93 protein-coding genes and 3 tRNA genes (2 of these 96 only partly in view) are annotated in these 115343 nt (G+C 38.3%); 53 read left to right on the plus strand and 43 right to left on the minus strand.

Going from position 1 to position 115343, the window contains the following annotated elements:
* The 7 genes from argB to ASU31_RS07870 form a co-directional block, all read right to left on the minus strand.
* Positions 1 to 251, minus strand: partial view of an acetylglutamate kinase gene (argB, locus tag ASU31_RS07840; RefSeq protein ID WP_057931811.1) — the 5' portion only. 580 nt of this gene lie to the left of the window's left edge; only the first 251 of its 831 coding nucleotides appear in the window; the start codon lies at positions 249 to 251; its stop codon lies off the left edge, out of view.
* A 104-nt stretch (positions 252 to 355) separates the two neighbouring features.
* Positions 356 to 1327 carry a Rossmann-fold NAD(P)-binding domain-containing protein gene (locus ASU31_RS07845; protein ID WP_057931812.1) on the minus strand — a complete coding sequence of 324 codons (972 nt, stop codon included), beginning with the start codon at positions 1325 to 1327 and terminating at the stop codon, positions 356 to 358.
* A gap of 106 nt (positions 1328 to 1433) precedes the next feature.
* The gene (locus ASU31_RS07850) at positions 1434 to 2564 is read right to left on the minus strand and encodes an aspartate aminotransferase family protein (protein ID WP_057931916.1); all 1131 of its coding nucleotides are present in this window, start codon (positions 2562 to 2564) and stop codon (positions 1434 to 1436) included.
* Positions 2565 to 2595: 31 nt separating this feature from the next.
* Positions 2596 to 2916: a four helix bundle protein gene (locus tag ASU31_RS07855; protein ID WP_057931813.1), complete on the minus strand. Its 321-nt coding sequence runs from the start codon at positions 2914 to 2916 to the stop codon at positions 2596 to 2598.
* A 93-nt stretch (positions 2917 to 3009) separates the two neighbouring features.
* Positions 3010 to 3990 (minus strand): N-acetyl-gamma-glutamyl-phosphate reductase, encoded by a 981-nt coding sequence (gene argC, locus ASU31_RS07860; protein ID WP_057931814.1) that lies wholly within the window; start codon positions 3988 to 3990, stop codon positions 3010 to 3012.
* Positions 3991 to 4080: 90 nt separating this feature from the next.
* Positions 4081 to 5268, minus strand: a complete 1188-nt coding sequence (gene argG, locus ASU31_RS07865) for an argininosuccinate synthase (protein WP_057931815.1) — start codon at positions 5266 to 5268, stop codon at positions 4081 to 4083.
* A 1-nt stretch (position 5269) separates the two neighbouring features.
* On the minus strand, positions 5270 to 5968 hold the full coding sequence (locus ASU31_RS07870; protein ID WP_057931816.1) for an N-acetyltransferase: 699 nt from the start codon (positions 5966 to 5968) through the stop codon (positions 5270 to 5272).
* Positions 5969 to 6548: 580 nt separating this feature from the next.
* Between ASU31_RS07870 and ASU31_RS07875 the strand changes: the two genes are divergently transcribed.
* Complete coding sequence (locus tag ASU31_RS07875) at positions 6549 to 7250, plus strand: DUF4397 domain-containing protein (protein ID WP_167346165.1); 702 nt, start codon at positions 6549 to 6551, stop codon at positions 7248 to 7250.
* Between the two features lie 118 nt (positions 7251 to 7368).
* On the opposite strand, the gene ASU31_RS07880 is transcribed toward ASU31_RS07875, so the two are convergent.
* From ASU31_RS07880 to ASU31_RS07895, 4 genes are read right to left on the minus strand one after another with little or no spacing between them, the layout of a single operon-like run.
* Positions 7369 to 8352 (minus strand): DUF5007 domain-containing protein, encoded by a 984-nt coding sequence (locus ASU31_RS07880; protein WP_057931818.1) that lies wholly within the window; start codon positions 8350 to 8352, stop codon positions 7369 to 7371.
* 18 nt (positions 8353 to 8370) lie between these two features.
* The gene (locus tag ASU31_RS07885) at positions 8371 to 9057 is read right to left on the minus strand and encodes a hypothetical protein (RefSeq protein WP_057931819.1); all 687 of its coding nucleotides are present in this window, start codon (positions 9055 to 9057) and stop codon (positions 8371 to 8373) included.
* Between the two features lie 26 nt (positions 9058 to 9083).
* Positions 9084 to 10601, minus strand: a complete 1518-nt coding sequence (locus ASU31_RS07890; protein WP_057931820.1) for a RagB/SusD family nutrient uptake outer membrane protein — start codon at positions 10599 to 10601, stop codon at positions 9084 to 9086.
* Between the two features lie 10 nt (positions 10602 to 10611).
* The gene (locus tag ASU31_RS07895; protein WP_057931821.1) at positions 10612 to 13812 is read right to left on the minus strand and encodes a SusC/RagA family TonB-linked outer membrane protein; all 3201 of its coding nucleotides are present in this window, start codon (positions 13810 to 13812) and stop codon (positions 10612 to 10614) included.
* Positions 13813 to 14271: 459 nt separating this feature from the next.
* On the opposite strand from ASU31_RS07895, the gene ASU31_RS07900 reads away from it, so the two are divergent.
* The 8 genes from ASU31_RS07900 to ASU31_RS07935 all read left to right on the plus strand — a co-directional run bounded on the left by ASU31_RS07900 (position 14272) and on the right by ASU31_RS07935 (position 27796).
* Positions 14272 to 16710 (plus strand): TonB-dependent receptor, encoded by a 2439-nt coding sequence (locus ASU31_RS07900; protein ID WP_057931822.1) that lies wholly within the window; start codon positions 14272 to 14274, stop codon positions 16708 to 16710.
* A 26-nt stretch (positions 16711 to 16736) separates the two neighbouring features.
* Complete coding sequence (locus ASU31_RS07905) at positions 16737 to 19154, plus strand: TonB-dependent receptor (protein ID WP_057931823.1); 2418 nt, start codon at positions 16737 to 16739, stop codon at positions 19152 to 19154.
* Positions 19155 to 19220: 66 nt separating this feature from the next.
* Complete coding sequence (locus ASU31_RS07910) at positions 19221 to 19931, plus strand: DUF4198 domain-containing protein (protein ID WP_057931824.1); 711 nt, start codon at positions 19221 to 19223, stop codon at positions 19929 to 19931.
* Between the two features lie 78 nt (positions 19932 to 20009).
* Positions 20010 to 21215 (plus strand): PepSY-associated TM helix domain-containing protein, encoded by a 1206-nt coding sequence (locus ASU31_RS07915; protein ID WP_057931825.1) that lies wholly within the window; start codon positions 20010 to 20012, stop codon positions 21213 to 21215.
* A 23-nt stretch (positions 21216 to 21238) separates the two neighbouring features.
* Entirely contained in the window at positions 21239 to 22177 is a 939-nt protein-coding gene (locus tag ASU31_RS07920) for a DUF6607 family protein (RefSeq protein WP_057931826.1), read from the plus strand.
* Positions 22178 to 22390: 213 nt separating this feature from the next.
* On the plus strand, positions 22391 to 23530 hold the full coding sequence (locus tag ASU31_RS07925) for a M28 family metallopeptidase (protein ID WP_057931827.1): 1140 nt from the start codon (positions 22391 to 22393) through the stop codon (positions 23528 to 23530).
* A gap of 148 nt (positions 23531 to 23678) precedes the next feature.
* On the plus strand, positions 23679 to 24755 hold the full coding sequence (locus ASU31_RS07930) for a DUF5694 domain-containing protein (RefSeq protein WP_057931828.1): 1077 nt from the start codon (positions 23679 to 23681) through the stop codon (positions 24753 to 24755).
* Positions 24756 to 25021: 266 nt separating this feature from the next.
* Complete coding sequence (locus ASU31_RS07935; protein ID WP_057931829.1) at positions 25022 to 27796, plus strand: outer membrane beta-barrel protein; 2775 nt, start codon at positions 25022 to 25024, stop codon at positions 27794 to 27796.
* A gap of 129 nt (positions 27797 to 27925) precedes the next feature.
* On the opposite strand, the gene ASU31_RS07940 is transcribed toward ASU31_RS07935, so the two are convergent.
* The 4 genes from ASU31_RS07940 to ASU31_RS07955 form a co-directional block, all read right to left on the minus strand.
* A complete protein-coding gene (locus tag ASU31_RS07940; RefSeq protein ID WP_057931830.1) occupies positions 27926 to 28933 on the minus strand; it encodes an LLM class flavin-dependent oxidoreductase in 1008 nt (335 codons plus the stop codon).
* Between the two features lie 70 nt (positions 28934 to 29003).
* Entirely contained in the window at positions 29004 to 29744 is a 741-nt protein-coding gene (locus ASU31_RS07945; protein WP_342437569.1) for a class I SAM-dependent methyltransferase, read from the minus strand.
* Between the two features lie 207 nt (positions 29745 to 29951).
* Positions 29952 to 31349 carry an MBL fold metallo-hydrolase RNA specificity domain-containing protein gene (locus ASU31_RS07950; RefSeq protein ID WP_057931832.1) on the minus strand — a complete coding sequence of 466 codons (1398 nt, stop codon included), beginning with the start codon at positions 31347 to 31349 and terminating at the stop codon, positions 29952 to 29954.
* A 63-nt stretch (positions 31350 to 31412) separates the two neighbouring features.
* Positions 31413 to 31640: a YtxH domain-containing protein gene (locus ASU31_RS07955; RefSeq protein ID WP_057931833.1), complete on the minus strand. Its 228-nt coding sequence runs from the start codon at positions 31638 to 31640 to the stop codon at positions 31413 to 31415.
* A gap of 78 nt (positions 31641 to 31718) precedes the next feature.
* Here ASU31_RS07955 and ASU31_RS07960 point away from each other — a divergent pair, with 78 nt between their 5' ends.
* Entirely contained in the window at positions 31719 to 32342 is a 624-nt protein-coding gene (locus ASU31_RS07960; RefSeq protein WP_057931834.1) for an HAD family hydrolase, read from the plus strand.
* Between the two features lie 445 nt (positions 32343 to 32787).
* Positions 32788 to 33774 carry a hypothetical protein gene (locus tag ASU31_RS07965; protein WP_057931835.1) on the plus strand — a complete coding sequence of 329 codons (987 nt, stop codon included), beginning with the start codon at positions 32788 to 32790 and terminating at the stop codon, positions 33772 to 33774.
* A 58-nt stretch (positions 33775 to 33832) separates the two neighbouring features.
* On the opposite strand, the gene ASU31_RS07970 is transcribed toward ASU31_RS07965, so the two are convergent.
* Positions 33833 to 35512: a DUF6600 domain-containing protein gene (locus tag ASU31_RS07970; protein WP_057931836.1), complete on the minus strand. Its 1680-nt coding sequence runs from the start codon at positions 35510 to 35512 to the stop codon at positions 33833 to 33835.
* A 279-nt stretch (positions 35513 to 35791) separates the two neighbouring features.
* Here ASU31_RS07970 and ASU31_RS07975 point away from each other — a divergent pair, with 279 nt between their 5' ends.
* Positions 35792 to 36493, plus strand: a complete 702-nt coding sequence (locus tag ASU31_RS07975) for an SAM-dependent methyltransferase (RefSeq protein WP_029274984.1) — start codon at positions 35792 to 35794, stop codon at positions 36491 to 36493.
* 237 nt (positions 36494 to 36730) lie between these two features.
* Complete coding sequence (locus ASU31_RS07980; protein ID WP_057931837.1) at positions 36731 to 36910, plus strand: hypothetical protein; 180 nt, start codon at positions 36731 to 36733, stop codon at positions 36908 to 36910.
* Between the two features lie 89 nt (positions 36911 to 36999).
* Here ASU31_RS07980 and ASU31_RS07985 read toward each other — a convergent pair whose 3' ends face one another.
* Entirely contained in the window at positions 37000 to 37524 is a 525-nt protein-coding gene (locus tag ASU31_RS07985) for a DinB family protein (RefSeq protein WP_057931838.1), read from the minus strand.
* Positions 37525 to 37660: 136 nt separating this feature from the next.
* On the minus strand, positions 37661 to 37978 hold the full coding sequence (locus tag ASU31_RS07990) for a hypothetical protein (protein ID WP_157257947.1): 318 nt from the start codon (positions 37976 to 37978) through the stop codon (positions 37661 to 37663).
* A 308-nt stretch (positions 37979 to 38286) separates the two neighbouring features.
* Here ASU31_RS07990 and ASU31_RS07995 point away from each other — a divergent pair, with 308 nt between their 5' ends.
* Complete coding sequence (locus ASU31_RS07995; RefSeq protein WP_057931840.1) at positions 38287 to 39045, plus strand: M57 family metalloprotease; 759 nt, start codon at positions 38287 to 38289, stop codon at positions 39043 to 39045.
* A gap of 89 nt (positions 39046 to 39134) precedes the next feature.
* Here the strand turns inward: ASU31_RS07995 and ASU31_RS08000 are convergent, their stop codons facing one another.
* Positions 39135 to 39806, minus strand: a complete 672-nt coding sequence (locus ASU31_RS08000; protein WP_057931841.1) for an NAD-dependent epimerase/dehydratase family protein — start codon at positions 39804 to 39806, stop codon at positions 39135 to 39137.
* A gap of 139 nt (positions 39807 to 39945) precedes the next feature.
* Between ASU31_RS08000 and treF the strand changes: the two genes are divergently transcribed.
* Positions 39946 to 41523, plus strand: a complete 1578-nt coding sequence (gene treF, locus ASU31_RS08005) for an alpha,alpha-trehalase TreF (RefSeq protein ID WP_057931842.1) — start codon at positions 39946 to 39948, stop codon at positions 41521 to 41523.
* Positions 41524 to 41643: 120 nt separating this feature from the next.
* Here the strand turns inward: treF and ASU31_RS08010 are convergent, their stop codons facing one another.
* The 4 genes from ASU31_RS08010 to ASU31_RS08025 form a co-directional block, all read right to left on the minus strand.
* Positions 41644 to 43152 (minus strand): RagB/SusD family nutrient uptake outer membrane protein, encoded by a 1509-nt coding sequence (locus ASU31_RS08010; protein WP_057931843.1) that lies wholly within the window; start codon positions 43150 to 43152, stop codon positions 41644 to 41646.
* Between the two features lie 16 nt (positions 43153 to 43168).
* Positions 43169 to 46201 (minus strand): SusC/RagA family TonB-linked outer membrane protein, encoded by a 3033-nt coding sequence (locus ASU31_RS08015; protein WP_245224503.1) that lies wholly within the window; start codon positions 46199 to 46201, stop codon positions 43169 to 43171.
* Positions 46202 to 46305: 104 nt separating this feature from the next.
* Positions 46306 to 46569 (minus strand): hypothetical protein, encoded by a 264-nt coding sequence (locus ASU31_RS08020; protein WP_057931844.1) that lies wholly within the window; start codon positions 46567 to 46569, stop codon positions 46306 to 46308.
* 505 nt (positions 46570 to 47074) lie between these two features.
* Complete coding sequence (locus tag ASU31_RS08025; RefSeq protein WP_245224504.1) at positions 47075 to 49210, minus strand: S9 family peptidase; 2136 nt, start codon at positions 49208 to 49210, stop codon at positions 47075 to 47077.
* A gap of 436 nt (positions 49211 to 49646) precedes the next feature.
* Between ASU31_RS08025 and ASU31_RS08030 the strand changes: the two genes are divergently transcribed.
* Entirely contained in the window at positions 49647 to 50510 is an 864-nt protein-coding gene (locus ASU31_RS08030; RefSeq protein WP_057931846.1) for a DMT family transporter, read from the plus strand.
* 49 nt (positions 50511 to 50559) lie between these two features.
* On the opposite strand, the gene ppsA is transcribed toward ASU31_RS08030, so the two are convergent.
* A complete protein-coding gene (gene ppsA, locus ASU31_RS08035) occupies positions 50560 to 53181 on the minus strand; it encodes a phosphoenolpyruvate synthase (RefSeq protein ID WP_057931847.1) in 2622 nt (873 codons plus the stop codon).
* Between the two features lie 373 nt (positions 53182 to 53554).
* Between ppsA and ASU31_RS08040 the strand changes: the two genes are divergently transcribed.
* Both ASU31_RS08040 and ASU31_RS08045 read left to right on the plus strand, forming a co-directional pair.
* Positions 53555 to 54358 carry an SDR family oxidoreductase gene (locus tag ASU31_RS08040; RefSeq protein WP_057931848.1) on the plus strand — a complete coding sequence of 268 codons (804 nt, stop codon included), beginning with the start codon at positions 53555 to 53557 and terminating at the stop codon, positions 54356 to 54358.
* Between the two features lie 59 nt (positions 54359 to 54417).
* Positions 54418 to 55326, plus strand: a complete 909-nt coding sequence (locus tag ASU31_RS08045; protein ID WP_057931849.1) for a helix-turn-helix domain-containing protein — start codon at positions 54418 to 54420, stop codon at positions 55324 to 55326.
* 19 nt (positions 55327 to 55345) lie between these two features.
* Here ASU31_RS08045 and ASU31_RS08050 read toward each other — a convergent pair.
* The 4 genes from ASU31_RS08050 to ASU31_RS08065 form a co-directional block, all read right to left on the minus strand.
* Positions 55346 to 55430: transfer RNA gene (locus ASU31_RS08050), tRNA-Ser, on the minus strand.
* Positions 55431 to 55432: 2 nt separating this feature from the next.
* Positions 55433 to 55675, minus strand: a complete 243-nt coding sequence (locus ASU31_RS08055; RefSeq protein ID WP_057931850.1) for a GIY-YIG nuclease family protein — start codon at positions 55673 to 55675, stop codon at positions 55433 to 55435.
* Positions 55676 to 55862: 187 nt separating this feature from the next.
* Positions 55863 to 57293, minus strand: a complete 1431-nt coding sequence (pyk, locus tag ASU31_RS08060) for a pyruvate kinase (RefSeq protein WP_057931851.1) — start codon at positions 57291 to 57293, stop codon at positions 55863 to 55865.
* Between the two features lie 147 nt (positions 57294 to 57440).
* Positions 57441 to 57860, minus strand: coding sequence for an IPExxxVDY family protein (locus tag ASU31_RS08065; protein WP_057931852.1), 420 nt, complete (start codon positions 57858 to 57860; stop codon positions 57441 to 57443).
* Between the two features lie 158 nt (positions 57861 to 58018).
* Between ASU31_RS08065 and ASU31_RS08070 the strand changes: the two genes are divergently transcribed.
* The 3 genes from ASU31_RS08070 (at position 58019) to rnc (ending at position 60354) form a co-directional block, all read left to right on the plus strand.
* On the plus strand, positions 58019 to 58255 hold the full coding sequence (locus ASU31_RS08070; protein ID WP_008508386.1) for an acyl carrier protein: 237 nt from the start codon (positions 58019 to 58021) through the stop codon (positions 58253 to 58255).
* A gap of 21 nt (positions 58256 to 58276) precedes the next feature.
* Complete coding sequence (gene fabF, locus ASU31_RS08075; protein ID WP_029274997.1) at positions 58277 to 59530, plus strand: beta-ketoacyl-ACP synthase II; 1254 nt, start codon at positions 58277 to 58279, stop codon at positions 59528 to 59530.
* Positions 59531 to 59625: 95 nt separating this feature from the next.
* Positions 59626 to 60354 (plus strand): ribonuclease III, encoded by a 729-nt coding sequence (rnc, locus tag ASU31_RS08080; RefSeq protein WP_025145353.1) that lies wholly within the window; start codon positions 59626 to 59628, stop codon positions 60352 to 60354.
* Positions 60355 to 60472: 118 nt separating this feature from the next.
* On the opposite strand, the gene ASU31_RS08085 is transcribed toward rnc, so the two are convergent.
* Together ASU31_RS08085 and ASU31_RS08090 are read right to left on the minus strand one after the other, a co-directional pair.
* Positions 60473 to 61183: a hypothetical protein gene (locus ASU31_RS08085; protein WP_057931853.1), complete on the minus strand. Its 711-nt coding sequence runs from the start codon at positions 61181 to 61183 to the stop codon at positions 60473 to 60475.
* Positions 61184 to 61189: 6 nt separating this feature from the next.
* Complete coding sequence (locus ASU31_RS08090; protein ID WP_057931854.1) at positions 61190 to 61906, minus strand: hypothetical protein; 717 nt, start codon at positions 61904 to 61906, stop codon at positions 61190 to 61192.
* 219 nt (positions 61907 to 62125) lie between these two features.
* On the opposite strand from ASU31_RS08090, the gene ASU31_RS08095 reads away from it, so the two are divergent.
* The 6 genes from ASU31_RS08095 (at position 62126) to ASU31_RS08125 (ending at position 67726) form a co-directional block, all read left to right on the plus strand.
* Positions 62126 to 62854: a lysophospholipid acyltransferase family protein gene (locus ASU31_RS08095; RefSeq protein ID WP_057931855.1), complete on the plus strand. Its 729-nt coding sequence runs from the start codon at positions 62126 to 62128 to the stop codon at positions 62852 to 62854.
* A gap of 328 nt (positions 62855 to 63182) precedes the next feature.
* The gene (locus tag ASU31_RS08105) at positions 63183 to 64046 is read left to right on the plus strand and encodes a YicC/YloC family endoribonuclease (protein WP_057931857.1); all 864 of its coding nucleotides are present in this window, start codon (positions 63183 to 63185) and stop codon (positions 64044 to 64046) included.
* 58 nt (positions 64047 to 64104) lie between these two features.
* A complete protein-coding gene (gene gmk / locus ASU31_RS08110) occupies positions 64105 to 64671 on the plus strand; it encodes a guanylate kinase (RefSeq protein ID WP_029275003.1) in 567 nt (188 codons plus the stop codon).
* Positions 64672 to 64835: 164 nt separating this feature from the next.
* A complete protein-coding gene (nadD, locus tag ASU31_RS08115) occupies positions 64836 to 65408 on the plus strand; it encodes a nicotinate (nicotinamide) nucleotide adenylyltransferase (RefSeq protein WP_057931858.1) in 573 nt (190 codons plus the stop codon).
* A gap of 142 nt (positions 65409 to 65550) precedes the next feature.
* Positions 65551 to 67251, plus strand: a complete 1701-nt coding sequence (locus ASU31_RS08120; protein ID WP_057931918.1) for a glycoside hydrolase family 3 protein — start codon at positions 65551 to 65553, stop codon at positions 67249 to 67251.
* A gap of 265 nt (positions 67252 to 67516) precedes the next feature.
* A complete protein-coding gene (locus tag ASU31_RS08125; RefSeq protein WP_057931859.1) occupies positions 67517 to 67726 on the plus strand; it encodes a hypothetical protein in 210 nt (69 codons plus the stop codon).
* A gap of 91 nt (positions 67727 to 67817) precedes the next feature.
* Here the strand turns inward: ASU31_RS08125 and ASU31_RS08130 are convergent, their stop codons facing one another.
* Complete coding sequence (locus ASU31_RS08130; protein WP_057931860.1) at positions 67818 to 68351, minus strand: thioredoxin family protein; 534 nt, start codon at positions 68349 to 68351, stop codon at positions 67818 to 67820.
* A 191-nt stretch (positions 68352 to 68542) separates the two neighbouring features.
* On the opposite strand from ASU31_RS08130, the gene ASU31_RS08135 reads away from it, so the two are divergent.
* From ASU31_RS08135 to ASU31_RS08180, 10 genes are all read left to right on the plus strand, one after another.
* The gene (locus ASU31_RS08135) at positions 68543 to 69196 is read left to right on the plus strand and encodes a TatD family hydrolase (protein ID WP_057931861.1); all 654 of its coding nucleotides are present in this window, start codon (positions 68543 to 68545) and stop codon (positions 69194 to 69196) included.
* 163 nt (positions 69197 to 69359) lie between these two features.
* A complete protein-coding gene (locus tag ASU31_RS08140; protein WP_057931862.1) occupies positions 69360 to 70154 on the plus strand; it encodes a tRNA threonylcarbamoyladenosine dehydratase in 795 nt (264 codons plus the stop codon).
* A 126-nt stretch (positions 70155 to 70280) separates the two neighbouring features.
* Positions 70281 to 73499 carry a UvrD-helicase domain-containing protein gene (locus ASU31_RS08145; RefSeq protein WP_057931863.1) on the plus strand — a complete coding sequence of 1073 codons (3219 nt, stop codon included), beginning with the start codon at positions 70281 to 70283 and terminating at the stop codon, positions 73497 to 73499.
* A gap of 7 nt (positions 73500 to 73506) precedes the next feature.
* Entirely contained in the window at positions 73507 to 76362 is a 2856-nt protein-coding gene (locus ASU31_RS08150; protein WP_057931919.1) for a PD-(D/E)XK nuclease family protein, read from the plus strand.
* A 221-nt stretch (positions 76363 to 76583) separates the two neighbouring features.
* A complete protein-coding gene (locus ASU31_RS08155) occupies positions 76584 to 77141 on the plus strand; it encodes a GNAT family N-acetyltransferase (protein WP_057931864.1) in 558 nt (185 codons plus the stop codon).
* 339 nt (positions 77142 to 77480) lie between these two features.
* Positions 77481 to 78467, plus strand: coding sequence for a pyruvate dehydrogenase complex E1 component subunit beta (locus ASU31_RS08160; RefSeq protein WP_029275017.1), 987 nt, complete (start codon positions 77481 to 77483; stop codon positions 78465 to 78467).
* 410 nt (positions 78468 to 78877) lie between these two features.
* The gene (locus ASU31_RS08165; protein WP_057931865.1) at positions 78878 to 79378 is read left to right on the plus strand and encodes a hypothetical protein; all 501 of its coding nucleotides are present in this window, start codon (positions 78878 to 78880) and stop codon (positions 79376 to 79378) included.
* An 85-nt stretch (positions 79379 to 79463) separates the two neighbouring features.
* Positions 79464 to 79838, plus strand: coding sequence for an iron chaperone (locus ASU31_RS08170; protein WP_057931866.1), 375 nt, complete (start codon positions 79464 to 79466; stop codon positions 79836 to 79838).
* Between the two features lie 104 nt (positions 79839 to 79942).
* Positions 79943 to 81283 (plus strand): DUF4419 domain-containing protein, encoded by a 1341-nt coding sequence (locus tag ASU31_RS08175; protein WP_057931867.1) that lies wholly within the window; start codon positions 79943 to 79945, stop codon positions 81281 to 81283.
* A gap of 123 nt (positions 81284 to 81406) precedes the next feature.
* Positions 81407 to 83698: a Tex family protein gene (locus tag ASU31_RS08180; RefSeq protein WP_057931868.1), complete on the plus strand. Its 2292-nt coding sequence runs from the start codon at positions 81407 to 81409 to the stop codon at positions 83696 to 83698.
* A gap of 72 nt (positions 83699 to 83770) precedes the next feature.
* Here the strand turns inward: ASU31_RS08180 and ASU31_RS08185 are convergent, their stop codons facing one another.
* Positions 83771 to 84838 carry a mechanosensitive ion channel family protein gene (locus ASU31_RS08185; protein ID WP_057931869.1) on the minus strand — a complete coding sequence of 356 codons (1068 nt, stop codon included), beginning with the start codon at positions 84836 to 84838 and terminating at the stop codon, positions 83771 to 83773.
* A gap of 147 nt (positions 84839 to 84985) precedes the next feature.
* Here ASU31_RS08185 and pnuC point away from each other — a divergent pair, with 147 nt between their 5' ends.
* The 8 genes from pnuC to tsf all read left to right on the plus strand — a co-directional run bounded on the left by pnuC (position 84986) and on the right by tsf (position 91137).
* The gene (gene pnuC / locus ASU31_RS08190) at positions 84986 to 85648 is read left to right on the plus strand and encodes a nicotinamide riboside transporter PnuC (protein WP_057931870.1); all 663 of its coding nucleotides are present in this window, start codon (positions 84986 to 84988) and stop codon (positions 85646 to 85648) included.
* Complete coding sequence (locus tag ASU31_RS08195; protein ID WP_057931871.1) at positions 85645 to 86610, plus strand: AAA family ATPase; 966 nt, start codon at positions 85645 to 85647, stop codon at positions 86608 to 86610. Before pnuC ends, ASU31_RS08195 begins: the two co-directional genes overlap by 4 nt.
* Before the next feature lie 42 nt (positions 86611 to 86652).
* Complete coding sequence (locus ASU31_RS08200; RefSeq protein ID WP_057931872.1) at positions 86653 to 87186, plus strand: ORF6N domain-containing protein; 534 nt, start codon at positions 86653 to 86655, stop codon at positions 87184 to 87186.
* 50 nt (positions 87187 to 87236) lie between these two features.
* On the plus strand, positions 87237 to 88064 hold the full coding sequence (locus tag ASU31_RS08205; protein WP_057931873.1) for a hypothetical protein: 828 nt from the start codon (positions 87237 to 87239) through the stop codon (positions 88062 to 88064).
* 413 nt (positions 88065 to 88477) lie between these two features.
* Positions 88478 to 88921 (plus strand): 50S ribosomal protein L13, encoded by a 444-nt coding sequence (gene rplM, locus ASU31_RS08210; RefSeq protein ID WP_010602007.1) that lies wholly within the window; start codon positions 88478 to 88480, stop codon positions 88919 to 88921.
* Between the two features lie 3 nt (positions 88922 to 88924).
* Complete coding sequence (rpsI, locus tag ASU31_RS08215) at positions 88925 to 89311, plus strand: 30S ribosomal protein S9 (protein ID WP_029279076.1); 387 nt, start codon at positions 88925 to 88927, stop codon at positions 89309 to 89311.
* 18 nt (positions 89312 to 89329) lie between these two features.
* Positions 89330 to 90163 carry a 30S ribosomal protein S2 gene (gene rpsB / locus ASU31_RS08220; protein WP_057931874.1) on the plus strand — a complete coding sequence of 278 codons (834 nt, stop codon included), beginning with the start codon at positions 89330 to 89332 and terminating at the stop codon, positions 90161 to 90163.
* A 128-nt stretch (positions 90164 to 90291) separates the two neighbouring features.
* On the plus strand, positions 90292 to 91137 hold the full coding sequence (gene tsf / locus ASU31_RS08225) for a translation elongation factor Ts (protein WP_057931875.1): 846 nt from the start codon (positions 90292 to 90294) through the stop codon (positions 91135 to 91137).
* Between the two features lie 193 nt (positions 91138 to 91330).
* Here tsf and ASU31_RS08230 read toward each other — a convergent pair whose 3' ends face one another.
* The gene (locus tag ASU31_RS08230; protein WP_057931876.1) at positions 91331 to 92536 is read right to left on the minus strand and encodes a purple acid phosphatase family protein; all 1206 of its coding nucleotides are present in this window, start codon (positions 92534 to 92536) and stop codon (positions 91331 to 91333) included.
* Positions 92537 to 92621: 85 nt separating this feature from the next.
* On the opposite strand from ASU31_RS08230, the gene nagA reads away from it, so the two are divergent.
* The 6 genes from nagA (at position 92622) to frr (ending at position 101230) form a co-directional block, all read left to right on the plus strand.
* Positions 92622 to 93713 carry an N-acetylglucosamine-6-phosphate deacetylase gene (gene nagA / locus ASU31_RS08235; RefSeq protein WP_057931877.1) on the plus strand — a complete coding sequence of 364 codons (1092 nt, stop codon included), beginning with the start codon at positions 92622 to 92624 and terminating at the stop codon, positions 93711 to 93713.
* 10 nt (positions 93714 to 93723) lie between these two features.
* Positions 93724 to 94686, plus strand: a complete 963-nt coding sequence (locus ASU31_RS08240; RefSeq protein ID WP_057931878.1) for an MBL fold metallo-hydrolase — start codon at positions 93724 to 93726, stop codon at positions 94684 to 94686.
* Positions 94687 to 94741: 55 nt separating this feature from the next.
* Positions 94742 to 98014, plus strand: a complete 3273-nt coding sequence (locus tag ASU31_RS08245; RefSeq protein WP_057931879.1) for a TonB-dependent receptor — start codon at positions 94742 to 94744, stop codon at positions 98012 to 98014.
* 150 nt (positions 98015 to 98164) lie between these two features.
* A complete protein-coding gene (locus ASU31_RS08250) occupies positions 98165 to 99790 on the plus strand; it encodes a hypothetical protein (protein WP_209434972.1) in 1626 nt (541 codons plus the stop codon).
* Positions 99791 to 99922: 132 nt separating this feature from the next.
* On the plus strand, positions 99923 to 100627 hold the full coding sequence (pyrH, locus tag ASU31_RS08255) for a UMP kinase (RefSeq protein WP_029279061.1): 705 nt from the start codon (positions 99923 to 99925) through the stop codon (positions 100625 to 100627).
* A 39-nt stretch (positions 100628 to 100666) separates the two neighbouring features.
* The gene (frr, locus tag ASU31_RS08260; RefSeq protein ID WP_029279059.1) at positions 100667 to 101230 is read left to right on the plus strand and encodes a ribosome recycling factor; all 564 of its coding nucleotides are present in this window, start codon (positions 100667 to 100669) and stop codon (positions 101228 to 101230) included.
* A gap of 51 nt (positions 101231 to 101281) precedes the next feature.
* Here the strand turns inward: frr and ASU31_RS08265 are convergent, their stop codons facing one another.
* The 3 genes from ASU31_RS08265 to ASU31_RS27415 all read right to left on the minus strand — a co-directional run bounded on the left by ASU31_RS08265 (position 101282) and on the right by ASU31_RS27415 (position 102780).
* Positions 101282 to 102298, minus strand: coding sequence for a LacI family DNA-binding transcriptional regulator (locus tag ASU31_RS08265; protein WP_057931880.1), 1017 nt, complete (start codon positions 102296 to 102298; stop codon positions 101282 to 101284).
* Positions 102299 to 102446: 148 nt separating this feature from the next.
* Positions 102447 to 102591, minus strand: a tRNA-Asp gene (locus ASU31_RS27410).
* A 72-nt stretch (positions 102592 to 102663) separates the two neighbouring features.
* Positions 102664 to 102780 (minus strand) — tRNA-Asp (locus ASU31_RS27415).
* A gap of 156 nt (positions 102781 to 102936) precedes the next feature.
* Between ASU31_RS27415 and ASU31_RS08270 the strand changes: the two genes are divergently transcribed.
* Positions 102937 to 103413 carry an Lrp/AsnC ligand binding domain-containing protein gene (locus tag ASU31_RS08270; RefSeq protein ID WP_025145395.1) on the plus strand — a complete coding sequence of 159 codons (477 nt, stop codon included), beginning with the start codon at positions 102937 to 102939 and terminating at the stop codon, positions 103411 to 103413.
* A gap of 537 nt (positions 103414 to 103950) precedes the next feature.
* Here ASU31_RS08270 and feoB read toward each other — a convergent pair.
* The 6 genes from feoB to gcvH all read right to left on the minus strand — a co-directional run bounded on the left by feoB (position 103951) and on the right by gcvH (position 113253).
* On the minus strand, positions 103951 to 106059 hold the full coding sequence (feoB, locus tag ASU31_RS08275) for a ferrous iron transport protein B (protein WP_083505308.1): 2109 nt from the start codon (positions 106057 to 106059) through the stop codon (positions 103951 to 103953).
* Positions 106060 to 106070: 11 nt separating this feature from the next.
* Positions 106071 to 106286, minus strand: coding sequence for a FeoA family protein (locus ASU31_RS08280; RefSeq protein ID WP_055913318.1), 216 nt, complete (start codon positions 106284 to 106286; stop codon positions 106071 to 106073).
* 97 nt (positions 106287 to 106383) lie between these two features.
* Positions 106384 to 109155, minus strand: a complete 2772-nt coding sequence (locus tag ASU31_RS08285) for an outer membrane beta-barrel family protein (RefSeq protein WP_057931881.1) — start codon at positions 109153 to 109155, stop codon at positions 106384 to 106386.
* Positions 109156 to 109387: 232 nt separating this feature from the next.
* Positions 109388 to 112198 carry an outer membrane beta-barrel family protein gene (locus ASU31_RS08290; RefSeq protein ID WP_057931882.1) on the minus strand — a complete coding sequence of 937 codons (2811 nt, stop codon included), beginning with the start codon at positions 112196 to 112198 and terminating at the stop codon, positions 109388 to 109390.
* Between the two features lie 262 nt (positions 112199 to 112460).
* Positions 112461 to 112862 carry a VanZ family protein gene (locus tag ASU31_RS08295; RefSeq protein WP_057931883.1) on the minus strand — a complete coding sequence of 134 codons (402 nt, stop codon included), beginning with the start codon at positions 112860 to 112862 and terminating at the stop codon, positions 112461 to 112463.
* Positions 112863 to 112872: 10 nt separating this feature from the next.
* Positions 112873 to 113253, minus strand: coding sequence for a glycine cleavage system protein GcvH (gene gcvH / locus ASU31_RS08300; RefSeq protein WP_057931884.1), 381 nt, complete (start codon positions 113251 to 113253; stop codon positions 112873 to 112875).
* Between the two features lie 249 nt (positions 113254 to 113502).
* Here gcvH and ASU31_RS08305 point away from each other — a divergent pair, with 249 nt between their 5' ends.
* Positions 113503 to 113919 (plus strand): hypothetical protein, encoded by a 417-nt coding sequence (locus tag ASU31_RS08305; protein ID WP_057931885.1) that lies wholly within the window; start codon positions 113503 to 113505, stop codon positions 113917 to 113919.
* A gap of 12 nt (positions 113920 to 113931) precedes the next feature.
* Here the strand turns inward: ASU31_RS08305 and sov are convergent, their stop codons facing one another.
* Positions 113932 to 115343: the 3' portion of a T9SS outer membrane translocon Sov/SprA gene (gene sov / locus ASU31_RS08310; protein WP_057931886.1), read on the minus strand. It continues 5788 nt past the right edge of the window; the window shows 1412 of its 7200 coding nt (coding positions 5789-7200); the start codon falls outside the window, past its right edge; its stop codon occupies positions 113932 to 113934.

A 115343-nucleotide genomic window follows, 5' to 3' on the forward strand; every position in this document is an offset into this window, starting at 1 on the left:
ATATTTTTATTGATCAGTCCGGCGTAAACCATCGTTACAATACGCAGTGTTTCGATATCGGTAATTCTTCTTCCCTCAACCATTTTGGCTTCAATGCCCAACGATTCGCCCAGTTCAGTTGCAATTTTACCCCCGCCATGAACCAGGATTTTATCTCCTGGCAATGAAGTAAAATCCAATAAAAACTGGTGTAGGTTTTCGGAGTTATCGATTACGTTTCCGCCGATTTTTATGATAGTGAGTTGTTTCATAATTTATTCTTACCGTGGTTCGTGTCTCCACGAACCACATTAATAATTTTGTTTCACCATATTAATAATTTCGGCTCGTGAGGACACGAGCCGAGGCATATGATTTACAATTCCTCCAACATGGCTTTTATCACCGCCTGCGCCGCCCATAAACGGTTACCTGCTTCGTGGATAACTAATGAATTTGGTCCATCCAAAATCTCTGATGATAATTCTAAATCACGACGAACTGGCAAACAGTGCATCACTTTCGCATCGTTTGTGAACTTTAATTTTTCATTATTCATCATCCAGCCATCAGGATAAGTTAACACTTTTCCATACTCTTTATAACTACTCCAGTTTTTCACATACACATAATCAGCACCGGCTAAAGCTTCCTCTAAATTATATTGAATATCGGCGTTAGGCGTAAAATCTTCCGAAAGCTCGTAACCTTCTGGTTGGGCAATGGTAAAATCGATCATTCCTTCTCCCTGAGCTTTGCACATCCACTCTGCAAAAGAATTTGGTACCGCCTGAGGCAAAGCCTTTACATGAGGCGCCCAGGCTAAAACTACCTTTGGTTTGCGTCCATCGGGTTTCTTTGTCCAGGTTTCGTGAATGGTAATAATATCGGCAAAGCTTTGTAAAGGGTGACGTGTTGCACTCTCTAAACTCACCACAGGTACCGCACAATATTTCACAAATTTATTGAAGAAATCTTCGCTATAATCTTCCTCGCGGTTATTCAGTTTTGGAAAAGATCGCAAGCCTAAAATATCGCAATATTGGCCCATCACCGCAGCAGCTTCGCGGATATGTTCAACTGTCGAACCATTCATCACCACACCATCCTGTGTTTCTAAAGCCCAGCCTTCTTTATCCAGATTCATCACCATTACATTCATACCTAAGTTTAAGGCCGCTTTTTGGGTACTTAACCGGGTACGTAAACTTGGATTCATAAAAACTAAACCTAAGGTTTTGTTCTTACCTAAATCTTGGTGCGCATAAGGATTCGCCTTTAACGCTAGCGCATCATTTACAAACTGTTTGATGCTTGGAACATCGTGTACGGAAGTGAAAAGTTTCATATTAAGGTATAAGGTTTAAGGTGTTGGGTTTAAGGTTTTCCCTTCACCTGCTCTTAAAAATTTCAATAAAATAAGCTTGCACTAATTTTAAATGAATGTTTTTTTATTATTTCACCAATTTACTAAAAGCTGCCAAAAACTCATCAGCATGTGCTTTTGTTAAATTTAAGGCCGGCAATAAACGGATCACATTCGGTTTTGCCTCGCCGGTAAAAATATGGTATGTAAATAATAATTCTTTTTTAACATGCGCCAGTTCGGCAGGTAATTCGATACCGATCATTAATCCACGGCCACGTACTTCTACCACCTGCTCAAATTTCTTCAATTCGGTAATTAAGTAACTTCCCACTTCTTGTGCATTTTTCATCAGATTTTCCTGTTGCATCACTTCTAAAACAGCTAAAGCCGCAGCACAAGCTAAATGGTTACCACCGAAAGTTGTACCTAACTCTCCATGCCAAGGTTTAAATTTAGGTGCAATAGAGATCCCTGCCACCGGAAAGCCGTTACCCATTCCTTTTGCCATGGTATAAACATCTGCTTCAACCCCGGAATAATCGTGTGAGTAAAACGTTCCGGTACGTCCGTAGCCGCATTGTACACTATCGGCAATGTAAACCGCATTATATTCGTCGCAAAGTGAACGGATTTTCTGCAAGAAACTCTTCGAAGCTTCTTTGATCCCGCCAACACCTTGAATGCCCTCAATAATAACGGCCGAAATTTCATTGCCTTGTGCTTTAAAAGTTTCTTCTAACGCAACCTCATTATTAAAAGGCAAAAAGATTACATTTTCGGTCTGGTTAACAGGTGCTACAATTTTAGGATTATCGGTTACGGCAACTGCCAAAGATGTACGTCCGTGGAAAGCGCCTGTAAAAGCAATTACCTTTTTTCTTCCGTTATAAAATGAAGCTAATTTTAAGGCATTTTCATTTGCCTCCGCTCCAGAATTACATAAAAAGAGCTGAAAGTCTTTTTTACCAGAAACTGTTCCCAATAATTCTGCAAGCTGAACCTGCAAAGGAATTTTCACCGAGTTAGAGTAAAAACCAACCTTATTTAACTGATCGGTTAAGCGGTTTACATAATGTGGGTTAGTATGGCCGATTGAAATTACAGCATGACCGCCATATAAATCTAAATATTGTTGTTCGTTAGCATCCCAAACATTACTGCCGGCTGCTTTGGTTATTTCTATATCGTTAAGTGGGTAAACGTCGAATAGTTGCATTTTTTGAGGTATAAGGTTTGAGGTGTAAGGTTTAAGGTTTTTTCCCTCCACTTCTCAAAAATTTTAAAAATGAAATTAGCATTGCCCTAACTTCGTTAATTGATTGGTTCACTTTTAGATAATCATCTTCACTTATATACTTTAATTCAGAAGCACATAAACAACAATAATCTATCTCGTTGGCAGAACCTAAAGCATTATCAAGAAAATGTGCAAAATCTTTATCTGTAAATCTTCCACATCCTTCAACAATATTCAAGGGTATAGATAAGGAAGCCCGGGTAAGTTGCGAGGTTAATTCGAACCGCTCTTCTTTTGGAAATTGTGTCGAAATATTTTTCTTTATGAACATATTCAACTCATGTGATTTCTTCCAAACGTCAAGTTTTTTTGTAATCTCTCATTGCTTTACCTTACGCCTTAAACCCTACACCCTTTACCCTATTTAAAAATTAGCGGCTTTTAACTTAAGTCCTGCTGTTTCATCCAAGCCGAACATTAAATTCATATTCTGAACCGCTTGTCCGCTGGCACCTTTTAACAGGTTATCAATGATACTGATGATAAATAATTTACCACCGTGTTTTTCTATATGTACCAATGCCTTGTTGGTGTTCACAACCTGTTTTAGATCGATGTTTTTCCGGCTTACATGCGTAAAAGGGTGGGCACTATAATATGCTTCGTAAATATTTTGCGCTTCTTCTAAACTTAAATCACTTTCCAGGTACATCGCAGCCAAAATACCTCTGGTAAATGCACCACGCTGTGGGATAAAACTTAAAGCTTCAGAAAGTGATGGTTGCAACTGCAACAAACTCTCGGTAATCTCATTCAGATGCTGGTGTTCGAATGCTTTATAAATCGAAAGATTGTTGTTTCTCCAGCTAAAGTGCGAAGTGGTAGCTAAACTCTGTCCTGCACCGGTAGATCCGGTGGTAGCATTGATGTGAACCTCATTCTGAATCAACCCTTTTGAAGCCAAAGGCAACAAGCCCAATTGAATACAAGTTGCAAAACAGCCAGGGTTAGCAATATTTTTAGCTACTTTAATTTTATCGTGGTTTAGTTCGGGTAATCCGTAAACAAAGTCTTTGGTCGAAAAGCTGGCATTTGCATGCAACCTGAAATCCTGAGACAAATCGATAATTTTAATGTTATCGTTAATTGGATTAGCAGCCAAAAACTTTTTCGCATCGCCATGGCCAACACAAAGGAAAAGCACATCGATATCCTGCGGAATATCGCTTACAAACTTTAAATCTGTATCGCCGATCAGATCAGTATGCACATCAGAAATTAAGTTTCCGGCATTACTTGTACTGTTTACAAAAGCAATTTCAACATTCGGGTGGTTAACCAAAATACGTAACATTTCGCCTCCGGTGTAACCCGCACCACCAATTATTCCTGCTTTAATTTTCATATTTAAAAAGGTTTAGGATTTGAGGCTTAAGGCTTAAAGTTTATGCTATGCAGCCATAAACCTTAAACCCTTTACCTTCAGCCTTTGAAGCTATGCTTCGTTATTTACTTTATGCCAGATCATTACCTGGTTACCAAATATTTTAGAGAAGCCTTTAACATCTTCTCCACTCCATGCGTTATTCATTTCGCCATAGCTACCAAATTTATTGCTCATTAAATCGTGGTTAGATTCAATACCAATGATCTGGAAACGGTATGGCAACAACTCTACAAATACTTTACCGCTCACAAATTTTTGTGTATCAGTTAAAAAAGCCTCAATATTCCGCATAATCGGATCGTGGAACTGACCTTCGTGCAACCAGTTACCATAGAAAGAGGATAGTTGTTCTTTCCAGCTTAACTGCCATTTGGTTAAGGTGTGTTTTTCTAAAGTATGGTGTGCTTTGATAATGATAATGGGGCCAGCAGCCTCAAAACCTACGCGACCTTTAATCCCAATAATGGTATCACCAACGTGGATATCTCTACCGATGCCAAAAGGCTGAGCAATTGCCTGTAATTTCTGGATTGCCCTAACAGGTGCTAATTTTTCACCATCAATAGCAATCAGTTCGCCTTTTTCGAAGGTTAATTCTACCCTGCGCGATTCTGTTTCAGAAACCTGGGTTGGCCAGGCGCTTTCTGGTAAGGTTTCGTGAGAAGTTAAAGTTTCCTTTCCTCCTACCGAAGTTCCCCATAAACCTTTGTTGATCGAATATCTTGCTTTTTCTGCACTATATTCTACACCATGTTGTGCTAAATATTCTATTTCCGCCTCGCGGGATAATTTTAAATCTCTAATTGGAGTAATGATTTCAACCCCTGGGATAAGGATATTGAAGATCATATCGAAACGTACCTGATCGTTACCTGCACCGGTACTACCATGAGCTACATAATCTGCACCAATTTTTTTCACGTAGTTGGCAATAGCTGTTGCCTGACTAACACGCTCTGCACTTACCGATAATGGATAAGTAGCATTTTTTAATACGTTACCAAAAACCAGGTACTTAATGCACCCTTCATAATAACTTTCAGTTTCATCTACAACAGCATGCGATTTTACGCCTAAAGCATATGCTCTTTTCTCAATTTCCTGTAACTCTTCATCAGAAAAACCACCAGTATTTACAATTACCGAGTGAACTTCTAATCCACGGTCTTGTGCCAGGTAAATACAACAAAATGAGGTATCTAAGCCTCCGCTAAATGCTAAAACAACTTTTTTCATGCTATTTAAATAAAAAGGTAAATAAAAATAAAAGGGCTTTTAAGCCGTTTTTTGGCTTAGGTTTAACAACTAAACGCTGTTTAATGCGCATAAAGCGCTCGTATAATTTGGGTTTCTTTTGCAGTTCTTCGGCAAATTGCTTGGCTACCTCATGTTTCTTCTCAGCCGGATCGTAAAGCATAGCCGTACACATACAGTTTTTGCGTTCCTTCATTTTTAAAATTTCGAAGTTTACGCAGCTTTGGCAGCCTTTCCAAAACTCTTCATCCTGGGTAAGTTCGCTGTAGGTTACGGGCTCGTAGCCTAAATCTGAATTGATTTTCATTACGGCCAAACCTGTTGTTAAACCAAATATTTTGGCCTTTGGGTACAACTTTCTCGACAAACCGAAAATTTCATTTTTAATGGCTTTTGCTAATCCCGCTTTGCGGTACTTAGGACTTACCACTAAACCACTATTGGCCACAAACTGTCCGTGGCTCCAGGTTTCTATATAGCAAAATCCTGCCCAAGAGCCATCTTTATGGAAAGCAATAACTGATTTGCCTTCTTGCATTTTATTAGAAATATATTCCGGCGAACGCTTAGCAATCCCTGTTCCACGAGCTTTTGCCGATTCTGCCATTTCGGTTACTATTTCTTCTGCAAATACACGATGTTCAGGAAGTGCAACCTGCACTATAAATTCGTTAATATCCATTCGTTTTCTAACGAAAAATTATAAGTATTCTTGTTAATTGGGTTTTTAGAGAGGATCAATTCCTCGTTACGTTTAGTGTAGGTACTAAATACGTGGAGTGAAATTTTGCCGGCTTGTGGGATAATAAAACACGGGCTGAAAATGATTAATAAACACACCTTTTCCAGACACATTTTGTGCTGTGGAAACAGAAAGTTTATGTAAAATTTGTTTAATCATTTCTTGCGTATTAAAACGGCTTTAACTCTATTGAGGTGCAAAGGTTTAAATAAAAATCGAGTTACACAATAATATCATCATTTTTTTATGTTAAGCTTTCAATTTTATTGAACTAATCTGACTTAAACAAGTATTGAGGCCACTTATAAATTTAAAAAAAATCGGGTATCGTACATTTCAGTTATAGGTTCTACTGCCAATTTTAACATTGTTAAAAGAATGCGACAAACTTTAACATCTGCTTAACATCATTTAACATCCAGCAATACGGTTTAAACTCAATATTTGTATGTCTGTAGCGAATGCGATCTGGCTATCGTTTTATGGATACTCCTTAAATATTAAATCAAATTTTAACTGTATGAAGAATTTTACTCCCTTTCATTTCAAATCGATCCCTTTATTTGTTCTAATTGCTTTTACAGCACTCACTTCATGTAAAAAAACCGAAACTGCCGATCCTAACATATCTTATTTAAGGGTAATCAATGCATCACCTTCTTTGGCTACCTACAATGCTTACTTTAATGGCAGCATGGTTAATTCAGCAGCTTTACCATTTGGAGGCTCTGCTGCTTATCTTTCTTATACCGCAGGCGCTTACAGTTTAAAATTTACAACGGCCAGTAGCGCAGAGAGTTTGTTAACCAAAACCATTACTTTAAATGCAAGCACCTATTACTCTTCTTATTTAGTTAATAAACCGGCTGCATTAGATGTTTATACCATTAGTGATGATCTTTCTATTCCATCAACTGATAAAGCCTACATCCGCTTTATCAATTTATCGCCTGATGCACCTGCTTTAGACCTGGCAAAAACGAGCGCAACTACCACGCTGGCTACCAATAAAACCTATAAAAGTGCAAGTGGTTTTATTGCTGTAGATGCAGGAACTTATACATTGGATGCAAAAGAAACTTCATCAGGAACAGTTAAAGCTACTTCCGCCAGCACCAGTTTTACAGCGGGTTATCATTATGACATTATTTGTGGTGGTTTGGTGAGCCCTGCAAATGAAACCGAACGCCCTTTAAGTTTACAGGTTATATTGATCAAATAAAAAGAGGCTTTTGTGTTTACCCCTCATAAAAAACGGCAATTTTCGATATGAAAATTGCCGTTTTTGGCTTGTATTAAAAATGAAGGTATCTTCTTGTTAGGAAAGATGGTATTCTTCTCTATTTTTTGATTACATCAGGGAATTTTACCTGAATTACATAAGTGCCTTCGAGCTTCAATTGCCACGACCATCTTGGATTTACAGAAAAACCTGGTGATGCCGGGAAGCCATCTATTGACTTTATAAAGGTACTCGGTATTCTGTAATACATTAAGAAACCCCAATCGGTAGTTGGTGTAACATATTTTGTTAAAGGAAACGGTGCTACCTCAAAATCACAGATCATAGCGGTATCAGTTTGAATAACCGGGTTAAATTTAGCATAGTTTTCAAAAATCGGCCTATCTCCCCTTGCTATAATTTCTCCTGCTTTAGGATTAAAAACTTTACCATTTTTATCAACCATCTTTAAAATGGCCCTAGCACCATTGTTAGATATTTTGGTACAGGTAATGATTGGGTTTTTCATCGGCGTTGCGACACCCGTAACATCATTAAAGCCGTTAGCAACATTATCTGTGATAACGAATAAATCTTCAATTTCTGGATCTACAACATTGATCGTAGCCAGTTTCGGAAAAACCTTGACACCCGTAGCATTGGTCATCTCTACATCAAAAACGTATCTACCCAAGGGTAAATTAGCCGATGCTTTGTTAAAGGTAAGCTGACCGCTATTCTCATTAAAATACATGGGTAATCTCTTCACCAATTCTCTTTTTTTATCCAGTTGCTCACGTGTAACATCTGTTTCCGGATCAAAATTCATTCCTGTTTTAAACACTAAAATTTCGTATTCTTTTGAAAATTCTGCCGGTGCCGGAGAACCGTCTTCTTTTCGCAAGTTTAACATTTTAAATGTATAAGGTGGGGTAGATCCATCGGCATTAATCCTGTCAGACTGAGCTAATATCAATCCTCTTTTGGCAAAGATATCATTGTCTTTATATCGGATTGCATCGCTTTGGAAACCTTTCTCAATTTTTGTGCAGGCATATATGCTCAACAAAAACAATAGGCCTAAAATATATTTAACTTTCATATTTGATAAAGTTTATGGTTAATTCCCTAAGGGTTGTGCATTAAAGAACAAACGATGATTTCCGCTTAAAACATGAACAATTCCTGTTTTGGTTATAATGCCAGAAGTTTGGACGTCTACAGCCTTATCTTTTTGATCTTCGGGTATAGCATTCAAATCGGGCTCTTTATCATCACGCGTGCCAATCACTTTGGTATAGGTAACATAATCTACGTAATTTATATACTGACCATACTCGTAAGAACGCCTAAACTTTATCAGGTATTGAACGTTTGGAATTACACCTAATAAACTATTGTATAATTTACCCCCAAGCGTAATCTGATCCCGGTTCATTTTTCCTGCAAACAGATAGGTTTTTAAAGAATCGCTCAGCTCCTGTGATGGAATATCTTTTATTCCGAAGTTAAAATTTTCATTTCCTGTTTCAATAGCCTTTTGGTTTTTCTTTGCGCTTACATAATCGGCAACGCTATAATTGGTGGAAGCAAAGAAGGTAACATCTCCATTTACGATATCTTTTAAGCCCGCTTTATCAATCACTTTAACCAACGAATCAAAATTCCGGTTAGACTTTAAATAGTCGTAGGTGGTCATATCCACATAGGCGTTACTAGGCCCCCCATCGCGCTTATAGTCGTCTTTTTTACATGCCGATAAGGCAACTATGACTATAGCTATATATATTAAAATATTATTTTTCATGATTTTTAATCTAAAGATTAATTTATTTACACTTTACCCAACCAATAAGTAGTTTGTTTCAGATATGGATTATTCCTAAATAAAGCAGGATCTAAAGGCCAATAAAAGCCTTCTTTTCTAAATCTTGCTTCAGGAAGCCAGTCTACAATAAAACCATATCTTCGGGTCCGCAGCAAATCATAAAACAAATGTCCTTCCAAAAACATTTCCCTTCCACGTTCTATAATATATTCATCCATTACTTCATCTACCGACAAGCCATTGTCCACCAGTACCGGATCAGGGTCATTCCTTCTTCTAAATGCATTGATAATGGTGGTAGCTGTAGCAGCGTCTCCTTTATAGAGTGCGATTTCGGCCTTCAATAGTACCATATCGGCCAATCTAAAGATAATGATGTTATTGCTTAGATAAGGGTTTAACTTTTGCCCCGGATTCCGGTAAGTTACATTGCTGTATTTAATGCACATGGGTTTTTCTGGCAGCGTAAAATCAAAACCTTTTTTATACCGGATATCTGTATCCGTATAAAAATGATCATTTATATATCTTGGTACAACATAAAGCCGTGGGTTGTTGCCATTTCCATTAATATAGCTTCCGTTTAAAAACTGTGCACCTATTGAACTAGCTGAGCCCTCAAGCGTATTTTCGCTAATGTTAATTTCAAAAATACCTTCCGAAGAACGGCCTATAAAAGTATTTTTATAATTGGCAGTATCGGTTAAGGTATAACCTCCGCGGCTGATTAAAGTATTAATGGTTGTATCGGCACTATTTACATCAACCAAATTTGGTGCATCGGTTGTTACATCGGCCATAGTTGCCCGCCACAAATACAAATGGGCTAAAAGTGCATAAGCAGATCCTTTATTGGCGGTTACTTTTGCATCGCCGCTACTGGCGTAGGTCCAACCCAATAAATTAATAGCTTTATGGCAGTCATCCTCTATCAGTTTCATTACCTCTGCTCTTGGTTTTCTAGGCAACTGAGGTGCATTAAGCGGATCTTCGTATGCTTCGGTAACTATTGGCACATCGCCCCATACCCTCACCATCATAAAATAACTCAAGGCTCTTAAAAAATAAGCCTGACCTAAAATGTTGTTTCTAAATTCAGTAGCATCATCTTCTTCGGATAATTGTGCATCTGTCATTCCAGCTGCCTTTTGCAATATGAGGTTAGACATGGCTATGCTTTTGTAATAAAGCGTATAATTAGCCAATGTATTTAGGTTATATTGAAAAGTAAAGTCGCCGTTTTGTATACCTTCAAGCCCGTCTCCATTATATTGTATGGTAAAGTAATTTTTAGCAATGGCATCGCCATACATGTAGTATCTGTTATTTTTATTGGTAATGGCATTGCGCAACAAGGCGTAATTACCAGCCATGGCGCTCCTTGCATCTTTGGAGTTCTTCCAAAAAGTTTGCTCATATGGTGCATCTTTAGGCTCTTCGTAAAGTAGCTTTTTACACGCACTGGTACTTAATATAATGATTATAGTGCTTAATATGCCGAGTTTTGTAATTATATTTTTCATCTTAATGGTATTAAAATTGAACTTGAAGACCTAAAGTATATTTTTTCGGAATCGGGTATCCGGTTCCGATATACTCACCATATCCGTTTACAGCCTCTGCATCTGGCAATTTTTTAGATTGTTGGAACATGTGCACATTATCTATCATAGCAAACACTTTAAATTGACTTAACCCCCACTTACTCAAAGTTTTTGCACCTAAATCGTAGCCTAGTGTAATATTTTTTATCCTCAAATAGCCACCTTTTTCTAAGAAAAACGTTTGTGCACCAGTATAATAATACCGATAAGTCCCCAAATCGTATTTGGCATATTCGGCATTATCGCCTGGGTTTCTCCAGATGTTTAATTTATCCAAATCTGGCGTAGAGAAACTGGCAAATTGGTATAGCGCATTTCCATCTTGAGAATTTGCAAAACGATCTGAATCAAATAAGTTAAGTACATCTCTTTTAAGGGTAAATGTTGCAAAAACACTCAACGAAAAATTTTTGTAGCTAAAATTATTGGTCCAACCACCTGTAAAACGAGGATTAGGATCGCCGATTGGCTGTTTATCAGGATTAATGCCATCATTAAAAATATCTACAAAATAATCGCCATCTAAATCGGCCAGATAAAAATCTCCTTCGTTGAAAGTACCGTTGCTATTTCGGTAACGTTCGCCCGTAAATGGATTTTGTGGAATATTTCCGCTTCTGGAAAATACGCCTTTGGTTTGGTAAAGGTAAAATGCATTAAGTGGACTACCCACTGATAAAATATGCGTTTTATCAAATCGATCACCCCTCAAAATGATATCTCTACCACCATTAGGCAAGCTCATAATCTGGTTTTTGTTATAAGAAATATTAAACGAGGTATACCACCTAAATGGCTTACTGATAAGATTGCCATTAAAAGTAAATTCCATACCTGAGTTACGTACCGAAAAGGCATTGGTAAAAGCCACATCGTAACCCGAGGTAACCGGCAAATCAACGTTAAACAGTTTATCCTTAACCTCTTTATTATAAACATCGAATGAAATTGCGTATTTTCCATTTTGAATTTCCAAATCCGTACCAATATTCCATTGGGTAGATTTTTCCCAGCTTAAATTCTTTTGCGCTACACCATTATAAAAATTTGGCGTGATAACCGTAACGCCATTGTAAGAGGAGGCACCACCGTAGCCCGAAACATCGCGATCATTTCCCTCAAAAACACCATTATTAACCAGGTATTTATTGTATTGTACGTATGCGTTATTTAGGTTTTCATTACCAGTAACACCATAACTACCCCTAATTTTAACCAGGGTAAATGGATTATTGGTGATGTTTTTCATAAAATTTTCTTCCGATAAGATCCAACCAACAGACACTGACGGGAACACGCCGTACTTGTTGTTTTCACCAAAACCGGATGAACCATCAGTCCTTATCGAACCAGATAATAAATATTTATCAGCATAGTCATAACTAAAACGGCTGTAATACGCAATCAGTCCATGTCCACGATATTGCGATGACGCCCTAATATTAGCCTGCTGAAAGCCAGTTACCACTGTTATATTATCGTTAGCACCACCAAAGCCTGAGGCAAATGTGTTTTCATACTGATTGTATTCTATATCCTGCCCTACTAATACGTTAAACGAATGCTTATCGAGCGAACCGTTATAATTTAAATAATTAGAAGCTCTTAAACCTATTCCGCTTGAAGAAAAACTGGTAGCACTATTACCTAAGCCATTGTTTAACAAACTATTAAAACTACCATCTCTTCGCTGATTATCTGCTGTGTATGATGACTGGGAGTTTAGTGTAAAATGTTTATTAAACTCATAACTTAAATTTAGGTTGATGCCAAACTGGTTACTGATATTCCTATCTGTGTTTTCGCTGTTCGGGCTTACAAAAAAATCGAGTTTTTCCGGTGAGAGATTGAGTAATGAAGAAGGTAAATTCCCCGCACCCAACCTGGTTGGATTTAAAGGATTGTTGGGATCTTCACCGCCCCTTCCCCTATCGGTTCTGGAATAATAAAATTGCGGATTGATCGTCAATTTTTTATTGAGTGCTTTTGTTGATAAGTTGATTCTGGAACTGTATCGTTTAACGCCGGTACCCTTTACAACCCCCTGCTCATTGTAATATCCACCGCTAAAACGGTAGGTCATTCCGTTATCAGTACCACCCGTTAAACTGATGTTGTTATCGTTTATTTTAGCGACATGATAGAATAAGTCCTGCCAGTCTGTATTTCCATTAAACACTGGGTTCAAACTATCGGTAAGCAGGTAAGGAAGCTGTCTTTTCTGGTCGTAAGAGAGTTGTCTTTGTAAAACTTCCATTTTTTGTCTGCGTTCTGTAGTACCAATAGTGGCTTCGCGTAAATCTGGTCGCTGCGAAATACCTACATAACTACTTAGGTTAATCTTTGTATCGCCGCTTACTCCCTTTTTTGTTGTAATTAAAATTACACCATTGGCTGCTCTCGAACCATAAATGGCCGCGGCAGATGCATCTTTTAATACATCGATTGATTCGATATCGTTCGGATTAATACCAGCCAGATAATTGGTACCAGTACCTGTTCCAGGCGGAACAAAATCATCAGAAGCTTGGGGTACCCCGTCTACCACATATAGTGGTGACCTTACGGTATTAATCTGATCGTAACTGGTGCTACCTGTTGAGTTACCCCTTACAGAAACGGTTGGTGCTACACCAGGTTGGCCACTAAAATTTTGAACATTTATACCGGCAAGCCTACCCTGCAATAGTTGATCGAAGCTCGCAGCCGGTAAATTTGCCAGCTCTTTGCCTGAAATACTGGAAATAGAAGCCGTAGATTTTTTCCTGGTTATTTTCTGATAACCAATAAGTACCACCTCATCCAGCGTCTTATTGTCATCCTGGAGAGAAAAGTTTATGATGCCGCTTGCCGTAATTGTTTTTTCAACGGTAACGAAACCAACTATCCTGGCAACCAGGACAGCTTTATCGCTCTGTACAGCGATTACAAACTTGCCTTCGCTGTTAGTAGAAGTACCGTTTTTTGTCCCCTTTTCCAATATAGATACCCCAGGGATGGGTTTGTCATTTTGATCTAAAACGGTACCTTTTATTGTTTTCTGCGCAAAAGCGAGCCAGGGAATGAGTAAATAAAAGAATGTTGCCGTCAAAAATTTCACATACGGATGCCTTGTAGAAGTTTTTTCCATTGATGATTAGTTAGTTAGGTTTGATTATCAACTAAAAGTATCAACTTTTTTAACTGCCATTTAACAGCTTTTTAGCTAAATGAAACCATATTTTAACTTAAAAAATTAACATTATTTAACATTTAACCCTGTACAACCTTCCTTACTCAACCAAAAACATGCTCCTATTGCGCATAATGGCACTTTAAAACAAAATAAGTCATATTTTCAATCATTTTCGAAACACATTCTGCTAATTAATTAGCATATGAATTTTTATATTAAATATTTGAAAAAATCTAAGAATAGTTGCCACTAAAACGTTAAACTAATCTTTTAGTAATCCCTAACCGCCAAATCGAAAATCCCCATAAACATATATTATTTCATGCTATTTAGAATAATTCAAAATAATTTGGATAATAAGATTTTCTATCGTTATTTTGCGGCTGTTTAGAATTAATCCAAATAAATACTATCATGCTTAAAATCAAACTTTTCAGTTTAACATTTCTCTTAACTTTTACCAGTACACTTTGCTTTGCCCAGCAATTTTCGACCATAAGTGGCACTGTTACCACTTCTGATGGTAAACCTGCTGCTTATATTTCGGTTGGTTTAAAAGGAAAAGGCATGGGGAATGTAACCAATGAAAAGGGTATTTTCGAAATCCAGAGAGTTAAACCAGGATCTTATACCTTAAGGGTATCGGCTGTTGGTATCCAAAACATAGAAAAACAAGTAGTTATTACTGCTGGCGAAAACAAAACGGTTGATTTTGTAATCAATCAGAATTCAAATCAGCTTAATGAGGTAAATATTAATCAGGGCGTAAATAAGTATATCGCTAAGAAAAGTGAATTTGTTTCAAAAATGCCCCTAAATAATTTGGAAAACCCTCAGGTTTATACCACGATTACGAAAGAAACAATGGCCGATCAGCTTGTATTTTCGGTTGATGATGCAGCCCGGAATGCAACCGGTGTTCAAAAAATGTGGGAAGCAACCTCCCGTGGAGGTGATGGTGGTGCTTATTACGCATCAAGAGGTTTTATTGTACAGGCTAAACTGAGAAATGGAATTGCTGGTAACGTAACCGGCCGTAACGATGCTGCTAACTTAGAAAATGTAGAGTTTATTAAAGGCCCATCTGCTACCTTATTCGGTAGTACATTAACCTCATATGGTGGTCTAATTAACCGCATAACCAAAAAACCTTTCGAAGGAATGGGAGGTGCGGTAAGCTTTTCGACAGGTAGCTACGATTTTAACCGGGTTAGCACCGATTTCAATTTTCCTGTTGATAAAGATAACCACATTTATGCCCGGTTAAATACTTCTTACAATTACAAAGGCTCTTTCCAGGAGAATGTTTACGACAAAGGCTTCTTTATTGCCCCTAGCTTGTCATATAAAGTAAACGATAAATTAGACTTTGTTTTCGATGCTGAAATTGCCAACGGTAAAAGCACCCTAAAACCTTTCGTTTTCTTCTATTTCCCCGTAAAAGACCTTGGTTTTGATAGGGCGGATCAATCTGGCATACCTTACGACAAGTCCTTCACCGCTGATGCGATGAAGCAGAAATACAACAGCTCAAACTTCTTCGGGCAGGCTAATTACAAGTTTAATGATAATTGGTCGTCACACACCAGCTTTTCAAGCAATTATAGTTTTTCCAACGGCCGTGGCACTTATTTATTCTTAGTCCCAAACAACTATCCTCCATTGGGCAACCCAACGGCTGCACCAGGTGCGGATTTGATATCAAGAGCAGATCAATCAACCGATAATAGTAAAATCTTCACCTACGAAGTACAGCAAAATTTTAATGGCACTTTTAACTTAGGTTCGGTAAAAAACAGAATGGTTTTAGGCCTGGATTATTTACGCCAGAACTCCGATCAACTGTTTTATTCGATCGACACTTTTGATCTGACCAAAAAAGACGGAACCGGTGCCAACTACAATAATTTTACCGAAGCTAATTTAGCAGCATTTTATGCGGCACTTCCTAATGTCCCTAAATATCCATATAACTTCAAAACCAATACATACAGTGCTTATGTTTCTGATGTGATTAATTTAACAGATAGGTTAATCGCCTTAGCTGCCTTAAGAGTAGACAGGTTTGATAACAAAGGTAATTCTGACCGTGCAGGTTCGGCTCCAAAAGGTGCTTACAAACAAACTGTTTTTTCTCCAAAATTCGGTTTGGTATTTCAGCCGATTAAAGATCAGCTATCATTATTTGCCAATTACCAGAACGGCTTTAACAACTTAAACGGTATAGATTATCAAGGTAATGCTTTTAAACCAGAGCAAGCGAACCAAATTGAAGGCGGTGTTAAAACAAACATCTTTAATGGCAAGCTAACAGGCTCTGTATCTTACTATTATATTAAAGTTAAAGATATTGTTAGGGGCTATAACGGAGACCCATCAAATCCAAATGCACAAATACAGGATGGTAATAAAATCAGCAAAGGTATCGAAGCTGAAATTATTGCAAACCCGGTTAACGGCTTAAATATTATTGCAGGTTTCGCTTATAACGATAACCATTTAGAAAATGCATCACCAGATGTAGAAGGTAGAAGAGATGCTTATTCGGCAGCACCCTACTCAGCAAATTTATGGATCAGTTATAAATTCGCTACAGGATCACTTAAAGGTTTTGGATTGGGTGCCGGCGGTAATTATGCAAGCGACAATAAAATTGTAAACAGTGTGAGTCAGGGCGTATTTATATTACCTGCTTATGAAGTTTTCAATGCCTCGGTATTTTATGATCATCATAGGTTCAGACTTGGTGTTAAAGCAGACAATTTTACCAATCAAAAATACTGGACAGGTTACAGCACGATGAACCCTCAGGATCTGAGAACCTTTACCGGAAGTGTTACTTACAAATTCTAATTAAAAACAATAATAAATATTAAAAAATGAATAAAATTAAACCCATTAGTTTAGCGTTCATATGCTCTCTCTTTAGCTTATTTTCATTTGCACAACAATTTGGAACAATAAAGGGAAAGATTAGCACCTCTAATGGAAAACCAGCGGCCTTTATTTCAATTGGTTTAAAGGGCAAGGGTCAAGGCACTACATCAGATGATAATGGTTTATACACCATAAACCGTGTTAAAGCCGGAACTTATATAATTAAAGCTTCTGCAGTTGGCATCGACGCATCAGAAAAAAGCATTACGATCGTTGCAGGTGAGACTAAAATTATCGATTTCGTATTGAAAGAAAATGATCAGGCGCTGGAGGAAATTACGATAGCGGGGATTAATCAAAAATACAAAGTAAGCTTGCCTTCTGCCACACTTAGATTAAACGAACCACTACTAGAGGCACCGCAAAACATTCAAATTGTAAGTAATGGAATCCTTAAAGACCAGCAGATCATTAGCATGAGCGATGGGTTGATTAGAAATGTAAGTGGTGCAGTTCGCCTTGAACACTGGGGAGATATGTACACCAATATTTTAATGCGCGGATCGCAAATTCAGGCCATGCGTAATGGTTTCAATGTGGTTTCTTCTTACTGGGGACCATTAACCGAAGACATGAGCTTTGTTGACCATATTGAATTTGTTAAAGGTCCTGCCGGATTTATGCTTGGCAATGGCGATCCAAGTGGAATGTATAACGTGGTGACCAAAAAACCTACTGGTTTAAACCAGGGCGAGGTTTCATTTACTGCTGGAAGCTTCGATTTATACCGTACAACAATTGATCTTGACCATAAGCTAACAGCTGATGGCAAATTCTTATTCAGGTTAAACGCAGCTGCACAAAATAAGGGATCGTTTAGACCATTCGAACAAAATGATCGCTACAGTTTTGCTCCCGTATTAAGTTATCAAATAACCCCGGGCACCAAGCTAACAGCAGAGTATACTTTGCAAAATGCAAAAATGACCGAAGTAGGTTCTTATTATATTTTTAATACAGCCGGGTATGCCAGCTTACCAAGAGAGTTTACTTTAACACAACCTGGGGTACAGCCTACCCGAATCAACGACCATAGTTTAACATTGAACCTAACACAACAACTAGGTCAGAATTGGAAATTAACTGCACAGGCAGCTTATTACAAATACTTACAAAATGGCACAAGCTCATGGCCATCGGCAGTATATCCAAATGGTACCATTATTCGTAATGTTGGGATATGGGATGCTGAAAGTAGCATGAAATTAGCGCAGTTATTTGTGAATGGAACGGTTAAAACTGGCGGTATTGTACATCGCATTTTAGCTGGTTTTGATGGTGGTAAGAAAAATTATATGGCCGATTGGGGTCAGTCTCACGATTTAGATCTCGCCAGTTCTCCATTTAATTTATACAACCCTAATTATGGCTTCCCGTCAAACGGTTATCCAAACTTTGATCGTATTACTCCATTAGAACAAAGGGCTATTGCAGCAGGAGGTTTAATGGATCAAAAATACTTAAGCGGTTATGTTCAGGATGAATTAGGCTTTTTCGATAATATTGTTCGTTTAACCCTTGCAGGTCGTTATACTTATGTAAGTCAATCGGCCTGGGGTGGTTCTCCTGATAAAGCCAAACACGTAACACCAAGAGTTGGCTTAAGCGTATCGGTTGATAAAAATACTTCTGTTTATGCGGTTTACGATGAAGCTTTTACCCCACAAACTGGTTTTTTCCGTGATGGTGGCACCGCAAAACCCATTACTGGTAACAACAAAGAGTTTGGCATCAAAAAAGACTGGTTTGATGGTCGTTGGAACACCACACTATCCGTTTATAGAATTACCAAACAGAATGAGATTACCGGAGATCCACTTAACAAGGCGAGAGAAACTTTTAGCATTGTAATTGGCGAAAAAAGAGCACAAGGTATGGAGTTTGATATCCGTGGTGAATTGGCCAAAGGATTAAACTTAATTGCAAACTATGCCTATACCGATGCGAAGGTAACAAAGGTAGCAGATGGAGTTGAAGGCGTTTTTGTAGGTCAGATCGTACCAGGTTTTTCAAAACATACCACTAATGCATGGTTAACCTATTCACTACAGAATGGCCTGTTTAAAGGTGCAGGGATTTCTGGAGGTTTTACGTACCTGGCTGGTAGAGCAGTAGGAACATACAGCGGAGAAAACGCCAACGAAAATCTTCCTGATTATTTTAAACTGGATGGCGGTTTATTCTGGTCGCATAAAAAAATAAAAATAACCGCAAATGTATTTAACATTTTAGACAAGTATTTGTATAGTGGTGCGTATTACACCAACTACTGGAATGCTCCAAACTACGATCTACCAGTCTACTCATGGCAAGCCGAAGCACCAAGAAACTACAGAGTAAGTGTAGCCTATAAATTTTAATTAAATCAATCAGGAGCAATTGGATCAGATCAATTTCTCCTGGTTTTAAAACCCAACCCAGAAAACATGAAAACTAAAATCTCATTACTATTTTTCTTCCTAGCCTTTAGCATTTCGAGTGCATTTGCACATGCTTTATGGATAGAAACCGCCTCAACAGGTAAAAAAGGACAAGCACAGGAAGTGAAAGTTTTCTTCGGAGAATACGAGAGCAACGAACCTGACTCAGCCGCAAAATGGTTTAGCAATTTAAAACAATTCAGCCTGGTGTTAACAGCTCCAAACGGAACAACTAAGGTTTTAACCACTGCTCCTGATATACGTTTCTTTAAAGCCAGTTTCACTCCAGATCAGGATGGTACTTATAAACTTTCTGTAGTTCATGAGGTTGCTGACGTTTATGAAAAAGCTAAAATTGAATATTATGCTTTTGCTGATGTGGCTGTAGGAAATTCAAAAATAAACACGGCTTTCCCTGCAACTGCAGCATTAACCATCAGGCCAGATAAACATGCTTTAAAAGTGGGTGAAACCTCGGTTCACCAGGTAATCTACAACAAAACACCTTTTGCAAAGCAAAAGTTAACTGTTGTAAATGCAGCGCGAAAAGCACAGCCTATTGAAACCGATGCAGAAGGAAAATTCACTTTCAAACCAGAGCAAAAAGGAAATTATTTTCTGGAAGCTTTTACAGAAGATAAAACACCTGGAAATTTAAATGGAAAAGATTATGATAAAGTTTGGCATTTGGTAACCTACACTACTGAAGTTAAATAATCGAAATTTTTATAAAAATTTAAAGCCAATTAGCCTTAAAAAAGGTTAATTGGTTCTTTTATTCATATAGCTTTGCTAATGGCACTAACAAAAACATCAACCAAATCAAAAAATAAGAAATCGCGTTTAAGGCGGATAAGCGACTGGCTGCACCTATGGCTGGGTATCGCATCTGGTTTAATTGTACTGATGTTAGGCGTTACCGGGTGTATTTATGTTTTTCAAAAAGAAATTACCGAACTCATTCACCGCAAGGAGATTTTTGTAGAGGTTCCATCAAATCCAAAAACGCTACCATTAAGTGTACTACAGGCCAATGCCGAAAAAGCTTTGGGGAATAAAAAGAAAATCACCTTTGTTTCTGCGTATAGAGCACCAGAAAGGGCATGGGAACTTGGCGTTTATAAACCTGGCAACCCTAATGCATTCTGGTATTTCGATTCTATAGATTATTACGATGTTGTACTGATTAACCCTTATACCGGAAAAGTAACTTTAGTTTCCGATTATAAATATGAGTTTTTTGGGGTGGTTAAAATGATCCATTGGAGTTTGTTGATCAATCACCCCATTGGCCAGCAGATTATCGGATGGTCTACCTTCATTTTTGTATTTCTCCTCATTTCTGGAATGGTGATGTGGTGGCCTAAAAACCTCAAAAAATCAAACTTCGATAAGAGCTTTAAAATAAAATGGAAGGCCAAGTTTAAACGCATAAATTACGACATGCACAATGTGCTGGGTTTTTATGTAATGCTGATCTGCCTGATGCTGGCCTTAACCGGCCTGGTTTGGGCATTTCAATGGTTCCAGACCACGGTTTACGTAGTAGCCTCGGGAAGTACAACGCCTCCAAAAGTAGTAGAAGTTAAATCAGATTCAACCAAAACCATTACTGCAATTCCTTTTGATATTGCTTTTGAGCAAGCCAAAAAAATATTTAAAAATGAAGATCGCATTGCCATGTCGCCTGCCAATGGCGGTTCAGCAACCATTTACGCCACAGGATACCGGGGCAAGGAGACGTTTTGGAATTACGACGTACTTCAGTTCGATCAGTACTCGGGCAAGTTATTGCATAGAACATACCAATCAGAAAAAAATGCTGGAGAAACGGTAATTGGCATGAACTACGATATCCATGTAGGTGCCATTTTAGGATTAACCGGAAAAATAATGGCATTTTTTGCCAGTTTAATTGCAGCAAGTTTACCCATAACCGGATTTATCATCTGGTGGGGGAAAGGAAAAAAGAAAAAAAATACCGCAGTGGCGGAAAGCTAAGTATACCCTAATTAATAATAAAAATGAAATTTTTAAACCTAATTTTAGTATTAACTGGTTTGATTACTCTTAATACTAATGCACAAACAAAAGTCGACTCTCCGGAAGAAAAACTAGAAAAGGATAGAAAAGCAATAAAATCATTGGCTGGTTTTTATGAAGTGAATTTCAACTACGGTGAAGTTACCGCTCCAGATCCAAACTACAAATTCAGTAAGCCTTACGAAAGCCATGGCAACGAATGGGCAGAGATTATTGTTGATGAACCTAAAAGAATTGTAATTCAACACATGCTGGCCATTAACGATACCACGGTTATTAAACACTGGCGCCAGGATTGGACCTATGAAGACACCAACATTATGCTTTATACCGAAGGTAATGCGTGGAAAAAGGGCAATTTAACACCAGCTGATGTAAAAGGAAAATGGACGCAAAAAGTTTATCAGGTTGATGATAGTCCACGTTACCAGGGTTACGGAACATGGAGCCACGTTGGTGGTCACGATTCTTGGTCGAGCGAAACAGATTCTCCACTACCAAGAAGGGAGTCTACTGTGCGTAAAGATTACAATGTATTAAACCGTGGCAGCAGAATTACCATTACTAAAAACGGTTGGATGTTTGAACAGGACAATAAAAAAATAGTGCGTTCTGCTGATGGCGATAAACTTTTAGCTGTTGAAAAAGGTTACGAGGAATTTACAAAAATAGACCCTAAAACTTTTGCATATGCGCAAAAATGGTGGGCCAGCCAGCAAACTTATTGGGCAGATGTACGTGGTGTTTGGGCTGATATTATTGGTTCGCAAAACACATTCAAAGTACAAACAATGGCAAATGGCAAATTGCTTTACGAAACACTTTTTAACCTTGGCGACCAATCTATTAAAGAAAAATGGACAGCAAGCCAGAACAAAGAAAAAATCAAAACAGCTTTACAGCCTTATCTGGTAAAGTAAAACAATTGTTTTTATAGTGAATGGTTGATGGTTAATGGCAATGGCCGGTTAACTGTCAACCATTTTTTATTTGCATTTACCGCCATGCTGTCCCGGACGTTCGAGATCAGCATCTATTAAGACCCTGACCTGTAGCGAAGCGGAAAGCTACGCAGTAAAATAAATTCAGGGTGACGATCAATTTTGTCGTTAATTTTATTACTAAATTTCGGGATGAAAAAATTTGGCTTTATTATCTTTCTGTTTTTAGCAATCAACACTTTCGCACAAGATTCTACTTATACCAGAAATGTAGTAAATACCCTTACTTCAAAACAATTTTGGGGCAGAGGTTATACCAAAGACGGGATGAAAAAGTCTGCCGATTACCTTGCCGTAGCGTATCAGAAAATTGGCCTGTTGCCAATGGGTCAATCTTATAAGCAGCCCTTTAATTTCCCTGTAAATACTTTCCCTGGAAAAATGATGGTAGCCATTAATGGTCAAAAACTCATTCCAGGTAAAGATTTCATCGTAAACAATGAGAGCCCCAGCATTAAACAAAAGGCAGATTTAACCGAGGTAGATAGTCTTAATTACCAGGCTTCTCCATCATTAAAGATTTTATTAAAAGATAAATTGACCTGGTCTGTAGCCACAGAAGTTGGCGATATAACAACGATCCAGCTTAATAAAAGGAACTTTACCGCGATACCAAAAGAAGTTAATGTTGATATTAAAAACAAATTCATTCCGAACTTTGAGGCAGCTAACGTTTGCGGTTTAGTTAAGGGTACTAAATTTCCTGATTCCATTTTAATCATTACCGCGCATTACGATCATTTGGGTGGAATGGGTGCAGACACTTATTTCCCGGGCGCTAATGATAATGCTGCTGGTGTAGCTACGTTATTAAGTTTGGCCAAATATTATGCCGCCAATCCCCAACCCTACTCCATTGGTTTTATCTGTTTTGCTGGTGAAGAAGCTGGGCTGTTGGGATCGAGGTTTTTTGTAGAAAACCCTTTAATTCCTTTAAGCAGGATTAAATTCCTAATCAACTTAGATTTGGTTGGAACCGGTGAAGCAGGCATGACGGTAGTTAATGCATCCGTTTATCCTAAAGCATTTGCGCTGCTAAACGCAATCAACAACCAAAATCATTATATCTCGAAAATAAACTCCAGAGGTAAAGCAGCCAACAGCGATCACTATTTCTTTACCGAAAAAGGTGTTCCGGCATTCTTCATTTATACCCAGGGTGGTCCATCTGCCTACCACGATATATTCGATAAACCTGAAACATTGCCGCTTACCGAGTACAAGGATCTGTTTAAACTGATCGTTGGATTTAACCAGAAACTGATGGAATAACTTCATTTTATGACGAAACCCTTAAATCACGATACAAACCATTAATACCCAATTTCTCCGGTTGGGATAATATAATAAGCCATTGGGATAATTAAATATAGCAGCCAAATGTGTATGCTCATCTTTGAATCAACGAAAACGATTCATTATGAAAATTATACAAAAACTCAGCTTAGCATTATTATTGTTAATCGCAGTTGCGGTTAAATCGAATGCCCAGAACCAAATCGAAATTGTTATAGTAGGCTCTGCCCACGACAATTCTAAATCGACACAAAACTTTCAGGCGATAATTGATAAACTTAAAAACTTTAAACCTGATATGGTTTTTGGCGAATACCTTCCCCAGAGCGATTACGCTAAACTGGAAGAAAACAACTGGGCAAAAAAATCATTTAGAAAAGGACATGATTATTTAGAAAAATTAAATCCGGCATCTCCCAAAAATATTGATACACAAATTAAAAATGACCAGAAAGCACTCGCTAAATTTGCCTACTACCATAAAACCAGAATGAATTTAGCGGTTAATTATGCTAAAAACTGGGACAGGGGCAATGCCGATTATCAAATCTTTGTACTCGAAAATTACATGAAACAAAGCTTCGGCAAAGAAGAGCAGGTTGAATATGCAAAAATGTTCGGAAATACCGATTCATTAAAGAAAAAAGGTTTCTGCAGACCTGGAAGTGAGTATAGCAAAATCTATTTCCCTCTTATTTACCAGTTAAAACAAGATCGGATCTACAACATGGATTGCCAAACTTATGATAAACCATGGAGTGAAGCCTGGGGCAAAACAGATTCTTTATACAAAATTTTAATCAACAAAGCGAAGGCCGATAGCACCTCGCAGGAAGCTGCTACCGTTAAAGCCATAGAAAAATATTGGGCTTACAATGAAGAGGAAGCAAAGGTTTTCAATGCCGATCCTTATGCCGGCATGAACACCATAAAATATGGTGTTTTAGATGAAGCCTGGAACTTTTATGGTGGCCGTCATTTTTATGGTTATGCAGGTTTCCCTACCGAAACGGTGAAAGAGATGATTGTGCAATGGACTTTCAGAAACGAAGGCATGTGCAAAAACATCATCGATCAGGCAAAGGCAAAAAAAGCAAAAAGGGTTGTAGTAGGTGTTGGTGCCTCGCATCGCAAATGGATGGAAGAAATTTTAGCCAAAAACCCAGAAGTTAAAATCATCAATTATAACGATTTGCACTAAACTAATAATATACGCTTTCTCAGCCCCATTGCATTAGCCTGGGGCTTTTTCTTTTTAGCGTTATGTAATTTTTTCGTTTAGTATTTGCAAGAACACCTTAAGGCAATTACTTTTACCTAAAAGATTAGTTGTTTTAATTAAGTGCAACGTTTTGTCAACCAGCACGTCTATTAGATTTTTAGTCCGTCACATTTTTTATATCGTTCATCACATTTATCTGTACTATAAAAGCATAGCGCCTAATTTTAGCTTGTTATTTAATATATATGAAGAAACTTTTACTTTCAATCGTCCTTACCTTAGCTATTTTTAATTTATTTGCACAAAAAAACGGAAGCATTACCGGAATTTTAGCCGATAGCGCCAATCACAAGACCACTTTAAATTACTCAACAATTTCGGTATATAAAGTTGGAGATAGTATATTGAGCACTTATAAATTATCGGATGATAAAGGCGTTTTTAAAATCAATGGCTTAACCATAGGCATAAAATACCGTTTAGTGGTAACCGCATGGCAATATGGAACTTACCGAAAAGAGGTTGAACTAACTGCAGCCAATTCCGCATTAAATTTGGGCACCCTCTATCTTTCCGTTAAAGCAAATGACCTAAGCGAAGTGGTAATTTCGGGAGAAAGGCCACCCGTAATCGTACGTAAAGATACCATAGAATTTAATGCAGAATCCTTTAAAACCCTGCCATCAGCGGTGGTAGAAGATCTGTTAAAAAAGCTTCCAGGCGTTGCTATTGCAGCCGATGGCTCTATACAGGTTAACGGAAAAACAGTTAGTAAAATTTTAGTAGACGGAAAAGAGTTTTTTGGTGGCGACCAGCAGATTGCGACTAAAAACCTTCCCGCCAACATTATTGATAAAGTGCAGGTGGTTGATGATAAGCAGGCCAAAAGACGTGATCCGGATTTAACGGCAGCAGAAATCCCGCAGATTATCAATTTAAAGTTGAAAAAAGCCATTAAAAAAGGAGCTTTCGGTAAATTATATGCTGGCGCAGGCTTAAAAGACCTGTATCAGGCCGGTGGATTAATGAACTTCTTTAGAGATACCACACAGGTAAGTATATTGGCTTATGGCAACAACATCAATCAACCAGGCTTTAACCCTAATGATGTGCAACGGATAGGTGGCTTTAGCAGAAGTGGCGTAAACTCTATGATGATGACCTCTGGAGGTTATTTCGAGTTTAACGGCATTAATTTCGGCGGCAGTTATAATGGTGTTCAAACCTCTTCGGGTGGTGGTTTTAACTTTAACACCTTAACTAAAAAGGGGATCAAAATTAATACGCAATATTTCTTTGGCCGATCGGATAATCTTCTGGAGAAACTCACCAATACCAACCAAACATTAGGTACCGACAGGTTGATTACCAATGCCAGCGAAAACACCAATGCACTGATATTGAAACATAATATAGGTGGAAAATTAGACTGGCAAATCGATTCTTTAACACAACTAACCATAGAACCGGCAATTGTACTAAGTTCTAACAATTCGGTAAGCAAGGTCTCTTCTCGTAACAACAATGCGAATAGTCAGCTCATTAATGCCCTCGATAATCTGAATGACCTGAATACTTCAAACAACAAATATCAGTTAAGGGCAGATTTTAGTAAGGATTTTAAAAAGGCTGGAAGAGCTTTCAATATAGGAGCCGATATTTCTGCGACCCCAAATCCCGTTATCAATTACAACAGAAGCACCAGTGTTTTTTACCTCACCCCATCCACTTCAGAGATCGATCAGTTGAGAAATAATACCATCGATAACTTCAGGTCTTACCTCTATAGTAACTATACCGAACCAATTAGCAAAAAACTGAATTTTAAAGCAGATGTAAGCGGAAATATCATCAATAACGAAAATGCGCTAAGCACTTTTTATCGCAATCCAGCTAACCAGCTGTACGATATTGCCATTCCCAATTTATCGCAAACCGTTAAACAGGCCGGTTTTAAAACCAATACGAACATCAGCCTTGGTTATAAAGTAACTAAAGATCTTTATCTTCAACCGGGATTGGTACACAACTATATTTCGTTAAACAACCGCTTTACCAATACTGTAGATATTAATCAGCGTTATAATTTTATATGGCCAACCTTTCAATTAAAATATAAAATATTCCGCTTTAACTATTCGGCCCGTTTTACAGAGCCCAATGTAAGTTATCTTCAACCAGTGGCCGACAATACCAATGCATTTTACATTAGAAATGGAAACCCAAATCTACTGCCCGCCCGTATGCAGGGTTTAAGCATGAATATGTACAAATATGATCCTAAAAGCCTGATCAATTACAATTTATACGGTTATGGTAATTTCACAAAAAACGGCATTGTTAACGCTATCACCATAAATAACGGAGTTCAAACGATTAATCCCGTTAACAAAAATGGTATCTATAATTTTAGTGGAGGGGCCAATATTTCGAAAGATTTCAAAAAAGATAAAACAAGTTTAAAAGTAGGCTTAGGCTTCTGGGCCAATTTTGATCATAGTCCGGTTATTGTGAACAACATTGAGAGCGATGCAAATGTGTTTTATGTAGGCCCTAATGGAAGTATAAGGTTAAACCTGAATGATAAGGTAGAAATTAACCAGTCGTATTCGGTAAACCTGAATCGCAGTAGGTATGATGATAGCTATTACACCAACATTAGCTACAATACCCACCAAAGCACATCCGAACTGATTATCCGTTATCCCAAAAAACTGGTTTTCGAAACCAGCTATTCTTTAACCATCAATGATCAAAAAATCGCCGGATATAACAATAACATCAAATTCTGGAATGCCGCTCTTACTTACCTATTCATGAAAAACGACAGGGCGCAGTTAAAATTCTCGGTGAATGATATTTTGCAGAGCAATGTACGCAGGAACATCCAGATTACGGGCAACAGTGTTATCGATACGCAGAGTAATAACCTGGGTAGATATGGCATGCTTACCCTTACTTATAATATCCAAAACTTTGGCCAAAAAGTTGGCGGCAGACAGACGTTTTTTAATTTTTAATCCCGTGGTCTGTGTCTCCACAGACCACTATGAAGGGTTTGAAACCAAGAGTTTTTACAGTGCTCCGTGGAGACACAGACCATGGAAGTAGATTTCTCTACTACGTTTCACTCCTGAAATGACGATTTATTATTGCAAAAACATCTCCGCAAGCAATCCGTACGATTTTATCCGGTCTTCAAAATGCTCGGTAATGGTAACGGCCATCAGTTCATCAACATCATAATCGGCAGCCAATTTGGTAAGCCGCTCTTTAATTACAGCTGGCGTGCCATAAATCATTCGTGGTTTATTGGCATTAATCCGTTCCTGCTCTGCAGCGTTATAACTGATATCTTTAATATCGTTCCAACCTACAGCAGTTAAGCCTCCGCCCTTCTCTAGCTGGAGAAAACGGTAAGCCATTAAAGCCTCCTGTTGTTTTACCTTTTCTTCATCTTCTGAGCAGAAAACAAAAAGCGCCACGTTTTCAACTGGTTTTGCTAAATCAACCGAAGGTTTAAAATGTTCCCTGTAGTATTGAACAGCCTGTGGTCCTCCATGCGGATTAATAAAATGTGCAAAAGAAAAGCCCATTCCAAAGTGGGCCGAAAACAAGGCACTTTGCCCGCTGCTGCTCAAAAGCCATTGTTGCGGAACGGTTTCAGCAATGGGAATGGCTTTTATTTTTGCCTGGATACCGCCATCTGAGGTATCGTGTAAGTAATGCTGCAGCTCACGCAGTTGTTCTACAAAATCCTGCTCGCTCCAATTGTTTGAGGGGTTAAGCATCGAAGCCGTAATCCGGTCGGTACCTGGTGCACGGCCCATTCCCAGGTCGATCCGGTTAGGGTGCATCACTTCCAGCAAACGAAAACTTTCTGCAACCTTTAACGCGCTATGGTTAGGCAACATAATACCGCCAGAACCTATCCTTAAAGTTTGGGTATGATTGGCCAGATGGGCAATTAAGATTTCGGGCGTTGAACCTGCTAAACTGGTTGTATTGTGATGTTCTGAAACCCAGAAACGGTGATATCCCAATCTTTCGGTTTCTTGTGCAAGTATAGTGGTTTCTTCAATGGCATGGCGGGCGGTAACACCCTTGCGCACCGGCGATTGATCTAACACACTAAGTTTGATTTTTGTATTGCTCATATTCGTATCTAACAAATTTATGAGCCCGCTCATTTAAAATAGGCGTGCGAAAAGCTTTATGACTTTTAGATTATTGCGCCAAAGTCAATTTGACCAAATACTGATCTTCGCCATCATCAAAAATCAATTCAGCATCCCATCCTGTTTCATTGGCCATACGCTTAATGGTTTCTTCATCTATATAAATCCAGTTAAACCAATTGCCTTTTTCGCCTTTATATTCATACTGATAAGATACCTCGCCATAATATTGGTTTTGTGGTTTAGGCATATCTTCATATAAATAAGCAATATCAGAAGAATCGAAAATCACCTGCCCATTGGGATTGATGAGGTCTTTTAGCTTGATCAGGAAATCCTTAAAACCGGGCAAAGTTCCGGTTAAACCGATACCGTTCATGAGCATGATAATGGTATCGAATTTCTCCTGATAGGTAAAAACATCCTGTATGAATGCTTTTTTTACCCCACGCGCTTTCATAATATCCACAGCTGCTTCCGAAATATCAATAGCAGTTACATCGATATTAAAAGCCTGTAAAAGTAAAGCATGACTGCCTACACCGGCACCAATATCCAATACCTTTCCATTGCACATGTGTAACGCCTGAAGTTCTAGAACGGGCATATCTTCATCATCACGAAAGAAGAATTCTAAAGGCATTTCTTCCGGCTCTCCATACGAATTGTGCAACCAAAGCGTATCAGCCTCGCCTGTTCTATAAATATCGGTTAACGCTTTACCAAAAACATCCATGCGGGCAAAGATAGGAAAAATGGAAGATGGATGAGGTGAGATGTGTGATGTCATGCGAAGGCACGACGCATCTGTAACTAATGAACAGACTTTTTATTAATTGATTTCATAAGAAAGTCGTCATCGCGAGGCTACGAAGCAATCTTAAAGCACAAGCTAATAGCGATCGTTGTAAGATTGCTTCGTCGGCTGAAAAAGCCTTCTCGCAATGACGATCTTATAAAGGTCTGGATTAAAAATCCAGAACAGCACATCAAATTATTAAATCTCAAATACCTGATGATATTCGGGGATAGCCACATGCTTAAAGCCTGCATCTTTCAATTTGCCGGCGAAATGTTGCTGCACTTCGTATTCTCCATGTACTAAAAACAGCTGTTTTACTTTAGCCGGATCCTGACCTGATAAAAATTGCAGTAAATCTTCATAATCGCCATGTGCACTCATCGATTTTATCGATCGTACTTCAGCCTTAACCTCATACTCATCGCGGAAAATTTCTACTACCTTTTGTCCGGCAATTAACCTACCGCCAAGCGATTTAGGCTCGCAATATCCTACCATCAAAATGGTATTTTTCTGATTGCTGATATTATTCCTGATGTGGTGTTTTACTCGACCAGCCTCAGCCATTCCTGATGCCGAAATAATTACGCATGGCCTGGGATTGGCATTTAAAGCTTTCGATTCTTCTACACTTTCGATAAAACGCAAGCCTTTAAAACCAAATATATCATGATCTACCTTTAAAGTTTCTTTAACCCCATTATTGTATACTTCAGGATGGTTTTTAAGGATTTCAGTGGCTTTTGAGGATAAAGGACTATCTACATAATAGGGTACATCAGGCAATTTACCTTTTAACTCCAGCCCATTTAAAGCGTAGAGCAGCTCCTGAGTACGGCCAACGGCAAAGGCTGGGATAATAACTTTCCCCTTTTTAATTTTACAGGTATTGTTAATAATCTCTAAGAGCATGTTTTCGATTGGATCCAGATCTTTATGTAACGAATCACCGTAGGTTGATTCCATTAAGATATAATCGGCCTGATCAAACTGCTGCGGACTTTTTAAAAGCAGGTCGCCATAACGACCAACATCTCCAGAAAAGGTAATCCGGGTAGGTTTTCCGTCTTCTGTAATGGTAAGGTGAACAGCAGCACTGCCTAAAATGTGGCCTGCATCAGTAAACCTTAACCGAATTCCGGTTTCAATTTCGAAATCTTCTTCATACTCTACAATCTTCATCAGACTAAGCGTTTTGGTAACGTCTTCATCGGTGTAAAGTGGTTCTTCCATTTCTTCGCCTTCGCGCAGATGGCGGTTAGAAAATTCTGCATCCTGCATCTGGATTTTGGCAGAATCCATCATTAAAATGCGGGCCAGATCCATTGTTGCTGAAGTACAGAAAATCTTACCTTCAAATCCTTCTGCAACCAATTTAGGCAATAAGCCACAATGATCTATATGTGCATGTGATAAAACCAGGTAGGTAACCTTTTTGGCATCAAAGCCGAAAAAATCGTTTAATTTATCGGTAACACGGCCCATGCCCTGGAATAAGCCGCAATCTAATAAAATCTGGGTGCCATTTTTTAAGGTAATAAGGTGCTTACTCCCCGTAACAGTACGGGCGGCACCATGAAAAGCAATGTTCATTGAGATGGTGGTTAGAAAATATATAGAATAAAAATGCCGGATATTTCCGGCACTTCCAATTCTTTATGCATTTATTTCTGCTATTTTATCTTTCACCTTATCTGCTACACCTGTAGCTTTATCTGTTAAACCCGCTAATTTATCTTTTGAAGCGTCTAATAGATCAGCAAAAAAATCTGATACTTTACCTTTTAAATCGCTTGTCGAATCTGAAGATAATGCCAATGCGATTGTTGCACCAAGTGCTGCTCCAGCTAATACGCCTACAATAATTTTTGTTTCCTTTGTCATAACTTTATTCTTTAATAATTAAACATTAATTGGCACTTGTTGTTTTGCTTTTATTACAACATAAATCATTCCATTTAAATGAAGCATATTTTTTTTATCGATTTAGACAATACCATCTATTTTACCAAACCGAATGAAGAACAGTTGATGGGTGAACTTTATCGTTACTTAGAAAGCCTGGATTTAGGAATAAGCGATGAAAAATTTCAGTTGGCCAAAGGAGAAATGTTGAGAACGCCTTTTCTAAAAGTGGCTAAAAAATATGGTTTTAAGGAAGAGATAATGCCTGAGGTGATTTCATACCTGCACCGTAGAGAAGTAACAAAGCCCTTAAACCCAAGCGATGATTACCATTTCATTAAAAGCCTTAATGGCCGAAAATTTATTGTAACGGCTGGTTTCCCGAAACAGCAAACCTCAAAAGTGAAGATGCTGGGCATCGCTGATGATTTTGAAGCCGTACATGTTGTGGATGTCTCGACCACCAACAAAAATGAAGCTTTTAAACTGCTGATTGAAAAATATGGTCTAAACAAGGATGATATTTTAATTATAGGTGATGATGCAGAATCGGAAATTAAATTTGGAATGGAACTCGGTATTGAGACATTTTTATTAGATCCCGAAAACCTGCATCCAAATGCCGAAACCACTTTTAGGGGAACTGATTTAAGTGGTCTTCATGTAGCGGCTGGGCAGTAAGGTGCCGTCATTGCGAAGCCAGTTTTTTATTGGCTAAGCAATCTTTATTACAGCGCCCCATGGCATGAAGATAGCCTGCCTGCTGTTCCCAGACAGTGCTGAATATCCATTTTCCTGTAAAGACTATTAACCATTAGGAAAGCTGTTTTCTGCAACTATTTCAGTCTCATCCCGCTTTCCGTTTTATCACGATGAAACCTGTAAAACAAGCAAGCACACCATAACACAACAAAAACCGATGCTTAAATCGGGATGTTCACTCCATCCAATAGCTATCGGATCGGGTCTAGGTGGCTCGTTACGTGGTGCTATTTTTGGCTGGGTGCTCAACAACCCTTTGTTTATAAACCCCTGCCTGCAGCAGACAGTAATTCTTTAGCTAATTCGCTTGCTCACAATTCAAAATTAGATACTTTTGCAAACTTTGTTTTTGTTGCAGATCAATATGGATTACCTAAGTTATAAGCTCAAATTAATTTATTCCCGTTATCTTATCATTGCACTAGGCTCAATTGTCGGTTTTTCATTATTAAATATATGCTTCTTTCAAACACAGCTTATACCTATTGAAGACTTTTTTTATGAGTTTTTAATACCCATGCTCCTGCCTATACTTCCATTGATTTTTTGGCTGAGGCCGAGACTAAAACTTTTAAGTCTGGAAAGGAAAAATGGAAAAGATTTATTTGAATTTTACCTGATTATTGCATGGTTTGCCATCATATGCCCTTCTATTTTTGCTCAGAAATATATCACCAGTGCAGTGGGCCAACTCACCACATTAAAAACAATTAGTAGCATAGATCAAAAACACCTCACCAAATTTTATAAGGTTCACAAGCTGTATCTTGATAAGAAACATTGTGCTGTACAGGCTGAAGCAAAAGTGACTGGTAAACACAATGAAAATTTAAACTTCACAGTTTATGCTGCTATTCCAATTTACAATGAACCAACACCACCATTATGGGGCTCTTCATTAATAACAAGATCACCTCTAGGTAAAGTAAAATCATCAAACACAACCCACCTGGATTATTTACGACCAAAAGCATGGTTGGGATGGCAAAAAACAAAGGGAATAAATAATAAACTAACAAAGGAAGCAAAAGATTCTATTTACAGAATACTTATTGAGGATGCATATCAGAGTTTCCTCCGTGAAAAAATTTATGATTTTGATTATCTACAGAAAATAGGCATCAGCCAGGATTATAAAAATTTCAAAAAAGGTATTGCCAGAGCTGATCCCGGTTCACCTGCAAATCCAATTTTATTAATACCAAAATACACTCCATTTGAAAAAAAGGGTAGCCATCAATTATTTTTGACACTTCTATCATTTTTTATCGGCTCAACAATCTGGTTAATAATGTTAATCCTTCCAAGATTTAAAAAAAACAAATTGCCAATGCCTATTGGCATTATTTAAAACCATAGGCAATATAAATGGCATAAAAAAGTCCCGATTTTCATCGGGACTTATCAATCTATCCTCTACCACCTCTTGATGGTCTTCCTCCTTCAGAGCCGCTTCTTTCACCACCTCTTTGTTGCTGTTGTTGCGGTGCTTCTGTTCTTCTTTGTTCTTGTCTTTGTTGCATTTGCTGCTGCTGTGCTCTTTGTTGTTGAACCTGGGCATCACGCTGTGCGCGTTCCTGCTGCTGTTGTTGAGCTTGTTGTGCACGTTGCTGCTGCATCTGTTCATTACGTTGCGCTCTTTCTTGTTGCTGAGCCTGGGCCTGCTGCGCACGTTGCTGTTGCATTTGCTCATTTCTTTGCTGTTGCATCTGCGCATCGCGTTGAGTCCTTTCCTGTTGTTGGGCCTGGGCTTGTTGCGCACGTTGCTGTTGCATCTGTTCATTACGTTGTTGCTGTACCTGAACATCACGTTGCGTACGCTGTTGTTGAAATTGCTCGTTACGCTGTGCCCTTTGTTGCTCCATTTGAGCCGCACGTTGTTGTTGGTCTACCTGACCACGTTGCTGTGTTTGCACATCGCGTTGTGTACGTTGCTGATCCTGGCTCATACGGTCTTGCTGTGTACGCTGTTGTCTCATCTGCTCCAAACGTTGCTGATCTTGACCACGGTTTACATTTTCTTGTCCGTTTCTTCCGTCTATACCATTGGTATTGCCACGGCTAACACGTCCATTAGCACCTCTATTATAAACTTCGCCTCTGTTATTAGGCTGATTATTATCTCTGCTTATGGTACCGTTGTTCCTATCAGGTTGCCCGGTACGGTTATCTCCTCTCGATCCAAAACGGTTATCGTTATTATTGCTATTACCGCCTCTTTGATCGCGATTGGTATAACCTTCATTCCTTCCACCCCTGCTAATGCCAGCATTGCCTTGCTCAAATCTTCTTGGTGCAGCATTACGGTTATCTACTGCATTGCGTTCAGGTCTTGGTCTGTAGATAGAAACCTCTCTACCGCCAACCCTACTTGCACCAGGTCTTGAACTTTGCGCATATCTGTAAACGGTTACATCTCTATTGGTTGCACGTCTGATATCTTCAATCCTTGGTCCTCCATAATAATTTCTTCTGTTATAAACATAAGTATTATTGATAATGGTGGTGTTTCGGATATATACATTGTTGCGCCCGTAATCATATCTTGGGAAAGTATTGATATAAATATTACGTTGTGGAATAAAGTTCCAGCAGAATTCTGGCACTACGTAACGACGGCCAAAGCTTAGGTTAATACTAATACTTGGCGCCATTGGAGCCCATCCATAATAACCATCACCGCTTCTCCAATCTACCCAGGCTGGCCCCCAATTGGTATCAGGTAACCAGATCCATTGTCTGTAACTGTTAATTACCCAACGACCGTAATGGAAAGGTGCCCAGCCCCAATCGTAATTGGAAACCCAGGTATTACCGTATTCGGTCATCGCCCAACGTCCGTTTGTATAATATGGACGAAATTCGCTTTGATCTACATCCGGACGCCAAACATATCCATATTGAGGGTCTTGTATCCAGGTGCCATAAGGCGAAAGTTCATCATAAAAAGTCTGTAAAGAAACATTGCCAGTGCTGTAACCATCGTCCTGGTAATCGTTTTGATAGTCTTGTGCCCTGACAAGGGTTGTGGTTCCGGCAAGGAGCGCAAATAGCCCCAGCACAAGTGCCGTAGATTTCAGTGTTTTCATTTGTGTGTTTTATTTTAATAACCTAATGTGTGTGTATCAATTAGAGAACCAAAAATGCTGAAGGTTTAATATGCATGCATAGTTTATGCTTTTTCCTCCAAATATTGCCCTATGAGGCATATTTAACTAATATTTAACGTTTTAAGCCAAGTTTAATTGTGCAGAAAATAAGTCAGTTAGAAATAAAATTTGCTACACCTTTGTTCACAAAAGAGATTATATTGCCAGTACCGTAAACTTTAGAACTTAAATTCTATTTATTGTGAGTATTTTTGTAGCATGCAAAAAGGCACTTTATACCTTATTCCCGTACCATTGGCTGAAGAGGTAGCACATAAAACTTTTACCCCTTATTTGGTTGATACCATTAACCAGATTGATACCTACATTGTAGAAAACAGCAAGACAGCCCGTCGTTTTTTGAAAGAGGCTGGTTTAAAAACACCACAAAAAGATTTAATCGTGCACGATTATGGCAAACATAACCGGACAGATTTAGGTCAGTTTTTTGTTGAACTTGCTGCCGGAAAAGATGTAGGTTTAATGAGCGAAGCCGGTTGTCCGGGCATTGCCGATCCTGGAGCTGATATTGTTGCCGAAGCACATAAACGCGGCATTAAAGTGGTGCCATTGGTGGGCCCAAGTTCGATTTTGCTGGCTTTAATGGCCTCAGGTTTTAACGGACAGAGTTTCGCCTTTTGGGGTTATTTACCGATCGATAAAGAGCAACGTACCAAACGGATTAAAGATTTAGATTTATCGGCAAGCCGTTACAAACAAACACAGATATTCATCGAAACACCTTTCCGCAACAACCAGCTTTTTGAAGAAGTGCTGAAAAGCTGCAAACCCAATACGCAGGTTTGTGTAGCCAGCAATCTTACTGCAGAAGATGAATTTATTAAAACCCAAAGTGTTTATAATTGGCGCAAAGAGGAAATAGATCTTCATAAACAGCCTACTATATTTTTGTTGTACTAAGATAAAATCGTCATCTCGATCCGATAGCTATCGGATGAAGCGTAGCGGAATGTTCCAAAGGAACTCCTTCGGAGGAGAGATTTTTTTATATAGATTTAGCTTCGATGAGCCTTCGGGTTCTCGACTCTGTTGCACGCTACTCGAAATGACGAGCAAATTCAAAAAATCAAAACATATCTAGCACTACATTGGTTGTTATCATAGCGCGCTGCAATTTATTCACTAAATCTTTGAGTTATGAAAAATACGAGCACACCAAAAAACAATCCAACAGTTCAGGGCAGTTCAATAGCTGATCGGGCTAACCACGATGTTAAAACGGATAAAAAGATCCAGGGAATAACCAATGGCGGTGGCCAACGGTCAGATCAAACTTCCAACAAGGACAATCAAAGAAAATACGACAACAAAAAATAATAGAAGGTAGCTTAATATACCAAAATGGCTTGTCAGAAAATCGACATTGAATAAGATTTTCCGACAAGCCATTGTTAACTAATGGTACTTTATTTTGCCATTACATTATAGAAATTATAATCCGTCATAGGGGCACCTTTTATTCCTAAATTATGGCAAATGGTAATGATCTGGCCACGATGGTAGGTACTGTGATTGAAAACATGTAACACATATTCAAAATTCTGAAAGTCGGAAGTAAACCAAGGACTTTGAATTTCTGTTTTCTCATTAAATCTATCTTCACTAATTGCTGTAATATAAACGGCTAAGTTTTCTGACTGTTTCAACAGCGCATCAAAAATATCATTCAAACTTCCATATTCGCGAAATTCGAATTCGGTTTTAGTGAGAATTGAATACCAATACTCCTGTGCCTGTAAAATATGGGCAAGGGTTAACTTTACACTTTTAAAACTCGATAATACTTCCTGCTCCAATAATTCTTCCGGATGATTTTTTAACCAATTTACTAAGGTTAAATTTGCCCAGAAATTATAGTTTGCATAATTTTTCATTAAATACACAAGGGAAGTTTCTTCCATTGTTTCTGCGAATAATTGTTCCTGTACCATGTCTTTTTGTTTTAGTTACACAAAGAAAACACAGGCCACTGACAACCCTATGGCAGTGTAAAAATCAACATAAAAATATTTTTAAATAAAGTGTTTTCTTCATTCAGTTTACATTCCCCATCGCTCGTTTTCCGTCTTACCTGATCATCCTATCAGGAGAAAAAGCAATAAAATATTCTGATCCGGTTTGGATACTAACATTAAGATCTGGTACATTAATTTTAGGTTGTTCCTTAAGCTGCAATAATACGCTTGCTGCAAAGTCATGTATCTTTTTTGGGTCTACCTGAACAGAAACTGTAGGGAAGAAATCGTGCTCTATTTCTGCCTTTCCCTGCTCACTTACCTGGCTAAACTTCCACGATTCTTTCGTCCGGAAACCATTTTCGTTGTTGGCATTATTTAAATGGTATAAAAACACTTTCGCCTGTAAGGCTATACTCTCATTTTGCATATTATAAAATTTGGGCTTTTTTGGCCATAATTTGGCAAGGTAAGAAGAATTAACTGGTAGTACCTTTTTTTGGGTGGTAAGTGGTACAGAATTAATCCTGTTTTCCTTTGACAACTCTTATTTAACAAAAATATTATCGATAAAACAGATTGTTTATGTAAATTTTTAAATACAAACATAACTTTAAAACATTACAAAGCATATTGATTAAGTTTTCGTGTAAAATTATCCTACAGCCAAAAATTAATGTAACAAGTTCTGTTACATTTGTTTATCAGCTCCGAAAGGACTTAACTAACTTAAACTTCATGAAAAATAATCTAAAAAAGATTGCCATCGTTGCCATGGTGGCAGTGGTAATTGCAGCCTGTAAAAAAAATCAGGAATCGATCACTGAGCCTCAAGAAACGGTAAAAAATTCGGACAAAGTTTTGCAGTACATTAAAGACCTGGGCTTCCCTGCAACAAGTATTGTTGATAATGGAAATGAGTTTATCGTAGAAGAAGATATTACATTCCCTAAAAACATGGAAATCCCTGCTAATGGCGCCGGAGCTAAAACTGAACAGTATTATACGGGAAGCATTGTAAACAGCACTAAAAAGCTAAACATTAGAATTTTTGTAGATCCATCTATGACTTCTATGAGCAGCGAGATCAATAGTGCAATTGCGCAATGGAATGGTGTTCCAAATTCGACCTTACGTTTTAGCGTTGTAACGACAGCACCTTACGACATCCTGATCAAAGATGAAAATTTAGGAAATGGTGTTTGTGGGCAAGGACAGTTCCCTTCGGGAGGAAGTGCAGGTGCTTTGGTTAAAATCAATAAAAATTACATAGCTGGTAATTCGTTTGCCCAACGTGCCAGGACAATATGCCATGAATTCGGTCACTGTATTTCTTTCAGACATACCAATTGGGCAGCTCAGGGCGAGTCGACTGCTACAAATGTTCCTGGTGTTACCGGAACGGATGCTTTATCACTTATGAATGGTGGCCAATGCGGATCAGGTGCCACAGTATTATCACAAAAGGATAAAGATGCTACTGCTGTGTTATATTAAAATTTGCTAAAAAACAACTAAACAAACCTAAACTGGTCTATAAGGAGCTGATAATTAATAAGCCCGGGAGCTCGTTGAAGCACTTGGGCTTATTCTTTTGATAAGGCAATAATATCTTTTCCTTCTAAAATACGCCGATCGCCATTATGGCTTAAAGTATTAATCATGGCATTGCCGAGCTCGGCCATGGAGCAAAACCCACCTGGATAAACGGCCCTTCCAATAGGAAATAACCAGTTGATATATTTATAAAATTTATGGGCATATTTTTGTCCTGCCAGTGGCTTAATAAAACCCGGGCGAAAATTAAACACCTGCCCGAAAGGTAATTTCATTAAATCGTTCTCTGTTTTACCCTTTACCTGCGCCCATTTCAACCGGCCATTTTCATTGGTTCCCGCACCGGAAACATAACAAAAAGTCATATTATCGTTCAGCTTACTTAACGTTTCGGCAACATGCATGGTTAGTGTATAGGTCATTTTATAATAAGTATCGCTATCAACACCTACCGAAGTAATCCCCAAACAAAAGAAACAGGCATTATAACCCGAAAGCTGATTTTCAATCTGCGAAAAATCGAAAAAATCGGGATGGATGATCTCCTTAAGCTTTGGATGGCTATAACCGCACGGCTTGCGGTTAATCACTAAAACAGTATCAATTTCAGGGCTGTTTAGGCATTGCATTAATACCCCTTCACCTACCATTCCTGTAGCACCGGTTATGATTACATTATTCTGATATCTGGTTTTTCCCATCGGAAGTTTATTTAATAATCAAAACGAAGATAAGTTAATCTTTGTTTGCAAAATAAGCCAGTCGGGGTTCTTTTTGCTTCGTCAAGGTAAAAGAAGTTAAATTTTATGATAAATTAATTATATTTAATAAAACAGCAATATGATGAATCAAAATTTGTTAAGCATTAAAATGATGGTGCTTACCTGCTTATTATTTATCTCTAGCCAGTTATTTGCACAAAACGAATTAAGTCCGAGGCAAACCTATCCCGATTTATTTGAGAAAGTTCAAATGGCAAGAATTTATCCTGATAGTAAATCTTTTGCAGATGCCATTCCAAAAAAGAGTCCTTCAGAAATCATGAAGGCTTATAACACACTAAAAAACAACCAAAATTTTAACTTAACGGCATTCGTAAATGAATATTTTAATATGCCAGAAAGCCATCATGCGACTTACCAATCAAATATTAGTGCAGGTATTGAAAAACACCTGGATACCTTATGGACGGTTTTAAAAAGAGATCCAGATACGGCTTCCATCTACCAAACATCACTGCTGCCATTACCGAAGCCCTATATTGTTCCCGGTGGCCGGTTCAGGGAAATTTATTATTGGGATTCTTATTTTACAATGCTCGGTTTGCAAAAGGCCGGCAGATCAAAAACCATAAAAGATATGGTTGACAATTTCGCTTACCTCATTAATAAATATGGTTTTATCCCCAATGGAAACCGTACTTATTATTTAACACGTTCGCAGCCCCCGTTTTTTGCTGCTATGGTTCAGTTGCTTACCCAGCATGATAAAAATGTAAAACTTGCAGATTATAAGGACGTTCTGGAAAAAGAATATAATTTTTGGATGAAAGGGGCTAGTCAGTTAAGCAATGGCAAGGCGATAAACCATGTAGTAAAACTTGCTGACGGCGCTATTTTAAACCGTTACTATGATGCCGGCGATCAGCCCCGCGAAGAATCGTACAGGGAGGATTTTGAAGCCGCTAAATTAACCAAACAGGTTCCGTCCACGTTTCTTAGAAATGTACGCTCTGCTGCAGAATCGGGTTGGGATTTTAGCAGCAGGTGGTTTGCCGATGGTAAAAGTTACAACCAGATTATTACCACGGATTTGCTTCCGGTTGATTTAAATACTTTATTATATAATCTCGAAACTGCCATTGCTACGGCAAACAACGAGGCAGGCAACAAAACAAAGGCTGCTCTATTTAATAAAAAAGCTAATCTGCGTAAAATAGCTATCCTAAAATACTTCTGGAACAAAAAACAGGGCTTTTTTACTGATGATAATTGGAAAAGCCGATCACTTTCTAACCAGCTTACACTTGCAGCAGCATTTCCATTGTATTTTAAATTGGCAACATTGGCACAGGCCAAAGCTGTTAAAGAAAAAGTGGAAAGGAATTTTCTTAAAACAGGTGGCTTAGTTACCACATTAACTACTACAAAAGAGCAATGGGATTCGCCAAATGCATGGGCACCGCTGCAATACATTAGCATTGCGGGATTGCGCAATTATGGATACAATAAACTGGCCGACACCATTAGCATGAGATGGATAAACCTTAATATTTCTGTATTTAAAGGCACTGGCAAATTAATGGAGAAGTATAATGTGGTAGAAACGGACAGTAAAGGTGGAGGCGGGGAATATCCACTTCAGGATGGCTTCGGTTGGACAAACGGAGTACTCTTAAAACTGATGAAAAACAATTAAGTAAACACTTCTTTTTTCATGTTTTTTCCAATCGATTTTTATAAAAATAAAGAGGCCGTACCGTTAACAGAATATAATCAGCCTGCTAACCGTTACGGCCTCTGGTGTAGATATTAAATTTTAATAACCCGGATTTTGTATCAGGTTGGGGTTACCAAGTTGATTATCGGGGATAGGAAAAAGCAGGTATTTAGCCTCACTTGCTGGTTTTTCCTGCCATGCAGCGAGAAATTTACCAAAACGGATTAAATCCTGTCTCCTAAAGCTTTCCCAGTATAACTCACGTCCACGTTCGTCCAATAAAATATCCAATGTTAAATTTGGTAAAATTGAAGCGCCCCTAACGGTTCTGATCGAATTCACAATCGCTAAGGCAGGAGCCGGCTGCGATGTTCTTAACTGGGCCTCTGCTTTCATTAATAATACATCGGCGTAACGGAAATAAACCCAGTCATTATCAGGCTTTTTAGAGCCTGCATTAGGGTAATCTATTGGGTATTTAACTACCCTAATACCTGCAACTTCTAGATGGTTTGGATCACGTTCAATAATTGCGACTTCTGGTGTAAAGGCTAAAGGATTACCTTTTCTGTCTTTCAAAGCAACACCATTTTGGTCAAACTGCTGGCCGATAAGAAAACCAACCCTGATGCCAGAAATGTTTGTTTGTCCGGTGTAGCTCCCACCCCTTCTTTTATCGCCAGCCTCAAACTTATTGTAGAAGTTAGATAATGAAGAAAAGCCATTATAGCCATTAGGATTTTGGTTATAGTGTAAAGTACATTTCCATTGTCCATCTAAATCGCTACCATCATTTCCTGCAGTATTTTCAGCAGTAAAAATATTTTCTTTAGATAAAACATTGTTCGTAGGTGCAAAGTTATCGAAATAGTTTGCTGATAATACATACCCACCAGTTGAAATCTCATCAGCTAAAGCGATTACTTTCGCCATGTCCGCAGCATCGAAAGTTGGCGCAGCACGATTTAGGAAAGCACCTTTATTAAGGTAAATTTTCATTAAAAGTGTTTTAGCGGCATTCTTATTCGCCACATTTGCAGGCCCGTTTGGTAAATCAGGAATAATAGCATTTAATTCGGTAATTAAATAAGCAATTTCATCAGCTGCATTTCTAACCTTAGAAGGAAGTGTTACACCTTCCCCTGTGTCACGGTAAGGAACTTGTCCCCAGCCATCTAAAATAGAAAATTGAGCGAAAGCTCTAAGAAAACGAGCTTCCGCAGCTTGTGCTGCAGTAGGATTAAATCTTAAAACAGTTGTAGCTGCATAACTGATACTATTTAAATCCCTAAAGACACCGGATATTCTTCCATCGTCTGCTGCCCATTTGTGTAAATGAAGCGCTCTCCATGCACCATTATCATCCCAATCACCAGCTCTAGTAGGAACAATTGCTTCATCTGAAGTAACTTCCTGTAATGCAGACCAATTCCAAGGCGCTTGATATGGGCCTCGCATAGCAATATAAGCTGCAGAAATTAATCCTGGTACATTCCCCTGAGAAAGTGTTCCCGAATTTACTTGCCCGTGCAGATCTTCATCAAGTTTTGTACAAGCTGAAAAAGTAATAGCTATTACTCCAAAGCATAAAATATATTTATTTTTCATATTGAAAAAAATTAAGTTATAGAGAAAAATTAACACCAAAATTGAACGTCCTTGCTGTTGGATAAGCAGTATAATCTATACCCGCTGAAGGAACACCATTAACACTTTTATTTATATTGACTTCTGGGTCAAAGCCTGTGTATTTGGTAATAACGAAAAGATTTTGCCCGTTAACATAAACATTTAGCGATTTGATTGCTTTACCAATGTTGCCGATATTGTAATTAATGGTAGCATTAGCCAATTTTATGTAGTCTCCTTTTTCTATATACCTAGATGATGCTGCAATAGGATTAGCAAGTGATTCCTGAATCTCTGAATTTAATAATCCTGATGAGACATTTCTATTGCCCAAGTTTGAAATCGCTAATACAGAATTTGCGGTATTATTATAAATACTTTGTCCGAATGCTCCATTAAAATTTGCAGTAAAAGATATTTTTTTATACCTAATATTTGTACTCAGCCCCATAATAAATTTTGGATTAGGATTACCAACATAATATTTTGTAAACCCATCATCAGTATATAAGGAAAAGCCATTCGCACCTAAGCCGTTGTATTGTCTGGTTACCATAGCAAACAATGGCAAGCCATTTTGAATAACCTCAGTAGTTACATCGCTTAACCCCTGACCGCTTAATGAACCCGTTTTTATTAAATCATTTAAATTTTTGACTGTGTTTTTGATATAAGTTACATTACCACCTAAGGACCATGATACGTTATCCTTTTCGATGATATTGGTATTCAGATTGATCTCCAAGCCTTTGTTGATAATCTCACCATTCAAATTTTTCCATGTAATTACATTTCCTTGCTCTGCAGGAGCAAATGCTGTCTGCGGATATAATAGATCTTTTGTTGTTTTGTTAAAATAATCGATACTTCCCGTTATTTTATTTCCAAATAGTCCAAAATCTACACCAATGTTAGTTTGTTTATCTTCCTGCCATTTTAGGTTATCGTTTTGATTATTTATACCTACCTGGGGTATAGGATCTCCGGCCTTACTAGGTGTTCTATACACAAAACGCTGTTGGGACGAGCCGGAAGGAAAATCCTGATTACCTGTTTTACCATAACCAGCTCTAATTTTTAATAGATCTACCCACTTCACATCGGTAAAAAAACTTTCTTCTTTAATGTTCCAGGCTATTGCAAATGAAGGAAAATACCCATATTTATTATTTGCACCAAACTTGGTTGAACCATCAGATCTAATTGTTGCTGTTAATATGTATTTATTATCATAGTTAAAAATACCCCTGGCGAAATATGATTGCAATTCAGTTGTAGGATCGTTGCTTGTTACAAATGTCCTGTTCGACTTTAGAGTAGCTTCAAATGCATCAGTATAGTCGAGAGGAAGATCACCAAATCCAGTTGCAGTGTTAACTGCGCTTTTATTTATAAAATTTGAGTATTCATATCCGAGTACTACATTTGCATTTAGTTTATTTACAATCTCCTTATTAAAATTTAAAGTATTTGTAAATTGTTGTGTTACTAGTTCTGTATTGGAATAACTCGCATATCCGCCTAAGAAATCTCCAGAAGGCTGAATACCCTGAAGATTTAAAGTACTTCTGGTTGATGCTCTTCTGATACCTGTGCTGTAATTAACACTGGCAAGCATACGATATTCTAACCACGGCGTAATTTTATAGTAAGGAGAAACGCTTCCTAAAATAGTCGAAACTTTAGCTTTATCGTTATTCGCAGCCAGGGCAGCCAAAGGGTTGATGGTGGTAGAACCGTAATCGATAAATAAACTTCCATCAGGATTATAAAAAGACTGCGTAGGGTTCCACGATAGTGCCTGAGAAATTAAACTTCCTGTAAAACCTGCATCAGTAGTAATTGGGGCTATACTTTCCAGGTACTGGTTGCTGATCATGTTAATGTCCAGCCCCAGCTTTTTACTTTCCAAAAATTTGAAATTACCGTTAAAGCCTGCACTGTATTTTTTAAAATCGGTTGATTTAATGATTCCCTGCTGGTTCTGATAGCCGAGGGATGCCCGGAAAGTGTTTCCGTTATTGCCACCGCTTATCCCTACAGAATAATTCTGGTTGTAAGCTGTACGGGTAATGGCATCCAGCGCATCTACGTTGCTGCCGAAATCGCCAGTGGTGAGGTTATATTTTTTTAATGCTGCACGGTATTCATCGCCCGTTAAAACATCAACCCGTCTTGCAATGTTACTTACGCCTGCAGATGCACTTACATCAACTTTGGTCTCACCTGATTTTCCTCTTTTAGTGGTAATTAAAACCACACCATAGGCAGCACGCGAACCATAAATTGCTGTAGCCGATGCATCTTTTAATATCTCCATCGATTCGATATCGGCCGGATTGATAAAGTTTAGCGGGTTACCATCGGGCGCGGTACCGATACCTGCACTGGTTGATGGTCTTGCCGATCGTCCATCAAGTGCTACTCCATCGACTACATAAAGGGGCTGTCCGGTTCCGGTAATGGCAGAATTACCCCTTATCCGAACGGTAGAGGCACCACCCGGTTGCCCACTGTTATTGATCATCTGTACACCTGCAACTTTACCCTGTATTAACTGATCGGGGGCATTTAGCGGGCCTTTATTAAAATCTTTGGCCGATACGGTTGTTGCCGCACCTGTTAAATCATTTTTTCTAACCGATGCATAACCGACAACCACAACAGCTTCGAGGTTATTGAGCGAACTTAAGGTAATGTTAAGCAGGGTTTGATTATTGATATTTACAGTTTGTGATTCATAACCCACAAAACTGACCGTTAGTCGGGCTGTTCCAGTTGGAGCAGTAATCTGATATTTACCTTCAGCATCGCTTTGAGTTCTTGTACTAGTACCGGTTAACTGTACAGTTGCGCCCGCTAAAGGCATTTTATCACTATCGTATATTATACCTTTTACGGTGATTTGGGCAAAAGCCGCTGTGCTCAATAGTAGCATCAGGAGACTTAAGCCTATCAGTTTCTTTAATGAATACAATTTCTGTTTTAGGGATAAAACAGACCGATTGCCTGTTAAAGTAATGTTCATAATTGATTTAATTAATTGGTTAGAAAATTAGGAGTAGTTAAGGATTCAGAATTTTCTGATTTAAGGTGGAGTATGTTTCATAGTTTCTATTTTTTATGTTCGTATTAGTTGATTATACCTTTAATATTTGTGCAGTGGGACAATCCAAAATTTACGGGATCGTTCCCGACATTTGTGATGTCAATATGATTGAGCATTTTTAACTCATATTTATTCTTATCTACAAGCGAAAGGCATTTTGTTGGCGTATTTTGATAATTGTAAAGATCATTTCCTTTATTTTCAAAACTGCTGGCAATAGGCAGCGGCTGGCCGGTAATGAAAGAAAGCAGGAGGGATAAAATGATAAACAGTTTCAATTGTCTCATAATTTTCGGTACAATAAATCGGATCCCTACGAATAGGAACCTGAACTATTGTGATTTAGTTTAGTATTTGGTTAATGTAATGATTAAGTGTCTGTGATGAAAGATTAAGCTTACACCTCTTATCCATTTAATAATATGAAGATAGCTTATAAATTATGTAAAACCATAAAAAGGAAAATAATTTATCGAGGCAACTTGCTATCGGAGAACTGCTGCGATTTATAAGATGTGACAAAGAGGGTTTGGCCAGGTAGCAATTGAGTATTAATAACACAGACAAAGCCTTAAAAGGCTACAAGTTGACTTTTTGGTAGTATGAATTTAAAATTGATTCCCGTTACCTTTACACATAGATTTGCTTTGAGAAAAGTTATTTGAAGATATATTTAGTCACGGAGACTCGGAAAACATAACAAAAATTGTGGCCAATTTTGATATAAATAGTGAACCCCAAAAGTTTTGTACAACTTTTGGGGTTCAATCAAAAAAATAAAGTCTTTAAAAATTATCTTGCTGTGGGGCCTTTCATCTGGTAATCTTTAGGTGGTTCTGCTCCTAAAAGATGTTGTACAAAGTAGTCCCAACGGCGACGCGTCATATAAGGCGAGTATTCCCCATAACCGTGTGCACTATTTGGAAAAATAACCAGATCGAAAGATTTATTTGCTTTTTCTAATGCCTCTACAACTAATAGTGTATTGTAGGGTGGTACATTATCATCCATCATACCGTGCACCAGCATCAGTTTTCCCTTTAGGTTTTTAGCATAGTTCTGATTGGCTTGTGCTTCGTAATCAGAATTTTCTACTAAACCATTGTAACGTTCGCCCCAATCGTCCTCGTAGTTTCTATTTTCATGATTACCTGATTCAGAAATCCCTACTTTAAAGAAATCCGGATAACGGAACATGGCCGCAGCAGTAGCAAAACCTCCACCCGAATGCCCCCAGATGCCTACTTTTGTTGTATCAATAGGATATTTGGCAGAGAGCTGTCTGATGGCTGCGATCTGATCAGGCAAAGTATTTTCAGCCATATTACCATAGCTCATATCATGAAAACTTTTAGAGCGGTCTGGATTACTTGTTCCTTCTATTACCACTACAATAAAGCCCAGCTCCGCCAAAGCCTGGTTATCGCCACGTGAGGCCGCGAAAGACCAACTACCTACACTACCGCCCTGAGGACCTGGATAAATATAATCGATAACCGGATATTTCTGCCCTGCATCCATTTTTGTCGGTGTGAAAACCAATCCGTAGATATCGGTTTTACCATCTTTGGCTTTAACAGAAACCGGGATAGGTGCTTTCCAGCCAATAGCAGTTAATCTAGATACATCTGTTTTCTCTAAAGTGTTGATCAGTTTTCCGCTGATACTTCTTAAAACCGTAACGGCTGGTACATCTGGTTGCGAATAAGTATCTACGAAATATTCGAATGATGGAGAAAATACTACCTGATGGTTTCCTTCTTCAGGGGTTAACAATGCTAGATTTTTTCCATTGAAACTGATTTTGTATAAATGACTGAAATAAGGATTGCCTTTTTCCCGGCCGTTAGCCATGAAGTAAAGCGTGCGTGTTTTTTCGTCTACTTTAACTAAACGGGTTACTACGAAATCGCCTTTGGTAATCTGGTTTTTTAATTTTCCACTGGTAGCATCGTATAAATATAAATGCCCCCAGTCATCTCTTTCCGAGTACCAGATAATCTCTTTAGACGCCGGAAGGTAACGCCAGTTGATGGCTCCCTGGCCAGATTCGTACTGTGTTTTTACCGTTTCTTCGAAAACTTCGCGAACCGCACCCGTTGTGGTATTCGCAATGCGGAATTTTTCATTTTTATGATCGCGGGAGGTAGATACAAATGCCACTTCAGTTCCATCGGCTTTCCAGTCGATATCATCAAAAGTACCACTACTCGAAATATCATCGCTTAAAGTAGCACGGTGTTGATCTGCAGGGATATTTAGCGAAACTACCTTAGCGTTTTCTACATCAATCACTACCCTTCTAATGGTTGCGATCTGCTTATCGCCAGGTAAAGGATATTTCCAGGCTTTTAATACTGGCGCGCCAACATTTGTGGTTACCAGGTACATTTCTTTTGAGTTTCTTTGGTCTTGTTGAAAAGTGGCTATCTTTTTCGAATCAGGTGACCAGCGCAAAATTGGCGCGTCGCTATGTTTCCATCCCGCATTATCGGTAGCATAACCATAATCCTTAATGCCATCAGTGGTCAATTGTGTTAATTTTCCGGTGGCTACATCTTTAACAAAAAGGTTGTAATCTTTAATTAAAATGGTTTTTTTCCCATCGGGAGATAAGACTTCATTACGCCCAGCCCCGCGACGTGATGGCATTGCACTACCTTTATAATCGGTAGTTAAAGTTTTTGTTTTCTTTACCGGATCTACCAAAAAAGTCTGTTCAGTGCCATTGGTTTTAGTGGTGTACCAGAATTTATCGCCCTCCAGCCAGTTAGGTTGCACGCTGGCATGGTCGATGTACTTTGCGGTATTATAGCTCATAAAACTTTCCGCTCTTTCGTAATCTTTAACGGTTAAAGCCTTCTGTTGAGCATTTGCTGTAATGGCCAAAGTACAAGCCGTTACGGTAAGCCAATATTTATTCATCATGTTAGTTAATCTTGCGCTAAAAATAAGACTGTTTTAGGAAATGATTGGTATTAATCATGATACAAATTTAGGTGGTATATCGTTTTTAACCACAAAGAACACGGAGAGAAGGCATGAAGGGTACAGCGCTGGGAGCACATAATCTTCTTCAATCTGCGGTCAACCTATAACTTAATGCACCTAGCTGATTCCGCAGATCAACCTAGGGGCAAATCTATCAACCATTCTCCATCTTACATTTTTTATTATCTTTACCTCAAACAGTAGATATGAACAGAAAGAGTTGTCTTCCTCCACCTAAACCTTAATAAATAGCATATTGGTATGCAATGAGCATCCAGTCGATTTTGTTATCGGCATCTTGACATTGACCAGAACCGTTTTATTTATTAATTTTTAATTCATGTCCTTTTTTTGGACGGGCAGATAATTCTTTATGAAAAAATCATATTTGGTATTACACTTCGCTGTAATACTTGCAGGCTTTACCGGCATATTCGGTAAACTCATATCCCTTAATGAAGGTCTTTTAGTTTGGTACAGGGTCTTTTTCTCCGCAATTATTTTATGGTTGGTTTTAAAACTATTTAAGGTAAAAACCGATATTAAACTAAACGGGAAGTTTAACATTTCGAAAATCGGGATGTTTATTACCGTTCACTGGGTATTTTTCTATGCCAGCATTAAATATTCGAATATCTCAGTCGGTGTGGTGTGCTACTGCTTAACCAGCTTTTTCACGGCAATTTTTGCTCCTCTCATTAACCGATATCGGTTTAATCTATCAGAAATATTATTAAGCTTGCTTACCCTGTTTGGAATCGCGCTTATTTTCCACTTCGATTCGTCCTATCAACTGGGTATCGGGTTAGGCGTAATATCTTCTGCTTTTGCCGCGCTTTATACCGTTTATAACGAAAGACTGGTAAAGGTTTATGATAGTAGACTCATCAACTACTACCAGATGCTTGGCGGAACAGTAGGCTTGGGTGTTTTACTCCCTATGTATCTACATTTCTTCCCTGTCGAAACCATAATCCCGAGTTTAAAAGATACAGGCTACCTCATTTTGCTGGCCTCTTTTTGTACAGTTGGCCTCTATGTTTTGTTTGCCGAATCTTTAAAGCGCATTTCTGCTTTTACGGTGAACCTCAGCTTTAATCTGGAACCCGTTTATGCAATAATACTCGCCTTTATTTTTTTTAACGAGGGTAAAGAATTGAACCTGTCATTTTATATCGGTTTAGCTTTTGTAATGACTTCAGTGGTTTTACAAACAGTGATTTCGATGAGGAAATAAATTGAGGTTATCAATGCAAATAGGCCGTTATATATGATGGCCTATTTGTTTAATTTTTTAATATTTCCACATACCCATCCGTTCCGTTCAACCTAATGTGCTGTCCGTCTTTGATCAGTTTGGTGGCATTTTCTACACCAACAACCGCTGGCAGGCCATATTCTCTTGCTATCACAGCACCATGAGTCATTAATCCACCAACTTCGGTGACCAGACCTTTTATTGAAACGAACAACGGCGTCCAGCTGGGGTCGGTAAATGAGGTAACCAGTATATCCCCATCTTCCAGATCAGCATCTTCCATGTTTAGGATTACACGTGCCCGTCCTTCAATCATTCCTGAAGAAACCGCTAAACCTACAATGGCCTCTGCCGGAAGGTTCTTACGATTGTACTTCCCTGTGATAACCTCGCCATCAGAGGTAATTACCCGTGGCGGCGTAAGTTTCTCGTATTTGCTGTACTCTTCTTTTCGTTTAACAATAAGCTGGTAATCTATTTGATGTGTGCGTACCACTTCACGAAGTTCTTCAAAAGTGAGGTAATAGCTATCTTCCTTTTCATGAAAAACATGAGCATCTACGAGCTTTTCGACTTCTTTTAGTAAAGCCTGCTTATAAACGAAAAAGCGGTTAACAATACCGTATTTTGGATATTCACGATAACCCGCAAAATTTCGGAGCAGACTGATCATTTGTTTTGTTTCCGGGGCTTTTTGTTCACCATCTGGTAAATGAGCCAATCTACCTAATAATTCATTTTCCTTTTTTAAAGCTTCCTGTTTCCCCTGCTCAAATTTTCGCTTACCAGCATCGGGCTCAAAGTTTTTGATATTGCTAAGGATTAAGGGAATTAATATCGATGGTTTTTCGCTCCAGCGTGTATTCGTAATATCAATTTCTCCCGCACACCGCATTCCGTATTTTTCGAGATATGCGAAGATTGCATTCTGCGTTTCCTTTCCACCATCAAATTGAATCAGGTCATCTAAAAAATCACCCTTCTTTGTCTCTTGTAAATAATTACTTAGCGCTGGATAAGGACGGATTACATCTGCAACATCCAATAGTGCCAAGCCCATTTCTGAAGTGATATTGTTGGGTGCCGACTGAGACAGTGTATCTGCCGGATTTTTTTCACCCAACCATTCTTCCATCTTTTCATTGAGCCAGGATGAAGCATTCATCGCGGCAATGATCACCCCCATATGTTGCGAATCAAATATCATCTTCTTTGATTGCTCAATATCTTGAAGAATAAAACCAAAAAGATCTGGGCCCGATTTCGTTTGGATATTTTGTTTTAGTGTTTCTACTGATGCCTCATTAGTTTTGATCAGACCAGCAACGATAGCAGGGTCGTTTCCTATTTGCGCTAAAATATCAGCAGCCGACAGGCCCTTAGTACTCTTGACCAGCACTGGTCCTTTTCCATCATCTGGTAGTTGTTTTATAAAGTCGTCTCTTTCTGTGATGGTGATCAATGCATCTTTGATGAGCGGATCGTGCTGTCCCATCGCATCTAATAAATTCGCCCTCCCAGCTGGGGTAGCCAGACTATCTGTTACATCAACAAACAATCTTCCTCCGGCTTTAAACATTGGCCTGGCTGCCCTTAACTGCCATAACGATAGCCCTAGTGGCTTCATGGCATCAGTCATCATTTGCTGATGGCCTACAGATATATACACATGATTTTCAGCGTCGTTTGTTTCTGGAATGGGATATAAAGTAGTAATTGGCCTACTCTGAACAATATAAAAGATATCGTCAACCAAACACCATTCAATATCCTGGGGGCTACCAAAATGTGCTTCGATCTTTCTACCCAGCTGCTCGATCTGTAAAATTTGTTCATCTGTAAGCACTTGCCTATTTTGCTCTTCCGCTGAAAGCGCTTGAGATTTTGTACCGCCATCCTTTAAGGCATAAATAGCCAGTTTCTTAATTGATATTTTTTTATTGATAATCCTGCGATTACACACTTGATAATTATCAGCATTTACCAGGCCCGAAACCAGTGCTTCACCCAGCCCAAAACTGGCATCAATGGATAACATTTTCCGATTCCCGGAAACCGGATCTGCTGTAAATAAGATTCCTGCTGCCTGAGGAAAGATCATTTTCTGCACAACGACAGATAATTGCACTTTCCGATGGTCAAAACCGTTCTGGAGGCGATAAATTACAGCCCTATCGGTAAATAATGATGCCCAGCACTTGCTGATATGTTTAAAGATGGCTGTTTTTCCGATAATGTTCAGGTAAGTATCCTGCTGTCCTGCAAAAGATGCTGTTGGCAGGTCTTCGGCGGTTGCACTCGATCGGACAGCAAAGGCCTCCTGTTTATTAAAATTGGCAAGATAACTTTCGATCTCTTGGGCAACATCATCCGGAATGGATATGTTTTCAATAAGTGCCCTGATTTTTGCACTGGTTTTACTAACCGCCTGCAGATCTCCTGGTTTAAGCTGGCTCAATTCGTCCAAAAAGCCATTCAGTTCCCTGTTGTTTGCTGTTACTTTTTTATAAGCTTCGGTTGTTATGCAAAAGCCATCGGGCACTTGTATCCCTTCAATTTTGGATAGCTCGCCAAGATTGGCACCTTTGCCTCCAACTTCTAAAACATCAGACCTGCCGATTTCGTGAAAACCAATTACATATTTGCTCATTCCATTTCGTTTTTTTATCTGGTAGATATTTGGTTCTTCCTTAGTCTTTCGAAACCAACTTAGCTTTGTTTATCAACATCTTAAACTCAATTTTAAAGGAAGTAAAAAGCCAAAAATATAAGCTATAAAGTACCCAAACAACGTTTTTTAACTATATTTTTCCAAGCGCAATAATGGTAGAAGTATTGGCGTTATCCTTACAACAAAGCGGCAATAATTACGATAAAATTATCTCGGATTTTCTCCCAAACAAGGCGCTTTAGCTTCCCTTTAAAAAAACTGCTGTCATTTAGACTACAAGCAAACTCAATTTGGCTACATCAGCATTTGCGCTTTGCCGCAACTTTGTATTGTTAATTTAAAACAATAGAAAATGCAAAAGACAATTTTTATTACAGGAGCTTCTACAGGTTTGGGAAATGCTGCTGCCAAATTATTTCAGCGCAAAGGTTGGAATGTAATTGCCACCATGCGCAACCCTGAAAAAGATACAGAATTAAGTGCATTAAGCAACGTTACCGTACTTCCTTTGGATGTGACCGACCTTGCTCAGATCCAATCGACTGCAAAAAAAGCAATTGAACAAGGTGTAGATGTCGTATTTAACAATGCTGGCTATGGCTTAATTGGCCCATTAGAAGCGCTGAGCGACGAACAGATCGTAAAACAACTTAACACAAATCTGTTGGGTGTAATCCGTGTTACGCAAGCATTCATTCCTTATTTCAGAGCAAAGAAAGAAGGTTTGTTTATCTCTACAACTTCTATCGGCGGATTAATCGCTTTCCCACTAGGCTCAACCTATCATGCTACAAAATGGGCATTGGAAGGCTGGAGCGAAAGCATGGCTTTTGAGCTAAACACTTTTGGTGTCAACATCAAAACCGTATCGCCAGGTGGAATTGCAACAGATTTTTCGGGCCGCTCTTTAGAACTGGCAAGCAACGAAGATTATGATCCGATGGTACAAGCAATGATGGCGGGTTTTGGTTCAATGATGGAAACAGCTTCTTCTCCTGAGCAAATTGCTGCAGTTGTGTACGAAGCAGCTACAGATGGCAAAAACAAACTGCGCTACGTAGCTGGTGAAGATGCCAAGGCTTTATATGCACAGCGACTGGCACAGGGTGATGAAGCTTTCAGGGCCGATTTCGCCAAGGTATTTTTAGGTAATTAATTACCGAGGGCAATGCAGCCCAATGATTTGTGTTGCCCTAATATTTGTACTTTTATATTATGGAAAAGAAAGCCCCTTTACGCATTTCAACAATCTCTGAAATACATGCGTTGCTGCAGGTTCCCAAACCTGTCCATCCGTTGATCAGTTTGGTCGATAATTCGCTGATGGTCACCGACACAGAAATGTTAGATCGTCCGTTTTTTTTCAACTTTTATAAGATTTCCTATAAATATTCAACAACGGGCCGAATGGGCTATGGACAGGGTTATTACGACTTTAACGAGGGCGGTATGATGTTTACTTCACCAAACCAGTTGATTTCTGCCGATAATGAAGCTAAATATTACGGGGCTACACTTCTGTTCCATCCCGACCTCATTCGGAACTATCCGCTAGGATCGACCATAAAGAAATATGGTTTTTTCTCGTACGAAACCAATGAAGCATTATTTCTGTCAGACAAGGAGAAGAAAATAATTTTAGGACTATTCGATAATATTAATGAGGAACTGAACACTTCAATTGATGAAATTAGCCAGGATGTGTTGGTGTCTTACATCGAAGTGTTGCTCAATTATAGCAATCGTTTTTACAAACGTCAGTTTATTACCCGAAAGGTGGTGAATAATGATGTACTGACTAAAGTAGAGCACTTATTGGAGGATTATTTTACTGATGAAAAATCTTTGGTTAACGGATTGCCAACAGTTGAATATCTGGCCGCAGAAGCAAACCTTTCGCCACGTTATTTAAGCGATATGCTCAGGGCTTTGACTGGACAAAATACCCAGCAACTTATTCACGAAAAGTTAGTTGAAAAAGCAAAAGAAAAACTTTCGACGACTGAATTGTCGGTGAGTGAAATTGCCTACCAGCTAGGTTTTGAGCATCCACAATCATTCAGTAAGTTTTTTAAAACAAAGACGCATTTATCTCCCCTGGAGTTTAGGCATTCTTTTAATTAGAACTGGGTTGGATCTAAAGCGGAGAGGGCGGGATTCGAACCCGCGGTACCTTGCAGTACACACGCTTTCCAAGCGTGCTCGATCGACCACTCTGACACCTCTCCGGTTATATGATGTTATTTTGTTTCAAATAAATGTAGCCATTTACAGACTTATAATATTGTTCTCTTCTAAAAGCTTCACTTCTTGAATTAAATTCTTCAAAAAAGTGAATGATGAAAGGGCGCCTAGCTTTCGTCGATTTTACATCTCCCTTACTATGTTTGATTAATCTTATTTCCAGGTTTTCAGTACTCCCATAATAGTACTTCCCATCTTTCTCGCTTTTCAAAATATAACTATAAAACATAATTATCTTTTATTGCACAAAGATTAATTTATTAGCCCCTACTTTCCAAGCGTGCTCGATCAACACTCCCCATAGGGGTCCTGTGGACTGACACCTCTCCGTGCTGGATTGCAAAAGTATATTTTTTATTGGTAAAAAAAATGCTCCCGATTAAAATCAGGAGCATTTTTAAATATGATATTAGAAATTAATCTATAACCGTAATTTTTAACATGTTGGTTTTACCTTTTGCTTCCATTGGAATGGCAGCAGTATTGATAATGATATCACCTTGTTTAACCAGTTTCTTACTTTTCAAGAATTCGTTAACCTCGATAATGGTGTTATCGGTACTTTCCCACTTATCGTAATAAAAACCTCTTACACCCCAAAGTAAACTTACCGCATTTAATAATGCTCTGTTGCTGGTAAAAATAAAGGTTAAAGCTTCCGGACGGTGACTTGAGATTTCGAAAGCAGTGTAACCGCTTAAAGTCATCGATACAATACCTACCGCGTTAGTTTGTTTCGCTAAGAAACAAGCTGAATCGCAAATGGCATCACTTAAGAAAGATGGCGATTTTGGTTTTAAAAATTTATCAGGATTGAAAGGATAGTTGTTCTGCTCAATGTTCTGGATAATTTTTTGCATGGTTTCGATCACGATCAACGGAAATTCACCAACTGAAGTTTCGCCGCTTAACATTACTGCGTCAGCGCCATCTAAAACAGAATTCGCCACATCATTCACCTCTGCACGTGTTGGGCGAGGTGTAGTGATCATACTCTCTAACATTTGTGTCGCCACAATTACAGGTTTAGAAGCTGCTCTACATTTAGCAACGATCATTTTTTGTAATAATGGAACTTCTTCCATCGGACATTCAACACCTAAATCGCCACGGGCAACCATAATACCATCGGTTACCGCAATAATCTCGTCGATATTGGCAATGGCTTCTGGTTTTTCGATTTTGGCAATTACACGGGCTGTTTTACCACGTTCTGCTATAATTTTTTTAAGTTCGATAATATCTTCTGCCTTACGCACGAAAGATAAACCGATCCATTCTACATCATTTTCTAAAACAAATTCTAAGTTTTCGCGGTCTTCTGGTGTTAATGAAGGAATAGAAACTTTAGTATTTGGAAGGTTTACACCTTTTCTTGAAGTTAAAATACCACCGTGAACAATCTCACAAACTACTTCATCCTTTAAGTTGGTAGAAATCACTTTCATTTGAAGCTTTCCATCATCCAAAAGGATAATTTCGCCCGCCTGAACATCCTGAGGGAAGTTTTGGTAAGTGATGTAAATACGTTCTTCGTTACCAATACATTCGTTAGTAGTAATTACGGTAGTTTTACCATTGATCAGGTTAATGCCACCTTCTTTTACTAAACCGATACGGATTTTAGGACCTTGTAAATCGGCAAGGATACCTACATTATAATCGTATTTTTTGTTTAAATCGCGGATGGTATCCAAAACCGCCTGGTGATCTGCTTGTGATCCGTGCGAAAAGTTTAAGCGGCAAACATCTAAACCTGCGTTAAACATACTATATAATACATCTGGTTTTGCTGATGCAGGCCCAAGCGTGGCAACAATTTTAGTTCTCGAATGAAAAGGTTTCATTTAATTAATTGATTTTAGCAATGCAGTTTAAAGCATTAATTATTATCTAAAATAATCAAACTGCATCAAATTTTATATATTTTGTTCTTTTGTTCTTTGTTTGTAACCGTCAAATATAGTGTATTTAATACACCAAGTATATAATTTTTATATTACCAAATTCTCACGGCTCTTTAACTTGGTCGGATCTATCTTTGCAGCCACCTGTATATCAGGCAGTTTATTTAAACCGTTGATTAAATAATCTAAATCTTCCTTATCAATAAATTCTTTAATAATAATAAAAAAATCTACCTTGTTCATCTCCGGAATTAGAAAACCATCGCTGCTTTTATTGCAAATTAAGTAGTATTCTACCTCACCTTGCTCTACAAAAAAGTAATATTTCGAGAAAGACCAGGCTGGTTCGTCGATATTAAAAAATATTTCATGATCTTCTATTTTTTCAAATTGAGTATTTAACCGGGTATTAATTTTGTGGCAAAGCACATAGTCTTTTAAAGGTGCTGTGATCGCAATTAGTATAAAATCAAGGTCTAAGGTAAGTTTTAGGTAAGTCTTATTCAAAGCGAAATAAATTATTTACAGAACGAAATTAAAAAACTAATTCTATATTCGCTGTGTTATTGAGATACCAAAATTACGTATCGAAATAAAAACATTTGAAAATTGTAAGAATTTATTTTTCTTTGCACAGAATTATTTAACCATTAAATTATAAAATTATGTCTGATATTGCTTCAAGAGTTAAGGCTATTATCGTAGAAAAACTAGGTGTTGACGAAAGCGAAGTTACGCCAGAGGCTTCATTCACCAACGATTTAGGTGCAGATTCTTTAGATACCGTAGAATTGATTATGGAATTTGAAAAAGAATTCAATGTAGCTATTCCTGATGATCAGGCTGAAACCATCGGTACAGTTGGTCAAGCGATTGCTTATTTGGAAAAAAACGTTAAATAGAATTACGCTTTTTCAGTATAAATGGAATTAAAAAGAGTAGTAGTAACAGGGTTGGGTGCGCTCACTCCTATAGGCAATAATGTTCCCGATTTTTGGGAAGGATTGACTAACGGGGTGAGTGGCGCTGCTCCTATTAAGGGTTTTGATACTGAAAAGTTCAAAACCAAATTCGCATGCGAGGTTAAAAATTTTAATCCGGAAGACTTTTTGGAGAAAAAAGAAGCCCGCAAGCTAGATCCGTTTGTACAATATGCTCTTGTAGCAACAGATGAGGCTGTGAAGGATGGTGGTTTTGATTTTGAAAAATTAGATACCAACCGGATCGGTGTAATCTGGGGCGCGGGCATAGGTGGGTTGAAAACTTTCCTGGATGAAATTTCGAATTTTGCCAAGGGAGATGGTACGCCAAGATACAATCCATTTTTTATCCCTAAAATGATTATTGATATTGCTCCAGGGCATATCTCGATCAAATACGGCTTACGTGGGCCAAATTTTGCAACCGTTTCGGCATGTGCTTCTTCAACAAACGCAATGATTGATGCATTTAACTATATCCGCTTGGGTATGGCTGATGTAATTATCAGTGGCGGTTCTGAAGCGATCATTAACGAAGCGGGTATGGGTGGTTTTAATGCCATGCATGCATTATCAACACGTAATGAAGATCCGGCAACAGCATCACGTCCTTTTGATAAAGACCGTGACGGTTTCGTAGCCGGTGAAGGTGCTGGAACGATTATTTTAGAAGAACTTGAACATGCAAAAGCAAGAGGTGCAAAAATTTATGCAGAGCTTGTTGGCGGCGGAATGAGTGCCGATGCTAATCACATCACTGCACCGCATCCTGAAGGTTTAGGCGCTAGAATGGTAATGACCAATGCACTAAAAGATGCTGGTTTAACAACTGCTGATATAGATTATATCAATGTACACGGTACTTCTACACCTCTTGGTGATATTAGTGAAACCAAAGCCATTGGTACATTATTTGGTGAGGATGCTTATCGTTTAAACATCAGCTCAACCAAATCGATGACTGGCCACCTTTTGGGTGCAGCTGGAGCTATTGAGGCTATTGCAGCAATTCTTTCTGTTAAAAATGATATTGTTCCTCCAACAATCAATCACTTTACAGATGATCCTGCATTTGACCCTAAATTGAATTTTACTTTTAACAAAGCGCAAAAACGTACCGTTAGGGCTGCTTTAAGTAATACATTCGGTTTTGGCGGCCATAATGCTTCTGTTATTTTTAAGAAATACGAAGATTAATTTAAAACAGCCCTGCTATATAATTTTGTATGCTAATTAAAAATAGATAACTTAGTTAAATATGCTAATTAGCCGTTAATTGTGTTATTTATTTAATGCCGATATTAAAATTATATAAACTTTACCTCTCTCCCGAAAAGGAGTTTGTTAAAAAGCTGAAAAACATTTTAGGCTTTGTTCCAGGCAATGTTACGCTCTATAAAATGGCGTTCAGGCATCGTTCTGTAGCAAAAGTTTTAAAAAATGGAAGCAGGAGCAGCAACGAACGTTTAGAATTTTTAGGCGATGCTGTTCTGGGTTCAGTGATAGCAGAACTGCTGTTTAAACATTATCCCTACAAAGAAGAAGGTTTTTTAACCGAAATGCGTTCGAAGATTGTAAACAGGGCTAATTTAAATCAGCTGGCAAAGAAAATTGGTTTTGATAAGCTTATTCAGTTCGATCAGCGTTCGGTGAGTATACAAACCAAACACAATTCTATGCTGGGCGATGCTTTTGAAGCCATAGTGGGTGCCATCTACATGGATAAGGGCTACAACTTTACCAAAGAATTTCTACTGCGCAGGATTGTAAAACCTCATATCGATATTCACACCTTAGAACTTACAGAAACCAATTTCAAAAGTAAACTGATCGAATGGTGCCAGCGCCATGGTAAGGATGTAATGTTCGAACTGGCAGAAAATGGTGAAGGCGAAAGCGCCAAATTATTTACCATTAGTGCTGTAGTAGAAGGCGAAAAAGTGGGTACCGGACGGGATTATAACAAGAAAAATGCTGAAAAACTAGCAGCAGAGAAGGCTTGCGAAGCGTTGAGTATATAAAAAGTTCACTGGTTCAATTGTTATTGGTTCATTGGGCTGGAATATCAACAGGTTAATTGTATAACTGTCTGCATGAGTTAGTGCTTCGTACCTCCGACATCGGACTCCCGACTAAAGCCTACTTTCCCTTCCCTAACGTATCCGTAAATTTCTTCGAAGACTCTTTAATGTATTTAATGTAATCGTAACTGTTCCAGTATTGAGCCTTATCAAATTCCGGACGACAGTTTAACATGTATTTCTCTAAGGTATCGCCTCTCAATTCGGTATTGTTTTTAATAATACTCTGGTTGAAGTATACATCTATCTGCGATTGTTTGATTTCATTATCGGCATACCTGCCAAATCTCCGTGCATTTTTAGGATCAGTGCCAAATAAGTTATATAGTGCATTTAACGGACTGAATATAGCAGACAAAACGGTTGTTTTACCACCATTATATACACCCTTATTCTTAAATTCGCGTTTAATTTCGTCCAGATCCTCTTTTTTGGTATTTCCCCTTATGGTAACATCGGCTAGCGTAGTACTTCCTCTGACCAGATAAATTACCAGATCTTTTTCACTGTTTACCACCACACGCTGATCGATCAGATCCCTTTTAATTACCAGCAGCGTATCGCCGATTCTGGCTTTTAACTGGAACATACCGATATCATTACTGCCCACGCCAATTCCTGTACGCAGGTTGGTAATTTCGGATAAGGCAATCCTGATATTCGAACCTTTTTCGATCACCACACCTTTCACAATAAAATCCTGTGCCTTTGCGAAGAAGCTGATTGAGGTAAAAACGAAGAGTATAATGGCAAATTTAAAGTATTTCATGGTGTGTTAATTTGTATGTTTCAAAGTATCGGTATATTTCTTAGCCGATTCTTTGATGTATTTAACAGCATCGTAATTGCTCCAATTAATGGTCATGCTGCGTGTGGGGTAATAATCTAGCAAAAATTTGTCCAGATCTTTTCCTGTTAATGTAGTATTGTTCGAGACTAAACTTTTATTAAAAAATTTATCTACCTCGATTAAGCTCAGCTCCTTTTTATAATAACGGTTAAAATTACGCGCTCTTGCCGGTGTTTTTCCAAAAAGCTCATAAAAAAAAGTTATCGGACTTCCACCAAATGGATTTAATAAAATTAAAGGCGGTTTACCCGCATAAAATGAACCATTTCGTTTCAGATCACTTTTTATGCTTTCCATTTCCTGCTTTTTGGTCTGCCCTTTAACTGTAACCTCATCTAACATAGTACTTCCTCTGATCAGATAAACAACCAGGTCATCGTCTGTTTTAACCACCACTTTTTGCTCATTCAGGTTCCTTTTTTGAATTAATAGCGTATCGCCAATCCGGGTATTTAACTGAAACATGCCAATATCGTTACTTGTTGCACCCATTTTACTACGTATGTTGGTAATCCCAGCCAAAGCAATCCGCACATTTGAACCTTTTTCAATTACAACACCTTTAAGTACAAAATCCTGAGCCTTTATTTTTAAGCCCTGTATTAAGATGAACAATAGAGGAATAATTTTCAAATGCTTCATCGCGTTAAATGGCAAATTAAATTATCTGGTAGCGCAAATTGGTTTTCTATTTTAACAGCAGATCGGTTCTGTTGTTTGTTTTCTGCCCTAATTGTTACATCTTGACCAAAAAACTAATTTATCATTCCTTAATGAAGGGAAATACTTTCCTATCTACCGATATTTTTGTAAAATTAACATTTGTTAACCTTGCAAACTGTTAAATAAACGTTAATAAACATGAGAAAACTAGTGGGTGGATTTTATTTACTCTATTCGGCAATTGTATTTTTTATACTCATGCTTATTGTTTGCCCCTTTATTCTGATCAGTACAGGTATTTTTAAGGAGAAAACAGGAAGAAAAATTTCTTTCTATTTTCTAAAATTCTGGGCTTGGGCTTTTAGCCTTTTCACTTTTCTATGGTTTTCTGCCGAAGGAGAAAAAATTGACACTTCGCGGGCTTATATCTACCTAGGCAATCACAGTTCGTTCTTAGATGCTGTTGCCATTGTAATCTGCATTCCACAGGCCTTCAGTCCACTAGGAAAGATCGAAATGCTTAAAATCCCGGTATTTGGTTGGATTTACAAACGTTTAGTGGTGATGATCGACCGAAGTAGCAGAGAAAGCCGCGACCATTCTGTAGCTGAACTGAGAAAAGACCTGGCCGATGGACAATCAATTTTGATATTCCCCGAAGGAACAATGAACAAATCAAACAAGCCTTTAAATCCATTTTATGATGGCGCCTTTCGCTTAGCCATAGAAACCCAAACACCGATTTTACCTTTTGCGATATTGAACAGTAAAGCCCACTTACCAAGGACAAACCCACTTCTACTCAACCCCGGGATGATTAGAACAGTATTTGGAGGAGCCATTGAGGCAAAGGGATTGGTTGCTGAAGATATTGAAGAACTGAAGTGTAAAACATTTAATGTCATTTTGAGCTTGTTGGAAAAGTAAGATCATATTTCATCTATCAGGAAATGAAAGTCCACTCCCATCAGGTTTAAACAAGCTGCTTTCCACTTTGCAGGTAACAGGCCCAAGCCAAGAGCAGCTCTGCTTTGTGCCTAAACCCGATTGAAATGAAAAGCCCGCATCCCGATTTTCATCGGGAGAGGACTTGAAATGAAAAGCGGGGCTGCAATACCCGAAGAAACGCTGAACGCCTGTTTTCCAAATTCCAACAATCATTTCTTTAAACTACTACCTTCCACAATCCTAACACCCAATCCATTATTATTTCTCCTTTCGGCTTAAAACCCTATCTTTGCGCATGATAAAATCCATGACAGGATACGGCTTAGCAACAGCCGATTATGCAAATGCGAAGTATAGTGTCGAAATCAAATCGCTCAACAGTAAATTCCTGGAGCTGAATTTAAAATATCCTAAAGCTTTTTCTGATAAAGAGCTGATTCTGCGCAACATCTGCAGTAAAGACATCGAAAGAGGAAAAGTAAGTTTAAGCATCAATGTAGAACGTACCAATGGTGAAGTTACGGGTGCTACCATCAATACGGCGTTATTAAGCCACTACTACAAACAGCTTATTGCCGTTAACAACGAATTGGGTGCTGATAGCAGTAATTTATTGCAAACCGCATTAACTTTTCCTGATGTAATCAGTTACAAGGAAGAAAGTGTAAGTGAGGATGAGTGGAACCATTTATTTCAGATTTTTACTTCGGCTTTGGCCAATTTCAATAAATTCAGAGAAGATGAAGGCTCAGTTTTAAAGGCCGATTTAGAGCTGAGAATTAAAAATATTCTTTCTTATTTCAAATCTGTTGAGGAATTAGAGCCTAAAAGGATTACCGCTATCCGTGATAAATTTACACAGTTTTTGGATGATGCTGTTGGTAAGGTAAATATCGATCAGAACCGTTTCGAACAGGAATTGATCTACTATATTGACAAAATAGACATTACCGAAGAAAAAACACGTTTAAAAAGCCACTGCGATTATTTCTTGCAAACTTTAGCAAGCAAAGAAGCAAACGGCAAAAAAATGGGTTTCATTTCTCAGGAAATTGGAAGAGAAATTAATACCATGGGTGCTAAAGCAAACGACGCCCAGATGCAACAATTTGTTGTAGGTATGAAAGAAGAATTAGAAAAGATAAAAGAACAGTTATTGAATGTGTTGTAGTGTTAGGCGGTGAGCGATAAGCGCTTAACGCCAGACGCCATTCGCAAAAATTTTAAAAATGCAAGGCAAATTAATCATATTTTCGGCACCATCAGGAGCAGGTAAAACCACTATAGTACATCATTTATTAACGAAATTTCCTGAGCTGAGCTTTTCTATTTCTGCAACCACCCGCGAATTGAGAGGTGCTGAAACACATGAAAACGATTACTATTTTATTAGCAAGGAAGAGTTTTTGCACAAAGTAGCCCGCCAGGAGTTTGTGGAGTTTGAAGAAGTTTATAATGGAACTTTTTATGGCACCTTACGTTCAGAAATAGAACGCATCTGGAATGATGGCAAACATGTTATTTTCGATATTGATGTAGAAGGCGGTATCCGTTTAAAAAGAAAATATGAGGAAGATGCTTTGGCAATTTTTGTTCAGCCACCATCATTGGATGTTTTAAAAGAACGTTTAAGTGGCCGCGGAACAGATAGTCCGGAAAAATTACAGGAACGTTTTATCAAAGCTGAAAAAGAATTGCTTTATGCAGATAAATTTGATGTGATTTTAAAAAATTACGATCTGGCTACAGCTTGTGCGGAAGCGGAGCAATTGGTAGGAGATTTTTTGAAGAAATAGTTTTCTAAAGAAAAATAGATTTTTTTTAAATTAATCCGTCATTGCGAACCGCAGCGACGGAAAAAGAGCATAAGGGTGAAGCAATCTTTTTTGCAAAATAGATTGCTTCGGCTCCCTCAGCCCAGCCTCGCAATGACGGATCATAAATACTGAAAACCGCAAACATGAAAACTGGTCTTTTCTTTGGTTCATACAACCCCATCCATACCGGGCATTTAATTATTGCCAATTATATGGCTAACCATACTGAGCTTGATGAAGTGTGGTTGGTGGTTTCTCCACATAATCCCTTAAAAGACAAAAGTGGTTTAACCAATATGTACGACCGTTTGGAAATGGCCAAACTGGCGACAGAAAATGCAGAACATATCCGTGTGAGCGATATTGAATTTGCATTGCCGCAGCCATCTTACACCATCGATACCTTAACCTATCTTCATGAGAAATATCCTGAAAAGGAGTTTGTGTTGATTATGGGTGCAGATAATCTGGTATCATTCAAAAAATGGAAAAACTACGAGGTGCTTTTAAAAAACTATCAGATTTACGTTTACCCACGCCCTGAGGCGAATGTAAGTGAATGGGAAAATCATCCTTCCATCACTTTTACCAAAACCCCTTTAATGGAAATTTCGTCAACTTTTATCCGCAAAGCCATTAAAGAGAAAAAGAATGTTCAGTTTTTTCTGCCCGATAAAGTGATCGATTTCATTGAAGGCAAGGGCATGTATAAATAGCAGAGACCAATATTTCTAATCTATACAGCATTAAAAAAGCAACAGGCTTACAACACATTGTATTAAATCGATTACTTGGATTGGTTTTTGTTTAATTCGCCTTTTGATTACTAATTTAGCGGCAGCAGATACAACAAAACACGTGAAAAAAAACTTATTTATACTCATTGCCCTTTGTGGCGCTGCATTTTCGGCAAGCGCACAACAGAAAACCTACTTAGAATTATTGGCTAATCAACCTAAATGGGTAGATTCGGTTTTTAACAAACTTAACCGCAGAGAGCGTATTGCACAGATGTTCTTTGTTAGAGCCCATACCAATTTGGGTAAAAAATATACCGATTCGGTTGGTCAGGTAATTAAAAAAGAACAATTGGGTGGGGTTATCTTTTTTCAGGGAGGCCCTGGTCGACAGGTTTTAGCCACCAATGCCTATCAAAAATTAAGCAGGGTACCATTAATTGTGGCAAATGATGGGGAATGGGGCCTGGGCATGCGCCTTGATAGTACCATTTCTTATCCTTATCAAATGACTCTGGGGGCGATCCAAAACAAGGAGCTTTTGTATAAAATGGGCCTGGAAGTGGCCAAAGATTACAAACGCATGGGTATGCAGATGAATTTAGCCCCCGATGCCGACATCAACAACAATCCCAAAAACCCGGTAATCAACTACCGCTCTTTCGGCGAAAACAAATACAACGTAACCACTAAGGTTGCCGCTTATATGAAAGGCATGCAGGATGGTGGTTTATTAACTACGTTGAAACATTTCCCTGGTCATGGCGATACTGATGTAGATTCGCACTACGATTTACCACAGCTTACTTTCTCTGCTACACGTTTAGATACATTGGAGATGTATCCGTTTAAAGAGTTGATTAAACAAGGTGCGTCGGGTGTGATGATTGCCCACATGAACATCCCATCGTTAGATGCTACACCAAACCTACCTTCTACCTTATCTAAACCGATTGTTACAGGCATTTTGAAGCAAAAATTAGGCTTTAAAGGTTTGATTATCTCTGACGCGATGGATATGAAAGGCGTGGTAAAATATTTCAAAGATGGTGAAGCTGATTTAATGGGTATCATTGCCGGAAACGATATTATTGAACTATCTGAAAATAGCGACAGGGCCATTAAATTGGTGCGTAAAGCCGTAAGACAGGATCGTGTAAGCATGGCCGAAGTAGACCAGAGTGTGCGTAAAATATTGACCGCAAAATACTGGGCAGGCCTGGCCAAACGCGATACGATTGTAACCCAAGGTGTTGTTGCAGGTGTAAACCGCAAGTCTAGCAATGCTTTGGTACAAGAGCTGGCCAATGCATCGGTAACGCTGTTAAAAGGTAAAGATTATATCAAGCGCCTCATCCCGATCAGAAGAACAGCCATTATCAGCATCGGTGTACCATCGGTTACCACTTTCCAAAAAGAGGTTTCGAAAGGTTATTATAACTCTGTTTATTATGTGCTGGATAAAGATGCCAGTGCTACTCAGATTTCGAACATCGCCCGCGAAATCGGCGCATTTGATCAGGTGATTGTGGGTATTCACGATAGTCGTGCAAGACCAGCCAATAATATTCAGCTAAATGCAGGCGTAAAGAATTTTATTAAAGAATTATCGGCAAAGAATGCTGTTTTTGCGCTCTTTGCAAATCCATATAATCTGGCTGGTTTATCAGGGTTGGAAAACAGTAAAGGTTTGGTTGTTGCCTATCAAAAAGAAGATTATATGCAAATTTCAGCTGCTGCCGTAATTAATAACAGATTGGTACCAACAGGAAAGTTGCCTGTAGGCGTGGCGCCGTTTTATAAATTTGGGGATGGATTATAGGTTTTGCCACTAAGACACAAAGAATTAATATCAGGTGAAAATATTTTGTCATTCTGAGCGCAGCGAAGAATCTTTTGCCACAGAGAAGTGGATTAATATTCCGCATTAGCCTCAACCATGTCATTACCCTGACCTGTAGCGAAGCGGAAAGCTACGTAGTAAATTTATTTCAGGATCTCTATTAATAGCTTTACCTTCAGCCTTTTAGATTTCCCTAAAACAATTTCACTCTCAAAACGATTATCTAACATAAAACCTTAATGTTATGATAGATCCAGAAGACGACAATTATTCAAACGATCCAAACGATGCTTTACGCAGAGAAGATGATGTTGAAAATATCAATGAAATTAATGGCGACGACACCAGCATTGAACATGATAAAGATCTGCTGGAACAAGCTGACGAAGCATCTAGGGCTTCTTATGAGTTAAACCTCGATGATGAGCTAGATGAAGATGATTTAGACGATTAACAAAAAAGCCATCCCGATTTTTACATCAGGACGGCTTTTTATATTCTTTACCAGGCCTTACCATAAACCTTACGCCTTTTACCTTAAACCTTTACTTAGCCTTCGGCTTATAAGTTTCGGGATTAACCGCGGTGGTTGTCCATCCTTTTAAAAATGAAGTGATTTTCTTTACATCGTGTCCAACTTTCTTTTTACCATTGGCTGCTAATTCATCTGTTTCCAGGTAAGAAGAATTTTCGATATGCAATACTTTTCCTTTGCCGTCCAAAATCAAAAATACCGGAAAACCAAAACGTTGAGGGTAGCCTAAGCTAGCTAAAACAGTTTCATTTTTATTTTCAGGGCTGTAATTAACCAAAACGGTTTCAAAATTATCGTTAATGTATTTTTTCAGCGTTGCTGTGCTGTCAACCAGATTATGAAAGGCAATACACCAACTGCACCAGTTACCACCAACCTGTAACAAAACATGTTTATTTTCTTTGGCAGCTTTTGCAACCGCAGCAGCAATTTCAGCTTTAGCATCCGCTTGTGGATTATAGATATGAACGCCTTCTTTTTTCGCCTGACTAAACGCCGTTGTCGAAATCAACACAGCAGTTAATAAAATGATTAATTTTTTCATGATTTTCGATGAATAATAATAGCAAATGTAATAAAGTCTAGTATTACAATGGATTATTCGCGAATTCTTTACAGAGCAGAAACATTGGTCATTGATGGAATTGTCTTAACAAGGAGAGATTAATTCAAGACGTTTTTACTTTTACCACCTTCCATTCTCCATCTTCCATTTTTACCTATCTTTGTTTTCCAATGGATTTTTTAGACATACATACCCACAAAGTTGCCACCCAACCTGGGGTAATCAGCATTCAAAGTTTGTCATTAACCATCGATATCTTTTTAGCGATGCCTAAAACCAAGCCAATTTCGGTTGGGCTGCATCCCTGGTTTGCTAAAATTGATCACTTGGAGCTCCAAATGAAATATTTAACTGTTGTGGTCAATCAACCCAATGTTAAACAGATCGGCGAATGCGGTTTAGATCGTTTGAGGGGTGAAAACCTGGAAAATCAGACCATAATCTTAGAAAAACAGATCGAATTGGCAGAAAAAATCAATAAACCATTGATTTTACATTGTGTTAAATGCTTTTCAGAGTTAATTGCAATTAAAGAACGATTAAAAGTCAAGGTACCGATGATTATCCATGGTTTTAATAAAAATGAGCAGCTTGGCCAACAGTTAATTGATAAAGGTTTCCTTCTTTCCTTTGGAATAACTGCTTTAAAAGAAAATTCGGGCGCAGCTAAGCTGATTCAAAGTACCGATCAATTTTTCCTGGAAACTGATGATTCGGATATCTCAATTGAAGAAATTTACCAAGCCGCAGCCATTTTAAAAAAATGTAGCATTGATGAGCTTAAAGCTCGTATTTTTGCAGACTGGAAAAACTTAAAAAGTTAACCACGAGGCAGAAACCACGGGAGAAAATATTTCCGTGTTAATTCGTGTCTCCGTGGCAAAAATATAATAAAAAACGAACCACAGATTAGCACAGATACACACAGATAAAAACCCAAAATCTGTGTTCATCCTTTTCATCTGTGGTTAAATATGAAAAATTAATATGTCTGATGTTAGCTGGCTTTCGCGCTCTGCCCTCCTTGTTGGAAATGATGGAATAGAAAAACTCCAATCGAAACATGTTTTAGTGATCGGTTTGGGCGGTGTAGGTTCTTTTGCTGCCGAATTTATCTGCCGTTCAGGCGTTGGCGAAATGACCATTGTTGATGGCGATGTAGTTGACCCAACCAACCGGAACAGGCAGCTGCCTGCTTTGGCGACCAATCATGGTGTGAGCAAAGCCGCAATTATGCAAGAGCGTTTATTGGCTATTAATCCCGAACTAAAACTTCATGTTGTAAATACTTTTCTTACCCCAGAGAAATGCAGGGAAATTTTAGAAACTGGCTTTGATTACATTATGGATTGCATTGACAGTGTAATGCCAAAAATCACTTTACTGGGAACAGCATTGGAAAAGAACATTCCTATTGTTAGCTCAATGGGTGCAGGTGGCAAAATGGATCCCACCAGAATAAGGATTACATTACTTCCTGATACTTATCAATGCGTTTTTGCGAGTTATGTGCGTAAAAGGTTGAACAAACTTGCAAATGCAAGCAAAATAAAGGCTGTTTTCTCAACTGAAGAAATGGATAAAAACTCAATGATCATGACTGATGGGAGTAATTTCAAGCGCTCCGCTTATGGCACGGTTTCTTACCTGCCTGCAGCATTTGGTGGTGCCTGCGCCTCGGTTGTAATACGTGATCTGCTTGGTCTGCCAATCGAAATGGCCGAACGCCCCGCAAGGATCAGCCATAAAACACTCAATAAACGGAAAAGTAAAAAATCCTGATCCAGAAGAATTATTGATATCATGATTTCGAGAAAATTTTAAATTGTTGTAAGTTAGGGTAAGATTAAACCACCCTGCCCTACGGGCACCTCCCGATTTACAATCGGGAGGAATTAAGAAAGACATATGCCCCAACCCCTCAAAATTCTTCAGGCCTCCGCAGGTTCAGGTAAAACGTTCAGCTTAACTGCACACTACCTCACGCTGCTTTTTAGTGGAGACAATAAGTACCGCGAAATTTTAGCGGTAACCTTTACCAATAAGGCCACCGAGGAAATGAAAACCAGGATTTTGGAAGTATTGCTCGGACTGGCAAAAGGCAATCCATCGAAAAAAATCGAAGACTATCGGAAACTCATTTTACTTGCCTATCCGATATTAAGCCCGCAGGAATTACAGTTTAGGGCTGACAAGATCTACCGAAAAATTTTGCACGATTACAGCCGTTTTTCGGTAAGTACGATTGATGGTTTTGTGCAAAAAGTAATCCGTGGTTTTGCTTTCGAGTTGGGACTAAATGCCGATTATAATTTAGAAATGAATTATGACAAGGTTAAAGATGACCTTGTAAATAAACTGGACGAAGCTTTAGACCATAATAATCAGCTCTTACAATGGATCATTGATCTGGCTATCGAGCGTATCAGCGACAATAAAAGCTGGAACTATAAATTCGAACTTTATAACCTGATCGGAGAGATATTCTCTGAACGTTTCCAGATCTTTGAAGATGCGGTAAGTACGCTCGGTTTGGAAAACATCGATGAATTATTTAAAAAATATATCAGTGTTACCAAGGCTGAAATCAAGAACTTTGAAGAGGAACTGATTTCTCTGGCAACCGAAGCGAATGAAGCCCTGAATGTAATCGGTGTAGAAACCGAACATCTCAAAGGGAAATCGCGTAGTCCGCTTGCTAAAATTATCCTGGTAGCCAGAGGCGATTTTTCCAAGATAGAACCACTATTCAATTTAATCGACGAACCCGATGAGTGGTTTCAAAAAAATGTAAATTTTCCAGAGGCTTATGATACGGTAAATCCGATCCTCCAGAAATTAAAAACGCATTATTTAGCACATTTACCAAATTATAGCCTGGCCATCGCTTTTAATAAAAATCTTTACTATTTAAGGTTGATGCAGGAAATTGCCGTACTATTAAAAGCGTACCGTGCTGAAAATGACAATCTGCTCATTAGCGATGCACAAAAACTGATTTCCGGAATTACCGAAGATGCAGGCGATAACCCTTCTTTTATCTGGGAAAAAGTGGGTAACCGCTACCGTAATTTTTTATTCGACGAATTTCAGGATACCTCTACCAGCCAGTGGGGAAGTTTTAAATCGCTCTTAACAAATGCGATGGCCACGCCTAGTCAGGATCTGATCGATCACCTGATTGTTGGCGATACCAAACAATCTATTTACCGTTGGCGCAATGGCGACTGGAACATCCTGCATAAACATGCCAAGTTAGATGTTGGTGCAGAGAATGTATTGGAGGAAAGTTTGGAAGAAAATTATAGAAGTGCCGAGAACATCATCACTTTTAACAATTTCCTTTACAAGGCCATCCCTTTAACCCTGCAGAATGAACTGAACGAAAATCTGGCAGCCAAACCTGAAAGCATCTCTAAATGGTGGCAGGAACAGCATTATCAACAGATTATTACCGATATTTATAGCGGCTCAACCCAAAACTTTGCCACCAATACCTTAAAAGGCGGAACAATCAAGATTAAAAAGTTCGGAAAAGATCATGCACCTAATGAAACGCGTTTTACCGAAACCGTTTTCAGGGACATTGCTTTAGACGATATTGTTGAAGAAATAAATCATCTCAAAAACCACCAGCAGTATGCCCTAAAGGACATTGCCATTTTGGTTCGTTCGAACAGTGAAGCCTTGCTGACGGTTAAAAAATTAATGGGGCATAACTTACCGGTTTTATCGGGCGATGCTTTATTGATTTCGAACAACTCAGCTATACAGCTCATCATCAACACTTTAAAAATACTGATTGGTTTAGAATCGCAAACAGCATTGTACAAAGCCAATTGTATTGCGCTGTACCATTCCTTGCACGAGAAAGAGATCAATGCCAATTATTATTTAAACCTTAACAATAAGCCTTTAAACACACTCACCGAGGTTTTACCTGTAGCTTTGTGCGAGAACTGGCAAAGCTGGTTACAGCTTCCCCTGGCTGAGCTGGTTGAGATTTTAATTGAAAGCTATGGATTAAAAAACCTGACCGCCAATTTACCCTATTTGTTGGCTTTTAGAGACCTCACCGCTTCTGCAGGCAAGCTTGGCGAAAAAGGTATTATTTCCTTTTTAACCTGGTGGGAAGAAGACGGCATCAAAAAATCACTACCCTCACCAGAAGGTGCAGATGCCATACAGATCATCACCATACATAAATCTAAAGGGCTGGCCTTTAGGGCTGTTTTTGTCCCGTTTTGCAATTGGGAGATTAAAGGTAAACCTAATGGCACTTTTTGGGTATCTTCAGAAGAAACAGTTTACAAGGAACTTAAGGGAATTCCTTTAAAATACAATGAAGCCTTGGCAGATTCGGCAATCGCGAGAGCATATTATGAGGAATTACTTTATAACAACATGGATGCCCTTAATATGTTATATGTGGCTACTACACGATCAAAAGATTACCTCTACATTGCCACAATGGCAAAAAAGGAATTGAAATTATCCAACATGGGCGATGTGATCAATTTTACTTTCGATGAGCAGTTTGATGAAAATGGCGTGTACGAAATTGTTGATTATGTATCCGTTGAAAGCAAATCAGAGGATTCGGATTTTATCAATTTAAATAGTTATCCAACCACAACCCGCTTATCAGAGTTATATATCCCTTCAGAAGACAAACATTTAAAGCATTTGGTCAATATTGAAAAATCAGGAAGAAAAGGTTCGTTGTTACATGATATCCTGGCCAGTGCCAGTACTTCAAAAGAGGTAAGTGATTATACAAGCAATCTGGTTTTGCAAGGCATTATCAAGGAAGAAGAAAAGCAGAAATTAATCGATGCGGCACTTGAAGTATTAAACAATCCGGAACTTAAGGCCATTTTAGCCGAGGCGGGCGAAAGTATCGTAGAAAAAAATATTATTGATGCCCACGGTAAGCTTCATCGCCCTGACAGGGTTTTGATCAATGCTGATGAAGTAATTATTCTGGATTACAAATTTACTTTGGAAGAAAGTGACAAACACATCGAGCAGGTAAATAGTTATAGAATATTACTTACAGAAATGGGTTATCAAAATATCAGAACCTATCTTTTCTATGCAGTTAAAGGCAAATTGAAATTAGTATAATATGCAGATGAAACCATTTTTACAGGAAGTTGCCGAAGATTTAGTGGCCAGATTTGGGAATCAGCTGGAAAACTGTGCCATTGTTTTTAACAATAAACGTCCATCAGCCTATTTGCAGAAACACTTTGCCGATATTATCGGCAAGCCATTTTTCAGTCCATCTTTTTTTACCATACAAGAATTTTTCGCCAGTTCTACCAGTTATAAAATAGCAGACTTTTATCTCCAGTTTTTTACTTTACACCGTATTTATAACCAACTGCTTGCCGAAGAGCAACTGGAAAGTATTTCCAGCCATAAGTTTTTTCCTTTGGCCAAAATTATCCTAAGTGACTTTAATCAGATTGATGCTGATTTGGTTGATGCAGCGAAATTATACCGCGATCTGGAAGATATTTCGGTTATCAATAAAGATTTCGATTATTTAAGCCCTGAGCAGTACGAATTTCTTTCCCAGTTCTGGACATCCTATTCTGAAGGAAAACACAAAAAACAGCAGGAACTGTTCATCAAGATGTGGCGCAGGATGCCCAAACTTTACCATAAATACCATGCTACACTTAAAGAGCAGGGCTATTTAACCAATGGTTCGGTTTATCGCCACCTGGCCGATGACATTACCAATCACCAGCAGTTTATTTCGAATTTTGATAAGGGCAAGATCATTTTTGTAGGTTTTAATGCTTTGAGCAGCGCCGAAGCCAAAATATTTACCCAGCTACAAGAAGCTGACAAAGCATTGTTTTATTTTGATGCTGATACTTATTATTTGGATGATATATCGCAGGAAGCCGGTTTGTTCTTACGCAAAAACATTAATCAGCTTGGCCTAAAAAATGTGTTTGCTGAACAGGAAAGTTTAATGAAAACCGCAGAACACCATGTGAATGTTTTCAAAGTCCAGGGGCAATCGGCACAGGCCAAAATCCTGAATAATATTTTAGAGGAAGATTATACAGATACTGAAACTGTTGGCAAAACAGTAGTGGTTTTGGCAGATGAGAGTCTGTTGATCCCAACTTTGCAGACGATTCCAACCACATTTAACGGAAAAGAAATTGATCTTAATGTAACGATGGGCTTTGCGCTGTCAACCTCAAGCATTTTTGGTTTGGTTGATTTATGGTTGGGAAGTCAGTTGGAGATTTTACAGCGGAATAAAGTAAGCTATAAAAATGTAGAAGCTTTTTTAACCCATCCCTTAACAGGCCTTACCCAAAAAATGCGGGATAAAATTTTAACCGCGTTGTTGGAAGAAAACCAGGTGGAGATCGATCATAAACGATTATTACGCCAAAGCGGGCTGTTTGAAATTTTTTATAAAAAAATAGATAATCCGCAGCATGTAGTAACCAATTTACTCGATGTATTGGATTATGTGTTAACAAGATTATCGAATGCAAAAACATTAAAAAAAATCGATGCAGAACTATTCGTAAAAACCATTCAGGAGTTAAATAGACTACACGATACTTTTAGCAACCACATCGGTAAAGAGGAAATCCCTTTTGTAATTTACCTCGTTCAAAAATCGCTACAGGCCATTGCGGTACCGCTTTCAGGCGATCCGTTAAACGGGATACAGGTAATGGGATTACTCGAAACGCGAAACTTAAATTTCGATAAAGTAGTAATTTTGGGCTTCAACGAAGGTATTATTCCAAAATCATCCATTGGTAATAGTTTTATTCCCGATTCTATACGTCGTGTTTACGGCCTTCCGGTTCTTGAAAATCTTGATGCCATTTCCGCTTATATGGTATACCGTCTATTACAGAGAGCAAAGAATATCAATTTTGTCTATAATAGCTTAACAGATGAGTCTACTTCAGGCGAAGCCAGCAGAATCTTAAAGCAGCTCGAGTACGAAAGTGGTTTCGATTTTGCTTATAATGAGCTTAATCTGGAGGTAAAAACCGAGTCTTTTAAGGAAGTAAAGATCGAGAAAACCAATAATGCCTTTATCCAGGAAACGCTTCAGAAATACCTCGATAAAAAGAAGGTGCTTTCGCCATCGGCACTTACCCAATACATCTCCAACCCGATAGACTTCTTTTTCAATTACATTGCAGGCATTAAAGAGCCTAAAGAGGTTAGCGCAGTGGTAGAAGCCAACGAAATCGGCTCGATTTTACACAAAGTGATGGAGTATTTTTACGAGGATTTAAGATCGGCTGAAATTACTGCAGAGCGGATTAAAGAAAAGCGGAAACAGATTCCCGCTTTAATACAAAAAGGTTTTAATGCAGTGATGTTTAAAAATCCCGATACAGTGATGGAATATAAGGGAATGCAAAAGGTAATTTTATCAATTGTTGATGCTTATGTAAACATCATTTTAAATCAGGATGAAGCCCAAACGCCATTTACGATCATTAGCCTAGAGCAAAAAGTAGAAGCCGAAATCAGTTTCCCCCTTAAAGGAAGAGAAGCCAGCGTTAAAATATTTGGTTTCATAGACCGTGTTGATGTAAAAGATGGGGTAACAAAAATTATTGATTACAAAACCGGAAGTGATAAGTTAACCTTTAAAGACATCCCTGAATTATTCAATTCTGATGGTAAACATATCAACAAAGCTTTAATCCAAACTTTATTGTACACCTATGCTTATGAACAATTCTCGGGCAGAACTTTTGTGGAGCCCAACCTGTATGTAGTAAAAACAATGAGCGTAGATGGCGTTTGGTTTAAGTCAGGCAGGCAAAATCTATCCGGAGCTTATTTAGAAGAAATTAAACCGGAATTTCTTGCTGAGTTAAGAAAAAAGTTAACCGAACTTTTCGAAGCACCTTATTTCGTTGCCAGTGCCGTTGAGGATAATTACAAATATTCTATTTACAAAACGCTGTTTGGGAAATAGTTTCAACCGCAAAGAAATAAAGTAAATCGCAAAAAGCGCCAAGTGCTTAGTAAAATAACCACAGAGCACACAAAGTAAGCCGCAGATTACTCGGAGCTGGATTGAAAAATATCAACTTCATGCCCTCCGTGAAAACCTCCGTGTGCTCTGTGGTAAAACAAAACTTTGTGTTCTTTGCGAAAAACTTTGCGCGCTTTGCGGTTAATCTCTTAAATTTAAAAATGCTAACCTTAAATTTCACAAAATTTCCCATACTCGAAACTGAACGATTAATTCTCCGCGAACACGATCTTGCTGATGCCGAAGCCCTTTTTGCCATGCGCACCAATGAAACGGTAATGAAATATATTGACAGAGAAAGACCCAAAGATATTTTTGAGATCAAAGATTTTATCTCACGTTTCAGAAATGGATACGAAAATGGCGATAACCTGGCTTGGGTAATCGCCTTAAAAGAAAATCCCAAACAAATGATCGGATCCGTAGGTTATTGGCGCACTGATTTTGCAAATCACAGGGCTGAAATTGGTTACATGCTCCATCCCGATTATTGGAGAAAAGGAATTATTTCGGAAGCATTAAAGAAATCAATTGCATTTGGATTTGAGGTGGTTAACCTACACACCATCAGCGCCAATATTAATGTAGAAAACGATGCTTCAAGGCAGATGCTTATTAAACACGGATTTGTAAAAGAAGCACATTTTAAGCAAGATTATTATTTTAAGGGCAAGTTTCTTGATAGCGAAATTTATGGTTTAATAAACCCAGATCATTAAATTTAGATAACAATCCCAACTAACTGCTTTAAGCCTTGTTCTTAGAAATTAAAATATGCCCTGGTGATGAACCAGTTTTTTCTATTTTAAATAATAGCAGTAATGTTATTCATTTTGAAGAAGATATTTCGAAAAAAGCACAAGCTTTGATACAATAAGCTAACCAAAAACACAATCGCCCAATATTATTTCTTCTTTTAGCAGATAAACAAAAAATACAGCCTCAAAAAGCCTGAATAATTAAGCAGATCGCCTATAATTATTACAAAACATAGGCATTTTAGCCTTTGGTTTCAAAGCGATTAATAATTATATTTGCCACCGTTATTAAAATTTACAATGAGAGAAATCCAATTTAGAGAAGCACTACGCGAAGCCATGAGCGAAGAAATGCGTAAAGATGACCGCGTTTTTTTATTAGGTGAAGAAGTAGCAGAATATAACGGTGCGTACAAAGTAAGTCAGGGTATGCTTGACGAATTTGGTGCGAAACGCATTATCGATACCCCGATTGCCGAGCTAGGTTTCGCAGGTATTGCAACTGGTGCAGCAACAGCAGGCCTTATTCCAATTGTGGAATTTATGACCTTTAACTTCTCATTAGTAGCTATCGATCAGATTATCAACGGTGCTGCTAAAATTTTATCAATGAGCGGTGGTCAGTTCTCATGCCCTATGGTTTTCCGCGGCCCAACAGGTAACGCAGGTCAATTAGGTGCACAACACTCTCAAAACTTCGAAAACTGGTTTGCAAATACACCAGGATTAAAAGTGGTAGTTCCGGCTACTCCTTATGATGCAAAAGGATTATTAAAGCAATCAATTATAGATCAGGACCCAGTTATTTTCATGGAGTCTGAAGTAATGTACGGCGATAAAGGCGATGTTCCTGCAGAAGAGTACTATATCGAATTAGGAAAAGCAAACGTAACCAAACAAGGTACTGATGTAACCATCGTAACATTCGGTAAAATGTTAACCCGCGTTGTAAACCCAGCTGTAGAAGAATTAACTAAAGAAGGAATCAATGTTGAAGTAATCGATTTACGTACTGTACGTCCTATCGATTATGATACCATTATCGCTTCTGTTAAGAAAACAAATCGTTTGGTTGTTGTAGAAGAAGCATGGCCTTTGGCATCTCTTTCTGGTGAGATTGCTTTCATGGTACAAAAACATGCATTCGATTATTTAGATGCACCGGTTTTACGTATCACCTGTGCCGACGTTCCACTTCCATACTCACCAACTTTAATCGCAGCAAGCTTACCAAATGCTGAACGCGTAGTTAAAGCGGTAAAAGAAGTAATGTACGTTAAAAAGTAATTACAAATTGTAGTCTGAGCTTAGTCAAAGACGAAAACATATAAATCCTTCAAAGCAATTTGGGGGATTTTTTTATTTCCCCATTTCTGTGTCCTCCGTGTTTCCGTGGCAAATACCAGAAAATTTATGTTCAGTGATTCTTCGGTTTCATCAGCCGCGCCATTCATTGCAATCTTTTTGGCCGGTTACCTATTCCATTTATCGTCATTGCTGTAAGGAGGAACGTCGAAGCAATCTTTTCCCATAGCACACGCCAAAAGGTATTTCCATTTCTGTCTTGGTTTAGTTAACCATGCCTGTACAAGAAACTCAACTCAGTTCTTTGCTTAAACGCAAAAAACACCCCATAATTAGATTTAATTAATCTCAAAGTTGGTGGCCGACATAATTTTCTATAATTTAATCTCAGAATGTGGGAAAAGTTAAAGAACATTATTGGGATTATCATTTTGGTCTCAATCGGACTGGTTTTATTATTAATCTTTTCACCACTGATTATTATCTCAATGATCAGCGACCATATTGAAGAGAAAAAAAATGAAAAATTATATCTCGAGTATCTTTTGAAAATTGACGGACATAAATTCTTTTGTTATAATAACAGAAGAGATTGCCAAGAATTTATCGAGAAATACATTATCCCAACCTTACCAAGTGAGGTAAAATTGATTTTCCTTGATGGAAGATATCCAAAATCAGACTATTCGCAAAGGTTTGCTTCAACTTTATTATATAAAATTGAAAATCAGGTAGGCTTCCCTTATCTTTTGAAAGTTCAACACGGTATCGTTATGGAAAAATCAGTCAATAACGAACTTTACAATAGTTTAAATCAAGGGCATGATATTCAAGTTTTATATAATGTGATAAATAAATTTTATCAAGAAGAATATGACGCTCAAATTCCTTAGCTGCGATTTTTCCATTCACCAATATCCAGATCAGCGAATAGGTTTTTTAGAAATTTTGTAAATTCAGCTTACAAAATCACCGACCATGGAACAACCCAAACCAGAAAACATTGATCAATACATTGCTAATTTCCCAATAGAAACGCAAAAGCTATTACAGCAAATCCGCGAAACGATACACAAAGCCGTACCAGAAGCCAAAGAAGTAATCAGTTATGGTATGCCGGCCTTTAAACAAAACACGGTGCTGGTTTATTTTGCGGGCTATGCTAAACACATTGGCTTTTATCCAACCGGCTCGGGCATTGAAGCATTTAAAGACGAATTTGCTCAGTATAAATGGAGCAAAGGGGCTGTACAGTTTCCTTTAGATAAACCTTTGCCTTTGGATCTGATTACCAGAATCACCAGGTTTAAAGCAGAAAGAGATTTGGAGAAAGTGAAAAAGAAGAAATCATAATACACTTGAGCTTCCCACTTAGGGGAAATGGAGAGTACAGATTATGGAAATTAGTTCAAAAAAGCATCCGTTTAGTAAAACCTTACTAAAGCGACGCTAACCAGATGAAAAAAATACTTTTACTCCTAGTTATCTTTATCTCTACCAAATCATTTTGCCAGAAAGCAACAGTTGTAGAAATTGAAACACTTTCGAAACCAGCAAAACTTATCCCTGTTGCCCCCACTCAGGAAATTCTTAAAGTGCTTAAGGCACATGTTGAAAAAAACGTTGAAAAATTACCCGATAGTCTAATCTATTATGGTGAACACCCTTTTTTGACCGGTATTTTAAATTCTTACATTGATCACAGACCGTTTGTGATCTCGCCTGATATTTTCTGGTTATTGATCAGTCAGGGTTTTGCAAGGCATATTACTCAAAATGCAGAAGAATTAAGGTCGCAGATGGTAAACTTTGAGGGCAGAAAAACCTTGACTATTGTTTCAGATAAAATCCAGATTGGCAATCCTCAATCCGATTGGGCTTCAATTTTCCCGCAGTTTAATGAACAGATCAACGATTATACAGGCAAAAAATTGGTTGGTATTTTAACTTCCGATTTTACTACAACTACACCAACTTCAAAAATTGTGAGCCAGGTTACGATTATGGAAGCCGTAAAATCTTATTTCGAATTCAAAGTGATTATCATTGGTTGTGGAATTCCAAAAATCACCATAGAAGGCACAACCCAGGATTGGAAAAAATTACTGGAAAAGACCAAATACCTTACCCAGTATAAACTAGATTGGTGGACAAATGAGCTTATTCCAATTCTAGAAGAAATTATAGCAGCTAAAAAAGGAAAAGTGAATAAAGATTTCTGGATGAATATGGTAAAATACCATACCGAAAAGAAATATGGAACGGTAAACACAATCGACGGTTGGATTGTAAAGTTCTTTCCTTACACCAAAGAAGGAAACAAAACAGGTTTAAAACCAATTACCAGTGTAAACAATCTAGCTTCGGAAATTGTAAAAGTTCCTTTTATTCTGGAAGATGCACAAGCTCATACAAAACATAACATGGAAATCTGGGCGGGTTTTATCGGTTTATCCCAAAACAACAAAGATTTCACTATGAAACCGGAAATGAGCTGGGCTATCGTAAATAAAGACAGTGCACCATCCGAAACCTCTGTTTTCGGCAATAAAACCAGCGCCGACGATCTTTCAATGAGTAACATTAGCGAAATTCCAAAAGAGCTGTATACATTAAAAAGTATAGGCACACTAAGAATCAAGTTCACCAAAAATATTATCATACCTGATGAACTGAGTAAAATTCAAATTAGAAGACTAGAGCTTACCGGAAAGATTACAGATGCTGAAAAACAAAGACTTGCAAAACTGTTCCCCAACAACTGGCTGATTATAAATGGAAAAATGATCGAACGCTGATAAATAACCGTTTCTTTTTTCAAAAACTTACTCACAAATTTCGGTGGAAAACTTCATTTTAAAAATCCTGAAATCCCGCAAATCCTGATTAGCTTTGCTTCTTTTAATTTTTACCTTTAGGATATGTTAACCCACCATAAAATAATTGCAGCCGAATTAAAAGTTGCAGAAAAACAAGTAACGGCAACCATAAATCTGTTAGATGAAGCTGCAACCGTACCCTTTATTTCGCGTTACCGTAAAGAGGCCACGGGCAGTTTAGATGAGGTTGAAGTAGCTGCAATCCGCGATCGGGTTTTGCAGTTGCGCGATTTAGATAAGCGCCGGGAAGCAATTTTGAAATCGATGACCGAGCTTGGCAAGTTAACACCAGAACTGGAAAAAAAGATCAACGAAGCTGAAACCATTTCGCTTTTAGAAGACATTTACCTGCCATTTAAACCTAAGCGTAAAACACGTGCATCGGTAGCAAAAGAGAAAGGCTTAGAGCCTTTGGCCTTGCAGATATTTGAGCAAAAAGCTTTTGATTTAGAAGCATCAGCAGATAAATTTATCGATACTGAGAAAGGTGTAAATTCACTTGACGAAGCTTTAGCAGGCGCAAGGGACATCATTGCCGAAATGATTTCTGAAAATGTGGAGGCGCGGACCAAAATGCGTACTTATTTTCAGGAAAAAGCTATTTTTAAATCAGAGGTGATCAAAGGAAAAGAAGAAGAAGGCATTAAATATAAAGATTACTTTGAATGGAACGAGCCGGTTAAAACAGCTGCATCACACCGTGTTCTGGCTATGCGCCGTGGTGAGAAAGAACTAATTTTGAGATTAGACGCCCTTCCACCGGCAGAAGATGCCGTTGCCATTTTAGAAAACCAGTTTATTTTAGGCAATAATGCGGCTTCAAAGCAGGTTCAACAGGCCTTAGAAGATGGTTATAAACGTTTGTTGGAGCCTGCAATGGAAACCGAGCTTCGTGTATTTACCAAACAAAAAGCGGATGAAGAAGCCATTCGGGTTTTTGCCGAAAATGCACGTCAATTATTATTGGCAGCCCCAATGGGACAAAAAAATGTACTGGCTATCGATCCTGGTTTCCGTACTGGTTGTAAAGTTGTTTGTTTAGATAAACAAGGTCAGCTATTAGAAAATACAGCCATTTATCCCCATACGGGACAAGGGAATGTAAAAAATGCCGAATTTACCATTCAACAGCTTTGTGAAAAACATAATGTTGAAGCCATTGCCATTGGTAACGGTACCGCAGGGCGAGAAACTGAAGCTTTTGTTCGTGCGTTGAATTTACCGCACGTCACGATTGTAATGGTTAACGAAAGTGGCGCTTCCATTTATTCGGCATCAGAAGTGGCAAGAGAAGAATTCCCTACCCAGGATATTACCGTACGTGGAGCTGTTTCAATCGGTCGTCGTTTAATGGACCCATTGGCCGAGTTGGTAAAAATCGATCCAAAATCTATCGGCGTTGGTCAGTACCAACACGATGTTGATCAGAATAAATTACAGGCGAGTTTAGATGATACGGTAATCAGTGCGGTAAATGCTGTTGGTGTTGAATTAAACACCGCCTCCAAGCAGATTTTAGCCTATGTTTCTGGCTTAGGGCCAACTTTAGCACAGAATATTGTAGACTACAGAAATACGCATGGTGCTTTTAAAAACCGTGAAAGTTTGAAAAAAGTACCTCGTTTGGGCGATAAAGCATATGAGCAGGCAGCAGGTTTCTTACGCATCCGCAATGCAGAAAATGTTTTGGATACCAGTGGTGTTCACCCTGAGCGTTATGCTGTAGTAGATAAAATGGCGAAGGATCTGGGCACTACCGTTTCTGCTTTAATGAAAGATACACAATTGCAAAAACAGATTAAACCGCAGCAATATGTAACCGATGAAATCGGCTTACCAACATTAACGGATATTTTAAAAGAACTGGCAAAACCTGGCCGCGATCCGCGTGAACAGTTTGAAGCTTTTAGCTTTACCGATGGCGTGAACGAGGTTTCAGATTTAAGGGTGGGTATGAAGCTCCCTGGAATTGTAACCAACATCACCAATTTTGGTGCCTTTGTCGATATTGGCGTACACCAGGATGGTTTGGTTCACACCAGTCAGCTGGCTAACCGTTTTGTAGCCAACCCTAATGATGTGGTTAAAGTACATCAAAAGGTAGAAGTTACGGTTATGGAAGTTGATGTAGCCCGTAAAAGGATTTCGTTATCGATGAAAACTGAAGCCAGTCCGAAGTCGGAAGTCCGTAGTCGGGAGACTAAGGAGCATAAACCGAAACAAGAATATAAACAAAATAACAGCAAGCCTAATTTCAAACCTCGTAATGAGCCAAAAGATGCTGATGGCGATTTACAGGAAAAATTAGCAAAGCTAAAAGGGATGTTTAAATAATTTCGGTCAATTGTCATACTGAGCCTGTCGAAGTATTTAGGGAGTCTTCGACAAGCTCAGACTGACATGTAATTACTGTTTCTCAAACTCCAATCTTTTTTTAGGTAAGCTTTCAGGATAATTTCTTTGAATAAACGAAATCATAGCTTCCCTTACATGGCAGCGTAAATCGAAAGCCCTTGAAGAATTAGAAGCACTCATCAGAAATCGGACTTCGATGGCGCCATCTTTTGTACTATCGGTAACCTGTACTACATTTACGCGTTTGTCCCAAAGCGGATTAGCATTCAATAATCTGGATAATTCTTGTCGCATTGGCTCAATAGGGATTGTATAATCCAGGTATAAAAATACTGTTCCAAGCAGATCGGCAGAAACACGGGTCCAGTTTTGAAAAGGCTTTTCGATGAAATAGGTAATCGGCAAGATTAACCGCCGTTGATCCCAGATATTAACCACTACATAAGTTAAAGTAATCTCCTCCACCTTACCCCATTCACCTTCCACAATCAAAACATCGTCAATCCTTATCGGTTGGGTAAAGGCGATCTGAAAACCGGCCAATAAATTCCCGAGCGACTTCTGTGCTGCAAAGCCTATAATAATTCCTCCGATACCAACCCCTGTAAGCAACCCTGCTCCGATTTTACGCATACTTTCAAAACTCAATAAAATGATAGCGACAGTAATTAAAATAATGAGCGAAATAATAAATTTTCGGACAAACTGCAATTGGGTTCTGATTTTACGCTCTTTTAGGTTATTTTCTTTATTTAAATCATATTTAAGATAGAAATAATCTTCCAAAACATTGATCGTCCTCACCAAAATCAATGCAAAGGTGACGGTTAAGGCAATTTCCAATATTTTGGTCAAAGGGAGGCGGAATGTTGGCGTCATCACCATCAGTGTTAGCGAAAAATTAAGGAGCAACAGGGGAATAAAAATCGCAACCGGCCTTCTCAAATGTTTAATGGTGGATTTTATGATGATGGAATCCCACCAGCGGGAAAGTAAAATAAACGTTTTATGAATGACGAACTTGATAAATACCCCAAGCAATACCGCTATTAACCCGATAATGAGGTTCTTAAAAAACAAAGGGATTGGATAACCGAAAATCTGGTCGATATACTGCATAAACGAAATTTGTGGTTAATAAATAAGGCGATTAGCCAATGGATATTCTTATAACAGCTATATTTTTGGATTGTTTGCCAACAGAAAACCAAGAGCCGCAAATAAATTATTTACATTAGCATTTTGCAGATCTTCAAAAAATAAAAGATGAATTTTTTCGATGCCAAAAGTATATTTTTCACGGTTCTTGAATATAAAATGAGCTATCTGGAGTTCTTCGCGGTGATTACGGGGATTATTTCAGTTATTCTTTCAGCAAAAGCCAGTATCTGGAGCTGGCCCGCTGGCATTGTTAATGTATTTTTGTCGGCCTTTTTATATTACCAAAACCAGCTTTACCCCGATATGTTTTTGATGGCTTTCTTTTTTATAACCAACATTATGGGCTGGTGGCGATGGACAAATCCAAAACCGGAAGAAGAAGACAAAAACAAAGAGCTTAAAATTAGTTTTATGCCTGTAAAGCAGTTTTTAATCTTACTGGCTATAGGTATTGTTGGCACATTGCTGATGGGTACCCTGGCCAGTCAGCTCCACAATTGGCTTCCGCTATTATTCAACCTGCCAAGTGCTTATCCTTTTGTCGATTCATTTATTTTTGTAATGAGTGTAATTACCACTTTTCTAATGATCCAGAAAAGGATAGAATGTTGGATTATCTGGCTGCTCATCGATGTAGTAGCTACTTATTTATACTTTTTAAAAGGCATCAAGTTTATGGGACTAGAATATTTCATCTTCACTATTATTGCTGCCTTTGCATTATGGCATTGGATAAAAGAATATAGAAGCTATTCAAAAACTGCATGAAAAGAGGATTAGTTATCGGTAAGTTTATGCCTATTCATAATGGGCATATTGCGCTTATTAATTTTGCCGCTTCACATTGCGATGAACTGATTGTATCAATGAGTTTCACCCCTGACGATAAGATTGATCCGGTTTTGCGTTTTGAATGGATCAAGGAGATTTTTAAGGATCGGCCCGGCATTAAACCGGCTACTATTGCTGATGATTTTGATGATGAAACCCTGCCATTGAATGAAAGGACAAATATTTGGGCAATCAGGATGCGGGAGGTATATCCAAAAATTGATATTCTTTTTAGCTCCGAGTTTTATGGAGCACCATTTGCATTTAACTTACAAGCCGAACACATCTTATTTGATGAACCGAGAAAATCCATTCCCGTTTCAGCAACCCTAATCAGAAACCATCCGTTTCAATATTGGGAATTTATTCCAAAAGAAGTCCGGCCATATTTTGTAAAGAAGATATGTTTTTACGGACCAGAAAGCACAGGAAAATCGACCATGGCCGAAAAAATGGCTTTGCATTATCATACTGCTTTTGTGCCTGAAGTTGCGCGCGAATTAATTACCTCGAACGATATTACTGTTGATGACATTATCAAAATCGGGATAGCACAAACGGAAAGGGTAAAAGAAAAAACCAATGTTGCGAATAAGATTATTTTTTGTGATACTGATTTAATTACTACAAAAATATACTCGCGATACTATTTAAATGAGATTCCGGATATTCTAAACGATCTTGAAAATGAAATCAGGTACGATTTATATTTCCTGCTAGATATTGATATAGAATGGGTAGCTGATCATCTCCGCGATTTTGGAGATAGGCGACTGGAAATGTTTAACCTTTTTAAGGCAGAGCTCGAAAATCGTGGAATAGACTACATTCAGATCAGTGGTAATTATAGAGAGCGGGAAGAAAAGATCAAAAAGATTATAGATTCAATTTTGGTTTAAAGAATCTATTTTTTGTATCTTCAATTCAAATCCAAAAATGATATGACAGCTAAACAAGTGCTTCCTATCATCCCTGACAATATTGTAGTTAATAAAATTTACGAGCTAAGAGGCCTTAAAGTAATGCTCGATAGCGACTTGGCGGAACTTTATGGAGTTGAGACTAAGCGCCTCAATGAGCAAGTAGGCAGAAATCCTGATCGATTCCCAGAAGATTTCATGTTTCAACTTACCGATGAAGAGTGGTTAAACTTGAAGTCGCAAATTGCGACTTCAAGTTGGGGAGGAAGAAGAAAACTCCCGTTTGTTTTTACCGAACATGGTATACTAATGCTTTCAAGTGTATTAAACAGCAGACAAGCCATTCAGGTGAATATTCAAATTGTAAGGATTTTCACCCGTATCCGTCAATTTATTGTTGATAATGGCGAGCTCAAACTTGAAATCGAAGAAATTAAACAAAAAGTGAGTAATCAGGACAAAAACATCGAACTGGTTTTTACTTACCTGGACAAACTCATTGATAAAAAAATTGGACCAAGGAAAAGGATCGGTTACATGCCTGACGATTTGTGATTTTTATATTGGTATAAAAATTCTATTTTTGAGAATCTAATTCCTCAATAATGATAAAAAATACGCTCTTACTTATAGTTTTAAGTATTTTATTTTTCGCATGTTCTAAAACAGGTGACAATTCGCAAGCAACGCCTAAGAAAATTGAAAGGATTATTATTTCTCCGGAATACCTGCTTCAGCCAAAATCTTCAGAAGTATATATTGGAGTTAGGTATTTTAAAGATTATAGCGATAAAGACAATATTACGCTTACCTTAAACGGACAGTCTGGAACTCAACTATCAGAAACATCAGAACAGCTGTTGGGAACTAATTTATTATTTAAATTTAATTCGGCAAATCAAACAGGCGATTTTAAGATCAGGTGTGTGGTCAAAAATGATCAGAATACTCTTGAACAGGAACAAACCTTAAGGATTGTTAATGATTTTAGCATAAATACTGTTTGGAACAGCCTTGATAAGAGCTATTCATCATCGTTTTCCAGTATAGCCGATCGGCTTAAAACAACCGGCTATACTTTAAGACCAATTGCAAATTCCAGTACCAATGTACAATTTGGTGCCTATTATGAAAATTATGCTTATTTAAATTTGTATGTAAGTAAATCTTTCATTCCGGCTCTTTATGGCGTTTACACCTTAATTTATAATGACCTTGGCCTTCAGCAGATTAAAATTGCCAATGGATCTCCAGACGCTGACCAAAACTTTTTGGCGACTAAATTCTATGCAGATGTAACCGCAACTTATGGAAACTTTATCTCACAAAACAATACCGGGAATGGGAAAGTTACTATATTTAAAAGCGGAATCTACACATTAACGGTAACCGAAACACCAGCATTGGTTTCTACGGTAATTACAAAGTCTTAAAATTTATCTTTAGATCATTTTTTTAAAACTTAACATACTTCAATCAATCTACGTTTTCTAAACCGATTGCAGCGACATCTTTTTTGTTTGCATTGTTCACAATGTCATTCTGGGGGCACGAAGAATCTGTACCCAATGAAACAGATTCTTCGTACCTCAGAATAACAAAATCTATTTAAAAGATTTAGCATAAAGCCCGGCCGAAACCAACCAAAGAATTTCTGGCTTTGCTTTTCACAACCTAAAAAAGATACAGCCTATTAGATGCTGAAATAAATTCAGCATGACGATCGCCAGGTAAAAACGTAAAACTTTTTTCAACCAACTATTTGATAATAAAAGTATTCTATCTATCTTTGCAGTCCCAAATTTAATGGGAATAATAAATTGTTTAATAAATTAAATACAAGCAAGTGAATACGTTAAGTTACAAAACTGTCTCGGCCAATGCGAAAACTGTTAACAAACAGTGGATTGTTGTTGATGCGCAAGGCGAGATTTTGGGGCGCTTGTCATCGAAGATCGCTATGATCATCCGTGGTAAAAACAAGCCTGAGTACACCCCACACGTAGATTGCGGAGATAACGTTATCGTTATTAATGCAGACAAGGTTAAATTGACAGGAAACAAATTCAGCGAAAAGCAATATGTTTCTTATACTGGTTATCCAGGTGGTCAACGTTTTATTTCTCCTAAGGAGTTAATGGCGAAACACCCTCAACGTGTAATCGAGAAAGCGGTACGCGGTATGCTACCGAAAACTAAATTGGGTAAAAAATTATACACCAATCTTTTTGTGTATGCTGGTGAAACTCACCCTCATGCAGCTCAATCTCCAAAAACCATTAAACTTTAAGAAATGTCAGTTACTAACACTTCAGGAAGAAGAAAAACAGCTGTTGCACGTATCTACTTAAAAGATGGTGCTGGCGCAATTACCGTTAACGGTAAAGATCACAAAGTATATTTCCCAACTTTACCATTGCAATATATCGTAAACCAAAGTTTAGAAGTTTCTGAGCTTGTAGGTCGTTATGATATCACTGTAAACGTACAAGGTGGTGGAGTAAAAGGACAAGCAGAAGCTGTTCGTTTAGCTATTGCTAAAGCGATTGTTGAACTAGATGCGGAGAAAAAACCTGCATTACGTGCTAAAGGCCTAATGACGCGTGATATGCGTATGGTTGAGCGTAAGAAACCAGGACGTGCTAAAGCTCGTAAGAAATTCCAATTCAGTAAACGTTAATCACAGGAGGCAAAGACAATGGCAAGAACAACTTATCAAGACTTATTGGATGCAGGTGTACACTTTGGTCACCTTACCCGTAAATGGAATCCAAAAATGGCTCCTTACATTTTCATGGAGCGTAATGGAATTCACATTATAGATTTAAATAAAACTTTAACTAAAACTGAAGAAGCTGCGGCTGCGATTAAACAAATCGTAAAATCAGGACGTAAAGTATTATTTGTTTCAACAAAAAAACAAGCAAAAGGAATCGTAGCTGAACAAGCTAAAAAAGTAAACATGCCTTTCGTAACCGAGCGTTGGTTAGGTGGTATGTTAACTAACTTTGCTACTGTTCGCAAGTCAATCAAAAAGATGTCTAACATCGATAAAATGACTAAAGACGGTACTTATTCGATCTTATCTAAAAAAGAGCGTTTAATGATTCAACGTGAGCGTATTAAATTAGAATCACTTTTAGGTGGTATTGCTGATTTAAACCGTTTACCTGCAGCTTTATTCTTAATTGATGTTAAGAAAGAACACATTGCAGTTACTGAAGCGTTAAAATTAAACATCCCTACTTTTGCGATGGTTGATACTAACTCTGATCCTTCTAACATCGATTTCCCTATCCCGGCGAATGATGATGCTACAAAATCAATCTCTTTAATTACTGATGTAATTATCAAAGCTATTGAAGAAGGTTTAGATGAGCGTAAACGCGAAAAAGATGATGAGGCTGAAAAAGAAGCAGTAGCTGCTAAAGCTGCCGCTGATGCTCCAGAAGCAAAAGAGCCAAGACGTAAAAAAGCTGCTGAGGCAGAAGTTGAAGCGTCAGCATCAGAAGAAACTAAAACAGAAGAATAGTAATATTTTTTAATTGCAGGTTACTGGTTTCAGGTTTTAAGTTGGCTTAACATGAGTTTAACTTGGCGCTTGTAACTTGTAACCTGTAATTGTTATAACAAGATTGTAAATTTAAAAAAGGAAATAAAATGTCTACAGTACAAATTACTGCCGCTGATGTAAATAAACTACGCCAACAAACTGGTGCTGGTATGATGGATTGCAAAAAAGCTTTAGTAGAAGCTAATGGCGATTTCGAAGCTGCTGTTGATTTATTGCGCAAAAAAGGTCAAAAAGTATCTGCCGCTCGTTCTGGTAATGCTACTTCTGAAGGTCTGGTATCAATCAATGTTTCAGCGGATGGCACAAATGGTAAATTACTTGCTTTAGCTTGTGAAACTGAGCCGGTTTCTAAAGTTGAGGATTTCCGTAATCTAGCTCAAGCCGTTTTAGCTGCAGCAGTTGCCAACAATCCTGCTACTACTGAAGAATTATCAGCGATTACTTTGGAAGATGGACGTACAGTTGCTGAAACCATAACTGAACTAACCGGTAAAATCGGAGAGAAAATCGTTATTCAGGAGTACGCAAATATATCTGGTGAGAAAATCGTTTCATATATCCACTCTAATGGCAAAATGGGTGTTTTAGTGGTATTTGAAGGCGCTAATGGCGTAGATATTACTGAAGCCGGTAAAGATGTTGCCATGCAAATTGCTGCAATGAACCCAGTTGCTGTTGATAAAGACGGTGTTGATCCTGCTACTATTGAACGTGAAATCGAGATTGCTAAAGACGTTATCCGTCAAGAAGGCAAACCAGAAGAAATGGTTGAGAAAATTGCTGCTGGTAAATTGAATAAATTCTACAAAGACAGTACTTTATTAAACCAGGAATTTGTTAAAGATAGCTCTATGGATGTGCGTAAGTATTTAGATAACACTTCTAAAGGTTTAACAGTATCTGCTTTCAAACGTGTACAATTAGGTGCATAAGCATTTATAAAATAATAAAAAGCTCCCGGTGTTTAATCGGGAGCTTTTTTTATGCCTTATACTTTGTCCGTCACCCTGACCTGTAGCGCAGCGGAAAGCTACGGAGTAAATTTATTTCAAGGTCTAATTTGTGAGAAAGATGCTGAAATAAATCCGATAGCCATCGGATCAGCATGACGATACGCCTACTCTTCTACTTTTTCAAGGCAGTATAAGTACCAACTTCCTTACCCGAATCATCGAGCATACTCGCCACTAATTTATTCCTATCTGCTTTTATCTTGGTGATTGTTCTTGTCCCTGTCCTCGGGCCACCGCCAATAATTAAAGGGTAATGGTTTAATGCTTTATCGGGTTGGTGCACCATGTACTTATGGGTATGGCCACTTAAAACCAAATCTACTTTACCCTGATTCAACAACGGCTCAAATAGCTCAGTACAATGTTTTGGCCCATGTGCATCGCCTGAAAAGCGTGGCGGAATATGCATCATCACCACTCTAAATGGTGCTTTTTTAAATTCCTTTGAATTTATTTCTGTTTTAAGCCATTCAGCCTGCTGAACTCTATAATCGTCAAAATCTACAATACCCGCATATACTGGATGTGCATCTTCTTTATCTTCACCAGTGTCTAAAACTACGAAACGAACAGGGCCTAAGGTAAAAGCTGCATGGCCAACATGCATATAATATTGTGGAAATTCGCGTGCAAATTTACCCCGCGTTTCGTGATTGCCCCTTACGTAGATAAAAGGTGTATGCTTTGCAAAATTATCTACACAAGGCTGGAGCATATGTTCGATAATCTGTCTCTCATCTGTTTGATAATCGAATATGTCTCCATTAAAGAAAATAAAGTCTTGCTTCTTGTCAGGAACCAGCGCTAACAATTGGGGGATTGATTCCGGGCGATCATGCGTATCATTCATCATTAAGAATGAAACCTCATCTTTCGCTCGGTGGGCATTCACAAATTCTTCAATAGCACTACTTGCCGTTGCCCCATAGGTTAATTTATACGGTTGGAAATCTTTAATTTCCTTCGAAACAATTTTATAATAATATTTTGTTCCTGGTTTTAAATTTTTGAGCGTTACGGCATTTAACTTACTATTAGCCTGCATCAAACCCAATTCAGCCTTTCCATATGCTTTTTGGCTCAACTGATCTGCCTGTTCTCCAAACTCTACCCAGCCTGTAGCATTTTTATTGGTTAACCAAAGAATGGTCATTTCGTTATTGAAATTGGTCTGGAGATAAGGGCCAACTGCTATTTTAAATTCATCGTCTCTAGAGGCTACGTTTGCAATGGCTGCAGATGGCGCTACAAAGGCAGCAGCACCTAAAGTTAGTCCGGCCTTTAAAAAACTTCTTCTATTTGGCTGATTTTCATTCATTTGGTTATTTTATCTTATTAGCCAAATATATAGCTACAATATTTAACTTTGACCGTGTAAGATTAAATTTACTCAAACGTTTGATATGCCTAAAGTAATTTCCAATATCTCCTATTTTCAGGGCAATGATTTAAAAAAGAATCAGGACATCATAATTAATGGCACGCTAATTTCCAATATTAACGAAAGCGACAACAAAGAAACCAGCCATTCGCTTGTTGTACCAGGTTTTATAGATTTACAGATTTATGGTGCAGGCGACAGGTTATTTTCAGCCGAGCCTAGCATCGAATCGTTAAGCATCATGGAAAATGACTTGCTTAAAAAAGGGACTACAGGCTTTTTAGCTTGTATGGCAACAAATTCTCCTGAAGTTTTTGACGAATGTATCAAAGCAGCTAAAGAACACCGTAAATCTGCAAAAAACTTCCTGGGGCTACATTTAGAAGGGCCATTTTTAAATCCAAAACGCTTAGGTGCCCATGTTCCGGCCTTTGTACGTAAAGCCTCGCTAGATGAAATTAAGAAACTAATTGATTTTGGTGACGGCGTAATTAAAATGATGACGATAGCGCCGGAAATCCAGGATGATGAAGTAATACAGTACTTATTAGACCATGGCGTTGTGGTTTCATTAGGGCATAGCAACGCAACCTTTGATGAAGCAACGGCTGCTTATAACAAGGGCATCCAAACCACCACCCACCTCTTTAATGCCATGAGTCCCATCCACCATCGCGAGCCAGGAATACCAACAGCTGTTTTTAATCATGATAAGGCCATGGCCAGTATTATTGCCGATGGGCAACACATCGATTTCGAAGTGCTTAAATTTGCACAGAAGCTTTTAAAAGATCGTTTATTCCTGATTACTGACGCGGTTACCGCTTGTTCAACAGGGCCGTATCAGCATGTTCAAAAAGGTAATAAATATGTTATGCCCGATGGTACACTTTCCGGTTCATCGCTCACCATGCTGGAAGCTGTTAAAAATTGTGTATTACATTGTGATATCAGCTTAAATGATGCCATTAAAATGGGAACGCTCTACCCTGCCCAATTGGTCGGAATAGAAAATCTTACTGCAACTATAGAAACCAGCCATCAGGCAAACATATTGGTACTTGATGATGATCTGAATTTAAAAGAGGTGATCTTTAAAGGCGAAACGGTATAATTAATTCAACATGTTCAAAAAAATCCTTGCGGCTATAATATTCTTGTCTGTTTATACCAGTAATTCCTGGGGACAAGAAATAGGTACTGCTTTCAAAATAATACCCCTTGGGGTGAAGGGCGGAGATGATGAGAGTAATTTATCCTCTTATATGATTGCTCCAAAAGGCAGCGAAAATTATGTTTGTCTGGATGCAGGCACCATAAATGCTGGCATACAAAAAGCGATTGATCAAAAAACATTAAGAGGAATAAGCGAAGAGATCCAGCGCAAACAGATTAAGGGATATTTGATCTCACATGCACATTTAGACCATGTTGCCGGTTTGATTATCAACTCACCAGCTGATACATCAAAAAACATCTATGGCCTACCTTCTGTCTTGAATATTTTAAGCGAAAAATACTTCACCTGGGATGCCTGGGCCAATTTTGCTAATGAAGGCGAAAAACCACAATTAAAAAAGTATACCTATTCACCACTTAATGAAGGTGAAACTTATCCGCTTGATGGAACGGAGATGAAAGTAAGGGCTTTTGAACTAAGCCATGGAAATCCGTATAAAAGCACTGCCTTTTTGATCAGTCACGATGATAGTTATGTATTGTACCTTGGAGATACCGGCGCAGATGAAATTGAAAAATCGGATAAACTCGCCAACTTATGGCAAACCATATCTCCGTTGATAAACCAAGGCCAATTAAAAGCAATATTTTTAGAAGTTTCTTTCCCAAATGAGCAACCTGATAAGCAATTATTTGGGCATCTAACCCCAAAGCTTTTTTTCAGTGAAATTGGCAAGCTTAAAAGCTTAACGGATGGTGATGCCATTAAAAAAGTTGCTTTCATTGTAACCCATATTAAGCCTCCTTATCAAACAGCTATAAAAGTAAAACAACAATTGCTTACTGAAAATATACTCAATTTAAATTTAATATTTCCTGAACAAGGGAAACTGTTAACGATTAATTAATATAAATAAAACATTAGCTACAGTAAGTCGGAGTATTTTTGCTTAAAAATTACTCATGAAAAAAACCTTACTTCTATTTACAACATTTCTATTTTTAATGCTCTTAAAAATAGATGCTGTTGCGCAAAATGAAACAACAGCCTCTATAAATGGAATGGTTGTCGATGCTAAAGGGCCAATTAGCGGGGCTACAGTTATTGCCATACATGAACCATCAGGTTCGAGATATGCCACTTCTACCCGATCAGATGGCCGTTACAATTTACCAGCCATGCGTATTGGTGGCCCTTACGCTATTACCGTTTCATTTATTGGTTTTAAAAATCAAACACAACGTATAGAAAAATTGGCCCTTGGCCAAAGTTCTACTTTAAATGTATCCTTAAGTGAAGACGCCAGTAATTTATCAGAAGTTACGGTTTCAGGAAAACAAAGTAAAGTTTTTAACTCGGGAAGAACGGGTGCATCGCAGAATATATCAAGAACAGCAATTCAAAATTTACCAACTTTAAACAGAAGCTTTACCGATTTTGTGAAGCTTACCCCTCAGTTCTCTTTACAGTTTGGAAGCCCAAGTATTGCAGGAAGAAGTAACCTGGCCAACAATTTTACGGTTGATGGAGCGCTGTTTAATAATGCATTCGGCTTACAGGGTACCATTGGAAGCCAAACGAGTTCTCAACCAATTAATATGGATGCCTTCGAAGAAATTACAGTAAATATTGCGCCATATGATATTCGTCAAAGCGGTTTTACAGGTGCCGCAATAAATGCGGTAACCAGAAGTGGTACGAATGAATTTCAGGGCTCTTTAAATACTTACTACAGAAATCAGGACTTGGTAAGTGATTACAACTATGCCGGATTAAAAGTACCGGTAACCAACTTTAGCCTTAAAGGTTATGGGTTTACTTTAGGTGGGCCGATTATTAAAAATAAATTATTCTTTTTTGCCAGTGGAGAATTGGAGAGAAGATCAGATCCAGGAACCGGATTTTCAGCCTCAAGGGGTGGAAGCACCGGACCAAATATATCTCAGGCAAAAGGCGAAGACTTAGATAAGTTAAGCTCTTTTTTACAAACACTTGGCTATGATCCGGGGGCTTATGAAAATTATGCTTTAAAAACAAGGAGCGATAAACTATCTGCCAAATTAGACTATAATATTGATGATAAAAACACTTTAAGTTTAAAATATTTCTATTTCAGATCTTATAAAGATATTTTACCAAGTAATAGCGGCGCTCCAAAAAATAATCGCCAGCCATCGCAGCTGGGCCTTCCTTTTCAATCTGCAGGATATGGCATAAACAACAACATGGATAACGTTAACCTCGAGTTCAGAACACGTTTTAACAATAAGTTCTCTAATCAGTTAACAGTTGGTTACAACAGCATGAAAGATTTCAGAGAATCAAAGGGTAACAAACCTTTCCCACTTGTTGATATTATGAATCCCGATGGAAGTTCGTATACTGCTTTTGGCTATGAACCTTTTACTGCTTTTAATACCTTAAAAACTAAAGTTTACCAGATTACAGATAATTTTAACATTTATGCAGGTCGCCATGAAATAACATTGGGTGCCAATTATGAAGGCTACAGAACGCTTAACGGTTTCGCTCCTAACTATTATGGTGCCTATACCTTTAACAGCCTTGCCGATTTTTATAACAGCGCCAATAATGGTGTATCAAATGCAACGAGATACCAGGTTCAATATTCGGTTATGCCTGATGGATCATTCCCTTATGCAGAAATCCAATCAAATATGTATGGCTTGTATGCACAGGATGCTTTTACGGTTAACGATCAGTTAAAACTAACCCTTGGCTTACGTGCAGATTTAACCAGCGTTTCTTCACCAGCATCACTAAGCAATCCAAATGTAGAAAAGCTGACTTTCGAAAATGACGAAAAAATTGATGTGAGCAGATTTCCTAAAAGTTCTATTTTATGGTCGCCGCGTTTAGGCTTTAACTGGGATGTAAACCATGCCGGAAAAACACAAGTACGAGGTGGTACCGGGCTATTTACAGGAAGACCCCCACTGGTTTGGGTATCTAACCAGGCCAGCAACAATGGTGTTCAATTTGGCTCTGAATCCATTAACAACCCAACCAACAGACCATTTACCCCCAACGTTGATGCTTATAGAAATGTAAATAAGGCTACAGCAGCAAACAACACAGCCTACAATCTGGCAGTAGCCCAACAGGATTTTAAATTTATGCAGGTCTGGCGTTCCAATTTGGCGGTTGACCAGAAATTACCTGGCGGTATAACCGGAACAATCGAAGCGTTATATTCAAAAGACATTAATTCTGTTTATTTCCGCAATGTGAATTTAAACACTTCTGCATATACGCTTCTAAAAGGCGCTGATAACCGTCCGAGATACACCAGTTCAAGAATTTACGGATCGGCAACTCCTACTCCTGCAAACCCAAACATTTCTGATGCAATTGTAATGACCAATACCAATAAAGGCCATAGTTTAGCAATTACAGGAACATTATCAAAAGAGTTTGCAGGTGGTCTTTTTGCAACCGCCGGCTATACTTATACCGATTCGAGATCAGTTAATGATGGTGGCTCTATCGCTCAAAGTATGTGGAGAGACCGTCAGGTTTCTGGCAGCCCGAATACAGATGCACTTTCTTATTCAAGCTATATGGTTAAAAACCGCTTCATTGCCTCTGTTGTTTACAGAAAAGAATACATTAACCACTTAGGTACAACATTTTCTATGTTCTATCAACTACAGGATGGTTTCAGATATTCTTATACCTATGGAAACGACTTAAACAATGATGGTTTAAGCGGGAACGATTTGATTTATGTTCCGGCAAATAAATCCGACATTGTTTTAGTACCAGAAAATGCTGCTGATACCCGCACAGCTGATCAGCTTTGGGGTCAATTAAACAGCTACATCAGTCAAGACAATTATCTTAACAAAAAAAGAGGTCAGTATGCAGAAAGAAATGGTCTTGTTGGTAATGTAATCGGTACGCTTGATATTCGACTGGCACAAGATTTATTCGCAAACCTGAAAGGTAAAAAGCATTCTCTTCAACTTACTTTTGATATTTTCAATTTCGGAAATATGATCAATAAAACGTGGGGAGTTCCAAAATTTGCCAACAGGGCTAACGGACTTCTTAACTTTAAAGGAGTGGATGCAACATCAGGTAAACCTACATTTTCTTTCCCTTACCTCAATGCAGATAACAGCGTGCCTTTAGTTAATACATTTTCAAGCAATATTGATGAAACTGCGCGTTGGAGAATCCAATTTGGATTAAGATATAGATTTAATCAATAATTTTTAAAACTAAAGAAATCAAAAAATGGTTGGATCGGATAACGGTTCAGCCATTTTTTTTATAAAAAGGGATAATGTAAATGTAACAAGCGGGCAATAATTGCTTAACATAATTAAAGTAGGTTTAAATATCTTCAATCTATCAATATTATGAAAAAACAATTTAAATTAACGGGCGTCGCTGTAATAGCGTTTGCTGCATTATTAAGTTTCAGCGCTTGTAAAAAACAAGAAATTGAAACCAGCCAAAACGCTTTACCTAAGGCAAAATTATTAGGTATCTCTGCTTCAAATGCTACACTTACGGTACAAACTTTAGAAAATTTTGAGGTAGGCTCAACCAGTCCTAAAACGGCTTATGATGTTTCTCCTTCTGGCTCAGCAGCTGGAGATGACATTACACTTAACGGAAAGTCATGGAATTTTTTCGACGCGTTAATCGGAAATCTTGCTGCTGATAAAAAAAATGGTTCATGGTCTGCCCGTATCCGTAACTCGGGAAAAATTACGATGCAGTTTGATATTGCAACCGGTATTAGTACAGTAAGCGTTCAACATGCTACTTATGGCACAGATGCTGCTAGTCAATGGGGGCTATGGTATTCAACTAATGGTGGAAGTAGCTGGACACAGTCGGGCACCAATATAACCAGCACGTCAACCTTACAAACGCAATCTTTCAGCCTAAATCTTACCGGAAATGTCCGCTTAGAAATTAGAAAACTTTCAGGCGCTTCAAACAGAATAAACTTTGATGATATTACCGTTAATGATAACGGTGGTGGTACCGATCCAGGTACAAATCCTGTACTTACGGGTAAGAAGTTTTTATTTGATGCATCAAAACTGGAAAATGCAGGTAGTGCCGATTGGCAGATAGATGCAGATGGTACCGAAAACGTTCCGGGCTATCAAGGAGGAACCTCTGTTGAACTTAAAGCACAAAGATTTCCTACCCCCTCATATACCGGCATAACAGCTTCAACTTCTGAAACCTACTGGAAAGGTGCCATGTCTGCCTGGGCCGTAGAATTGGTAAAACGTGGCGAACTGGTAGAAACTTTGCCAGGCGGTACTGCCATTACTTATGGTAACACCGCTAATCCCCAGGATTTAAAAAATTACGATGTTTATGTGGTTATTGAACCGAATAAATTATTTACAGCCGCTGAAAAAACGGCTATTATGAATTTTGTGGCCAATGGCGGCGGTTTAATGATGGTGGCCGATCATACGGCTGCAAGTACAGCCGGAACAGATGCAAATGGTTATAATCCTTCAGACAGAGATGGCGATGGCTACGATTCGCCAAGAGTTTGGAATGATTTGATGAGCAATAACGGCATTAACAATAACAAACCTTTCGGCTTTAATGTAGATTATGTTGACATTAGCGAAAAACCAAGTACAAAAGTTTACTCCGGAACAAGTACCAGCGCCAATCTGGTTTTAAATGGTGCTGCTGGAAATGCTTCAAAATTAGCTTTCTATAATGGTACAACAGCAACCTTGTATCCAACAGAAAATTCTACAGTACAAGGGTTATTTTGGAGAATGAGCAGCACATTAGGGAGTAATAATGGTGTAATGGCATTAATTTCGACTTACGGAAGCGGAAGGGTAGCCTTTGTTGGCGATAGCTCGCCATCTGATGACGGAACCGGCGATACGAACGATAATTTATTTAATGGTTGGTCTGGTGATGTACCATCTGGATATACTTCTCATCCGGCTTTGCATTTAAATGCATCATTATGGCTTGCTAAAGCACAATAATTAATCCAATAACGGAAAGGGCGATATTTTCATATCGCCCTTTTTTATTTATATACCTAACCTAATTAAATATTTACATCAAATATTAAAACGATAGCCCGTAAGTAAAAAATTGTTAATATTTTTGAGGTCATGAAATACAAACGCATCCTATTAAAGCTTAGCGGAGAATCGCTAATGGGCGACAAACAATATGGAATTGATAATGAGCGTGTTAAACAATACGCAGAAGATATCAAAGCCGTACACGATAAAGGTTTAGAAATCGCAATCGTAATTGGAGGAGGAAATATTTTTAGAGGTTTAAGCGCCGAAAAAAGTGGGATGGACAGGGCACAGGCCGATTATATGGGCATGTTGGCAACAGTTATCAACTCTATGGCCCTGCAAGATGCGTTAGAAAAAGTGGGTATCAAAACACGTTTACTTACTGCCATTAAAATGGAGCAGATCTGTGAGCCATTTATCCGCAGGAGAGCTGTTCGCCATTTAGAAAAAGGCCGTGTGGTTATTTTTGGTGCCGGAACGGGAAATCCATACTTCACAACCGATTCTGCTGCAGCTTTACGTGCGATCGAAATCAAAGCAGATGTTGTTTTAAAAGGAACACGTGTTGATGGAATTTATACTGCTGATCCTGAAAAAGATCCTTTGGCCACTAAATACGATGAAATTTCTTTTAGGGAAGTTTACGATAAAGGCCTTAATGTAATGGATATGACCGCATTTACCCTTTGCGAAGAAAACCAAGTGCCGATTATTGTGTTTGATATGAACAAACATGGCAATTTCATGAAAATCGCCAATGGCGAACCTATTGGAACCCTGGTTAAATAAGGAATAAAAATTATTATTTTTGTAGAAATACACACAATTATGAACGACCTCATACAATTACAATTAATGGATGCTCAATCTGCAATGGATAGAGCCATCGATCATTGTGAATCTGAATTAACTAAAATCAGAGCTGGTAAAGCATCAGCTGGAATGTTGGATGGTATTTTCGTGGATTATTATGGCGCAGCTACAGCATTATCACAAGTAGCCAGTATTAATACGCCTGATGCCAGAACAATCGTAATCCAACCTTGGGAAAAATCACTTTTAACTGCAATTGAAAAAGCTATTCAAGTAGCCAATATTGGCATCAATCCACAAAATGATGGTATTGTTATCCGCTTGGTTGTGCCACCTTTAACAGAAGAGCGTAGAAAAGACTTAGTGAAAAAAGTGAAGGAAGAAGCTGAAAGAGGCCGCATTACCGTTCGTAACATCCGTAAAGATGCCAATACCAAAATTCAAAAACTGAAAGGTGAAGGTGTTTCTGATGACGAGATTAAAACAGGTGAAGGCGAAGTGCAAAAACTAACCGATGCTTATATCATCAAGGTTGACAAACATGCCGAAGCTAAAGAAAAAGATGTAATGACAGTTTAATCTGTATAAAATACAATCAGAGAGGGAATGGACTTAAATCTATTCCCTTTTTTATTGCTTTGCGCTTGAGCCTCTAACGTTTAAGATGGTGGGTAACGATACCTGCGTGTTTTCGACAGGCTTTCCGGCTTTCTTAAGCTTGTTCAATAAAATTTTCATCACATTTTCTGCAATGGCCTCAAGAGGCTGTGCAATAGCCGTAACCGGAGGTTCGCAAAACTCCAGGATTTCGAAATCATCGAAAGAAACAACAGCCATATCCTTGTGGATCTGAATACCTAATTTTCTAAAAGTTCTTAACCCGTCTAAGCAAATATAGTTGGCTGCAAAAACTACCGCATCTAGCTGTTTCTCTGCTTTAAAAAACTTTATCATCTCCTCAATTGAGTCTGCAGAGTTTACATATTTAATCTTCTTTACAATTGCCGGCAAGTTATATTTTTCTACAGCGCTCTCGTAACCGGCCAAACGGTCTACCATCTGTTGCTGTAAAGTATCGATGGTTACAAAACCTATTTTTTTATAATTATTCTTAATGAGGTGTTCGGTAGCTTCGTAAGTGCTGCTTAGATTATCAATTATTACATAATCTGTTTTAACATCCTGTACGTACCGATCGAATAGTACCACTGGAGCGTCTGTTTGAATCAATTTTTTAACTTCTTCTTCCAATCCCTCAGGTAAGGCCATAATATAGCCATCAACATGCCTGTCTTTAAAAATCTGCAGCAATTCTATTGCCTTTTCGGTGTCGTTCCTGGTACTGCTAAAAAGAATTTTATAACCAAGGCTGGAAGCAATTTCATCAATTCGGCGTGCTATGCCCGAGAAAAAAGGCTCAGAAATATCATCAACCAAGAATCCGATAATTTTTGTTTTGCCTGTTCTTAAACTTGTTGCAAGGGTATTGGGCTGATAATTTAATTCAGCAACCAATTCTAAAACCTTTTTGGTAAGCGATTCGCTAATATTTTTTTCTCTTGCTTTCCCATTAATTACAAACGATACGGTTGTAATGGAAATATTTAATTGTTTAGCGATATCTTTAATCGAAACGCGTTTCTTCATCACAGGCATTGAACGAATAAAATTTGACTGGTAATATAACAATATATCTATAAATATATTGATGGTTATGAAAAAAACTAGTTTAAAAAGAAAAAGAGCAACCTATCCAGGATTGCTCGATTAACTAACTTATTATTCATAAAAAATGCTGTTGGGGAAGGAGTCGAACCTTCAAGGGGTAGTTAGCTACAGTTCAAAAAATTAATTTGTGGTCAACCCAATAAACTGCGTTTGTCCCATTATTCCCCACCACCGAGACAAGGAGGCGTGTCTGCCAATTTCACCACCCAACATTTCAAAAGTTAACAGTCTTCAATTTCCAATTTTCAGTTTTTAAACTGCCAACTCTAAATTGCCAACTGAACTGGCTGTAGGGGAAGGAATCGAACCTTCAAGGAGTGGTTAGTACCGAAACCGGTATATTCCCATTATTCTCCGCCACCGAGACAAGGAGGTGTGTCTGCCTGTTTCACCACCCTACATTATGTTATGCAATTTTGAAAGAACGTTTCCTTTTTGTTAATTGCTTGATACAAATGTAAAGGAACAACCAATACCTTGCAAATATTTTAAACATTTAATTTTATTTTTATAATATTGATAAATATTCGTAAATTAGCTTATCATAATTCAAAAATATGCTTAAAAAAGACAATTCCAATTTAGAAATTGACAACCTCGACATCGATATATTGAAACAATTGATGCAGGATGCCACTAAACCTTATACAGAAATCGCTAAAGATCTGATTGTTTCGGGCGGAACGATACACGTTAGGATGAAGAAACTACAGGAAATGGGGATTATTAAGGGCTCGCACCTAATCATTGATCCTCAGAAAGCTGGATATGATATTTGTGCCTTTTTGGGTATTTACCTGGAGAAAGGAATCCAGTATAAAGATGCAGTTGCGCAATTGAGCAAAATTAAAGAAGTAGTAGAATTGCATTATACTACCGGTGCCTACAGTATGTTTGCCAAAATTATCTGCAGGGATACCAATCATCTACGCCACGTTTTAAACGAAGAAATACAGGCCGTGAACGGTATTCAGCGTACGGAGACTTTAATCTCGTTAGAAGAGAGCATTAAGCGTCAGATTGAGTTGGGGTAAGACTAAAGGTGAAAGACTAAAGCAAAAGGATGTTATTAGAGCACCAAGCTTAAATGGCCTTAATGCCTTATATGGTAAAACGCTTTTAATTATTCTTATAATTATTGGGAAATGAACGCTCAGTGGGATTTCGGAAACAGCAGTCCCGTTATTCGCTAATTCCGATGAAAAATCGGAACCGCTACTACCGGGTTTAGGAACAAGGGTTTGTGCAATAAATAGCAATTTGCCTATTGGCCCTTCGACTATGCTCAGGATGACAAACGCAATAACCTGTTCAAGATAAGGACTCGGAGAAGGGCACATATACTCCTAGACAAAAATAGTACTACCTAACGGGCCACCTAGACCCGATCCGATAGCTATCGGATGGAGTGAACACGAAACCGTAGGCAAAGTAAAACGAAAAGCGGGAAGAAACCCAAATAAGTTATACTGGCGCTGCCCTCCTAACCTCAATAATCATATTTATAACGAGGCCATTCGACTACGCTTAGGGTGACAATCTGAAAAAGGATAGCGCTAAGTATTGGTAAACTACTTCAGCAGCTGATAAGCAATAAGCGCGGCAACATAGGCCATAGCCGTCATGTAAGCCAATTGGATAACCGGCCATTTCCAGCCTTTAGTTTCTCGGTATACAATAGCAACCGTGCTCATACATTGCATAGCAAAAGCATAAAAAAGCATTAATGAAATGCCAGTAGCAAAAGTATACACAGGTAAACCCGTACGGCTGTTAACCGAGGCCGACATGCGCTCTCTAATGGTGCCTGTATCCTCATCACCGCCATCAACACTATAAATGGTGGCCATAGTACCTACAAAGGCTTCGCGGGCGGCAAAAGAGGTAATTAAACCAATACCTATCTTCCAATCGTAACCCAGAGGGCGGATGGCAGGCTCAATCCAATGGCCAAGGATACCTACATAAGAGTTTTCTAACTTCTCTGTAGCCACTATGGTTTTAATGTGATCTGTATTTTTTGTGGTATCGGCCAAAGCGGTTTCGTATTTTTTATCGATACTTTCGAAACGGTTTCCCGGCCCGAAAGAGGCCATTACCCAAAGGATGATGGAAATGGCGATGATTACCTTACCCGCTTCGAAAACAAAGGTTTTTGATTTCTCATACATGGTGTAGAACACATTTTTCCACCTTGGCATGCGGTAAACAGGCAACTCCATAATAAAATAAGACCTTTCTTTGGTTTTAATAATGAATTTCATTACCCAAGCCACCAATACCGCAGCAATAATACCTACCAGGTACATCACCATCAGCGCCAGTCCCTGCAGGTTAAAAACACCTAAAACGGTTTGAGAAGGAATAATTAACGAAATGATTAAAATATATACCGGAAGCCTTGCCGAACAGCTTACCAATGGGGTAACCATGATGGTAATCATCCTGTCTTTCCAGTTTTCGATATTTCTGGCAGCCATAATAGATGGAACTGCACAGGCTAAACCACCGATCATCGGCACCACCGATTTACCGTTAAGGCCAACCTTGCTCATAATTTTATCCATCATAAAGGTAACACGGGCCATATAGCCGGTATCTTCTAAAATGGATATAAAGGCAAAAAGGATTGCAATCTGTGGAATAAACACGAATATACCACCTAGCCCGGCAACAACACCGTCCAATAACAGATCGGTAAGCATGCCTGCCGGCAAATATTCGTGACCGATACCCGTAATAAAACCAAAACCAGTCTCAATCCAGTCCATTGGATAGGATGACCAGGCAAATATGGCATTGAAAATAACAAATAGAATCAGCAAGAAAATGGCAAATCCCCATACCTTATGAGTTAAAATAGCATCTAATTTATCACTGAAAGAAAACTTCTTTTCGGTCCCCTTGTCAACAATCACATCAGATAAAATAGTACTGAGGTGTTTGTATCTGGCAATGGTTTCTGCAGCCTGAATTTTTGAAGATTCGAAATGGTGCGACTGCTCTATATTTTCAATTTCTTCTTGTTCCTTTTCGGTAAAGAAAGTTAAATGCTCATGCTGGTGCAAAACCTGTAGCGCATAATAATCGTTATCAGAATTAAGTTTTGATTTTATGGCGTTAATAGCTTCAGGAGCAAGGAAATTTACATCTACATCCTGCAACTGTGTGGCAATTTTATTGGTATTGGCAATGGCTTGTTTTAGTTTGTCAATCCCAATATTGTTTCGTGCTGAAATGGGAACCACCTGAACGCCCAGTTTCTCTGCAAGTTTATCCAGATTGATCTCGATCCCTTGTTTAGCCGAAAGATCGATCATATTCAGAGCCAAAATCATAGGAATGCCTAAATCTGCCACTTGCGAATACAAAAGCATATTGCGCTTTAAATTGGAAGCATCGGCAATGAGGACAATAACATCAGGATGGCTATTGTTTTTCTTATCGGCAAGCACTTGAAAAACGATGCTTTCATCAGCACTTTTCGGATATAAACTATAGGTTCCGGGTAAATCTATTATTTCGGCTTCTTTGTCACTGGCAAGTTTTGTAAAACCTGTTTTCTTATCAACAGTGATGCCTGGAAAATTTCCGATTTTTTGATTTAATCCTGTTAAACGATTAAATAAAGTAGATTTACCTGTATTGGGATTACCAACTAACGCAACTTTAATATCCAAACCCAGCTTTTTTATTGAATAATGATAACATCGGCTTCGCTTTTACGCAAGCAAAGCTGATAACCAGCAACACGGATCGCCATTGGATCGCCCAGAGGAGCAAAACGCTCTACCTCTACCACTTCCCCCGGCAAGCAGCCCATCTCCATTAACTTTACAGACATATCTAAATCTGTAAAAGCTACAATTGTTCCTTTTTCTCCAACTTTTAGGTGCGACAGCTTCATGTGCTAAATTTGGCGCAAGTTAACCTTTCTTTAGATTTATTCCAAATAAGATAATGATGTGTGGTATATAAATTACACAGCTTTACCCTAAAATGATCTAGTTCCGCTGTCTGCCTCCGCCAAAGCCGCCACCACCATTACCGCCATGGCTCCTGCCGCCTTCTTCGCCTCCCCTGATGCGGTTTTTACCCCCCATACGGTTTAAGGAATAGGTAAACGAAAACATAAAATAACGCTTCAATACGTTGTAACTTACATCCTGAATGGTGTTGTTATTGGCAGTACGGCTTACGCCTTGGTTTTCGTTCAACAGATCGTTTACCGCCGCTTTAAAGGTTCCCCTGTTTTTGAAAAACTGTTTGCTGATGTAAGAATTTACGAGTGTAAAATGTGTATCAAAACCCTCTCCTCTTCCGGTATTCTGGTTATAATCGGCATCTATTGCCCAGCGGATATTTCCCGGGAACAAATAGCTTACACTTATATTCGGGCTGAAGGTATAATAGCGTGTATTAGAATTAGGTTGAACCGAGTAAGTTGCACGGTTAATCGAACCATTTAAACCAGCTGTTAAATCGAGCTTATCTAAATTGGAAACCAAGCGGTAACCATTGGTAATAGACCAGCTATTGGTAATATTTTTTAAAGAATTGGTAAAGTTTACATCCCTATCATAACTACCACTAACATTGATATGGAAATTCAGCTTATTCTCGGCCATAATCGGCAAACTTAATGAAGAGGAAATAGCCCCTGAGTAAACACCGCTTACATTCACCGGAGTAATGGCCAGTTTCCCCTGGTCTTCGCCACTTTGAATTAAGCTACTGCTATTTGCAATCCGGTTAGCGGTTTGGGTCAGGTTTAAATTCACGAATAACGATCTGTTTTTTCCGACAGTGAATGTATTGTAGGCTACGCGAAGGGTATTATTGAATTCGGGTTTCAGATCCGGGTTACCTACAGGAACGCTTTGTGTATTGGTATTGTTCCGGATTGGCTGCAACTGCTGAATGGTTGGCTGGTTTGTACTGCCCCTATAGTTAAACACCAGGCGTTTGCTGTTGCTAAAATTATACCTGAACATGGCTGAAGGTGTATAGTTGAAAACGTTCTGCTTGAGTACAAATCCCTTGCTGATATTGTTATTTGTGCGATCAGTGTTCTGAACCGCCATGCCCACATTCCAGTTGTATTTTTTCGCCATTTTATTAAAGCTAAAACCCGCCGAGTTGGTTAAAATGGTATTTTCATAGGCATTGCTGAAAGTTTCATCCAACAGATCGTACTGTAAGGTAGCTGGATTGAAATTATAGGTAAAACGATCGGATGTATTGTGGTTATAACCATTCTGATAATTAAACTCTAAGCTCAAGGTTTTATCCAGGGGCTCTGTATATACCAATCTTGTATTCTGACTGAGAGACTCGCTCTCCTGATCGTTAAATTGATTGGTTAATTTTGGAGTCCGCACGCCTGCACTATCTTTTAACTCAGGGTTATTGTTGTAATTATCAGCGTCGTTACTGTTGATATTGGTACTGAAATTTAACGATAACGTTCTTCCCCTGCGCATAAATTTTTTACGCAATAAAATGTTGTTGCTGATGGATGGTGCAGTATTGTGATTTCTTAACGATTGTGATCCGGTAATCATATACTTATTAAAATCGCGGGTATAGGTGCTGTTGTTCAGGCTCTCGTTATCGGTATAACTTAAATTTGGCTGTATCCGAAGTGAGGTCAATGAATCAATCTTGGTATCGACCATAAAGTTTAAGCGGTGATTTAACCGATCGGAATTATTGACCTGATTGTTATTAAAAACCGTAGTTTCATTACCCAATAAATTTTGCCTTACACTATTCGACAGGATAAGGTTATCAGATTTATTAACGAAATAACTCAGGCTAACTTCGGTTTGATCGGAATATTCATCCGAAAAATTAAACCCACCAGCTTTGGTATCGGTAATTCCGCCCCGGCCACCATTACTGCCGCCATTCCCTCCACCTAAGCCACCGCCAAAGTTTTGTTTGTTTACATTGTTGAACTGTGCAATTATACTTAAGCGTTTATCCTGATTAAAATGGTTAATGTTCGCATTTACATCGTAACGGTCGTTAGATCCATACCCCCCTGTACTATTTCCGAAATAACCGTTTTTCTTATCCTTTCTGGTGGTGATATTAATAATTTTGGTTCTCGAGCCATCATCGATTCCGGTAAACTGCGCCTGATCTGACAGTTCATCAATAATCTGGATTTTATCGATCATATCAGCCGGAAGGTTTTTAGTGGCCAATAAAGGATCGTTCCCAAAAAACTCTTTACCATCTACTTTAACTTTTGTAATGGTTTCGCCCTGGGCTTTTACTGTTCCGGCCTTATCTACCTCTACTCCTGGTAATTTCTTTAACAGATCCTCAACTACAGCATTCTCTACTACTTTAAATGAGCTTGCATTAAACTCAAGGGTATCCTTTTTTACCACAATTGGCGGAATTTCTGCTTTAATATCAACCGTTTGAAGATCTATTGCGCCACCTTCTAAAACAATATCGCCCAGGATGACATCAAGTTTATCTGTTGAGATGGTAAAATCTTTAGTGGTATTTTTTAAGCCTAAAAATGCAGCATATAACTTGTAACTGCCGGGTTTTAACCCCTTGAGAACAAATTTTCCATCTTCTGTTGTGCTCACTGCACCAACCATACTAGAATCGGTTAAGTTTTTAACCGCTATAGAGGCATAATCAATTGGTTTTTTATCTTTTGATTGGATAACCCGTCCGCTAACTGAACCCGTTTTCTGGGCGTAAACATAAAAAGATGATAAAATTAGAAGGAGCGTAAAAATTCGTTTCATTCGGTTAGTTTGGTTTATAGCATAGAGACTATCGACTTTTATAAAGGTTTATTTTTACTTAGGTAACATTTGAAATACATAAATGTCAACAATACATTTAATCATAAAACCTGATGGCTATAAAACAGAAAAGTCCCGGTTAAAACCGAGACTTTTCTAAAGTAAAATCGTCATTTCGACTGGAGTATAACGAAATGGCAATATATCGAAGAAGACAGATTACAGCAAAGTATTACATTCTTATGCGCTGGCCGCCACCGCCGCCACGTTGACCTGGCATCTGCATATCTCCGCCCATATTTCTTCCACCAATACGGGTTAAAGAATAAGTGAACGACAACATGTAATAACGTTTTAATACATTGGATGTTAAATCGACTATTGAAGTGCCTGTAGCAGTTCTGCTTACGCCGGTGTTCTGGTTAAGCGCATCGTTTACAGAAAACTTGAAAGTTCCCCTGTTTTTAAAAAACTGACGACTGATGTAAGGATTAAGAATGGTGTATTCCTGGTTAAATTGATCGCCGCCACCAAAGTTCCTAAAATAATCTATATCGATTGCTAACCTGATACTGGCTGGCAATACATAACTCACATCAATACTTGGGTTAATGGTATAATACTGCGTATTGGATGATGACCTGGCAGAAAAAGTAGAATTGGTATAGCTACCGGTTATACCTCCTGTTAAATCGAATTTATCAACATTGGTAACCAATTTATAACCATTTGAAATGGTATAACTGTTGGTCACATTTTTTACCAGTTCGGAGCTTTCTTGGTCCGCAATAAAATTCACATTTCTGTTATATGATCCGTTTCCAGAAATATTCAGTGTTAACTTACGTTCTGCCATTAAAGGCAGAGACCATGTTGCATTGGCATTACCTGCATAAACACCATCAACATTGATGTAACTTACCTGTTGAACACCTCCTGACAAAGGCACAACAGTATTTCCAATGGCGTTAAATGTTTGGGTAAGGTTTAAACCAGCAAAGAAGAACCTGCCATTTTCGATATTAAAGTTGTTGAAGTTGATCCTCAACTGGTTATTGAAAGAAGGTTTTAAAGCCGGATTACCTACATAACGCGTTTGAGAGTTGGTATTATCCAGAATCGGCTGGATCTGATCGATACTCGGCTGTGAGGTAGAACCGCGGTAGTTAATAAACAAACGTTTACGGTTACTAAAGTTATACCTGAACTGTGCAGAAGGGGTAATATTAATAAAATTCTGCGTGCGTTTTAATCCTGTAGTTAAATTGGTGTTTACCCTGTTAGTCTGCTGTGCAGCAACACCGATGTTCCAGTTGTATTTTTTCTCGGTAGTGGTTAAGCTTACACCTGCCGCATTGGTTAAGGTACGGTTGTTATAAATATTAGAAAAGGTATTATCCACCAGATCGTATTGCAGGGTTAAGGGATTGTAATTAAACACATCTCTATGCGAATCGCTATTCGAATAACCATTCTGATAATTAAACTCAACGCTTAAGGTTTTGTTTAAAGGCTCGGTATATACCGCCCTTGTGGTATTACTTATCGAATGACTATTGGTATTATTTAATTGATTGGTAATGGTGTCTCTTGTTGCTGTACCTTCCGTAATTTTATCATCTCTATAGTTAAGGTTTGTACCGTCATTATCGTTTATGCTGGTGTTCACATTCAATGATAACGTACGGCCTCTGCGTTTAAAGCTTTTGCGGATCAGTAAATTATTGCTAAAGCTAGGTGTAGCAGCAGTTGTGGTATTCCTTTGCGTACCAACCGTTGAGCCGTCATCAAGCGTTCTTGTATAACTATTCAAATTGTTGCCATCGGTTTCGGTATAGGCCAGGTTCGGCTGTATTTTAATTGATAAAGATGGGTCTATCTTGGTATCAACCATGAAATTAAAACGGTGGTTAATCCGATCAGAATTATTATTTATATCTTCAGCAATATTATTAGTAGCCCCAGCAAGGTTTTGGGTGTTGGAGTTTTGAATACTTTCGGAAGTTGCCTTGTTAAAGAAATAACTGGCCTGAAACTGTGTACCATCTTTATAGGTATCGGCAAAGTTTAAACCTGCTGCATTGGTATTGGTGATACCACCGCTTCCGCCAGAGCTACTTCCGCCACCGCCGCCAAAACCACCGCCTCCACGACCACCTCCGCCTCCAAATCCGTTGCCTACACCACCGCCCTGACCAAAGTTTTGCTTGTTCACGTTGTTAAACTGGCCGATAAAACTGATCTGCCTGTCTTCATCAAACTTATTAACATTCAAACTTGCATCATAACGGTCATCAGAACCGTAGCCTGCCGTACTGTTTCCAAAATAACCATGTTTCATGCCGCTTTTGGTTGTAATGTTCAGGATTTTATTTCTTGTTCCGTCATCAATACCGGTAAACTGGGCCTGCTCGGAAAGCTCGTCGATTACCTGAATTTTATCAACCATATCGGCTGGTAAATTTTTGGTAGCCAATAATGGATCATTTCCAAAAAATTCTTTCCCATCCACTTTTACTTTGGTAATGGTTTCACCCTGGGCTTTAATACTTCCATCTTTTGCCACCTCTACGCCTGGTACTTTCTTTAATAAATCTTCTACAACTGCGTTTTCGCGTACTTTGATAGATTTGGCATCAAATTCAATGGTATCTTTCTTTACCACAATTGGAATGGTTGCGGTAACATTAACATCTTTTAAATCAACACCGTCATCGCTCATGGCAATTTCGCCGGCATTTACTGCTGCTTTAGCCACTTCTATATCTTTAGTAGCTGTTTTTAAACCTAAAAAGGCGGAGTAGATTCTATATTTACCTGGGGCAATGCTCTTAAAACTAAAAGATCCATCTGGATTGGTTTGACCTGAGGCCACAACACTCGAATCTTTTAAGCTTTTAACTGCTATTGTAGCAAAATCAACCGGCTTTTTATCTTTCGCGTTAATTACTTTACCGCTTATTGAGCCAGTATTTTGAGCCTGGGCAATATATCCACAAAATAGGAGCACAATGAATATTGCCCGCTGAACGTTTTTTTTCATCAAAAAAATTAGATATTATAATACAAAACTAAGCTATCAGACTAGGGAAAGGCGCAAAGGTTTGTTAAGGTGTGTTAAAAGCTTGGTAACATTTTAAATACAGCTTTTTAGCAAGGCTATCAGACCTAAAAGGAAAGTCGATCGGAAGGGGGATTATTTTTGTGGTGAAGGGTAGCTTTTATAATATACTTTAGGGCAGTTACAGTTCTTTTTAAAAATACTGCATCCGCTTAAAGCTATAGCCACAATTACACAGATGATGCTAACTTTCGTTTTCATTGAAATTTAATTTATGAAGCAATACATAACTAAAAACTGCCATAGACGCACCTAACATGTCGCAGCCAAAATCCCACCATTCTGCAGATCGGTAGGTAAAAACTTTCCATTGTAACAGTTCAATTCCGCCTCCAAGTACCGCATTGATGAGTAAAATCTTAAAAATGGTTAATGTTCTGAAAGCAAAGGTATGCTGATATCTTATTTTCCCGTAGAAGAGTAATACCGATAAGACAAAGAAAAAACCCATGTGGGTCATTTTGTCAAAGCCTTTAAAGAAAAAACCGCTTCCACCTACAGAATCGGAAATTTCCATATTACAAAGCACTAAAACTACGATGGTCCATAGAACGGCCCATTTTTGTTGTTTCAGTGCTTTGTACAAAATATAATAATTAAGCGCCTACCAATTCCTGGTATGCTTCTGCAGTTAATAAATTTTCAACCTCAGCTAAATCAGCTAAAGATACTTTTACCATCCAACCTTTTCCGTAAGGATCAGAATTTACCAATTCTGGATTGTCATTTAGTTCAGCATTAACTTCTAATACCGTTCCAGTAACCGGCATATATAAATCAGACACGGTTTTAACAGCTTCTACAGTACCAAAAACTTCTTCTTTTGCTACTTCGCTGCCTACAGTATTGATATCAACATAAACAATATCACCTAATTCGCGCTGAGCGAAATCAGTAACACCGATAATAGCTTCGTTACCTTCAACTTTAACCCACTCGTGGTCTTTAGTGTATTTTAATTCTGATGGAAAATTCATGTTTTGTAAGTTATGAATATAAGTTATATTAATTTTCTTGTTTTATTAAGCTTGTATGGATTAAACGTTTCTCAGCGTTTACCCGCCAAAAATACAATTTAGTTTAACATATCGCAATGGCTGGCAAATTAACTTATCGTAAAAGGTTTAATCTTGCTTTTCGCGCACAACTTCCCGCACAGGCAATTGTACAGATAAACAGATTCAAAGAATAATATATTATATTCACGAAACAAATTAACCCTCAACATGAAACCTGCACGAATTTACACATTGAAAGTATGCATTGCAACATTGATTGTTTCTGTTCCGGTAACAATGGCACTTGGATTTGGCTATATCGGATTGATCAGGCTCATCAACCCACCGAACTGGATGTTTAATTTTAGCCTTCCTTTCAAGCGGGTATTTATCTTTGTAGCCATCCTTGCCACAATGATCATGTTTGAAAGCTACCTGGTCAAAAAAATGGGTTATAAGAGATTGATCAACGATAGGCCGGTAGCCCACTCGATTGTAATCTTCCTCTTTTATCTGATTGCCAGCGGAAGCATTTACCCAATGACTTTTGATCATTTATTATTTAGCTATGTCCCTATGTTCTTAACGGCATACGTATTTAGCAGAATATTCTCAGCACAAAAGCACAAGCCTTTACCTGCCTAAGCCACTTATTTATTAATTCAGCGTAAACCTTAAACTAAATCCGAAATTACTGAAAGAAGTATTAAAGGTTTGTGAAGTATATGGCTTTGTAATATTCGAATCATAAAACAATTTGATATTAAATTTCTGATTCAACACATAATCTACACTTGGCCTTAATGTAATGTTCTTTGCTCCTGAAGAAACTTCGGCTTCGGTTACATCAGCCCGATAAATAACGGTTTTATTGTCGCGGATAGCTACATCCAATTTGAAATCCATGTTGTTATCCATTTTCAGGCTTTTAAACCATCCAAATGGGAAACGGAATTTATTGGTACGGTAGCCCAATCCTAAAACCATATTGTTTTCTGATAGCTGTGCCAATTGGCTATTTGATAAACTTAATCCCAATAAACGTGAACGGTTTAATTCGAAAGAAGCGGTCAGGTTATTTTTAAACCTGGTATCAACGCCAACCAAGGGAGAAAAATATTCGGAAATGGTTACCTGAGCAAACTGGTATTCCGGTAAAAAGTTATTATTCACATCTCTGCTGCTAACCGCACCATTGGTTTCCTGATAGCGCAATAATGAGTTAAAGCCATTAATATTATAGGCAGAGCGGTAGCCGTGTCTGATATCGACAGACGAAAACTTATCGGCGATAAAAGGAATACGTGTTAAACCGCTATAGGTTAAACTCCAGTTTGGAAGTGGAATTTTAGGGAAGGCATTCATTTTCGTTTTCCCGGCATCTTTGCCCGAATAAGCTGCCATAAAAGCAGAAATAATTACATCCTGACTTTCTTTACCATAACCATCGGCATAACTGCCGTTTACGCCCCCTGAATTCGGATTCTGAGCACCCAATCTTCGAGAAATAATGATCCGATTGGCCATAAACTGGTTAAACAGACCCGAAATTACCGTTGAGTTATTTTCTTTGAAAGCCGTACCCAGAGCAATATACGATACGCTATAATCGCCCGTGGTAATGGCACTTAAGTTTTCGAATGATGATACGCTGGCTACATACCTGAAATTGGTAGAAAAGTTTCTTGTTTGCGCCTTATTGGCCTTTAGCGTAATCCGTAAATCTTTAAACGGCTCTACCTGCCCGGTAAGCTGAAAATCTTCTCTGAGCGTGTTTACATATAACTGGTTCTGTAAGGTATCGGTAGTTAGCCATCCATTGTTTAATGCCATATCGCGAATATCGCGCTGACTTCCGAAAGCAAAACCCAAACCTGGTGCCCCAGTTGCATTATCGATACCAAAATACTTGGTGGTTGGCAGATAGCCCGGCAAGAAAATACCTTTGGTTTGTACAAAGCTGGCATTAACGTTTTTTACACTCGTTAATAGATTAATAAAAAATGTCTTAGCACCACTTGCTTCCTGATCGTTGCCTGCCTTTCTGATAAAACCAAACTTGTTGTATA

It is taken from the genome of Pedobacter ginsenosidimutans, assembly GCF_001442625.1.
Lineage (GTDB): Bacteria > Bacteroidota > Bacteroidia > Sphingobacteriales > Sphingobacteriaceae > Pedobacter > Pedobacter ginsenosidimutans.

What these genes read in the sequence shown, in the direction of transcription:
- ASU31_RS07845 (WP_057931812.1), bottom strand. Translation starts at nt 1,327, where the DNA reads ATGAAACTTTTCACTTCCGTACACGATGTTCCAAGCATCAAACAGTTT.
- ASU31_RS07850 (WP_057931916.1), bottom strand. Translation starts at nt 2,564, where the DNA reads ATGCAACTATTCGACGTTTACCCACTTAACGATATAGAAATAACCAAA.
- ASU31_RS07855 (WP_057931813.1), bottom strand. Translation starts at nt 2,916, where the DNA reads ATGTTCATAAAGAAAAATATTTCGACACAATTTCCAAAAGAAGAGCGG.
- argC (WP_057931814.1), bottom strand. Translation starts at nt 3,990, where the DNA reads ATGAAAATTAAAGCAGGAATAATTGGTGGTGCGGGTTACACCGGAGGC.
- argG (WP_057931815.1), bottom strand. Translation starts at nt 5,268, where the DNA reads ATGAAAAAAGTTGTTTTAGCATTTAGCGGAGGCTTAGATACCTCATTT.
- ASU31_RS07870 (WP_057931816.1), bottom strand. Translation starts at nt 5,968, where the DNA reads ATGGATATTAACGAATTTATAGTGCAGGTTGCACTTCCTGAACATCGT.
- ASU31_RS07875 (WP_167346165.1), top strand. Translation starts at nt 6,549, where the DNA reads ATGAAGAATTTTACTCCCTTTCATTTCAAATCGATCCCTTTATTTGTT.
- ASU31_RS07880 (WP_057931818.1), bottom strand. Translation starts at nt 8,352, where the DNA reads ATGAAAGTTAAATATATTTTAGGCCTATTGTTTTTGTTGAGCATATAT.
- ASU31_RS07885 (WP_057931819.1), bottom strand. Translation starts at nt 9,057, where the DNA reads ATGAAAAATAATATTTTAATATATATAGCTATAGTCATAGTTGCCTTA.
- ASU31_RS07890 (WP_057931820.1), bottom strand. Translation starts at nt 10,601, where the DNA reads ATGAAAAATATAATTACAAAACTCGGCATATTAAGCACTATAATCATT.
- ASU31_RS07895 (WP_057931821.1), bottom strand. Translation starts at nt 13,812, where the DNA reads ATGGAAAAAACTTCTACAAGGCATCCGTATGTGAAATTTTTGACGGCA.
- ASU31_RS07900 (WP_057931822.1), top strand. Translation starts at nt 14,272, where the DNA reads ATGCTTAAAATCAAACTTTTCAGTTTAACATTTCTCTTAACTTTTACC.
- ASU31_RS07905 (WP_057931823.1), top strand. Translation starts at nt 16,737, where the DNA reads ATGAATAAAATTAAACCCATTAGTTTAGCGTTCATATGCTCTCTCTTT.
- ASU31_RS07910 (WP_057931824.1), top strand. Translation starts at nt 19,221, where the DNA reads ATGAAAACTAAAATCTCATTACTATTTTTCTTCCTAGCCTTTAGCATT.
- ASU31_RS07915 (WP_057931825.1), top strand. Translation starts at nt 20,010, where the DNA reads ATGGCACTAACAAAAACATCAACCAAATCAAAAAATAAGAAATCGCGT.
- ASU31_RS07920 (WP_057931826.1), top strand. Translation starts at nt 21,239, where the DNA reads ATGAAATTTTTAAACCTAATTTTAGTATTAACTGGTTTGATTACTCTT.
- ASU31_RS07925 (WP_057931827.1), top strand. Translation starts at nt 22,391, where the DNA reads ATGAAAAAATTTGGCTTTATTATCTTTCTGTTTTTAGCAATCAACACT.
- ASU31_RS07930 (WP_057931828.1), top strand. Translation starts at nt 23,679, where the DNA reads ATGAAAATTATACAAAAACTCAGCTTAGCATTATTATTGTTAATCGCA.
- ASU31_RS07935 (WP_057931829.1), top strand. Translation starts at nt 25,022, where the DNA reads ATGAAGAAACTTTTACTTTCAATCGTCCTTACCTTAGCTATTTTTAAT.
- ASU31_RS07940 (WP_057931830.1), bottom strand. Translation starts at nt 28,933, where the DNA reads ATGAGCAATACAAAAATCAAACTTAGTGTGTTAGATCAATCGCCGGTG.
- ASU31_RS07945 (WP_342437569.1), bottom strand. Translation starts at nt 29,744, where the DNA reads ATGACATCACACATCTCACCTCATCCATCTTCCATTTTTCCTATCTTT.
- ASU31_RS07950 (WP_057931832.1), bottom strand. Translation starts at nt 31,349, where the DNA reads ATGAACATTGCTTTTCATGGTGCCGCCCGTACTGTTACGGGGAGTAAG.
- ASU31_RS07955 (WP_057931833.1), bottom strand. Translation starts at nt 31,640, where the DNA reads ATGACAAAGGAAACAAAAATTATTGTAGGCGTATTAGCTGGAGCAGCA.
- ASU31_RS07960 (WP_057931834.1), top strand. Translation starts at nt 31,719, where the DNA reads ATGAAGCATATTTTTTTTATCGATTTAGACAATACCATCTATTTTACC.
- ASU31_RS07965 (WP_057931835.1), top strand. Translation starts at nt 32,788, where the DNA reads ATGGATTACCTAAGTTATAAGCTCAAATTAATTTATTCCCGTTATCTT.
- ASU31_RS07970 (WP_057931836.1), bottom strand. Translation starts at nt 35,512, where the DNA reads ATGAAAACACTGAAATCTACGGCACTTGTGCTGGGGCTATTTGCGCTC.
- ASU31_RS07975 (WP_029274984.1), top strand. Translation starts at nt 35,792, where the DNA reads ATGCAAAAAGGCACTTTATACCTTATTCCCGTACCATTGGCTGAAGAG.
- ASU31_RS07980 (WP_057931837.1), top strand. Translation starts at nt 36,731, where the DNA reads ATGAAAAATACGAGCACACCAAAAAACAATCCAACAGTTCAGGGCAGT.
- ASU31_RS07985 (WP_057931838.1), bottom strand. Translation starts at nt 37,524, where the DNA reads ATGGTACAGGAACAATTATTCGCAGAAACAATGGAAGAAACTTCCCTT.
- ASU31_RS07990 (WP_157257947.1), bottom strand. Translation starts at nt 37,978, where the DNA reads ATGCAAAATGAGAGTATAGCCTTACAGGCGAAAGTGTTTTTATACCAT.
- ASU31_RS07995 (WP_057931840.1), top strand. Translation starts at nt 38,287, where the DNA reads ATGAAAAATAATCTAAAAAAGATTGCCATCGTTGCCATGGTGGCAGTG.
- ASU31_RS08000 (WP_057931841.1), bottom strand. Translation starts at nt 39,806, where the DNA reads ATGGGAAAAACCAGATATCAGAATAATGTAATCATAACCGGTGCTACA.
- treF (WP_057931842.1), top strand. Translation starts at nt 39,946, where the DNA reads ATGATGAATCAAAATTTGTTAAGCATTAAAATGATGGTGCTTACCTGC.
- ASU31_RS08010 (WP_057931843.1), bottom strand. Translation starts at nt 43,152, where the DNA reads ATGAAAAATAAATATATTTTATGCTTTGGAGTAATAGCTATTACTTTT.
- ASU31_RS08015 (WP_245224503.1), bottom strand. Translation starts at nt 46,201, where the DNA reads ATGAACATTACTTTAACAGGCAATCGGTCTGTTTTATCCCTAAAACAG.
- ASU31_RS08020 (WP_057931844.1), bottom strand. Translation starts at nt 46,569, where the DNA reads ATGAGACAATTGAAACTGTTTATCATTTTATCCCTCCTGCTTTCTTTC.
- ASU31_RS08025 (WP_245224504.1), bottom strand. Translation starts at nt 49,210, where the DNA reads ATGATGAATAAATATTGGCTTACCGTAACGGCTTGTACTTTGGCCATT.
- ASU31_RS08030 (WP_057931846.1), top strand. Translation starts at nt 49,647, where the DNA reads ATGAAAAAATCATATTTGGTATTACACTTCGCTGTAATACTTGCAGGC.
- ppsA (WP_057931847.1), bottom strand. Translation starts at nt 53,181, where the DNA reads ATGAGCAAATATGTAATTGGTTTTCACGAAATCGGCAGGTCTGATGTT.
- ASU31_RS08040 (WP_057931848.1), top strand. Translation starts at nt 53,555, where the DNA reads ATGCAAAAGACAATTTTTATTACAGGAGCTTCTACAGGTTTGGGAAAT.
- ASU31_RS08045 (WP_057931849.1), top strand. Translation starts at nt 54,418, where the DNA reads ATGGAAAAGAAAGCCCCTTTACGCATTTCAACAATCTCTGAAATACAT.
- ASU31_RS08055 (WP_057931850.1), bottom strand. Translation starts at nt 55,675, where the DNA reads ATGTTTTATAGTTATATTTTGAAAAGCGAGAAAGATGGGAAGTACTAT.
- pyk (WP_057931851.1), bottom strand. Translation starts at nt 57,293, where the DNA reads ATGAAACCTTTTCATTCGAGAACTAAAATTGTTGCCACGCTTGGGCCT.
- ASU31_RS08070 (WP_008508386.1), top strand. Translation starts at nt 58,019, where the DNA reads ATGTCTGATATTGCTTCAAGAGTTAAGGCTATTATCGTAGAAAAACTA.
- fabF (WP_029274997.1), top strand. Translation starts at nt 58,277, where the DNA reads ATGGAATTAAAAAGAGTAGTAGTAACAGGGTTGGGTGCGCTCACTCCT.
- rnc (WP_025145353.1), top strand. Translation starts at nt 59,626, where the DNA reads ATGCCGATATTAAAATTATATAAACTTTACCTCTCTCCCGAAAAGGAG.
- ASU31_RS08085 (WP_057931853.1), bottom strand. Translation starts at nt 61,183, where the DNA reads ATGAAATACTTTAAATTTGCCATTATACTCTTCGTTTTTACCTCAATC.
- ASU31_RS08090 (WP_057931854.1), bottom strand. Translation starts at nt 61,906, where the DNA reads ATGAAGCATTTGAAAATTATTCCTCTATTGTTCATCTTAATACAGGGC.
- ASU31_RS08095 (WP_057931855.1), top strand. Translation starts at nt 62,126, where the DNA reads ATGAGAAAACTAGTGGGTGGATTTTATTTACTCTATTCGGCAATTGTA.
- ASU31_RS08105 (WP_057931857.1), top strand. Translation starts at nt 63,183, where the DNA reads ATGACAGGATACGGCTTAGCAACAGCCGATTATGCAAATGCGAAGTAT.
- gmk (WP_029275003.1), top strand. Translation starts at nt 64,105, where the DNA reads ATGCAAGGCAAATTAATCATATTTTCGGCACCATCAGGAGCAGGTAAA.
- nadD (WP_057931858.1), top strand. Translation starts at nt 64,836, where the DNA reads ATGAAAACTGGTCTTTTCTTTGGTTCATACAACCCCATCCATACCGGG.
- ASU31_RS08125 (WP_057931859.1), top strand. Translation starts at nt 67,517, where the DNA reads ATGATAGATCCAGAAGACGACAATTATTCAAACGATCCAAACGATGCT.
- ASU31_RS08130 (WP_057931860.1), bottom strand. Translation starts at nt 68,351, where the DNA reads ATGAAAAAATTAATCATTTTATTAACTGCTGTGTTGATTTCGACAACG.
- ASU31_RS08135 (WP_057931861.1), top strand. Translation starts at nt 68,543, where the DNA reads ATGGATTTTTTAGACATACATACCCACAAAGTTGCCACCCAACCTGGG.
- ASU31_RS08140 (WP_057931862.1), top strand. Translation starts at nt 69,360, where the DNA reads ATGTCTGATGTTAGCTGGCTTTCGCGCTCTGCCCTCCTTGTTGGAAAT.
- ASU31_RS08145 (WP_057931863.1), top strand. Translation starts at nt 70,281, where the DNA reads ATGCCCCAACCCCTCAAAATTCTTCAGGCCTCCGCAGGTTCAGGTAAA.
- ASU31_RS08150 (WP_057931919.1), top strand. Translation starts at nt 73,507, where the DNA reads ATGAAACCATTTTTACAGGAAGTTGCCGAAGATTTAGTGGCCAGATTT.
- ASU31_RS08155 (WP_057931864.1), top strand. Translation starts at nt 76,584, where the DNA reads ATGCTAACCTTAAATTTCACAAAATTTCCCATACTCGAAACTGAACGA.
- ASU31_RS08160 (WP_029275017.1), top strand. Translation starts at nt 77,481, where the DNA reads ATGAGAGAAATCCAATTTAGAGAAGCACTACGCGAAGCCATGAGCGAA.
- ASU31_RS08165 (WP_057931865.1), top strand. Translation starts at nt 78,878, where the DNA reads ATGTGGGAAAAGTTAAAGAACATTATTGGGATTATCATTTTGGTCTCA.
- ASU31_RS08170 (WP_057931866.1), top strand. Translation starts at nt 79,464, where the DNA reads ATGGAACAACCCAAACCAGAAAACATTGATCAATACATTGCTAATTTC.
- ASU31_RS08175 (WP_057931867.1), top strand. Translation starts at nt 79,943, where the DNA reads ATGAAAAAAATACTTTTACTCCTAGTTATCTTTATCTCTACCAAATCA.
- ASU31_RS08180 (WP_057931868.1), top strand. Translation starts at nt 81,407, where the DNA reads ATGTTAACCCACCATAAAATAATTGCAGCCGAATTAAAAGTTGCAGAA.
- ASU31_RS08185 (WP_057931869.1), bottom strand. Translation starts at nt 84,838, where the DNA reads ATGCAGTATATCGACCAGATTTTCGGTTATCCAATCCCTTTGTTTTTT.
- pnuC (WP_057931870.1), top strand. Translation starts at nt 84,986, where the DNA reads ATGAATTTTTTCGATGCCAAAAGTATATTTTTCACGGTTCTTGAATAT.
- ASU31_RS08195 (WP_057931871.1), top strand. Translation starts at nt 85,645, where the DNA reads ATGAAAAGAGGATTAGTTATCGGTAAGTTTATGCCTATTCATAATGGG.
- ASU31_RS08200 (WP_057931872.1), top strand. Translation starts at nt 86,653, where the DNA reads ATGACAGCTAAACAAGTGCTTCCTATCATCCCTGACAATATTGTAGTT.
- ASU31_RS08205 (WP_057931873.1), top strand. Translation starts at nt 87,237, where the DNA reads ATGATAAAAAATACGCTCTTACTTATAGTTTTAAGTATTTTATTTTTC.
- rpsI (WP_029279076.1), top strand. Translation starts at nt 88,925, where the DNA reads ATGTCAGTTACTAACACTTCAGGAAGAAGAAAAACAGCTGTTGCACGT.
- rpsB (WP_057931874.1), top strand. Translation starts at nt 89,330, where the DNA reads ATGGCAAGAACAACTTATCAAGACTTATTGGATGCAGGTGTACACTTT.
- tsf (WP_057931875.1), top strand. Translation starts at nt 90,292, where the DNA reads ATGTCTACAGTACAAATTACTGCCGCTGATGTAAATAAACTACGCCAA.
- ASU31_RS08230 (WP_057931876.1), bottom strand. Translation starts at nt 92,536, where the DNA reads ATGAATGAAAATCAGCCAAATAGAAGAAGTTTTTTAAAGGCCGGACTA.
- nagA (WP_057931877.1), top strand. Translation starts at nt 92,622, where the DNA reads ATGCCTAAAGTAATTTCCAATATCTCCTATTTTCAGGGCAATGATTTA.
- ASU31_RS08240 (WP_057931878.1), top strand. Translation starts at nt 93,724, where the DNA reads ATGTTCAAAAAAATCCTTGCGGCTATAATATTCTTGTCTGTTTATACC.
- ASU31_RS08245 (WP_057931879.1), top strand. Translation starts at nt 94,742, where the DNA reads ATGAAAAAAACCTTACTTCTATTTACAACATTTCTATTTTTAATGCTC.
- ASU31_RS08250 (WP_209434972.1), top strand. Translation starts at nt 98,165, where the DNA reads ATGAAAAAACAATTTAAATTAACGGGCGTCGCTGTAATAGCGTTTGCT.
- pyrH (WP_029279061.1), top strand. Translation starts at nt 99,923, where the DNA reads ATGAAATACAAACGCATCCTATTAAAGCTTAGCGGAGAATCGCTAATG.
- frr (WP_029279059.1), top strand. Translation starts at nt 100,667, where the DNA reads ATGAACGACCTCATACAATTACAATTAATGGATGCTCAATCTGCAATG.
- ASU31_RS08265 (WP_057931880.1), bottom strand. Translation starts at nt 102,298, where the DNA reads ATGAAGAAACGCGTTTCGATTAAAGATATCGCTAAACAATTAAATATT.
- ASU31_RS08270 (WP_025145395.1), top strand. Translation starts at nt 102,937, where the DNA reads ATGCTTAAAAAAGACAATTCCAATTTAGAAATTGACAACCTCGACATC.
- ASU31_RS08280 (WP_055913318.1), bottom strand. Translation starts at nt 106,286, where the DNA reads ATGAAGCTGTCGCACCTAAAAGTTGGAGAAAAAGGAACAATTGTAGCT.
- ASU31_RS08285 (WP_057931881.1), bottom strand. Translation starts at nt 109,155, where the DNA reads ATGAAACGAATTTTTACGCTCCTTCTAATTTTATCATCTTTTTATGTT.
- ASU31_RS08290 (WP_057931882.1), bottom strand. Translation starts at nt 112,198, where the DNA reads ATGAAAAAAAACGTTCAGCGGGCAATATTCATTGTGCTCCTATTTTGT.
- gcvH (WP_057931884.1), bottom strand. Translation starts at nt 113,253, where the DNA reads ATGAATTTTCCATCAGAATTAAAATACACTAAAGACCACGAGTGGGTT.
- ASU31_RS08305 (WP_057931885.1), top strand. Translation starts at nt 113,503, where the DNA reads ATGAAACCTGCACGAATTTACACATTGAAAGTATGCATTGCAACATTG.